We start from the raw sequence: 115,343 nt of genomic DNA, 5'->3' as shown, positions 1-115,343 counted from the left end.
GCCCGCTGCATCATCGCCCTGTTCAGGCCGCGATCCCTATGGAAATAGAACTGATAAACCTGCGGACCACTGTGGGACCGACGCAGTTCTTCCAGACTGACCGTTCCAAGTGAAGAGACGCCGAACATCGTTCCATATTTTGCAGCAGCGGCGGCAACAGCGCGCTCGCCTTGATGATGAAACAATCGCTGGAGTGCCGTTGGCGAACAATAGAACGGCAGGGCGAGTTTCTGCCCCATGACGGTAACCGATGTATCGATATCCTTGACCCCGCGCAGAACGCTTGGAATCAGATCACATTGTTCGAAACTTTCAGTGTTACGGCGGTACGTGACCTCGTCATCCGCTGCACCATCGATATAATTGAAGATAGGTCCAGGCAGCCGGCGCTTTGCCAAAGTTCTGAAATCATGGAAATTATAGCAATCGCTCAGACGCATAATTTGTATCAACCCTTGTTTGATTCACACCCATGAATACGTCTGAATCGTTGCGGACGCATAAATAGTGCGAAATCCAGAAAAATGACAATGTGATGCCACTGTCCAGCAGGCGAGCAGTCTTCCGCCTTATGATCTGTTTTCGACAGCATCGGTGAGCGTCAGGCATCCCACTTGCAGATGTTCCGTCAATCGCTCGATTGCACGGGTCTGATTTCCCTCGCGACAGGCAGCCACGATATCACGATGCTCCGCGCCCGAGCGGCTGCGAAAATCCTTGATAGTTGCCAGAAATCGGATGTAACGCTCGGCAGCATTGTTTTGTGCTTCGATGGTGCTCAGCAATCGCCTGTTTCCGCAAGGTCTGTAGAGGATCATGTGAAACTGGAGATTCAGCATGCCCCACTGGGCAAAATCAGCCCCTTCCTCAATACGGTCCAGAATGCGATCGGCGGCGTCCAGCATCTCGGCAGTGATATGCGGAAACGCCAGTCGCAACGCAGCGCATTCCAGAATCTGCCGCAGGACAAAAATCTCTTGGATTTCACCTGTATCGATCAAAGACACAAAGGTTCCACGCGTTGGATGGATCGAAACAAAACCTTCGGCTTCCAACGCACGGAGTGCGTCGCGCACAGGCATTCTGCTGATGCCAAATTTTGAAGCCAGATCGTCTTGCCGCAAAGCAGTACCCGCTTCTATGAGGCCTTTGACAATCGCTTCCCGAAGCCTGTCTGCAATATGGTCAGCGGCCGTCCGTGGTTTTACCATTCGGCGGCCTGCTAGGTCATCAAGCGAATTCATTCTCACCTACCCACGTCTTTGGTTTCAAATGCCAAAACTCCGCCGCAAATGTCAACTCGCGAAACAGATAACCCGGTATTCGGGATATTGCATGACGCAGGACGGGATCGATTCACTCGTCAAAATAGTCAGCGTGTTTCTTGGCAAGGCTCGACAGGGCATTGAGGACAGAAGCCAAATGAACACGGGTCGCTTCAATGGCAGCTGATATGTCGCGTCTGATAATCGTGTCCAGCATCTGCTTGTGCTCTTCGATCAGAACAAGCTGATGATCCGTACTCCTCAACGAGAGCACACGCAGGCGGTCAAGCGGCATTTTCTCCCGCTCCAGTAGTCCGGCAACCCGCTCAAAGCCTGTCGCGCGCGCCAGCGTCAAGTGGAACTGATCATCCAGAGCCTGGAATGCCAGGTCAGTATTCTGATCGACCATTGCCTGCTGCCGGACAATGAGCTCAGAAAGCTGCTGTTCGAACTCAGGCGCCAGCCCGACGTCACACAGTTTGGTGACGTTGGCGATCTCGATGGCTTCACGAATGAAATGCGCTTCAAGAAATCGTTTGAGATTCAGCTTGGTAACGAAGGTCCCGCGACTTGGCCGGGTTGTGATGAGATCAGCATCCCGCAACTGGGCGAAGGCCTCGCGCACAGGCGTACGGCTGGCACCAAAGCGAGCACCGACTTCCGTTTCGGAAATCAGACGCCCCGGCTCCAGGTCCATTTTGAGAATGGCATTTTTCAGAACAGGATAAATCTGGGAAGCCGTTGGCCTGTCATATTCCAACTGACCAAAGGGTATGCTGGCCAACCCACCAAGCGGCACGTCTTTGTCTGAAGGTTTGGTGTCGTCTGACACGTCTGATCTATCCCGAGAGAGTCAAATTTCATTAGCCAGTATACCGGTATTCTTCTGATTTACAACCGGTATACCGGTGTGCTATCGAAGAGCACCGGTGAACATCGCGTCACCGGCATTGGTGCAGGGAGGCCCGATGAACATTGCCCTGGTCGGACTGGGTATGGTTGCAAGCACGCACGTCAGGGCGATTGCTGCGCTAGCGCCCGAAATCCAGCTGAAAACGGTGTGTGGTCGCAATCCGCAGCGAACCGCTCAGTTTGCCGATGATGCGGCAGCCATTCTCGGTTATCGCCCTGATCCGCAGATCTCGATCGAAGCCATTGCCAACGATCCCGCCATAGATTTTGTTATCATCGCAACACCGCCCAATGCCCGCATTGAGATGGCGAGGGCGCTCGCGGCCGGTGGTAAATCCATCCTCATGGAAAAGCCGATTGAGCGCACATTGGCCAACGCCAAAGCGATCGTTGATCTTTGTGCAATTCACAATGTCAAACTTGGCATCGTCTTCCAGCACCGTGTCCGGGAGGCATCACTACAGCTTCGCGCCAAGCTCGACGCAGGCGCATTTGGACCAGTTCGCATTGTGGAAATCACTGTTCCATGGTGGCGCGAGCAGTCCTATTATGACGCGCCTGGACGGGGAACGTTCAGCCGAGATGGCGGCGGCGTGCTCATCTCGCAGGCGATCCATTCGCTTGATCTTGCTCTTTCACTGGCAGGCCCCGTGCGCAAGGTGCAGGCCATGGCCAAGACCAGCCAGTTCCACACGATGGAGGCTGAAGACTATGTCACTGCAGGTCTTGAGTTTGACAGCGGCGCCATTGGTTCGCTCGTCGCCAGCACGGCCAGCTTCCCCGGCGCCGGCGAAACCATCACGCTGCATTGTGAAAAGGCATCTGTCCGCCTGCTTGCCGGACAATTGACCGTTCATTGGCGCAGCGGCGCGGTGGAAGTCTTCGGTGAGGATGGCGGAACCGGCGGCGGTGCGGATCCGATGGCCTTCACCCATGCGTGGCATCAAGCAATCATCCGGGATTTTGCCGATGCGGTTGCCACCGACAGCGCGCCACTTGTGTCCGGTCACGCCGGCCTTGCCGTCCACGCCCTGATTGATGCACTCGTCACATCAGCCAAAACAGAACGTTCCGTAACCCTTGCTCCGTGGAATACATGAATGTCAAAACCTCTCAAGTTTGCCGCCATCGGTATTGATCACCGGCACATTTTCGGCCAGTCGGAAAAGATGATGAATGTCGGGGCCGAATTCGTCGGCTGGTGGACAGAAGGAACACCTGAAACCCTCGATAGCTTTATCAAGCGGTTTCCCGATGTCCCCCGTGCAGCAACACGCGAACAATTGCTCAATAACCCGGAAATTGATCTTGTCCTGATCGCCGATGTGCCATTCCTGCGCGCCGATCGCGCTATTGAAGCGATGGACCATGGCAAGGACGTCATGGTCGACAAGCCGGGGTGCACGACGCTGGAACAGCTGGAGGCAATCAAGGATGCCGTAATCCGGACGGGACGGATTTGGTCCGTCGATTTTTCCGAACGTTTCGAAGTCCCCTGCGTGACGAAGGCGGCAGAACTCGTCCAGGCAGGCGCCATAGGCAAAGTGGTGCAGACAGTCGGGCTTGGACCCCATCGCCTCAACCGGCATCTGCGGCCCCAGTGGTTTTTTGAACGGGAGAAATATGGCGGCATTCTCTGCGATATCGCTTCGCATCAGATCGATCAGTTCCTGTTTTTTACCGGCTCTGAAGATGCGGAAATCCTGTTTGCGGAAGTGGCCAACCACGCCAATCCTGATGATCCGGGCCTGCAGGATTTTGGCTGTCTCGCACTGCGCAGCGACAAGGGCCACTGCTATATCCGCGTCGACTGGTATACGCCGGACGCCCTGCCGACATGGGGTGATGGCCGCCTCACCATCCTGGGAACGGAAGGCTATATTGAACTGCGCAAATATGTTGACGTGGCACGCGACAATGGCACCGACCATCTCTATCTGGTCAACGGCACGCGCTGCGAAAGGATCGACGCTTCGGATGCCGGACTGCCATATTTTGCAAAGCTGGCGGATGACATTCGCAATCGTACGAGCGATGCCATGCCGCAAGCACACGCTTTCAAGGTGACAGAACTTGCCATCAAGGCGCAATTGCTGGCCGAAGCAACAGCGGGTAAACGCCATGACTGAGCCGATCCGGGTGGCCATTATCGGCGCCGGTATCGGCGCCAGTCATCTCAAGGGATATCGGGCTCTTCCCGACCGCTTCATCGTATCCGTCCTGTGTGATCTCGATCAGGAGCGCGCGGCAAAACTTGCCGATGGAGACCCTACGATCCGCATCGAAACGGATCTTGACCGCGTACTGACTGATCCGGATATCGACCTTATCGATATTTGCCTCCCGCCTCACCTGCATTTCAAGGTGTCCATGGCAGCACTGCAAGCCGGAAAGCATGTCGTGTGCGAGAAACCCTTCGTCGGTTCGCTGCATGAGGCGGATTTGCTCGCTGAGGCTGTCAAGAAATCCGGACGTATCCTTTCACCGGTTTTTCAATATCGTTTTGGCAGGGGATTTGCCCAACTGCGCGCCCTGATCGACGAGGGACTTGAAGGCAAAGCCTATACAGCGAGCATCGAAACGCACTGGTGCCGCCGTGCTGAATACTACGACATTCCATGGCGCGGCACATGGAAGGGCGAGCAGGGTGGCGCTGTTCTCAGCCACGCCATCCACAATCACGATCTGTTGTGTTATGTCATGGGTGACGTACGGCGTCTGACCGCATTCACTGCGACACGGGTCAATCCCATTGAAACAGAGGATTGTGCGTCTATCGTGTTCGAGATGGATAGCGGTGCCCTGGCGACAAGTTCGATTACACTTGGTGCGGCGGACGACACCAGCCACTTCCGGTTCTGCTTTGAGGGTTTCACTGCAGAAAGTGGAAAGGCGCCCTACACACCGGCCGAAGATCAATGGCATTTTCTGGCGCGCGATCCCGCGCGGCAGGCTGAAATCGATGCAGTGGTGAATGCCGTTCCGGCAGTGCACTCGGGTTTTGCCGGTTTCTTCGATGCTCTTGCCGACGCCATTTCAGGCCGAAGCGGCAACGAGGTAACCGTCGCTGACGGCAGACGTTCGCTTGAAATGGTGACCGCGATTTATCATACGGCACGCACCGGAGGAACCGCACAGCTGCCGCTTGATCACGAGCACCCGCTCTACAATGGATGGACACCGAAATAGCCTAAAATCAGATCAATGTTCGTCACAACGATATGGGAGGATATCAGATGAACAAGCGCATTTCCCGATGGACTGGTACGGCTCTGGCTTCGGCCGTGGCACTTTGGGCAGGCTCTGCGGCGGCAGATGATATCCGCTTTCTGTGCGCGGCAGATGGCAATGAATGCGCTACCCTGAAATCCCTGTTTGATCGCTACGAGAAGGACAATCCGGGCACCCGCGTGATCCTGGACGAGGTTGGTTACAAAGCCATTCTCGAGAATCTGCCCGTCCAGCTCGCCGGCGGGTCCGGCCCGGATATGGCGCTTGTCACCGACTTTGGCGGGCTCAACAAATACTTTCTCGACCTGACGCCCTATGTGGACGCCCACTACTGGAACACCAATTTCGGCAACACGCTGCGGTGGTCGCGGACCGGCCCTGATGACAAGGGCATCTATGGCATGAATATCCAGCTGACGATCACAGGTGCCTATATCAACAAAACACTGTTCGAACAGGCTGGCGTTGCAGTTCCAGGTGAAAAGGCAACCTGGGATGAATGGGCAGAAGCCGCACGGCAGGTCGCCAAGGCAACGGGAACGCCATTTCCCATGGCGATGGATCGTTCGGGGCACCGCATAGCCGGTCCGGCCATTTCCAATGGCGCCAAAATCTTCGACGACGCCGGAAACCCTATTCTTGTCGATGCCCCCTACGCGGACTTCATGCGCAAGTTTGTTGAGTGGAACAAGGACGGCACGATGGCGAAAGACGTCTGGGCTGGCACCGGCGGCGCGAGTTATCAGGATGCGGCGCAGGAATTCATCAATGCGCAATTGGTGTTCTATTATTCCGGCAGCTGGCAGGTTCAGCGGCTCGACAAAGCCATAGGTGATGGTTTCGACTGGGAAGTCGTGGGGTCGCCGTGTGGACCCGCCGCCTGCTCGGGCATGCCGGGCGGATCGGGTCTCGTCGGCTTCAAGCAGACAAAGAATCCCGAAGCCGTTGCCAAGCTGATCAATTACGTTGCGCAGAAAGACAACTACGCGGAATTCATCGCCAAGACCCGCAACGTGCCCGCCCATGAGGGCGTAGCGAAGGAAGGCGTGGACTACCCGGATACGTCGCAAAATGTGGCCAGGGCCCTCAAGGCCTGGAACGGCCAGATCGGCAAGCTCTCACCCATTGCCTATGCGTACCAAGGCTACAAGAACAACCGAACCATGTTCAACATCACTGTACAGCGCGTGACGCAGGCGATCGTGGGAGAGATGTCAATCGACGATGCAATGGAAAAGGCAAAGCAGGATGTAGCGGCGGCCATTCAATCCGCCGGCAAATGATCATTTGATGCACTATCAACCATGAAGGGATCAGCCTCATGACCGCCCTGCTGAATGCGATCATGAACGTTATCGAGATACCCATGCGCTTTGCCCAAAAGCGGCTGGGACTGCGGCGTATCGCATGGGTGTTCCTTCTGCCCAATCTCATCCTTTTCGGAATATTCGCTTTTCTGCCTGTCATTCTGAACGTCGTCTATTCATTGACCGGCACCGATCAGGTGATGCTGAGCGACAGGACATTTGTCGGTTTTGACAATTTCATAACGCTCGGCACCTGTGCCAACCATCTTGATCCGAATACGTGCGCACAGGACCTGTTCTGGCGCGCCATTTACAACTCGCTCTGGTTCGTCACGCTGCAAGTCGGGTTTATGGTCGGCCTGTCTCTCGTCACGGCCATCGTTCTGAATGGCAAAATCCGGGCGCGTGGCTTCTTCCGCAGCGTGTTCTTCTTTCCCGTCCTTCTATCACCGGTTGTTGTCGCGCTGATCTGGAAATGGATCCTGCAACGGGAGGGACTTCTCAATGCCGGAATGGATGCGTTTGGCTTTACGCCGTTCAACTGGCTGCTTGACCGGAACTGGGCATTCATCTGGTCGATCTTCCTGTCGATCTGGGCTCATATGGGTTTCTACACGCTGATCCTGCTCGCTGGCTTGCAGGCCATACCGCGTGATGTCTACGACGCAGCTCTCATGGATGCAGCCTCGCCGCTGAGGACATTCCGGCGGATCACCCTCCCACTGCTGATGCCCACCATGGTTGTCGTGCTGATGCTTGCCCTGATCAAGGGGGTTCAGACCTTCGATGAAGTTTATGCGTTTACCGGTGGTGGTCCGGGCTCGGCGACGACATTCATCATCCAGTACATCTACGAAACGGGTTTTGCCGGGACACCTCGCCTGTTCGGGCTGGCTGCTGCGGCTTCTATTCTGCTTGCGGTCGTCCTCATTGGTCTCACCCTCATTCAGCTCTCGGTCAGCAGGAGCAAAGCCGATGGGTAATGTTCTGACCTTCCTGACGCGCACCCGCGGGATTGGCCGGCTTCACTGGACGGACTGGGCATCCTATGCCTACCTGCTCTTCGGCGTTGTCATCATGTTCGGCCCTGTGATCTGGCTGCTGCTGTCTTCCTTCAAGAGCGAGGCCGAATTGCAGCGGTTTCCACCGACGCTTCTACCCTATGCGCAGGAAACAATAGCGATCGAAGGATATGACAAGCCTCTCCCCGCGTTTGAAATCACCAATGGCGAGTTTGCGGGCATGCGGGCTGGTCAGGTTCGCCGCATAGGCCTTGTCGCACAGATGGTAAGACCAGAAGCGCCGAAGGATATCGTCAAGGTGCCGATTGCCGACCGAAAGCCCGTTGAGCGCATCGATTTCGCCTTCGAAAATTACAGCGACGTGTTCAAGCGTTTTGATTTTCTGCGCTATCTCTGGAACAGCGTTTTCATCACGACAATGGCGACGCTGATCATGCTGCTGGTCAACTCCATGGCTGCCTTTGCCTTGTCGAAGTATCATTTCCGCGGACGGGGTACCGTCCTTGCCATGATTGTCGGCACCTTGATGGTTCCGCAAACCGTGGTGCTGGTCCCGCTGTTTCTGATCACCCGCGAACTCGGCATGTTGAACAGCCTCTGGGGCGTCATCATTCCCGGCGCTGCAACACCAACCGGCGTATTCCTGCTGCGCCAATATATGCTTACCATTCCCGACGAAATTCTAGATGCCGCGCGCATGGACAAGGCGAGCGAGTGGAAAATCTTCTGGCGCATTGTCCTGCCGCTCAGTGCACCGGCAATCGCCGTCCTGGCCATTCTTGCCATCATGTGGCGTTGGAATGATTTTCTCTGGCCCCTCATCGTCCTGTCGCAGAATGACAAGTTCACGCTGCAACTCGCGCTCAACTCGTTCCAGGGCCAGTTGACGACCCAATGGAGCAATCTGCTCGCCATGACAGTGCTGGTGCTCGTTCCCATCGCGCTCGTCTTCGCATTCCTGCAAAAATACATCGCGACCGGCATAGCCTCCACAGGAGGCAAATGATGCGTGGCACAAAAATGATCCCCTGGAGTTAGTCGCCAATGTCGAGACTTGTTCTTCGCAACGTCAGAAAGACCTATGGAGGCCTTGAGGTCATCAAGGGTGTTGATCTGGATATTGCCTTCGGAGAGTTCTGTGTTTTTGTCGGCCCTTCCGGTTGCGGCAAGTCCACCCTGCTTAAAATGATCTCCGGTCTTGAACCGATCAGCGGAGGCGAGATTGCCATTGATGATGAAGTGGTCAATGACGTGGCCCCGGCTGATCGTGGACTGGCCATGGTCTTCCAGTCCTATGCACTCTATCCGCACATGTCCGTCCGCCAGAATCTTTCCTTCGGCCTCGAGAACCTCAATACCCCAAAGGCTGCCATTGCCCAGAAGATCGCGGAAGTCGCAAAGATGCTGCAGATCGAGCCATTGCTCGGTCGACGCCCGGGGCAGTTATCGGGCGGACAGCGCCAGCGTGTCGCCATCGGTCGCGCCGTGGTCCGCGAGCCCAAAATATTCCTGTTTGACGAGCCCCTGTCCAATCTTGACGCAGAGTTGCGCGTGGAAATGCGCGGCGAGATCGCCCGATTGCACAGGCGTCTCGGCAATACCATGATTTACGTCACCCACGACCAGGTGGAGGCCATGACCATGGCGGACAAGATTGCAGTTCTGCGCAGTGGAAAGGTTGAACAGTTCGGCGCCCCGCTGGAGCTGTACAACAATCCCGCCAATATCTTTGTCGCAGGGTTCATCGGCTCGCCCAAGATGAACTTCTTTCAGGGGACGATCCACGCAGCCGAGGGCCGGGAGGCCTTCGTTCAGTTCAATTCGGGCGAACGCATATCTGTGAGCCGAGAGACCTTTCGCGTGTCACATGGCCTGCCTGTCACACTGGGCGTTCGCCCGAGCCATGTTACGCTGGGAACACCTGATGCCACAGATATAAAGGGCGTGGTTCAAAACATCGAACAGCTTGGCGGTGAATCTCATCTCTACGTCAGCACCGCTGACGGCACCTCAACGGCAATACATGTCGACGGTCAGACAGAGATTGCTTTGGGCGAGACCATTGGCATCAAGCTTGATACGAGCAAAGTACAGCTGTTCTCCAGCGAGACCGGCAGAACCCTTCGGCATTGAACCGACACGGCTCGCTGCCGTGTCGATCACGCCGCTTTCTGCTCCACTTCAACCGTTACGTGTGACAGGTCATGGATATGGGATAGCCTGGCTCGATAGGACGATGGTGCTTTCGGGTGGTCGCTGATAATCGAAACGATCGCGCCGTGATGCCCCGGTCCCAGCTGCCAAACGTGCAGGTCCGTGATTACATCCCCCTCCTGTTCAATGACCGAGCGAATTTCTTCCGGCAGATCCTCGTTTGGAGGAACATAGTCCAGCAGCACACCGCCTGCATTGCGGATGAGGCTCCATGACCAGTTCGCGATGACAAGCGCGCCGATAATTCCGATTGCTGGATCAAGCCAGAGCCACCCATAAAGACTGCCCGCGGTGAGTGCTCCGATTGCGAGAACAGATGTGAGCGCGTCTGCAAGCACATGCACGTAAGCCGCCTGCAGATTGTTGTCTTGCGCGTGAGCATGATGATGATCATGATGATGATCATGGTGGCTGTGGTGCGCATGATCATCGCGCAAAAGCCACGCGCAGATCAGATTGACGGCAAGTCCAATCACAGCGATGGAAATTGCCTGCGGGAAATTGATCGGGACCGGATTGGCCAAGCGCACGAAACTCTCCCAACCGATCAATATGGCTATGAGGGCGAGAACCACGGCACTGGCAAACGCAGCCAAATCGCCGAATTTTCCAGTCCCAAAAGTAAAACGCGGATTGCGGACATGCCTTCTTGCATAAAGATAGGCCAATGCTGCAATGAGCATGGCAGCCGCATGGGTAGACATATGCCAGCCGTCAGCGACCAATGCCATTGAACCGTATATAGTTCCTGCGGCGATTTCGGCCGCCATCATCACGGTCGTCAGGATAATGACGAGCCACGTCCGGCGTTCATTGCGGGCATGATTATCCCCCAGGAACACGTGATTGTGCAACCCGGCCTCTGAATGCTCAAATTGGTTATCTGTCATTTGAGATACGTCCTTACAACATCGATGAGCTCGGCCGCCCCTTGAGCCCGGTCTGCGTCCCCGTCCTTGTCCGGATCGACCACGTGCATGCGAATATGATCTTCGATGAGCTCCCCCATCAGACCGTTCACCGCGCCCCGCACGGACGCGACGAGATTTAGAATCTCCCCGCACGGCACCTCGGTTTCCAGTGCTCGCTCGACAGCCTCCATTTGCCCTTTGAGACGGCGAACCCGCGCGGTGAGTTTGGCTTTTTCTGCGATCGTATGGCTCATAATATACCCCCCTACCCTATATTTGGAAATTATACAAGATTGCTCGCCTATCGTGCTTGAAATTTCGATCATGGATCATGTCAATTCTCGCCATCAGGGGCGACAATCAATCCGTTAGGATAGCGCCTCAAGGAGCTCTCCACAGGAAGCGGCGGCAAGGAAATTTCAGGTTCGGTCAGACGCAATCCGGCTGGCAACTGACGCGGTGATCGCCCAGTTACATCACAACGACCTTCGCGCCAATTCTGACGCGATCGTACAGATCATTGACATGACTGTTCAGCATCCGGAAACACCCCGAAGACGAAGTCGTTCCGATGGTTTCCGGTTCGTTTGTTCCGTGGATTCGGTAGAGCGACTGACCAAGATAAATGGCACGCGAGCCCAGTGGATTGTCGGAACCTCCCGGCATCGATACGGGCAGATCCGGACGCCTTTTCAACATATCGGCGGGCGGTGTCCAACTCGGCCATTTCGCCTTGCGGCTTACCTGCTCGACACCATGCCAGGCAAACCCTTCGCGGCCGACACCAATCGGATAGAGTAGTGCCCTGTCTCCCAGGACAAGCAGAAGTGACATCTTTCGCGTATCGATTACAATCGTTCCCGCGACTTCATTGCCCGCATACGTGATGTATTTCGGATCTGCCACTCTGGCAGATTGATGTGGCCGGGCGGCATGCGCTTGTCCGGATTCGCCAAACAGAAAATCTCTGTATCCGGGCGAAATAATGTCCGCGTTTCCTGGCCGGTCGCCCGAGTTCAGATTAGCCTGCGCAAAAGAAAGCTGAACACTTCCAAAAAACACAAGCGTGGCAAGAACCACAAAATACCTGAATGATAGCAAAGGAGTTCTCCGGCTGTCTTTTCTTAAATAACCTTGGCTGCCACCAGATAGTTGGCAACCGCACTGAATCTGCGTTCGGGAACCGGGGTGCCGATGCTGGCAGTTTCCAGATCCAATGCCAATTCATCATCCTCATACATCGGAATAGCCAAAGCCTGAGCGCGGCCGAGCATGACGTGATAATTGTCTGGAGTAGAACGACAGGTCAACACGGGTACGGGCGTCTCTCCGGCAACATAGCGCACACCTACAACGACACGATCACGGCTTATTATGAGCAATGAACTGTGTTTGAGACCGACCTTGACTGCACTTGTCGCACGTCGCTCTGCGAGCCGCTCGCGCTGTACAGCAGGGTCACCTTCGATATCCTTGCGCTCGCGTTTGAGCTCGCTCTGGGTCATTTGCATTTCACGCAGGAAGAGCCAGCGCTGCAGCAGGACATCAATTGCGCCAACAATCAGAAAGGCAATGACCGTCGTTATGGCCAGCGGACGAACCATTGCCCAAAAGGTTTCCTGCGTACAGGCACCACCACAGGAAGGCGACTGGAACAAAGCTTCCAGCCCGGACCGGAACACGATGATGAATGCCACGCCAAGGCAGAGTATCTTCACAATTCCCTTGAAAAACTCCACAACGCTTTTCAGAGAGAATATCCGCTTGAATCCCGTCGCAGGACTGATCCGGCTAAAATCCGGCTTCAGGGGATCGGTCGAGAATACGAATCCGCCGGTGATTGCGGCGTTTGTGACTATGATGATGGCAATTGTGATGATGAGGATCGGTAGAACAGACTCAAGGAAGCCGCCGATAGCTATCCGGGTCATACGATACAACACATCAGCGAATGGCTGCTCGTAAAATCGCGCAGATTCCTCGAACAGAGATTCCGCCCGAAACTGCAAGGATGCCAATATACTGGAAAGAAATACGATTCCGCCAAGAAGCGTTGCTCCCGATACCATGTCCGTGCTGTGTGCTACCTGTCCTTTTTCACGCGCATCATCGATTTTCTTGTCTGATGCTGGCAGGTTTTTTTCTTCACTGGTGTCAGTCACAGCTCACATCCGCATTTCGGTATGCCATTTGTGCCACAAATGCCACCACTCACAAAACGAATTATGAAACTTGTGAAACGTCCCTCATATGCGCTATTGAATTCCTGTGAATGTTCGCGGGGGAGTCGCATGGCACTACGTTGGGCGAATGCTTTTTTATACGGCGGCGTATTGCTTGCCCTATCCGGCTGCAACACCACATCTGAAAAGCCGACAGCGCAAATGACCGATCAAGCACGGCTGATGAAGCTTGCAGCGGATGTCGAACGGCGCGGCGACAGCGGAACAGCACTTGCATTGTATGAGCGCGCAGCAACATCCTCCGCAGATCCGGTTATCCAACTGCGGCTTGCAAAAGCAAGGGAAGCTGTAGACGATCTCGAGGGCGCCGAAACAGTTTACCGCACGGTTCTCGTCGCAAACCCCAACAACGCCGAGGCGCTGGCCGGACTGGGCTCAATTCAATTGCAGAGCGGCGATGCACAAGGCGCCGTTCGTTCACTCACTGCTGCTGCAGGGCAGGCTCCATCAGGCAGGATTTATAACAAACTGGGAACAGCGTATATTTTATTGGGCCAGACCGAGAATGCAGAAACCGCGTTCAGCAAGGCACTCAACATCGAGCCAGGCAAACTTGACACCCGGACAAACCTGGCATTGGCACAGGCCATTGGCGGAAAATTCCCGATGGCCACCACCACAATGCGGGAGGTGGTTGCTTCACCCTTGGTCGAAAGAAGGCAGTTGATCAATTATGCCGTCATTCTGCGCATGTCCGGCCGGGCCGACGACGCCCGGGCGGTCCATGTCCCGGAGATGACGGCCGCAGGCAAGGAAACTATCCTGCGGCAGGCTGCCAATGCTATCTCGATCAAGGATCCGGCCTCCCGTGCCAAGGCGATCGGCATGATCGCTTCGGGCTAGAGCAAGTATCTTTACACGGAGTTGTTCTGATTCCCGGGTGGCGGACATCCACTTTGTCAGACGGTCTCGTCCGATGAACAAACATCGGCCACGCTTCAATCCTCTTGGACGAACAGAATTTTCTCCGGGTCTCAGATCCCGCCAAGATTGGTGGTGGATTCTGTTGGCTTGCTTCCCGTTCGATCATCCCCCTCAATGACGCGCTTGGCCGCCCGGGCCACAGGGGCAGCCATGGCCGGTCCCATCTCCCGACCGCGCAACAGGTCGCTCTCCTTCTCCGCCATCAATTGAAGGTTGAGATTATTGGCGCAGCCCTGCGGCAGATAGAGCGCATCGGCAGTGTTATCAGGCGTCGTACACGCATCGGGAACCAGTATACGCCCCTCGGCAATGTCGCCCGGCCTGTCATATCCCTTCCTTACCACCTTGCCATTGCCATTCGCTGCAGCGGTGCCCGTGGAGACATAGTGATAGTTAGGCGAATAGGGTTCAGGCTGGGTCATGCATCCGCTGATACCAAGAACCGCGAACAGCACCACCGAGTAAAGAGCTTTGCGTGGGTGAACCGTCATACTCTCAATCTCCCACATAGAACCCATATCCTTTTTTCGTAACCTGCCGTTTCTTTGCAATTGGTGCCGAGAGCGCACCGCCGGGACTATCCAATGGCGTCTTCAATGATCTGTCGGATCGCGGCTGAACAAGATAGGGCGTGATGAGAATGACAAGCTCAGTCTCGTTGCGTTGAAACTTCCGCGATTTGAACAGGCTTCCCAGAATGGGAACATCGCCAAGAACAGGGGTTTTTTCGAGTTCCCGTGTTTCCTCTCTTTGAAACAGGCCAGCTATGGCGAACGTCTGGCCGCTGCCGATTTCAACAGTGGTGTCCGCCTTGCGGACCTTGAAACCTGGAACGCTGACACCACCGATCGTGACGCCTGTTGCCGCTGAAATAGTGCTGACCTCCGGCTTCACCTGCAGAGAGATGCGGTTGTTGGGAAGAAGTGTTGGTGTGAATTGCAGCGACACACCGAATTGTTTGTACTCAATGCCGATCTGCTGATCGCCGGCCGGAACAGGGATCGGGACTTCGCCACCCGCAAGGAAACTGGCCGTCTGTCCGGTCACCGCCGTGATATTCGGCTCTGCGAGAACGGTTAGGATACCGTTGTTCTGAAGGGCGTCGAGCAGGACATCGACGTTCACGTTACCCGTACCGAGATGCCCGCTGATGCCGCCGGTGCCGGTCTGAAGCGGATTGCCCTTTACAATGCCGAATGAAAACGAACCGCTGTCAATCAAAGCACTCCAGTTCAGCCCGTAACGCTCCAGAGAATTGCGCGAAACTTCGGCAAACCGCACGCGGATATTCACCTGATTGGCACCCTGAATCGTGGTGTTATTGACGGGTGGAACGCCCGGCTTGGCGTAGGACTGGATGACAGACTCAGTATCGACGGCCTCACCCACTGAACGCGCTTTTCCTGTCGCAACAGTCTTCTCGCCAAACAGCTTCACATCGATAATCGTGTTGGGCTGCAGCGTCTTCAGGGATTGTTTTGCCGGATCGGTATTGCCTGAAATGATCAGCTTCATCGTACCGCGCAGACTCTGGTCCGCATTGAGCGCAATGAGATTGGTGGTGCCGACAGCAGAACCGAACACATAGATGGCTCCGGGTGAGACCACACGAACGTCGGCTATCTGGGTATCGGCGACAAAGACCGACTCGACCGGTTGGTCAAAACGGATGATGACACCCTGCCCCTGTGTCAGCTTCAAAGGTTGTCCGGTCATCGCATCGACGCTGATCGTCTGCGCCAACGCTGTTCCGTCCATGGCAATCGTCGACATCATGCCCAGAAGCAGAGCACACAGCATTATACCGCGCCTCCAGCCAAAGGACCGTTTTATGTTGAGCATCAGATAATTCACTATTCTGGGTCCCCCGACCTTGCATTCCGGTCTATCCGGCTGTTTCCGTCTGGTCATTGCGTTCAGTCTTCAGCGAAGGCTTTCCGGGTGCAGGAAGTGCAATTGTAGCCAGCGACTGCACGTTGAATTCAGAAGCGATCTCCTGATAGGAAAGCACCGGGATATCGACATTCTGCCCGGCAAGGATGCTGTAAATCTGCCGGCGGATATCAATTGACGTCAGCACTGACCGCTTCAACATCGGATCGCCTGAGTTCAGCAATGCGCTCACCTGATCAATGAGCGGTTTCAGGACATCGTCCTGTATGTAATTCCCTTGTTTCAAGGCCGCGCGTATTGCTTCTTCGATCTGTCTGGTCAGGATGAACACCGGAATGATCCGGTTTTTCTCTGCCCTGCGATGGCTGATCTGACGTGCCAGACCACCGCGAACGAGCTCGGCCATCTGGTGGGCGTTTTCGACCTGAGGCGCATTTTCCACAATCGTTTCGAGGATCGCGCGCATATTGGTAACGGGTACATCTTCCTCGACAAGACGGCGCAGAACTTCCGAAATCTTTTGCACGGAAGAGACTTCAACGGCCTCCTTCACCAGTTCCCCGTATTGGCTCTCACAAGCGGCGAGCAATGATTTCGTTTCCTGAATGCCAGCAAAATGCGAAGCGTAGCGGCGCAAGGCATGAAACATAATCTCAAGGAGAACCGCGTCAGGAGAATGGAATGTTATTCCCGCATCGATAAGCTGTTGCTCGTGGTCTTTGTGAACCCAATAGGTCATTCTCCGGCCAATCAGGGAACCGGCATCCTCATAATCTATGCTCATCAAATCCAGGTCTGTGGCCGAATCCAGTACGAGCAACTGATCGGGTTCGATTGCGCCCTCTACAATGGGCACACCTTCAAGATCGATGCGGAATTCGTTCCTGTCTCCGTCTTCGGCGGGCCAAAGCTGTGCCTGGGGAATATTGATACCAAGATCGGTGAAGATGCGGCGTTTGATAGTATCTGCACCCGAGGAAAACCTTTCGGCTGATATAGCCTTGCCAAGACCCTCACCGAGCCAGACCGCAAGTCGCGACATCGCTTCGCGAGATGGTTCCGGTACCTCGGGCTGAACCTCCCTGCTTTCGTTCTCAAGTGCGAAGACTGCACTCTCTGTCTTGATCTGGCGTTTCCGGAAAAATGCCAGGGCTCCGGCCACAGCAGCGAGAGACAGAAAAACGGTTACGGGCATCCCCGGGACAAAGGCAAGAAGGAAAAGGATCACGGCAGCGAGCGATATCGCGCGGGGATCAGCACCAAGCTGACCGATTATTTCAGATCCAAGATCCTGATTGCCATGCGAGGCAACACGCGTAACGACCGCACCGGATGCAACGGACACAAGCAGCGCGGGTATTTGAGCTATGAGACCATCGCCAACCGTCAGCAGAGAATAGGTATGAGCAGCCTCGCCGAATGACAGACCACGTTGCCAGATGCCAATGCTGAGCCCTCCGATCAAATTGATACCGATGATGAGGATTCCAGCGATTGCATCGCCCTTGATGAACTTCATTGCGCCGTCCATGGCGCCGTAGAATTGATTTTCTCGCTCTAGATTCTGCCGTTTAACCCTGGCCTCGGCGGCGTCGATGTCACCATTGCGCACTTCATTGTCGATACTGATCTGTTTGCCGGGTAAAGCATCAAGTGTAAAACGCGCAGCTACTTCCGCTACTCTTTCGGCGCCTTTCGTAATGACCACGAATTGAGCAACGGTGATCACAAGAAACACCACGAGGCCCACGACGATCTCGCCGCCGACCACAAAATTTCCGAATGTATTGACCACGTCGCCGGCATCCGCCTGAAGGAGAATAAGACGCGTCGTGGTGATTGTTAGAGACAGGCGGAACAAGGTTCCCAGCAAAACGACTGATGGCAGCGCTGAAAACTCCACTGGCTTTGAAATATAGAACGAGACAATCAAAACCAGCAGACTGAAGGCAAGGTTGATACCGATCAGCACATCGACCATCACAGTCGGCAAAGGCAGGATCATCATGCCAATGGCCAACAGCACCATAATCGCGACAACCAGATCCGTGCGCTGTGCCGCCATTCGAGCCAATTTGTTGAGCTGCAACAATATCTTCATTGTCACGATCCGACCGGCGTGGTCGTTGAGGATGCAGACCTTTTAGTCATAAAATCAGAGAACGTATCGCGCGCTTCCTGATACTGTCCTGCGGTCCACAAGGCGCGGCTTTCAAGCGCCGCCAGCTCCAGTTGAAACTCCTCACCCAATCCGGCTATGCGATCAATCGTTGTCAAGGCGCGGGCAGCGGCGCCTTGTTCGATAAACACCACGGCAAGCGTCTTGAGAATGGCGACGTCGTCCGGCGCCACACGCGCCGCAAGCAGCAAGAACACCAGACCGCGGTCCAGATTTCCCGCCCGCCAGTACAGCCGACCTAATGTATGAAGATACTCGGCGCTCTCACGCTCGCTGAAGTTCAACGGACTTTACCTCTGCAATTCGACCGTTCACATCCCGGCATTTGTCGATTTCTTCCTGCATCAACTCCACCGCAATGGCGGCGATATCCGGCCCGAGTTCCAGAAGGGGCAAGACATGTTCCAGAATGTGCAAAAGCATTTCTTCGCTGTGGAATCCCTTCAGCTTGCCAATGGCAGATGCATCAACCCGCGAGAATTTGTCGGTGCGCTTGCGGTTGGCATTCTTTCCGCGTTCGTTGAAAAGCTTGGTGCTGCGCAGGGCAGCCTCAAAGGACTGAACGTCCGTTGCTGCATTCGTGCCGGCTCGATCACCGACAGCAGGCAGCAGGCGCTCTGCACGCTCCCGACCTTCCGTACGACGCAGATCAAGCGCCATTCGCCTCTCCCCCGCCGTTAGAATGTTAACGTGAATTCTTCCACATTGCGCTTGACCACGAGTCTGTCGGACCCGATTTCCTTGATGATCCAGCCATCCTCCAGCGCTGCGCCGGTATAGAGCCGCGAACCGTCAGCAGCAATCGCGTAGGGCTTTTCTCCAAACCAGATCGCCTGCAATTTGAACTTTGGCTGAACCTTCTTTGCCACTTCATGGACGCTGCTCGACACAACGTTGTGGCTGCCATACTGGCTATCAAATCTGTACTGGACATCAGCCCACTTTTTCATCTGCACCGGATCAACCGCGCCATCGACATGAACACGCGAGCCATCCCACTGGACATCCAGGGACTGGAGCCCATTGTCAGTCAGCATTTGGTTGAGCACCTGTCTTGGGTCTCCGTTTGCCGCCGATACATCCGGCGCACCCGGCGAAGCGGCAGCAAGAGTGGAATCAGTGCGGCCACTATCGAGACTGCTGGCGACACCCGCCTGAACCAGTGCGATCGACACACCCAACAGCGCAACACAACCGCCGAACAACCCGACCTTGCGCAATGGCTGCAGATACGACTGCAGGCTGTGCTGCGTCTTGGCCGGACCATCAAGAACCATGGAGACACCGCCCGCCAGGATTCGCACAGGCAGCTTCGTGCGCATGCCCTTGCCAACATCAAGTTTTGTTCGGTCATTGATGATCACTTCGCCGCCATGGGCGCCGATCACCACCATGGTTCCCGCGCGGCGGATGGAAAAGTGCCGCCCCTCAATCGCACTGTCACTTAAGAACAAGTCACAGTCCATCGACGAGCCGATCTCACAATCGTCACCCGAAATAGGAACCGCTACACCGCGATGGACGCCATCAAGGACATTCAACGTCAATTCACTTGTGGCGCCAGAAATTTGCTTCATCAACATCATGTGAAACCTGCATTCGTTGTGGTCGCCAGCATCAGCGCCCCAGGGCGCCAGCAAATAAAAAAGAGAGGACGGCTCTAACCGCCCTCTCCCTTAGAAATCAGCCAATCTTTGCCTTGGCGATATCAAGCACGCTCTGACCATCCATCGTTGCAAGCTTTGTCTGCGTTGCTTCTTTCTGGATGCGATCAAATGCTTCTTTCAAGGAAGCAAGATTGCTGTCGAAGTTGGTGGATGAAGAGGAAGCGTTTACGGAACCTGACTGAGCCATGATGAATCCTTTTGCGTTTCAATTAGCCTCCAGCTCGAGACTGCGAGCTGTGTTAAAGCACAAATCAGTGCTGACTCACAACTAACAGCATACTCATATGTTGGCAATATTACAGAAAAGAGATCGCGCACACCAATCACTCTTTTGTCTTACAATTATTACATCAATCTGTCGGCAAACCCACCCAATCCACCTTTAATATGCTGTTTTTATTGGAATTTCTGAAAATTGGCAAGAATCGGCACTATGCAAAAACGAAGCTTTCAACACTCACACATCTATCACAACAACATTGACAGTGATTACTCACAATTGTAATCCTTTCACGGTGAGTTCGCTGAACCGGGATGTGAAAGCGTGGGAGAAAACATTGCCTATTTGGGTCATTCCGCTTTCCTGACGGCACTCGCCGCAGCGGTAGTGACATTCGGCGTGTCAGCGGCGGCTGCGCTGCCGGAATGGACGAATAAGCCTTACCATTACGTGTTGATCAATCAGGACTTGCCTGGAGCCATGAAGGAATTCGGTCGAAATCTCGGGTTTCCGGTTGTGCTTGACGGTCAGGTACGCGGTCAAATCCGCGGACAGATCAAGGCACAGACGGCTGGGCAGTTTCTGGACGAACTTGCGGAAGGCAATGGCCTGAACTGGTACTTTGACGGTGCAATCCTTCATGTCAGCCCCAGTGACGAATTCAAGACACAGGTCATCGAGCTCGGCCGACTCACCGGCGATGTCGTACTGCGCGAAATGAAGCGCATGGGGCTGTATGACGAGCGCTTCTCGATCAACTACAGCAAGAATGCGGCGGCGCTGCGTGTTTCCGGGCCGCCGTCTTACATTGAAGTAACAAGGGAAGTTATATCGACTATACAACCTCCCCCTGTTGCCGCTGACGACCCCAGAGTGCGCGTGTTTCGCGGTCGCGGTGCAACTGTTGACGAAACAGTTGAGCTGCAGGCTGCCCGTAAACGCGAGGACGTACAGGGATCGCAACCCACCAACAATTCGCCCAAAACGACAAACTGAGGAGTTTCAATCATGACGGTAGAACGGACAACGCCAATTGCTCAACAGCAGGTCACTTCTCCGGCTGATGACGCGGCACAGAAGCAATTCGAAGCGGAACTGGAATCCTCAATGCTCTCCGGAGCTACGTCCATGTTTACGCAGTTCATCATGGATATTGCCGGCGATCAAATGAGCGAAGCCAATTCGTCTGAGTAAGTATCGGCTGTAGTCAACCAACGAGGTACTCTCCAATGGTCACTCAAATCGCCCCGGTCGGTGGGGTTTCACAGCACCAGCTCGTCGAGCCGATCTCTGCCAACCAGCAGAACATCTATGAGCACGTTGCTACGACAATTCAGTCAATGCCTCACGGCGCAAGTCCTGTTGACGTCGGTCGCAGTCTCGGTACGGCGTTCAAAACGGTTGCGGACCGCCTCGAAAGCGGCCGTGTCGAAGTTCAACGTTTCTTTGCTTCTGGTGACGGCACAGAGGCAACAGCTGGTCAGTCCAAAGATCACCAGTCTTCGCTCAACAAGGACAAGATGGGTAACCTCATCCAGGGGCTTACCATGTCATTTGACCTGATGCAGCGCCAGCACATGATCGCAAACGTGCCTGTTCAACTGACCACCAGTGTTCGCGAAACGACCCGCGGCGGTGGTTGAGGTCAATAGCAATCCCATGACGCATAAGCTCCAACGCATGATACTGGCGATCGTTGCCATATGTTTCCTGCAGGGATGTAAATCGGATCTTTATACCAATCTCGATCAGCGTGAAGCCAATCAGATTGTGGCAACGTTGTTGACGCATGGCATTTCTGCGACCCGCAAACCTCAGAAAGACGGTAAATTGACTGTCGTAGTAGATGAGGACCAGTTTGCCGAAGCGGTCACGTTGCTGGCGGAAAACGGCTTGCCGAAAGCCGAGTTCGCCACCATCGGCAGCGTGTTCAAAAAAGAGGGCCTGGTCGCCTCGCCGGTTCAGGAACGGGCGCAGATGATCTACGCCTTGAGCGAGGAGCTGTCCCGTACGGTTTCAGAAATCGATGGAGTGCTTTCAGCCCGTGTTCACGTGGTTTTGGCTGACAATGATCCGCTCAACCGTTTTGCAGCCCCGGCATCGGCTTCTGTTTTCATCCGGCACGAACCTTCGCTCAACATCAATGCATTGATCCCCCAGATCAAGACACTGGTTGCAAATGGTATTGCTGGACTGAGTTACGAAAAAGTCTCGGTCATTCCAGTCGCCGCACCACAGAAAACGCGCGAAACGCCGGCGGCGCTGGAGGTTCGGGAATATATGGGCCTCTGGTTGACGAGAGACAGCGAAACCCGGGTGTTCTGGATCGCAACAGCGGTTGGCGTACTTATTTTGGCTTTGCTGGGAGCAATCGGGTTTCTGCTCTGGCAGCGCCGGATGCCGGTAACATATGCACTGGAACCAACGCAAACCGTTCCAAACGGAAGGGCACCATGACAGTAGCCCAGCCCGGAAATCAGGAACTGATGCCCGTTTGGGGCACCTACTTTAACAACACAGCCAAATTTATCCATCCAAGCCGGTTATCAGAGTGTTTGGGTGGCGTTCTCCTTCCCGAGGGCATCGAGTATCTGCGCAACGCGCAACGTATCGGACACAACACAAGGCGCCTCATCCGCGACCATTTCGCGCTTCCGGCCTTGCCCGATGAAGCCGCGCTGGATGCACGTGATCTGCAGCTCGTGTTGATGCCTGCGGAAGACATTCCCGGGTTTGAATTGCGCTGCGGTGCAATGTTCCTGGCGAATTCGCTTGCCCAGATCATTCAATCGGCCGCGGTCCACAAATTACGAGACACGCTGGGACAGGACGTTTACATGCTTGCCCTGGCAAGCCGGCATCTGGCCGTTTCAGGAGAGCCGATTGCCGACCCGGAAGCTTTGCTCGCTGCCATGCATAAGGACGGCCAAGCCTGCCTTTCCAACTGGCGTGAAAGCATGCCCGCCAGTATCAATGAGTGGTTCCGCCTCAAATATCCGTCCAATCAGGAGATACGGCCTGCACACCGCGGGGACAACGGTTTGCACGCCATCTCCATTGTCCGGCATCCATCGAATCCTGTAACCGATATGGCCGCAGCATGATGGATTTGCCCAGAACACCTGTGGCTCGGATTATATCGGCACGGGATACCGCGTTATGGACCGATGCACAGGAAATGCTGGCTGCCGCACGACAAGAGGCGGCTGCAATCCGCAACGCGGCACAGACCGCCTTCGATGAGAGCAAGGCCGAAGGTTACCGTCAGGGCCTGCAACTGGGCGAGCAGGATGCCGCAATTCTCGTTGCCGAAACGACCACCAAAGTTGATCGCGACCTCGAGGCGTTGCAGGAACAGGTGGTCGATCTCAGTCTTTCTATCGTCGAACAGTTAATCGGCGAGATCGACAACGCAACCGTTATTGCCAGACTTGCGAGCAATGCCATCGCACTCCTGCGCCACGAACGGTCCTTGACCATCTATGTCGCGCCCGAACTTGAGAAAGATGTTGGGAAACTCCTGCATGAAATATCAACTGGGCTCGAAAAAGATTTGCCGGTCAGGATTACCGCGGATCCCAGACTGGACAATAAAAGCTGCCTGATTGTCTCGCCCAGTGCCGTGGTCAATGCAGGCCTCGATGCACAATTGTCCATCATCCGCCAAGCTTTGATCGCGGCGCGCGACGAAGCCGAATTCGGAGCGGTCTGACGGTCATGCAAAGCGATCTCAGCCTGCTCATGAGCCGTTTTCACAAGGCAGCGATCAGCGCCCATCCGCTGCAGGTCCACGGACGCGTACGCCGGATAACGGGGGTGATTATCCATGCCTCGTTGCCGATGGTCCGGATTGGTGAATTATGCGAAATCCGTGATCCTGTGTCAGGACGCACCATTCCGGCCGAAGTGATCGGCTTTGACAATGATGAGGCTGTTCTCAGCCCCATCGGCGATATGGCTGGCATGTCCACACGGGCCGAGGTTATCCCTACGGGCAGCATCATGCAGGTTCCCGTTGGCCCCGGCCTGTTGGGATGCGTGGTCAATGCACTTGGCGATATCATCAGTGACAACAGCGAGAATTCTGAAGCAAGCGGGGGGATTGTGGCGCTGTACCCAACCCTGGCAGAACCTGTGAATGCCTTGCAAAGGGACCTTGTTCGCGATCCGCTCCAGCTCGGTATACGTGCGATCGATGGGCTTTTGACGGTCGCCCGTGGCCAGCGTATCGGTATTTTCGGTGCTCCGGGAGCCGGAAAATCCTCGCTGATCTCCAGCATCGTCCGCGGGACAAAGGCTGACGTCGTTGTCATAGCGCTGATTGGCGAGCGCGGCAGGGAGGTGCGCGAGTTCATTGATGTTCAGTTGGGTATCGAAGGCAGGAAACGAGCTGTGACCGTCGTTGCGACCTCCGATCGCCCGGCAATCGAACGGGTCAAGGCCGCGCACTGTGCCACGGCGATTGCAGAATACTTCCGCGATGAAGGCAAAGACGTCCTGCTATTGATGGATAGCGTTACACGCTTTGCACGCGCGCAACGAGAAATTGGGCTCGCCGCGGGCGAACCAGGCACGAGGCGTGCCTATCCTCCATCATTGTTCGCCGCCCTTCCGCGCTTGCTGGAACGTTCTGGCCCTGGCGTGGGCGGATCAATCACCGGCCTCTACACCGTGCTGACCGAGGGCGATGAGACTCTGGATCCGGTGGCGGAAGAAGTAAAAGCCATTCTGGATGGCCATGTGTCGCTGAGCAGCCAGTTGGCCGAGAAGAATCATTTTCCCGCGATCGATATTTTGCGCAGCCGAAGCCGATTGATGGATGCCGTTGCCGATGAAGAACACAAGGCAAATGCCACCGCGATCCGCGAGATGATGGCACGCTACGAAGAGGTGGAATTGCTGCTTCGCGTCAATGAATACAAGGCAGGCTCGGACCCAGTCACGGACAAGGCTGTCGAGAAACATCAGGCCATCACCGATTTCTTACGGCAGGAAAGCCATGAGCACTCGTCGTTCAGTGACACCTTGAACAGGATGTGGGAGCTTGCCAATTGAAAAACCAGCAAAGATACGAAAAGCTAGTACGTCTGCGAAAGATGCGTCTGCAGATCGCAGTCAATGCCCTGTCCGTTCAGCAGACGCTTGTCAACGACGCTGAATGGCGCAAATACCGAGCTCACGCTGAGATGCTTGAACTTGCAGCAGCACTGAATGCCCGCGACGACGAAAATCGACAGAATCTGACGGGAAACACCGTCAGTCAGGCCACTCTCGAACGATACCGGCAGGAAATTCTGGCGATCGATCAGCAACTTGCCGAGAGCGCCGATACCCACACACAGGCAAGCACGCACCTCGATCAAATGCGGATTGATCTGTCAAAGAGATCTGCAGATTACCTTGCCCGGAAGAAATCCCTCGAACAGCTCGAGGCGGCATTCCAACAGGAAATGGATGCCGCGGCGCTTTTGCGGACGGAAATGGAAGATGAGGAACGCGACGTCTTCCATACCTCCTCCCCCAACGCATGGCGGACTTGATCATGCCTCGAAGCAGAAAAAGCGCTTTGCAATCGGCAGATTTTGCCATTGGCTCTCCGCCGTTTCCCACCATCTCGCCAGAGTCATTGTTAGCGCGCAATGCATTGTATCGCCGCCGCCAGCCTTTGCAGACAGAAGTGCGTGGCCAGCCACTATCGATAGGTCTATCGGCACGCCCTTGGGTGGCAAACGATACGTCTCGCAGCTTCGTTGTTTCCGCCGGAATCTGGAATTTTCAACTCGACTTGCCCGGTGGCCTCGTAGAATTGCTGATGAAAGGACTGTGCAAACCCGGATTGTTCCATAGTCTGTCAAACCTTCAGCAGGCAATTCTGATCGAGGCAGTACTCGAGAACCTGTTTTCACCCTTTGAAGCGGCCGTGCTGCAGCCGGTGCAATTCGTTCCGGATGCAAACTTGCATGCGGCGGACGTAGAACTGGATCTCCATGTGGAATTTTCGTCCTTCGAGGGCGTTGTCCGGTTAGGGCTTAATTCAGAGGCGGGCAAACTCATCAGCAAGGCATGGGATAAACTTCCATCGCGTACCCCGCTTGATGTGAATGAACTACCCATCCCGGTCCAACTCCTGGCAGGTGCCCAGACCCTCAGTATTGCAGAAATTTCCGCATTGCAGCCGGGTGATACGATCATGAGTGAACACAACACGCCGGGTGAACTTTACGCGCTGTGTGCAGGCCAGTTGCAGGCACGGTGCGTCGAGTCGGAACGTGGGGCCATACTGCGCAGCGGCTGGAGTCGTGCCGCGATTTTACAACCGGACAACAATCAAATTCTCGCTGAAAGGGGAACGGCAATGGACGACGGAACGATCGACAGTCTTTCTGTTCGCGTCATATTCGAACTCGCACGCACAGATATGTCGCTGCGCGAGATAAAAGAGCTTGCCGAAGGCAGTGTTGTGCCCGTGGCAGCGATCAATGAGGGAGCTGTATCCATCCTCGCGAATGGCCGCAAGATTGGCCGCGGCGACATCGTAAGGCTCGGCGAGGGTCTCGGCGTTCGTATTTTGCAGCTTGGCACAAATGACTGACCTTCAGGGCAACATCCTTCCCATTCTATTGCTGGTCACGTCGGTGGGATTCATACCGCTGGCCGTCGTGACGATGACGGGTTTTCTTAAAATTTCCATTGTTTTGTTTCTCGTTCGCAATGCCCTGGGCATCCAGCAATCGCCACCAAACCTGGTGCTGTACGGCATCGCTCTTATCCTGACAGTCTATGTTACGGCCCCGTTGGTTGGAAACATTTACCGGGCAGCGGAAACACAGTCGATCGATCTCAGCAATGTCGAAGGGATAACACGCGCAGCCAATGTGGTGCGTGGTCCGCTGCAAGAGCATCTGGCGCGTTATTCCGCCGAAAGCGAACGGCAGTTCTTCCTTCAATCGACCGAAGGTATCTGGTCGGAAGAAGCGCGGGCGAATGTAAAACCCGACGATCTGGTGGTTCTTGTGCCCTCGTTCGTCAGTTCGGAATTATCCCGCGCATTCCAGATCGGATTCCTCCTCTACATCCCCTTTCTGGTTATCGACCTCATTGTGTCGAACGTCCTGATGGCGATGGGTATGATGATGGTATCCCCTACCCTGATCTCCATCCCTCTCAAGATATTCCTGTTCGTTTCCGTCGACGGCTGGTCGCGGCTCATGCACGGACTCATTCTCAGTTACAGGTGAAAAACATGCAGACTGCCTTTCTCGCCCAGATGCAGAGTGCGCTGCTGACCGTTCTCCTGGTCTCAGCGCCGGCATTGATCGTCGCTATCATCGTCGGCATCAGCGTCGGCCTGCTTCAGGCTCTGACACAAATTCAGGACCAGACGCTGCCACAAACGGTAAAACTTGTGGCCGTCATGCTCGTGTTGATAGTTGCGGGCCCGGCGCTCGGGGTCCAAGTCACTTCTCTCGCCAGCCGCGTCCTTGATGAGTTCCCCGCCATGACGCGTTGAGTGCGCCGATGGAACAGCAAATGATCACGCTGCCATTATTCGAAGCTGGCTATGCCATACTTCTGGCCACGTCCATCGCGATGGCGCGGGGTTTTGGCCTGATGACCATTTCGCCCATATTTGTTCGGCTCGGCATTACAGGACCTATCCGATCCGGGGTGGCACTGGCCATCAGCGTGCCTGTTATTCCCGAGATTATGCGCACCCTTGCAAGCCGCCCGCCAATGACCATCCCGTGGCTGGGTGCGATGATGATCAAGGAATTTGTCATCGGTTTCGCAATAGGCTTCCTTTTCAGCATTCCATTCTGGGCGGCGGAAATTGCCGGAGATCTCATAGACCTGCAACGCGGCTCCACGGCAGCACAGCTCGTCGATCCCCAATCCGTCACAGAAACCAGCATTACGGGAACATTTTTCGCTCTTGCCGTGATCGTCCTGTTTTTCTCATCGGGTGGTTTTCTGGTCCTGTTGGACAGCTTCTACAACAGTTACCGTATCTGGCCGGTAACCGATTTCGTGCCGGTGCTCACGGGTGCGACCCTGCCGCTGTTCATCGGAACGGTAAATGGCATGATGCAGATGGCGCTCGTTCAGATCGGACCCATCGTTCTGGCGCTATTGATTGCCGATCTGATGCTGGCCTTTCTCTCGCGCATGGCGCCGCAGCTCCACGTGTTCGATCTGTCGATGGCCGTCAAAAACCTGATATTCGCGCTGCTGATCGCGCTGTACGCGGTCTATCTTATCCCGCAAATGCAAACAGAGCTTGGACGCCTGGGCCAGAACGTCAGCGCGTTCTTTGAGGCCAAGTCGAACACCACCCCATAGGGGAAAGCCTTACCGGGCGTTACGTTGATCGCCGGAGTTCTGCACAACAAAGGGACGGAAGAACGAGACCGGAGGTGCGGGAACGACAGCACGTTTCTCGAAAATGCGGCACACCGTTGTTGCCTTCGCAATAGGACGGCCGTCATCGCTTGTTATGGTTACATCCACGACGGCCTGGGTACCGGTGCGATGCACAATGGTCGCATTTGCGTCAAGGTACCGGCTATCACCCAGGGACAGAAACGTGATGTTGAGTTGGGTCGTCGCACAACCGGCGATAGATAGATTTCCTGCTCCCAGCACTGCCGCTGCCGATCCGGAGACCTCTATAAAGGCAGCAATCGCACCGCTATGAACATTATTTGGCAACTGAGTTACATCTCCCTGAACCGGGAGTCTCATCTTTACGGCATCACCATGAGCAGAAAGGAATATAATACCAAGACTGCGCGCAAAGGGTGTCCTCAATAGAATTTCGTCTATCCATTCTCGGGCAAGTGACCGCATTTGGCTGGGATCCTGTTTCAGGGTGACTGCAACTAGGAATACCACCTGACTTGTATGGTAGCATCCTTTGGGGAGGGGCAACATGACACCGCAGTTGCTGTTTGGCGATTACCTGCGAGGTTATGCGTAAGAGACATTTTCAAGAGAACGAAAATTCCGGACAAGCTCTCCAAAACGATTTGGCCATTAGACGATAATGTTGTGCCAAGTCCAGGTCAAAACAATTTCTCTTAACCTTTGTGAGACATGTTTGAACATATTCAATCATATTACTGACATGAATTGACACATGTTCAATTTTTTTGAATATGAAAAATTGTTACTGCAGCACAGCTAACATGCCGCCGTGACCGATTCACAATAATAACGGATTAAACCAAGCAGTTAAATCAGTGCTGCCGTTGCGCGTCAGATACGTTACGCGCTTGCACAATGCGCAATTAACTAAGCGGCCGGGGTCGTGCGTCTGAACCCGGCTTGCTGGATATTCTATACGACTGAAAAACCGTTCGGTTAATATCAGGCAGCTTTAATCTGGCTCGAACTCCAGAAGTACGAATACTTCTTGTCGACCTTGCTGCGTTCGATTTCGTTGCGGCCGAACATAGTAGACAGCGCCGCTCCAACCTGATTGATACTATGAGGGAAACCTTGATCGTTCAACTCTTTAACGATCTCGCCAATACCGTGGGGGTTATCAAAGAAACCATTTTCACGAAGTTGTTTGACACGCTCGCGGCATGAACCGCCCGACGCTGAGGTTGACCTGACGCGCTTTCGGGATGCCACAGCACCGGCGGACTTGGCAGAGGCAATGGCCTGGAGATTTTCCGGCAATCCGGTCTCTCCGTCGACATTCCCATCTTCGCCAAATTTTGATCGCTCCAAAATAGGCATAAGCTTGTCGAGATATGTTCTAACGAACTCATCTTCGCCTTCAAGCTCTATTGTGAGTGATTGTGTGTTAATTAGTACTTTCGCAGTCGACATTTCTATGTACCAGCTACCCCAAGTGTTTGACGTTAACATAAAACATATTAATTGATAAGCCAATGCTTCCAACGCATGGGACGGTTCACAAAAAGTCATATCTCTCAAACAGAGGATAAAATAAGGCGATTGACGGCTATCCTTCTTCAATCCGGAGCATGGCTGTGAGTAATGGCATCTGAATGACTATTCGCAGGGGACATCATCATGGACTTGGGCGATAAACTGAGGCGGCTTCGCGTCGCAGGCAACGTTACACAGCTGGAACTGTCATTGCGTCTGGGTATTTCACAACGGCATGTGAGCTTCATAGAAAGGGATCGCGCCCGGCCGAGTCAGGCTCTCCTAACAAAATGGCTGGCAGAACTCGATGCACCAGCTTCCGTGACGAACGCCATGCTGCTGTTGGCTGGCTACACCGCACTGCATTACAATCCGCAAGTGATGAAATCGCCATCTTTGAGAGGCATGCGGGGAGCAATCGAGGCGCACAGTCCGATGCCTGCGCACATCTTCTGCCCGGAATGGCATGTCATGGAAATCAATCACGGCGGACGCTGGTTATGCGGCGAGTTGATGCCCAACTACATAAACCGCATGGGCGAAGCAGCAGCACATCTCGATATGATTGATTGCCTGACTGCCGATGACGGACTGTTATCCCAGGTGCTGGACCCCATCTGCCCGGCACTCGCCTTTCTGAATCAGCTGCGCATGGAGGAATGGGTAACACCGGCCCTACGCCCGCGGATCGATCGTTTTGAAGAAAGCCTATGGAAGCGATTCAACATCTCGACGCAGCCGCGCACCAGTGAAGCGGTGGACACGCACCTGGTACTGCGTTTCAACAGCCGGTTCGGCCCCTTGTCATTCTTCACAATACAGACAGTTCCCGGCCTGCCGCAGGATGTCACGACATCGTCTCCAAGGGCAGAGCTATGGTTTGCGGATGATCGGAAAACCCGCGAGATCATTTATGCGAACTGCCCGCCTACTCCCGGTGAACAAGTTCAAGCAGGGTAAATCTGCTTGAACTTATAAGTCGCTGGCATGCCTGATCAGGCAGAGAGAGCCATATCGTTCTTTCTGGTATCTGCAGCCAAAAGGCTTACCATATTCATGGCCGAGCTGCGCATATTCTCCCAGGCAAATACCGAGTTGCTGGATCCTGCCGCTTCGTATTGCGCCCTCTCCTTCGTGCCTGCATAGGCAGGATCGAGCATCACCTGCGCACGCCGCAAGTGAAAGCTCAGTTCATCCTCAACGGTGCCCGATCCGGTCTGCATGCTGAAGTTGATCGGCTTCAATCCTTCGCGTGCAGTCGGGGTAATCTCCGCTGGCGTTGAACCACCCGTGGATGGCTGCAGCACTATCGGACGTGACGACGAAGTATTCCTGAGCGCGGGATCCGGGTCCAATGGCTGTTTGTCGGTGAAGGCCCAGGTCGACAATTCGACCAGTTTATCCAGATTGGACTTGTCCTTGCTCTTGTCCTTGCTGTCTGCCAGGAGAGAATCAATCAGGATATACAGCGGGACACCCAGGCTGGTTGCGATGCCGAGAGCGCGCATTCCTTCGTTCACGCCACTGGACATTTTCGGCCACCATGATGGCGGACGCTGGGCCACATACCACGTCAGCCCGCCGAGGGCCTGCAGGCCATAAAGTCCTGCCTTCAACCCGCCTTCAGGCATAGTCGCGGCAACACCGCCGAGCAACATGAAACCTGGCAGGCTGTACTTCCAGGCTGTCTTGTCGCTCTCGAAGTTCATGTCGTCTTTTTTAGTATCCAGTTCCTTTATCTTGGATTGCTTTTCCGGAGTCATCGGGCCTTTCGCCATCTTGATATCCGCAAGATTCTGCACGGCTTTGAGATATGCCGTCTGGATGAGAACAGCGGGCAGCGCACGCAGCAGATTGCCGCCGTCCTGGCCAACCCATTGGACCCAGTTCATGTCGCCCGAATGTTTGCTCAGCATGATTGCAGCCAAAGCATTCACTGGCGCAGCCAAGGCACCGGCTTTAAAGGCAAAACCAAGATGGGTTTCCGGGGACATTGAGCTGCTGACCAGCTTTTCAGCTTGCTTCCAGTCGATCGTACCTTCGTACTTGCTTTCTTTCCGCAAGAACTTTTCCTTGTCCTTGCCCGTCAAGTTTTCCGCTTTTTCCGTGTTGGTCTCATACTTGAATTTTTCAAGAAGTTTCCCGTAAAGAGCATCATAGGCTTTGCGGGCCTCTTCGGTACGGGCATAACTTTCGTAGGCTTGGCTGAAGGCAGCGGGATCCTCCGACATCAGATTCTGGATCTTCCGCTGCGCCACTGCTACGTCGTTAGGGTCAACAAACGTATCCACGTCGTAGTCGACCAGCTCATCCATTTTCTGGAGTGTCTTTTGTTCGGCAATACCGGGGCGCGGCAACTTGTCGGTGTTGGGATTGGGCAGAAGCGACAGGTCGCCTTCCGCAACGTTATCGCGTGCGGTTTTGTATGCCTTGCCCAGTACTGCGACTTCCTTGAGTGTACTGATAAGCGCTTCCCTCTGAGCCTCCGACGGCTTGGCGGTTCCTGTGATGCCGTTCTTTCGCAGCAAGCTTTCCGCCTTCTTGATGGCACGTGGTTCATTTCCGAGCATGGCGTGGCCAAAGGCCCGCTGCACCCCGTGATTGTTGGACCACCAGGCCAGTTTTGAACCGTTGGAGCGAACAGCGAGAATGACCGCGGATGAAGATCCACCGAGGACGGTGGAGACGCCCGAGAAGCCCAGCGTTTGCTTGAGCACGTGTCCTCCAGCATTCACACCGACAACGCCAGCTTTGATCGCCCCTGTATTGAGTTGCGGTGGTTTGCGCTCACCCATGATATCGAGGAACTCGCGTCTCTTTTCGTTCGCACCGCGACGCCGCCGCGCGTAGAGCAGTGCCGAGAGTTGCTCGTCGGTTTCCAGCTTGTCAGGGCTCACTGCTTTTGCCTGCCTGCGGCGCAGGCCCGCAATATCCGTGAGGCTCAACTGCGCAACGTCTTCGTCGGACAGTTTCCTGATTTCTTTGGGCTTGGTCAGGAGCGTAATGACGGGCTTGGAAGCACCATCCGGCGGCGCGGCTTTAGTCGTGCTGGCTGGCGGGCTTTCAGGGTTCGCGACAGTCTGTTTGGGTCCCGCAGTACCTTGGCTCCCTCCCTGTTTGGCAATTTCGAGCGCCGCCAGCTGCTCGTCGTTCAGGCCGTCTCGGACACGCTTTCGGATAGCACCAGCCTGATCAGGCGTCAGCCTTTCAAAGTCGCTCGGCTCCAGCCGGGCAACCTGCCCGGGAAGCAGAGATTCCATTTGTTCGGGCGTCGTGTGGGCAGTGATCTTCGGTTTGCTATACGAGATCGAACCGATGATATCGCTTGGATCGCTCCCGGCATGCAGGGGATTTGCATTGAGAGGATTGGCGAAGCCGGGAACATCGTACAGCGGTTGCGGCGATCCATCCCACAGGCCCGATACATGGCTATTGCCAACGTTTCCGATATCGCCGAAGGGATGTGCCACCGGATTGGCGTTCCCCTCCTCCGAACTGCCTTTGTTTGGTCGTGTCATCAAGAGACCGCGTACGCCGAATCCCGTTCCGACAACGCCCGTGGCAACGCCTGTAACCGCATTGAAAAGATCAAGCCCCTTCAGGTTGCCGGAGGCAATATCATGTACCGACACGACGGTCATGGGAACGCCGATACTGAGAGACGACCAATCCATTCCCCGTGCCGCACGGTTCAATTTCCCGCCATTGCTCATATACTCGGCGGCCTTCAAAGCCATGGGTGAATTCGACTTCAGAGCGCCCATACTGCCTCTGAATGCCTGTACTGCCGACATGTCCGAGATCGTACGGAACATGCCAAGGGTTCGCAATCCGCCTGCCGCCATCGGTATGAACGAACTGGCGGCAGATCCCACATTCATCCAGGATTCCTTGTCCCCCCATTCGCCGCCATGCTCGAGGTGATTGATCTGCCGGGCCACTGCCCTTCCGCCGAGATAAGCGCCGCCGCCCATGGCGATGGGCGCTGCAACAGGGGCAAAGGGCGGAATGAAGGATGCAACTGTTGCAACGGTGGTGATCGTTCCGACAACTGGATCTATTATCTTCTCTGCAACTGTAAAGTTGCGCGCACTGACAACTTCGAGCGGAATGGTTGAATCAGGCCCTTGCCGCATATCGAGACTGCGCGGAACGACAAGCTTTCCCCCTTCACCGAACTGGGTATTGTTATCCTGAAAGTCTTTCAGACTATCAAATTTCTTGCCGGTTACGTCGACATAATAGACCTTGCCGCCGCCTTCCTTGACAGCGATCAAAGCCGTCTGTTGTGCGCCCTGATCCTGATCGACATGGAACATCGGGACAATCTTGTACTGGACATCATCTCCGGCGATATCATGAATTTCTCCGGTGACTTTTCCCAGGGTTTCAGCATCCTGACCAGCGTTCAGGCCCAATGCCTTCGCAACCGTAGTGTCAAGTTCATCATCGGTCTTTATACCTTTGAAATCATTTGTATAACCGGCCTTGTAAAGATCGTTGAACTTGAGTTTATACTCGCCGAGGGCCTCGTCGCGGCGCTTGTCCAGATAGGCATATTCCGTATTCTTGCCATAGGAGTCGGAACCCTCGTCAACCATGAGTTTGATCGGTTGGGTCAAGGCAAAATTCAGACGATTGCGTGCGGCCTTGGCCTCGTCGCGGGCGCGCTCGGCTGATTGCTTCTGATTTGTGGCGGTATCCAGCGCAAGCTGAGCATTGGCAACCTCCGGATGCACCCACATCCATTGCCCGTTCATTTGAACACGAACCGGTTCTGTAGTTGTTCCCGATGGGCTGGTTCCTTTTTGACCGGGAGGCACAGAACCGGGTTTTGAACCGTCGGGCTGTCCGTTGCCAGGCTTTTCGGGAGTGCCCGCTCCGTACGTCGTAACAGCGTCGTCGCGTGCTTTTTTCAGGTCGGGAATGGCTTTGTCCAGATCCTTGATCTGAAGATCAAGATCGTTGATCTGGAGCTGTTTGATTTGTTCTCCGGCCGAAATAACCGTATTTTGGGCACTTCTGAGACCACCCAGGCCGCACTGCCCCTCAGGGCCGTCGAGCAGCGATTGCCATTGCTGGTTGAGTTCGCGATCTTTGAATTCGCCACGTACATTCTTGTCCGTACGGGCAAATGTGAGCTGGATGCGTTTCGTGCCACCATGCTCATAGGTCGTCTCGACATAAAGCTGATTGTCTTTTGGATCCTCGACAACCTTCTGTTCCGTTATCTTGCCGAGATAATCGCCACCATAGGTGCTGTTCTTTATGCTCCAGTCATAGCGATCAGGGTTCTTTTTGCGGTCTTCCGCTATTATTTTCTGCTTTATTCCCTGACCCTTTACTTGCAGGTCCGCCGCAGTCTTGTAGGCGTCGTGGTAGTTTTGATAAACTCCCGCGGCATCCACGTTCTTTCCCGCCTTTTCCTGTTGGGACAGTGCCTGATCAAGCAGTTGCTTGGCTTCCGTATTTTCCTTCGTACCAGGTTTTGTAGCGTCGAAATTCTCCTGCCTCATACCAACCAGATAATCAGCGAAGGCTTTGTCACCGTTGGCCGTATGCGTATTGGCTTTGGCAAACAGATCATTCACTTCGGCATTTTTGGCATTCCACTCAATCGAGGCCGTTTCCGGATCATAAGTTGATGATGGAGACGTAATAACCTGAGCATTTTTATCGACGGGCGGCGGCAGTTGCTCCTGCTTGGCAATCGCTTCGCCGGTAAGCCTTTCAGCCTCAGCATACTCCTTCGCCGTCGTACTGGCCGTTGTCACCTGCTTGTCAGTGGCAGCAAGCCGTTGCCGCGCTTCATCAAGTGTCCCTGTGCCTTCCGGGCGATCCCAGCGCAAATCATGCGGTGCCAAGGATTTATCAAGAATCTTCGCCGCGCCGTTCATCGCTGATTTATAAGCTGGATCAAGCGCGTAGACATTCAATTGGTCATTCGCCTGTTTGATCTTTGAAGAGGTTTCAATCAGCTTGGCGCCCGCAGTGTTTTCTGCGGCCATGGCCTTGGCGACCTCAGGATCAACCCAGAGTTCGCCAACCTGAACCCAGGCTTTACCCGATGGAGCTTTGGGTTGCGTGGGCGTGGTTGTTTGCCCTGCCCCGTATTTGTCGATTGCCGCCTTCGTCTCTTTGGCTTTGGCCTGAGCCGCTACATCGAGTTCCTGATAATTTTGCCCCAACAGCATGGCGTCGATGGTGGTCTTTACAACCTCACCTTCTTTCGCTTCTGCCGGATCGCTGCTCTTTGAATTGACATCGAACAAGGTCCTGGCAAGCGACGCTTCCGGCGTTTTGGGTTTTATGGCGATCTTTATACCGTCGGCATCCCGCAAGAGGGTCGCGGTGCCATCCGGCGCTGTGGTCAGCGTATAGCCATTGAATGAAAGCTTCTCCGTTTTACGGGTTTCATTACCGCTTTTCTCGGTGATGGTTTGCTTTAATCGCTTGTCCTTGTCGACAACGGTTTCTGTCACCTTGCCCGACTTGGGGTCCTCGACGCGGGTCGTGGTTTCGCCGGTCTTCGTATCGCTGACAGTGCGGCTGCTCGTACCGTCGCCATACTGAACTTGAGTCACTTCTTTCCCGTCGGCATCAGCAATCTTCGATGTTGTTCCACCATGCTGGTAATCTTCATAATACGTGGCAACAACCTTGCTGGTTCCCTTATCAATGATCTCGGTCGTCTTGACATCGCTGTTGGCATCTGTCGTCTTGATCTGCAGACCCGACGCCTCAATCCCAGCAGTCACATCCGAAGTTTTCATCTTGCGTTCCGCAGCAATCTGCTCGATCGATTTGCCGCCCTTTACGTCCTCCGCAATCAATTTGGGGTCAACGGCAGGTGCTGCATCCTTTTGTGTTGCAACAGCTTTCTTGAAATTAGTCTCTGCAGGATCGGCTATGGGGTCAATTTTGGGAATAACAAGAACGATGCCCGGTTCGATTGCCTGGTCCACGCGCAATCCATTGGCTTTGGCTATCGCCTGCCCGCCGTCGCGATGACCCAGTGACTTGGCAATTATCTGCGGTGTTTGACCCTTACTGGCCGTATAGGTGGGTTTTGCGGCTGCAGCTGCAGCTGCAATCGCGTTTTGCCTCATGATCTCAATATCGCGAAAGAATTTTGCAAACGAAATACCATCGGGACCAAACATGAAATCACCTTTGTCTCGGGCAAAGCCCAGTTGCTCTGCTTGGCGGCCGTGAAAGCTGGCCGCAGGATGCTCATTGTCGTTCATACATCATGTGATAAAATATTGTGAGTTGTTTGTGATAAAAGTCCGAGACTTTTTGATTACAAAACTTACAGCCGTTGCGGCATCGGTGCCCCTTCTCACAGAACTTCACATATTGGTTCAAACCCAGAAATTCCTGCCAAATAGCCGTTCTGCGTGCCATTGCAGGTGGTCGGGAACAGGTTCGTTGTCGAAGCTCGTGCCTTGTTCGGAATAGGTCTGCACACAACCAGTGGCTGTTTGCCTGAATGAAATTGTCACTGTGCCGAGATACACGAGCCTGTGACGGGATTTTATTGTGAGAACATAGGTTATGCGCTTCCCATCGACGATTTCCTCATAGCGCAGTTTTGCGCGATACCATCTGCCTTCCGGTGTTCCGAAGCCAAAGATAGTCTCGCCATCAACGCGGAAATCAAAGGCGACATAGGAAAACAGATTACCCGCCCGATCCCGCCGCAAATGCAGATCGATGGGACGGGTCCATGTATCGAAAGCCGCCTGCGCGGAGATATTCAGACGCCTTTCAAAGACAGCTGTCCCACGCTTTATCGCCCGCACCGGCACGTCCTCCGGATTCTTGTGATCAAAGTTTGCTTTGAGGCTGGCCATCCTAAACAAGATGCAACTTCGCAGGATCGAGAGTGATATTGACCTCGGTTCTGTCCGGGTGCCGGATCGACGCTGTATACTCGACATAGAACAGTCGGCCGATGGGCGTTTCGATACTGTACAGGACACGATCACCCAAAAAGGCGGCCGACGTGATCATGCTGGGTATGCCTTCGTCTGCATTCGCTGAGAAGGAAATCGCAGCCGGGCGAATAACCAGTGTGGCTTCCCCCGGCGATACCTCGCTCTTGGGTACGGCAAATGTGTAGTTGCTGATCTCGGCAATTCTGCTGCCGTCAGCAGCGATCGCGGCCACACAGGGGATGAGATTGGCCTCGCCGATGAAACTGGCAATGAATGCCGATTTCGGGCTGTGATACAGGTCTGCCGGAGAACCCGCCTGCGCAATCCTGCCCTGCTCCATGACAATGATGCGATCCGACACCGCCATCGCTTCCTCCTGGTCATGGGTGACATAAACGGTAGTAACGCCTATCCTTTGCTGCAGGGCGCGGATCTCCTCGCGCACATACCGCCTCAGTTTCGCATCCAGGTTGGACAATGGCTCGTCCAGCAACAATACCTCTGGTTCAAGTACAATCGCCCGGGCAAGAGCAACACGCTGTTGCTGCCCCCCGGACAATTCACTGGGCAGACGCGCTCCAAAACCGGCAAGCCCCACCATCGACAGTGCATCTTCAGCCTTTTCCCTTGCTTGAGAGATTTTCGTTCCACTCATACGCAGGCCGTAGGCAACATTGTCCAGCACCGTCAGATGAGGAAACAAGGCATAAGACTGGAACACCATGGAGACGTTCCGGTACGTCGCCGGCAGCCTGGAAACGTCCGTTCCACCGATCGATATTGTTCCCGTGCTTGGTAATTCCAGACCAGCGATCATGCGCAATGTTGTCGTCTTGCCGCAACCACTCGGACCAAGCAGCGTCACCAGTTCACCATGTTCGATCTCAAGGTCGACGCCATCGACGGCGTGCACCGCGCCGTACTTTTTGACGACGTCCTTGAAAACAATACTGCCACGAACATCATTCAGACTGATGTTGGTCTGTTCGGTGGCTTGCCAGTTTGTATCCAACTTCATTTTTCTGTCCTCGTTCAGTTCAGTTAGGCGACAACGGGACGAGACAATTGCTGCCCAATCCTGTCTTCCCGGCGCAGGCGCGTCTTTCCGAATGCAACCTGAAGAATTGTGACCACCACCAGCATGACAACGATGAGCACCGTGGAATAGGCGATCGCCAGACCGTAGCTGCCGTTTTCGACCAGTCCGATAATGTAGGCTGTTGCCATGTTGTGATCGGTTCCGACCAGAAAGATGACCGCACTGACGGATGTGATGGCTCGGATGAAGCTGTAAGCGATGGCGGAAATGATGGCTGGACGCATGAGGGGTAGCACCACGTGCCTCAAGGTCTTGAAGCTGTTGGCACCGAGGGTCAGCGATGCTTCGTCCAGACTGTTGTCGAGCTGCTTCATGGCGGCTACACCGCCGCGAACACCAACCGGCATATTGCGGAATATGAAACACAGAACGAGTATCGTACCGGTGCCTGTGAGCTCGATCGGTGCATTGTTGAAGGCGAGAATGTAGCTGACGCCGACGACCGTTCCCGGAACGGCAAAGCTGAGCATAGTGAGAAATTCAAATGTGCTTCGGCCGGCAAATTTTTGCCGTACGAGAAGCCACGCGGTCAGAAGACCAAGCCCGGCCGTAAGCGGAGCGGCAATGGCGGAGATACTGATGGTGGTCCAGAATGAGTCCCACGCTGCGCCCTTCCACCAGATACCGCCATCGGACCAGCCGATTTCGAACGCTTCCCTGTAATGCGCCAGCGTCAGGGTGTGATCCTGGCCCCACAGCTTGACGACACTACCATAGAATACCATCACATAGATGAGGGTTGTGAAGCACATCCATGGCAGGGTGAGACCATAAACAACAATCTTATGGTTACGCGACAGCATGCTGTTTGCACCATTATCGGCCTTGCCTGTGATGGTTGTGAAATCTGTGCGTCCGAGCCATCTTTTCTGGATCATGAAGACGGTCAGAGTGAGCGCCAGCAGGATAAGCGAGAGAACGGCTGCGCGCATCATGTTGGCCTGCGCACCAACAATGGCGAAATAGATCTCGGTCGACAGCACATTGTCTGCGCCGCCAAGCACCACGGGATTGCCGAAATCCGCGAGGCTTTCGATAAAGGCCAGCAGGAAGGCATTGGCTATACCCGGCTTCATCAGCGGCAGGGATACCGTGCGCAAGGTTGACGACAGATCCGCACGCAATGTCTGCGACGCCTCCTCCAGCGATGGACTGATGCCTTGCACGACACCCGTCAGCACCAGAAAGGCAATGGGGGTGAATGCCAGTGTCTGACCAAGCCATATTCCCCAAAGCCCATACAGCCAGCGGCTGGCCTCGAGCCCCAGAAGACCGGATATGGTATCGGTGACGAAGCCAGCGCGGCCAAACAACAGGATCAACGCCAAGCCGATGACGAATGGCGGGGTAATAATGGGCAAGACAGCCAGCGCACGCAGAAGCGGTTTTCCCGGAAAGCGTGTGCGGCTCATCAGGAGCGCGAATGCCAGTCCAAGTATGGTTGTGCTCGTAGCAGTGAGCAGACCCAGAATGATGGAGTTGACCGCCACACCGCAACGCGATTTGCCCAGGAGGCAACCAATGCTCCAGATGTCTCCGCCGGTCGCGATGCGGAAAGCGCCAAGCACGCTGAACGAGCCTTGCTTGTCCACGAATGCCTGAACCAGGATCTGCGCGATCGGATAGAACACAAAGAGCAAAATCAGGGCGCATACGAAGGCAATGGACGAGACGACGAAGGCATCTCGATTGCCGCTGCCGAGGCGAGACCAGAGATTTGTGACGGACAGGAAGAGTGTGGTGATAACCAGCGTCGAGCCGTATCCGAATGAACGTATCGGGCTTCCGCCTGTCTTGATGTGAAGCACAATCGCGCACAGGGCAAAGATCGCCGCAGCCATGGAAAGCACGGATAGCCGGCGGGATAGACGGACTGACGATCCCGCGAAAATCAGCACCAGAAATGCGATTGCCGGAATTGCCATCGTTGCATCCCGGAAGACCAGCATGCGAAGCAATCCTGACGCCCCTGCTTCCGACAGAAGACCGCCGGCTTCGATCCAGTCAGGTTCGAATATGCCGTAGTCGACGCCATACCAGGGAAGCAGGCAATAGGCTGCCAGACCCAACATTGCGATGAGTTGAAATGAGCGATTCATGATGTCTGTCTTGAGATCGGATCCTCGCCGCAACGAGGATCACAGGTGTCACAGTACCAAGGCAAAACCCCGGGCGACTTGGCTTATTGAGAGTCCGCTGCTTTGATCTCGGTGGCAAAGCGGGCGAGCAGTCTGTTTCGTGTGTCTGAAGCGCCGTAAATCGCGAAGTCGTAGTCAATCAACTTCAGGGATGAGATATCAGGAGCGCCGTCAGGTACCTCGGATTTGGCGTTCGAAGGCACCTGGTTCTGGCCAGCTTTCTTGCCCGTAGCCTGACCTTCCGGACTTAGGGCATAATCGACAAAAGCCTTCGCGCTCTCGAGATTTCTTGCGCCTTTCACAATGCTCACGGCGCCGATCTCGTAACCAGTGCCCTCGCATGGCGCGACGATCTCCAGGGGGAAACCTGCCTGTTTCAAAGTGACTGCATCATGCATGAATGCGATGCCAATCAGGGTTTCGCCGCGGGCCGCTGCCTTAACAGGTGCGGATCCGGATTTCGTATAGCTGTTGATGTTGGCGTCGAGTGTCTTGAAGTACTTGAAGCTCTCGTCTTCGCCAAAGAGTTGGACCAATGTTGCCAGAGCTGTGTACGCGGTGCCTGAAGAAGCCGGGTTGGCAATCTGGATTTCCCCCCGATAGGCTGCGTTGGTCAAATCCTTCCAGCAGCTCGGCGCTGGCAGGCCCTTCTTGCGCAGAATATCCGCATTGTAGGCGAAACCAAGCGCACCGGCATAGATGCCTGACGCCCGCCCCTTGGATATTTCCTCGAAATTGTTGGCCCACCCCAGAAGATCCGGCTTGTTGGGAGAAACATATTTTTCCAGCAGATCTTCCTCGGCGGCCTGCAGTTGCAGATCTCCGGTGCCGCCCCACCACACGTCAACTTTCGGATTGTCTTTTTCGGCGCGAAGCTGGGCGAGAATTTCGCCGGTACTTTTCCGGACCATCGAAACGCGTGTGCCGGACTTCTGTTCAAAGCTCGTCTTCATTTCGGCACACCAGCGTTCATCCGCGCCGCACAACACGCTCAACCGTTCAGCTGAAAGCGCACTGCCTGTTGCCACGAAAAAGATTGCGGCTGTGAAAAGAAGCTTTTTCATCCCATTCCTCCCAGAAATTCCGTGAACATCGAAGCACTCACATGCTTTCACATAAGAGAGTAATGGAGACATCCGCAATCTTCATTTGATTGCGTACATGACATCACACCGCGTATTTCCTTTCAATTGTTACAATCCGTCGACACAAAGCATCATCATTGTCTAGCTGACAAAGTTCACTATTCATATTAGAACACAGCCTGTGAGTATGACCTAACAGGGAGGGCCTGTTTTTGAACGCTTCATCGGTTCGAATTCTGATTGTCGAAGACGATCCAGATATGTCCGAGGTCATTGCTGACCTGGTGGAATCGGAAGGGTGGGAAGCCATACCTGTCTTCTCCGCCGAGGCGGCCTTAGAGAGAATCGACGACACGTCAATATCCCTGCTTCTGGTGGATCATAACCTGCCCGGCATTTCGGGCCGTTCGCTGGCACAGCGTTTTCGCCGGGATACCGACAAGGGAATCATCATGGTGACTGCAGCAGGCAGCTCCGTTGACCGCGTACTCGGACTGGAGACAGCCGCTGATGATTATGTCGTCAAGCCATTCGAACCCATTGAACTCGCAGCGCGCATCAAAGCCGTCCTGCGCAGGTCCGTGATGGCAAATCGTCTGCCGGAGCAGCCCGAAAGAAACGAGAATGCCAAAGCCCTGAAAATAGGTGATTGGCTGATCGATCTCGAGGCACGGCTTGCCTACTCCACAACCAACCCTTTGGCGACCCTGACAAACTCCGAATTCTCGCTGCTGGAAATTCTTGCGGCAAAACCCGGAACCCCCATTGATCGCGTCGAAATCCTGCGCCGGCTCGGTTCGGACGGACGACTCTATATCGATCGCAACATTGATGTTCTGGTGCTGCGGTTGCGGCGCAAGATCGAGCGCAATCCATCCATGCCGAAGCACATCAAAACCAATCGCGGAAAGGGCTATATGCTTGTTCTTGATGCGGAACAGGCTGCACAGTGATTGCCGACCGCTTCCTCAATTCCATAGCCTTTCGTATCCCTCTCGCCATAGGCTTCATATGTACGCTCGTTCTGCTGTTGTCTCTCATGGCGGTGAAAAGCCTGACAGACGCCAAGACGCAGATGACGTCCTATGGCGTGCAGACTTATGCCGATCTTGCCGTAGCCTCCAATATTTCACGGCAGGCATCAGCTCTCCTTTCGTCAGCACCCTTCATACTCAACACGACGTCGCCCTACCGGCTTTCCGATGAGAGCCTATCCATCGCCGAACAGATTGATACTCTCAGCGGGTATATTTCACGTAACGGTGCATCAGCCCGGATCACCCCCGCACCCGGTACAACCGAACTGGTCGACGCACTGGGACTGGTCCGCGAAACCACACTGAAACTTGCCGATGCCGCAGAAGAAGCGCAGGTATACAAGGACAAGATCGCGCGCAGCATCGAGACCATCCGGCACTTTGACGGCACGGGACCTGAACCGGACTCGCAGCTTCGACAATTCGCACTGAATGCGGCCTCGGCCGACAGTCTGTTCAGTCTCGGCGAGATGCGTCGATCCTATGTGCGTCGCTCCGCGGCGATCCGCGCAGCAGCCATCGGCGAACAGCGGCTCTCCTCTGTGCAATACAGTATCTACGAGCAGATTTTCCAAATGCGCGAGATCTATCTGCGCCGCTTCATCGAGGTGCGCAGCATTCTGAGCGATATGCGGAAGGCTTCGCAAAAGCTCGCGTCCGGACTGGAACAACAGAGCCAGTTGCTCCGCAGCGACTTCAATGCGGGTGTTGCCGCGGTATCCAACAATCTGGACAGTATACGAACCTTTGTGCTCGCAACGGTCCTCCTCGTGATCATACTATGCGTTGTGACCGTCTATTACTCGATCAGCCGGGTATCAGCCGGCATCGCCCGTATTTCAGATGCACTGAACCAATTGGCCAGAGGCGAAAAAGATGTTCGCCTGCCGTTGGTGGGGACAAACGAGACGGAGCTGCAGGATCTTATCCGGGCATTCAATGCTTTCAAAGGCAGTGTGGAGCGGTTCAATCATCTCCATATCAGGGCAACACGGGCAGCTCGTACAATCCGCTGGACATTCCGCAGCATGAATGAGGGTATTGCCCTGTTTGACGCGAACGGAAAGGCCATGGCCATGAACCGGCGCCTCGTCGAGTTTGCCGGTGCCGGGGCAACTGTCCGTACCTGGAGTCTGCAACAGCTGGCTTCGGCGTTCACCGTGCCCGCCAATGGCAATCCGCCTGATAACAATGGTCCGGCGAGTCTCGCACGAATCCGCAAGAACAACAGACTTCTTGAAGTCTCCCGGACCGATCAGCCCGGCGATCGTTCGATCCTCGTCGTACGCGATATCACCGAACAGGAAACCCAGGAACAGGAAATCCAGCGGGCGAAAAAACTGGATGGTATGGTTCGCCTGAGCCACCAACTCAGCCATGAACTCGGCAACATGATCGGCATTGTCGTGGGCAGTGTTGGAATGCTGGAAAAGATGGGCACGCTTTCCCAGGCCCAAATGCGCAATGTCGCCCGCATCCGCAAAGCTTCCGAGCGCGGCAAGGAACTGGTCGAAGGCATGCTTTCCTTTGCCAGTAAACAGCACAACAGCCCTGTTCGCTGCGATCTGCGCAGAACTTTGACCGGCATCGAGGATGTCCTGCATGTCATAGTTGGGCCGAATATCAAACTCACCATATTCGCGCCCGAAAGCCTGCCTGACGTGTCGCTTGATCCAGCGCTGTTTGAGCAGGCGATCGTCAATATTTGCCGGAACTCGGCAGCAGCCATGCCCGATGGCGGTATGATCAGGATCACGCTTGAACGTTTTGTGGATCGCGTGCGCGTTATCGTTTCCGATACGGGTAGCGGTATTCCCCCGGAACTCGTCGACCGTGTATTCGAACCTTACTTCACCACCCGAAGATCATCCGGCGGGACGGGGCTTGGATTGGCAATCGTCTATGGTTTCGTGCGTCAGGCGGGCGGTGAGATCACGCTGACGTCTTCTATTGACGTCGGCACCACGATTACCATGTCGTTCCTTGAGATTGTCTGACGTGCAGACGCTCAAGAGAGCAGCGCTACGAAAACCTGACGCGTAATGCAGTGATGCTCACGGCGTGGACTGATGATAACGGCCAGGCAGGTCATATCCATTCTCAAAGGCCCAAAGCCCTATAGCAGTAATGCTGTATGGATATGGCGGATTTTCAAAGGACTGCTGTCCGATTGAGTCTGGAACCGGAATTACAGGCGGTAAATTCGCCTGCGGGTTTCTTTTGACGGCACCCGGCGCGCGCTGCAGGTTGAACCGGAAATCATTCGGTGCCGTGAGGGCGTAGCCTTTCCCGTCCGGTTTCATAGGAACTCCAATCACGAATTGAAGCAGCTTCATCGCACGATCTGTTGGAAGCGCGTTTATGTAATTAACGAGTTCAACCGGCGAGCACTGACACCATTGTTGCGCAAAGGCCTCAATCCGCGCCGGGGCATCCTTTGCCTTGGTGAGCCGTTCGGCAATTTTGGGCTGGATATCCGCCCCTTTCAGATAGGCTTCAACATTTGTCTGACGCGCGTCCTCGGCTTTCCATTCGCCATATATGGTGTTTGCAGCGCCGGCCAATGCTCCGATGACCATGGCCACGGGCCCGACCCATGGGCCCCGAGCAAATACGAACAGCCCGTCGGCAATTGTCTGTGCTCCAAAAATGGCAGCATGCGGCAAGTCACCGTTGACAACGTTGGATATCGAATAGGCGGCGTCCATAAAGAACCAGCCTTTTGCGCTGACACCCCCCCATTTTACCCAACCTTCGTTCTCGGCTCGAACAAACTGGCTCATCGAGTCCAGTGTGCCCCCGCCAAACTTGTTGCGATTCAGGTTTATGAGCATCTGGGTGACACCGCCCAAAGCTTCGGCACCATGGGTAGCCACCGTGGTCGAGAAGGCCATGCCATAGGCATTGCTCCAGAAGTCATCGAACTGAAACATCGCATTGACGTGGAAACCGGCCAGTACGGTTTTTGAGAGACGGTTTGTCAGACCAAACCCGGTATCCGATGGAACCGATTGTACCGGCTTCATGCCCCGTGATTCAGCCGTCCCTCCTGCTGGAGGATATTTCTGGTTGGGCGGAAGATCATACCGCGCGAGGCTGTTTACATCGGTGTTCTTCCGCATGGCATTTTCAATGAAGGATGTTGTCATATCCAGGTTCGCGCGTACAGCATACCAAGGTGGCGTGCCCAGTGCTGGGGTCCTAGGAAGGCCATTGTCATTGGCAACAAGGTTCACAAGTGCATCCGCGCCAAGCTCAAGTGCTTTGCTCAGATAACGCGCTTCGTTGTCATTTGCACCGGGCTTTGCCAGAGCGTCCTGGACTTTGCTGAAACCCTTCTGCCCTGCCATAACAGGCTGGAGGTTGGAAGCGGACGCCTGTGCCGACCAGAGCATGTGCCCGCTGCGGCGATATTCCGTCAGACTTTCGTCGAACTTCTTCGCCAGATCCGGCGATGCCTTTCGCGCTGCCATCATCGCATCGGTTTGTTTTGCCGGGTCTATGAGCTTGGCCGGGCCGTCGGCAAGAGAGGCAAATGGTTCTCGTGCCCTTGAAAAGGCCGCCCCGGCATCAAGGGCGTGCTTGCGCAGGCTTTCGACGCTGTTGGTCAAGGATGACTCAACGTTTTCCGCGTAGGCTCCACGGCCCTGTTTCGCGAGCTCGGAACTGACAATGTGGAACAGCCCATGTTGGCCGGATTGCGAGGCGGACCATTGAATGGTCTTTGTCACGTCATGCAGGGGAAACTCGGATTGAGCGAACTTCATCTCATCGGCATCGGGTAGTGCACGCGCCAGCGAACCGGCAAAATGCTGAAGGACAGGCAAGTTCGCATCCGGATTGAGCGTGAGTGGTTCATAAGCGGCGGCCAGATCACCCATGACCACCGCAACAGTATTGTCACCTTTCATGTCGCGATCCGCACGAGCCGTTTTAAGGAACGGCTCGTCAATCAGAGTCTCAGGCGGGAGCCTGGTTGGGAGACTGGTGACGGTTGGATTTGTATCCTTCTCGCGAAACTCCCGGCCCAGATCAACCGCAATCCGGTCCATGGTTGGGGCAGCTCTTTCAAGCACTTTGGCTGCCATATCGCCGGGATAGCTTTCCACCGTATTGCGCGCTTGGAACGCCGCCGCAGGCGCACCGCCTGTTGCGTAAGCATCAGCTATGCCTTTCGCGGCATCGCCGATCAGAACCTTGTCGGTGACTGCTTCGATCGCCGAGCGAAAATGCGCGTCATCCGGGCCATAGGTAACGAGTGTCGCAAGATGATTGACAACGATATCCTTGAAGGCACCAGCATCCTTGCCCTTTTTCAATCCATCAACTTGTCCGCTGATCGTATCACTCACCGCAGTCCAGGCGCTCGCGGCATCCTGTTGCGCGGAATTGGCTTCCGCTTTAAGATTCTCACCGGCGCTAACCCGTTTGTTCAGAGCGTCCGCCTTGCCTTGCAGTGTCTGCGCGTTCTGGGCCTTCGACAGGACCGCATCAAAATTCTCGTGTGTGCGACCGCTGGACTTGAGATTGGCTTCTACGAGCGCTTTGGCACCATCCACCGCAGACGACAGACGGGCAGAATCCGGAGCACGCTGCTTGATCTGCTCTACAGCTTCATCAAGCGCTTCCTGCGGTGTTGCCCCGTTCCGTGTCACGTAGGCGAGTTCGTTCACGACCTGCTGCTGAACCCCTTGCCAAGCTTCTTCGCGCATAGCCTGGGCAGGTGCGGTCTTTGGCAGCTTCTCAATACCCTCAAGACTGAGCCGCTGCTGTTCCATCGCATCTTGCCTGACTGAATCCACCAAGACGAGATTCAGCCCCACCGGGACGTGGTTGGCATCCCTGATATCATTGTTCTTCGTGATGCTCTCGACAGAAATATGCGCCTCTTGCGCAATCGTGATCAGGCTTTCACCTGGATTCACGATGTGTGTCGTTTGGCCCGTTGGCGTTGTTGCAGGATCGACGGGCGGCCGTCCGGCTTTGGCTTTCTTCAATTGGTCATCAAATTTCGCAACAACCACAGGAGGAGATGGTTTGACCTGTGAGGATGGGGCGAAAAACACTCTGCCGTTTCCATCGTCAATCTTTGGCATTGTTACCTCCCGTTGAGACTGCAAAGGTATCCTGTGAAATCCGGACGCGAATGCCCGTACGATACGGGCCACGGACCATCCTGTTTCTTCACTAAGTGGATTTCACAAATACTCACAAAGCCTATTATGAACATTTTGTGAAATATAAAATCTTATAATATGAAATCGAAGGAGAGACAGTCTTAAAACAGGCCCAATAAGAGAGAGAATCTCTGAAGCCACAGCGCGCGCGCCCACAAGGGAGCGTTGGTGGACACAGCAACGGATAAACGAGAGAAGTCGAACACGCAGGGAAGCCTGGACCGCCGATACCGTCTTAATGGGAGAAGATCATGGGATTGCTTGATTGGATTAGCGGCGCCAAGGCGCCCAAAGCAGGTGTTGCACCCGTTGCAACATCAGACCTGCTGGCGGCACTTCTCACCATCAACCGCACATCCGCACCATTCATTATCCGTAAGGATAATTCAGGCTCGACCGACTTGATTGCCGAATGGAAAATCGTCGACGCGGGCTGGTATGAAATATTCGGCCGCGCGCACCTGACCAAGGTCGCACGGGTTCTGATGCGCTTTGACGAGGCACAAAAGGAAGTACGGTCGTGTGATGAAATGTGGACGGTGGAATGGCATGCCGGTATACCCAACCTTAGCGCATCCGCCGAATACTTTCGCGGCCAGCAAACGTCGATTGAGTTTGGCACTGGCTATGCATTCACGGAAGAGCTGCAATATGGGCAGGTTTACAACTATCGCTTCTCGACAAAGGAACTGAAGTCGCCCTTGCAGGAGGTTGTTTCCGAGCATGGCTGGCGCTGGCGCCCCGTTGCCTTTGGCAAGCTGTAACGGCTTATTTGAAAACTTGTCTACCGTCCGTTCATCGCTCCTGCATTGCCTGTGAGGACACTTCCGCGAGGGGTGAGAAGAGATATTCGATAATGCGACGCTTTCCCGTTCTGACCTCGACGGTGACAGACATTCCCGGCGACAGCGGCATGAGTTTGCCGTCGACCTTGATGGTCGTCACGTCAGGCTGAATGGTCACGGGGAAGACAAGGTTCTGCATGCGCTGGACATTGCCGATAGGGATGGTGCTCTGCAGTTCCTTGGCAGCTGCGCCTTCCAGCGCCTGTGCATCGGGTTCCGGGATGGCGTCCGTGGCAACACGGGTGACCTTGCCTTCAATGATACCAAAGCGGGTGAACGGAAACGCCTCGACCTTAATGACCGCCGGCTGGCCGGCGGCGACAAAGCCGATATCACGATTGGGCAGGTAAGCTTCTATCTCCAGCGTTGAATTGCTTGGCACAATGCGCATCAACTCGGTTCCGGCGGAGACAACCTGCCCCACAGTGGTGATAGCCGATGTCTGGACGATACCATCAATCGGGCTGGTAATGGTCATGGCCTGTGACCGTTTGCTGGCCTTGATCAATTGCTGTTCGAGTTCATCAACCCGGCGCGAGGCCTCGGACAGTTTCTGCACATTGTCCGCAATGAAACCGTTCACCAGCTTTGCCGCCTCACTCAACGCGACGTTGAGCGCGGCACGTGCCGCCGCAAGCTGACCGGTTTGGGTGACGAGGCTGGCTTCAGCCTCCTGCTGTGATTGCAGGGCGTCGATAACCTGCGCGCGCGAGCCGGCGGCCGTTGGAATGAGATCCGTACGCATGGAGACCCGTTCGGTCAGGGTCTTGACCAATGCCTTCTGTGCCGTGATCGTTTCTGTCAGGCTGTCGATCTCGGTTTGCCGCTGCTTGGCGGTGGCCGCGAGATTATCGAGCGATGATCGCAGCTGCAATGTATCGGCCCGGTAAATCAATTGCTCCCGATGACGGATGGCGGCGGAAATACCATCGGCAAAGGCCACGGATTGATCCGTCACTGGTTCAGCATTGCGCAATCCGTTCTTCTGCCAGTCGGCAACGGTACCAAGCACGGCTTCGCGGCGTGCAACTTCGGCGCGATACGCCTGAAGACTGATCGCAAGCGCGGTTTCCTCCGATTTGATCTGCGTGTCATCGAGCTCAACAAGTACATCGCCCGCCTTGACCGCCATGCCGTTCGTGACGGGCACGGCCTTCGTTCGTCCTACTTCGATCGACTGGATCACTTTGACCCGGCCCGTTGGCTGAACCTTGCCCTGCGCGGTTGCCATAATGTCGAAGGTGCCAAAGTAACTCCACAGGAGGGCACTTGTGGCGAGGATGCAGATAAACCAGATGAAGGCCGTTCTGATCGGTGACGCTGGCGTCTCCAGTATTTCCAGCGCTGCCGGCAGAAATTCATTATCGGCACGCTGCCGCCGGATTTTCTTCAGCATATCCTTCGTGATCTTTTCCGGCCTGACCTGGTCCGGATTCATGGGCGCATTCATGTGTTGTTGCTCCCCGATTGGAGATGCCACAGATGCGCATAAAGGCCGTTTTCCTTGGCGATGAGCGTCTCGTGCGTGCCCTCCTCCACAATGCGTCCATCCTTCATACCGATAATGCGGTTGCAGTAACGAACGGTGGCGAGGCGATGTGCAATGATGATGACAGTTCTGCCACGCACGATCTCGCGCATATTGGCAAGAATGATGCGCTCGCTCTCATAATCGAGCGCACTCGTTGCTTCATCGAGGATAAGGATCGGCGGATTGGTGGCGAGTGCCCGCGCGATGGCCAGACGCTGGCGCTGACCGCCGGACAGGTTGGCACCGCGTTCCTCGATCAGCGTATCATAGCCGCGCGGCAGCTTGGAGATGAACTCCTCCGCACCCGACAGCTTTGCCATGCGCATGGCGCCTTCGCGCGACATGGCAGGGGCAGCAAGCACGATATTGTCATGGATCGTGCGGTTGAACAGCATGTTCTCCTGAAGAACCACGCCAATACTGGCCCGTAGCCAGGCCGGATCAACCTGGGCAATATCCTGTCCGTCAATGAACACCTGACCATTGCCAGGGATATAAAACCGCTGCACGAGTTTGGTCAGCGTCGACTTGCCGGAGCCCGATGGCCCGACAATACCGATGACTTCGCCGGGGCGGATGCTGAGGCTGATGTCCTTGAGAACATCCTGCGCGTCGGGGGAATAGCGGAAATTAACCGACTTGAACTCGATGGCGCCCTTGGGAACAGGCAGGCTGACGGCGATCGCGGGACGCGGCTCCTGCGGTGCATTCAGAATATCAGCGAGCCTCGATATGGATACCTGCACTTGCTGGAAATCCTGCCAGAGTTGCGACAGGCGCAAGATCGGTTGCGCCACCTGCCCCGCGATCATGTTAAATGCGACGAGCGCTCCGACCGAGAGTTCGCCGTTGATCACCGCTTGTGCTCCGAAGAGGAGGAGTGCCGCGCTTGTGACCTTGCTGACATACTGAATGGCATTCTGGCCTTTGGCCGCCAGCATGGTTGCGGCAAATGACGAGCGCACATAGGAAGCAAGGCGCTCTTCCCATTGCGCAGCGACAACCGGTTCCACAGCTGCGGCTTTCAGCGTTTGCACGCCAACCACCGTTTCCACCAGCAATTGCTGACTGTAGGCACCACGATCGAACTTCTCGTCAATCCGCTCTTTAAGGAACGGGCGAATAAGAAAGCCGATGGCAAGGTAGAACGGAATGGATGCAACGACGATCCAGGCGAGTTTGGCCGAATAGGCAAAGAGAACCACGATAAAGACAATCGTGAAGATCAGATCAAGCCCGGAAAACAGCCCCTGCCCGGTCAGAAAGTTGCGGATGGTCTCAAGCTCGCGCACACGCGCCACGGTCTGACCTGCAGCCCGCGTCTCGAAATAACTAAGCGGCAGGTTGAGAAGATGGCGGAACAACCGCCTTCCCAGTTCCACATCAATACGATTGGTCGTGTGGGACAAAGCATAGGTCCGCAGATATTGCAGGATCACATCGAAGAGACCGATAGCTGCAAGGCCAATCACCAGAACGATGAGTGTTGAATAGCTGCGATGCGCCAGCACCTTGTCGACTACAACCTGGAAGAACAGCGGCGTGACGAGGGCAAACAGCTGGACGAAGAGCGATGCCAGAAGCACATGGCCAAAGACGCGGCGATAGCGCCAGAGTGAAGGCAGGAACCAGCGAAAGCCAAAATTCTCACGCGAGACGCCGGCCCCGGCGAAACGCCGCTGCACCAGGATAAACTTGCCTGCTGTCAAAAGCAGTAATTCGGCAACCGGTATCTCACGGGATGTAAACCCGAGTGGATTGACGATGCGGCACATCCCTTCCGCATTCACCCCGCCGAAAATGGCGAAGGTCCCATCATCAAGACATGCCATCGCCGGAACGGGCAGCGTTGCAAGCCGCTTCATATCGGCCACTTTTACAATGCGTGCTTTCAGACCGATGGAGCCGGCCGCCCGCAGAACATCCTCAGCCCCAGCCAGTCCCTTGAGCGCATATTCCCGCGCAAGCGTCTCGGGCCGCGTGGCAATCCGATAATAGCCGGCAATGGCGGCCAATGCCGACAAACCGCTGTCAGGAGCTTGCCCGCCAAAGACATTCCCCCCCTTGGATTCTGTGCCGGAGCTGGCATTATCCATGACGGAACCATCGCGTGCTCGTGAAATACATGATTATGATTGCCCCCCACAACCAGCTGCCTCAACGGCAATAATATTCATCTCCGCGCAAAGACGCGTCACGTTCTGAAAGAACTTTTGCTGCCACGGTCATCTTTTTGAAGCTACGGTTGGCATCGAAAATTATCTTTAAAGCTCTAACGAGGCCCGAGGAGTTTATCAATAGTCCCGGGCCTCGCAGATATCAGCCGCTCAAATCATGCAGCAGCCAAGACCCTGGAGGTACCTGGTGCATCATTGACGAAGTGGAAACTGTCCGTGTGTGAGCTCGCGAATTGCTTGAACGCGTTCAGATCGTTCCATCCTGCCAACTGGACGCTGCTGCTGCCGTCCTTGAGCAGAACATTACCATCCTGAAGCACCGCACTGTTCAACAGTTCATCCAGGTTGCCGAAGATGCTTGTGCTGAATTCAAGCACATCCTGCTCACCGGTATAGATGTTGAAATCGCTGATGAGGTCATTTCCGAACCCGATGGCATTGAAGTCGAAGATATCGTTGCCGTATCCTCCCACCAATGTGTCATTGCCGGCACCACCGTCGAGTTTGTCGTTTCCGTCCCGCCCAAACAGCGTATCGTTGCCTTTACCACCATTGAGCGTGTCGTTACCGGCAACACCAATATGCGGCATAGTTGGCACGGGCGGAGCAACCGATACATTGATTTCATACGGAATTTGCGACGGAACAGAGTTTGGATCGTCATAATTTCCAACGACGATGTAATAAGTTCCTGTCGTTCCAACTGTATAGGTCAATGCAGAGTCGGTACGGTTGACCGAGCCGGGATCCCCGCCTCCATCGTCATTGGAAGCAACTTCGACGCCGGCACCGCCATTATCCTGCATCAGCCTGATATAACTGTCGAATGTGCCTACCGTATGGTCGATGTCGAGCGTGATAATGGATCCCGCATTCAACGTCACCTTGTAGTACCCGGCAGCACCATTGCCGACCGCATTGACGGTTGAATGCGGCGTTGTGCCCGCATTGGCAATATCGTCATCGGCTAATGTCGAGAACTTGCTGGTGAGGTCAAAGGCGTTGGCAAAGGATGTGTTCGTCGCATCGGCACCAAGCGTGGCATAGCTATCTCCCAGCCCGATGCCCGATACCGGGAAGGGTTCGAAGTCGCCATCAAGCGTGTCGTTGCCATCGCCGCCATTCAGCGTGTCATTGCCTCCTTGACCCACGAGACGGTTATCACCCGTGGTGCCTGTTAAAGTGTCATTGAAACCTGAACCGGCAATACCCTCGATCGACACCAGCGTATCTTCGCCGGTATTCGAAGCGAGATTGACATTAACGCCGGCAGTGCTGTCGTAGAAGGCCACCATATCCTGGCCTTCACCGCCATCGATGTAATCCTTGCCGGCGCCGCCGCCGATTGTGTCATTGCCGCCACCGCCGAACAGCTTATTTACACCACCATCGCCAAAGAGGTTGTCGTCATAGGCAGAGCCAACGAGGTTCTCGATGGAAATGAGTATGTCGCCCTTGACACCTGCACTGGTATTGCCTTCAGCATCGCCGCCGCTGGCTACCCCGGTAGCGAGATTGACGCTAACGCCCTGCTTGCTGCGGGAGTCGGCACCGATCGTATAAACTGCCGTGTCGTTACCTGCACCGCCGTTGAGATAGTCAAAACCGGCACCGCCAATCAGAGTATCGTCACCGTCATCGCCGTAGAGAACATCCGCATCGCGCGCACCATCCAGAATATCATTGCCTGCGCCGCCGTTGAAGACGTCGCCGCCACCAAGACCCTGGAAATGATTGTCCGCGCTGTTGCCAATAAACCGGTCGATACGGTCATCCGAACCGATCAAGTTTTCAATGCTGTAGAAAGTATCGCCGGAGGCCGTGCCGCCACTGGCAACGTTAGTCTCCAGATTGACCAGCAACTGGAAGGGGCTTTCATGGCTATAATCAACGGTGTCGGAACCGGCACCGCCAATAAACACGTCAACGCCATCCTGACCGCGCAGAATATCGTCACCGGCACCGCCGTCCAGAATGTCATCGCCCTGGCCGCCTTCGATGATGTCGTTGCCGCCCTCACCATACAGCCGGTCATTGCCGTCAAAGCTTTCAGTCTGATCTTCCAGCTGTGAAATTGGGATGGTGTTGTTGATATCGCGGCTCGCCAAAGAATCGCGGCCACCCCGGATGAAATCATCGCCATTGCCGCCACGGATTGAATCCGCGCGGTCGCCGCCGTCCAGCTTGTCGTTACCGGCACCACCGATCAGTGTATCATCACCGGCACCACCATCGAGTTCATCGTTTCCAGCTTCACCAAAGAGCCGGTCATTGCCAGCGAAGCCAGCAATCTTGTCGTCACCGGCCCCGCCAAGCAACTCGTTGTTGCCGTCATTGCCGAGGATGATGTCGTTGTACGCACTGCCGACACCTTTTTCGATGTAGTAGTCCGTCGCATCAGCATTATGGCCTTGATAGATAGCAACATTATTGCTGTGGCCATTGACGCTGGACCAGCGGCCAGCCCGCAGATCAAGGATTGATCCCGCCGTTGACCCGGAAAAATCAACCGTATCGAACCCGCCCGTATCGTGGATGACGAAGCCGATATCATGCGTTGTTCCAGACGAGGTCAGGGTGTACCCGAGCTGGGTGCTGCCGAAACCGTAAGTATTGTTGCTGGTATTCAGCTGGACATCCTGATACGTCCGCACACCATCCGTCACTGTCGAATAGTAATGACGAATGACGGCCTCGATATCCCCGACCATAGGGGTTGTTGCGGACCACGCGGTGGTCTCACCAACGTCGATGCCATCAAAATAGGACATGACGCTGTAGCGCTGCTGATCATATACCCACTTCGCACCGGCCAAATAGGTGATCTGCTCACCACCCGGTCCGCCGTAATTGTAGATGCCAGGATGATTCAGGCCCCATTCGTGACCAAATTCATGAATGAACGTGTTAAAAATATAGCCGCCCGGCGCAGTCTTGTCCGGTTCCGTGTCATGAAACCTCTGGCCTACGCTGACATAACGACCACTGGAATAAGCACTGCCATCATCCTTTTCCCCGACTTCGGGGCTGACAACTTTCAGATACTCACCTGACGTCACGAATTCGAACTTGAGTGGTGTTACTGCAGACCATTGCTGTAGTGCACCTATCGCGGCCGCTTTATAGTCCGGATGATCGTTCAGTTCTTCGAGATTTACCTTGATCGGCTGTTGTGCCATTGCGGGCGTCAACGGCCGCTGCAGGGCGCCCAGATAGTCCAGAAAAGCTTCGTAATCGGTATCCTTGCCGAATGGATTGGCCGGTGTTTGATCAATGTTCCGCCAGTCCTGTCCTGCAGGCACCACAGCGGCGCTGCCAGTCGCGTCAGTAGCAGAGAACTGCTGTGAGCCATTTGCATGTTTTTGAGGCATGCCATTTTGACACAAAATGCACATTGTAACGATTCCCCTGTTTCATTTGGAGTACGCTTTGCAATCATTTGTCGTAATCGTGAACAAACGGAAGCCGGTAGCCACCGTTCGAGGCGAGATCACCCGATGGGCAATTCATGGTTCAAAAAACGAACAGTCAATATGTCGCTCTATCAACAATCGTAACTAATTATATCAGTATAAACATACTTGATGTGCGACTCTCGAATTGCCGAATGGAATACTCAACGTCATCGCGATGAATAGTTCAGCAATTCAGACTTTTATGCGAAATAAGTTCAAATTTTGAAGTAATTTTCAATCATATATACCTAATATATTGGCCGCATAATTTTATATACGTTGCCCTCCCCCACCTTCTCTTCATCGACAGTGCCACTGAAAAGGCCCTGAGGAATCGACCAACGCTTTGTCGAGGGGCACCTGATTCAATCTTGCACTCACCGGAGAATTAAAGTCCTCTCACATTCTGCTTTGAAACAGGAATCGCCCAGAGAGGAATAGAATGTCCTTCCAGAAACTCGACGAACTTGGACACAGGCTTGAAGCCCTGGAACACGCGCTAGCCATTCTTGGTGCCGATGAAGCGACCCATATGGCCGTTGGCGGCGGCGACAAACGCGCCGAAGCCATGGGTACGTTGGCCGGCATGTATCATCGGCAGGCGACGGCGCCCGAGATCGCTGATTGGCTCGCTGCGGCAGAAAGCGAAGCATTGAGTGAAGAGCAAAGCGCCGCTATCGTGGAATTCCGGCGGCACTATACCAATCTGACGTGTCTACCCGCTGAATTTGTCGAACGCCAGACAAACACCCGGATGCGCTGCGAGCAGCTCTGGCGCGATCTGCGTGCCAAGAATGATTGGGCGGGGTTTCTGCCGGCACTTGAGGGTGTCATCGCGCTGGCACGCGAAGAAGCGGCAATGCGCGCGGATGTGCTCGGTGTTGGTCTCTACGACGCGATGATCGAGCAGCACGATCCGGGCAATCGCATGGCCGATATCTCACCGGTCTTTGCGGAGTTGAAGAGCTTTCTCAAGGATTTTGTTGGCGAGGCGCTTGCCGTGCAGGAGGAAAGGCTGGCGAAACGTCGGCTGAAGCCGCTATCAGGTGTCTATTCCATAGACAAACAGCGCGAGCTTGGCCTTGCTATGATGGCGGCTGTCGGTTTCGACCTGTCCCATGGCAGCCTGTCCATATCGCACCATCCATTCTGTGGCGGCGTACCGAGTGATGTGCGTATAACCACCCGCTACAAGACGACGGAGTTCCTTTCCTCGCTGATGGGCGTTCTGCATGAAACCGGCCACGCGCTGTATGAGCAGAACCTTCCCAAGCAATGGGCGCATTGGCCGGTGGGCAAAGCGCGCGGTATGGCGGTGCATGAAAGCCAGAGCCTGTTTGTTGAAAAGCAGCTCGGCCGCAATCCCGCTTTCTGGCAATGGGCACTGCCAATCGTCGAAAAACATCTCGGCGAGGCGTGGACGATGGATGACATCATTCCTCACGTCCACCGAGTCGAACGCGGGCTTATTCGTGTTGATGCCGACGAAGTGACCTATCCCCTGCACGTGATCTTGCGCTACGAACTGGAACAGGACCTGATTGAAGGCCGATTGGAAGCAACCCAACTGCCTGAAGCATGGGATGCCAAGATGCGCGAATATCTTGGTCTATCCACGATTGACAATCCAGCCGACGGACCAATGCAGGATGTTCACTGGGCTGGCGGTGCCTTTGGCTATTTCCCGTCTTATACATTGGGCGCGATGATGGCCGCCCAGCAATGGTCGGCACTGACAAAAAGTCATCCTCAAGCCGATGAGGATATCGCCCGGGGTGATTTCACGGCGATCAACAACTGGCGCCGCCAGAATATCTGGTCGCAGGGTTCGCGCTGGTCCACACCGGAATTGCTTCTGCGCGCGACCGGCGAAAAGCTCAATGCAGACCACTTCATAAACCATCTGCGCACACGATACGGAGCTGCATAATCCCAAGAGAGTATTGCGATATGAATTATAATTCATTGCATGAATTATATTGACAGTCGCTTTGCAATACGTTTAGTTACCCCTGCCAGCACTCGAGGAGGATTGCTGGTCTTCATAAGGAACAGCGGTCGCCATTCAAGGCACCACACACCAATGGGAGGGGCTTCGGCCTCGAGGAGGAAACTTGCGCACTTTTTTGGGCACGACTGCCATGGCGGTCCTTGCGACCACACTCTTTGCATCATCTGCCAGCGCAGAAACGGAAAATCCGTTTCGCTGCAAACCGGGCGAAAAATACGTCATGAACGTCATGGTTTCGGGCGTCGAATACTGGTTCCCGGTCTATGAAATGTTCAAGCAGGCGGGCAAGCAGCTCGGCTGTGAAACAGCCTATACCGGCACACCGGAATATGACGTCAACAAACAGATCGCCAGCTTCGATCAGGCATTGGCTCAAAACCCTGCCGGCATTCTTGTTCACCCGATGAACTCGGATCCTTTCATTGAACCAATCAACCGGGCGGTCGACCAGGGTACGGCTGTCGTCACCTTTGCCGCTGACTCGCCGCTGTCCAAGCGGATTTCGTTCATTACCTCTGATAATAAGCGTGAGGGCACCTACGCTGCCGACGCCATTGCCACGAAACTGGGTGGAAAGGGCGAATATGCCGTTCTGGAGAATCCGGGACAGGACAATCATGATCGCCGCGTTACAGCCTTCGTCGACCGCATGAAGGAAAAGTGGCCGGATATGAAACTGGTCGGCAGGGCAGCGTCAAACCAGGACCCGACAAAGGCCTATCAGGGGCTGATGAGTATTGCCCAGGCCAATCCCAATCTGGCAGCCGTCTTCATGCCCGAAGCAAACTCGGCAATTGGCGCGGCACAGGCCAATAAGGAAAGCGGCGGCAAGATTCTTGTCATGTGCGCCGACGTGAACGCAAATATCCTTGATATGATCAAAGCCGGACAGGTCTTTGGCTCGATCAATCCAAATCAGGGCATGCAGGGTTATATGGGTTTCATGCTGCTCTGGTTCGCCAAGCATCCGGAACTGATTGATCCGATGAATGATGCCAAGCGTGCCGGTTCCAATCCAATGAGCATCCCATTTGTCGACAATGGCCTGTCCATCGTAACAGCCGACAATGCGGATGACTTCTTCTGGGACAAATATCTCAAGCGTCGCGGCACTAAGGGCATCGACGAGTAAGGTTCGCAGATAGCTATCCAGGCCAGTCAGGTCTGGATAGCCTTGGCGAGCAGGAGGGAGGAAGGCGCGATGACATCGGAACCTGTCTTGAGTATCCGCGATATCACCAAGCACTTTGGTGCTGTGAAAGCCCTGACAGGCGTCAACTTCACCTTGGCGCGCGGCGAGATTCACGCGCTTTGCGGTGAGAATGGTGCCGGCAAATCCACTCTTATGAATATTCTCGCAGGCGTTCTACAGCCTGACGAAGGTGAAATTCTGCTCGACGGCAAGCCGCGGAAGATTGCTTCGCCTTCCGTCGCACAATCACTGGGCATTGGACTGGTGCATCAGGAAATCGCGCTCTGCCCCGACGCAAGCGTCGCAGAAAACATCTTCATGGCAAAGACCAGCCGACGCCGGTCATTGCTGATGAATTACCGCAAGCTGGAGCGCGATGCGCAGAAGGTTATGGACCGGCTGGCACCCATCGACGTGCGCGGGAAAGTCGGTGATCTCACGATTTCCAGTCAGCAATTGGTGGAGATTGCCAAAGCGCTCACACTCGACTGCCGTGTGCTGATTTTCGACGAGCCGACGGCTGCCCTGACGGAAGCGGAAACGCGGATATTGTTCGACATCATCCGCGAACTGAAGGCCCAGGGCATTTCCATTATCTATATCAGCCATCGGATGGCGGAAATTTTCAACCTTTGCGATCGGGTCACCGTGTTGCGCGATGGCCGTTACGTCTCTACCGAGGACGTCGCCAATGTGACGCCCGATGACGTGGTGCGGCGCATGGTGGGGCGCGAGATTACGCAGCTTTATCCTTCGAAGCAGACGCATGCCGAACACTCGGGTGAGACGATACTGTCGGTCCGCAACTTGGGAGACAAGGATCGGTTTGCCAACGTGTCGTTTGATCTGGCGCGAGGGGAAATCCTTGGAATCGGCGGACTCATCGGATCCGGCCGGACCGAGATTGCCGAGGGCATTTGCGGACTGCGTGCTACCATTGAGGGCAAGGTTTTCCTACATGACAATCCTCAAACCATTCGAACCTATGCCGATGCGGTCAAGTCAGGAATTGTCTATCTCTCGGAGGACCGCAAGGGATCGGGTGTTTTCCTGGATCTGTCAATCGCCCAGAACATATCCGTTCTCAACCTGAAAGCAGTGACGGGTCATCTGGGTTTGATCGATGCCAAGGCCGAAGGCCAACTCGCCCGCGATTTCGCCCGCAAGCTCGGTGTGCGTATGAGCCACGTCGACATGCCCGTATCATCGCTCAGCGGCGGCAATCAGCAGAAGGTCGCCATTGCTAAACAGCTGGCGGTGCAGCCCAAGGTCATCCTCATGGACGAGCCGACGCGCGGCATCGATGTCGGCGCGAAATCCGAGATCCACCAGCTTCTGCGCGAACTCGCACGTTCCGGCATCGGCATCGTTGTGATCTCCTCCGAACTGCCGGAACTGCTTGGCCTGTGCGACCGGGTGCTTGTCATCCGCGAAGGAGCGGTGGCCGGTGAACTTGATAGTGCCGAGATGAGCGAAGAAGCCATTATCCGGCTCGCATCCGGGCTGAAACATACAAATACGCATGCGTCAGAACATGCAGCCTGAAGAAAGATTGGGAGATACACAATGGCGGTCGATACGATGATGGCAAAGGATGTGCGGGGTTCTTCCTGGAAGAAATTGGGCTCGATGCGAGAAGCAGGCCTGATCGCCATCATTCTCGCGCTCTGCATCGCAATGAGTTTTGTCTCGCCGCATTTTCTGACACTTGGCAATTTCCGCGCCATGCTGATGAGTTTTTCCGTGGAAGGCATTGTGGTTGTGGGGATGACGATCCTTCTGATCGTTGGGGGCATCGATCTCGCCGTCGGCTCTGTTGTGTGTTTTGCGATGGTGCTTTCAGGCACACTGTTCCTCGCCGGTCTCGACCCGTGGACTGCGTCGCTCATCGGCATTCTCGCCAGCGGTTTGATCGGTTGCGTCATGGGGTTCTTCGTCACGGTAGTGGGGCTCAACCACTTCATCACGTCGCTGGCAGGCATGGTTATCGTACGCGGCCTCTGCCTGATCATCACCAAGGGCACTCCGCTTTCACTCTTCACACTGCCGCCTGCATTCAAGGCGGTCGGCCAGGGTTCGTTCCACGGTGTGCCCTACGTCATTCTCATCTTCTTTGCCGTGGTTATCCTGTTCGATTTCCTGCTCCGGCGCGCCACTGCCTTGCGCAAGGTTTTCTATACCGGAAGCAATGAGAAGGCCGCGCTCTATTCCGGCATCCGGACAAAGCAGGTGAAGTTCTGGGTGACAGTTCTATGCTCCACGCTCGCAGGTTTTGCAGGGGTGATCTACATGTCGCGCTTTGGTGCGGCGACCCCGACATTCGGTGTCGGCATGGAACTCAATATCATCGCAGCTGCGGTTATTGGGGGGGCTTCGCTCAATGGCGGATCCGGCACGATCCTCGGCGCCATCCTTGGCATAGCATTGCTGTCCCTCGTGACAAGCTCGCTGGTTTTGCTCGATGTCTCTGTCTACTGGCAGGACATGATAAAGGGCTGCATTCTTTTGACGGCCGTCTCCATCGACCATTTGCTGCACAAGCGGAAGGCCTCATGACCATGGCGATTATCAAACTCAATCCAAAACATTCAGCGCCACGCGAAGAAATCGTTATCGCGCGCCAGATGCACCAGGCCTTGGTCCTGCATTTTCTCGAAGGGCTGACGCAGGCACAGATCGCCGACCAGCTGGGGCTTTCACAGCCGACCGTCAATCGCCTCATCAAGCGCGGCCGCCAGCTTGGCCTCGTCGAGATCAAGATCAAATCGCCGGTTGAGCCGCTTGTTGATATGGAAGAACAACTGCTGGCGCTTGGCGGCATCAGCCGTGCGATTGTTGTGCCAACGGTATCCGACAATCCGCAAACGGCTCTTCAGGCGGTTGGTGAAGCCGCAGCACGTTTGCTGATCGAAGAAATTACCGACGGCGACACGATCTGCATCACCGGCGGCAAGGGTGTCAGCGCCGTGGTTGCCGGTCTGCAGGCGCCGCGCCGCTTTGATGTCGAGGTGATCCCGGCGACAGGCTGTGTTCAAGGCAAGCACTACACGGACGTAAACCATGTCTCGACCTTGATGGCCGACAAACTCGGCGGACGCGCCTATCAGATCCATGCACCGCTCTTTGCCGACAGTTCTGCCGAGCGCGCCATGTTGATCAACATGCGCTCGGTCGCCGATGTCTTCCAGCGCGCCCGCGAAGCGAAGATTGCCATTGTCGGCATCGGCTCGATCCTGACGGACGACTCGAGCTATTATGACCTGCACCCGTCTTCAAGCACGGATTTGGACGCGATCGAGCGTTCCGGCGCACGCTGCGAACTGCTTGCCCATCTTCTCGATGATCGTGGGCAGGTTTGCGATTACAGCCTCAACAGTTCGCTGGTTTCACTGACGCTGCGGGAATTCGCATCCATCCCCACCAAGATCGGCGTTGCGAGCGGACCGAACAAGGCACGGCCGATCCTCAGCATCATGCGGGGTAATCATCTGGACACACTGGTGACAGACGAAGCGACGGGCCAGCGCATTCTGGATATTGCCGCTGAAGGAGAACGGGCATGAGCAACGAGCAGTTGACACGAGCAATTGGCAAATCCGGCGTACAGGCATCGGCCGTGGGGCTTGGAACCTGGGCCATTGGCGGCTGGATGTGGGGCGGTACGGATGAGCAGGAATCGATTGCTGCCATCCAGGCTTCATTGGACGCAGGTGTAAGCCTCATCGATACAGCGCCCGCCTACGGCCTTGGCCGTTCGGAGGAAATCGTTGGCAAGGCTCTCAAAGGTCGTCGCGACAAGGCTGTGATTGCCACCAAATGCGGGCTCGTCTGGCACACAACGAAAGGCACGCACTTTTTCGACCAGGACGGCAAGCCGGTGCACCGCTATCTCGGACGCGATGCCATAGTTCACGAGGTCGAGGAAAGTTTAAGGCGTCTCGATACCGATTACATCGACCTCTACATCACCCATTGGCAGGATTCGACCACACCCATTGAAGAGACCGTGCGGGCGATGGAGGATCTGCGCAAGACCGGCAAGATCCGCGCCATTGGTGCAAGCAATGTCAATCCGTCCGAGCTGAATGCCTATATCGCTACCGGTTCGCTGGATGCGATCCAGGAGCGGTTCAGCATGATCGACAGGGAGCTTGAGACGGAATTACTGCCGGTAACGCGCAAAAATAACGTTTCAACGTTGAGCTATTCGTCGCTGGCACTTGGATTGCTTTCCGGGACAGTTGATCCAGAACGGGTCTTCTCCGGCGATGACCAGCGCAAAGACAATCCGCGCTTTTCGGTGGGCAACCGGCTGAAAGCAAAGCAGTTTGCCGATGCCATTCAGCCCATTGCCGACAGGCACGCAGCCAGCATCGCCCAGATCGTGATCGCATGGACCCTGGCACAACCGGGCATCACGTTTGCGTTGTGCGGGGCGCGTAATCCCGATCAGGCGCTCGACAATGCAAGAGCGGGAACAATCCGGCTCGACACTGAAGACCTCTCGGCCATTGACGCGGCCATCGCTGTGAAACTGGCAGATATGAAGTAACAGGCTGCATCATGAACCGTGAAGAGATATTTGACGGACTTCGTCGAAGTCCGAAGGTGGACGTGTGTGTCGTCGGCGGCGGTATCAACGGCATCAGCGTATTCCGCGAGCTGGCGTTGCAGGGCGTGAACGTGCTGCTTGTTGAAAAACACGACTATTGTTCCGGTGCCAGTGCTGCCCTTTCGCGCATGGTGCATGGCGGCCTGCGTTATCTCGAAAACGGCGAGTTCAGTCTGGTACGGGAATCGCTGGTCGAACGTGATCGCCTGTTGCGAAATGCCCCGCATCTTGTTGCGCCGCTGCCAACGACAGTGCCGGTCTTTGATATCTTCTCGGGCCTCGCCAATGGTGTCGTGCGGTTCCTGGGCCTGAGCCGCAGACCAAGCCGGCGTGGTGCCATTGCAGTCAAGGCCGGGCTCAGTATCTACGACTTTTTGACGCGTAAGCGCGCGCTGATGCCGCGCCACCGGTTTCGCGGGCGGCAGGCAACGCTTGCCAAGTGGCCAGCGCTTAATCCTGCCATCAAAAGTTCGGCAACCTATCATGATGCCTGGGTCAAACATCCCGAGCGGATCGGAATGGAGGTTCTACAGGATGGGCTCAGTGCCGGTGATCATGCGTATGCGCTAAACTATGCCGAACTTCAGCGGTCTGGTCATGGCTTTATCGTCCACGACCATCTCGCTGGCACAACAACTCCGATCGAACCTGCCTTCATCATCAATGCGACAGGAGGCTGGATCGACATCGCCAATGCCGATCTGTTCCCGCAGGAGAAGCGTCCCGCACCATTGATGGGCGGCACGAAGGGCTCGCATCTCATCATCGACAATGCCGACCTTGCCAACGCGCTCGACAATCATATGATCTATTATGAGAACGAGGACGGGCGCATCTGCATTCTGTTCCCCTATCTCGGCAAGGTTTTGGTCGGATCCACCGATATCCGCGTTGATGATCCCGAGAGTGTTTATTGTGAGCCGGATGAGCGGGACTATATCCTGCAGTCGCTTGCCTTTGTCCTGCCCGGCATCAAGGTTCGACCGGAGGAGGTCGTTTTCCAGTTCTCCGGCGTACGTCCCCTCCCCGCAAGCAAGGATGATTTCACCGGCCGCATTCCACGCGATCATTACTGCACAATCATAGATTCGTCCGATGACGGGCCGGCTGTGCTGTGCATGATCGGTGGCAAATGGACGACGTTCCGCTCCTTCGGTGAACTCGCCGCTGACATGACGTTGGAACGGCTGCATCAGACACGGCAGGTTGCGACCACATCGCGACCCATCGGAGGTGGACGCGCATTTCCGGAGGATATCGGCAAATGGATCTCACGTATTTACGCCGATACAACGGTTCCTCCAAAACGCATTGCAGAGCTCTTTGAGCGATACGGCACCGACGCCGAGGCAGTTGCGCGCTTTATTGCAGCCGGCCCGGACAATGTCATGGCAAATGCCGCATATTCGAGCCGGGAAATCGTGTTCCTTATCCGTAATGAAGCACCCGAGCATCTTGATGATCTGTTGCTGAGACGCACGACTCTTGCCATCAGCGGTCAGCTATCCCTCGACATGACGGAAGCAGTGCTCGACCTGCTCGCACAGGTGAAAGGCTGGTCGCCCGCACGCCGAAAGGCAGAGCTCACGCGCTTCCTCACCCTTCTCGCCGAGCGCCACGGCGTTGGCCTCGACACACTCAACGCACGCAATGAACAAGGAGTACGATATGCGGAACAATCTTAAGGTTCGGATGAACCGCCTTTTTGGTGCAGGGCGCTGCCTTGATGTGGCGATCGATCATGGCGTGTGCAACGAGCCATCGTTCCTGAATGGCCTTGAGGACATGGAGGGCGTTGTCCGTTCACTGGTGGCGGCAGGGCCCGATGCCATCCAGATGAATTACGGCCAATCCGACCTCTTGCAGAACGTAGCCGGCAAAGACAAACCGGCACTCGTCATGCGTATCGATATGGGCAATCCCTACAATCCCATTCGCCATCGCGACATGTGGGCAGTGCTGCAGAACGAAGCTGAGCCGCTCATCGGTGCGATCCAGATGGATGCTGCCTGCGTTGTCGTCAATCTTTTCATGTTGCCCGACGAGCCGGACCTCTTCCGCCAGTGCGTGCAGAACATCGCACGGGTGCGTGCTGACTGCGAGAAGTACGGTATGCCTTTGATGATCGAGCCACTTGTCATGCAGCCTGTTACGGAACGCGGCGGTTACATGGTCGACGGTGATGCCGACAAGATTGTCACGCTGACCCGCCTTGCCCGCGAGATGGGCGCTGATATCATCAAGGCCGACCCAACAACGGCGGCCGAAGATTTTCATCGTGTGGTGGAGGCTGCGCGGTGTCCGGTTCTTGTACGGGGTGGCGGAAAGGAGGATTTGCGTATCGTCTTCGAGAAATCAGCGGCCCTCATGCAGCAGGGAGCCGTCGGCATGGTCTATGGCAGAAACATCTATCAGCATGCCAATCCCAGCGCCGTTGTGCGCGGGTTGATGGCCATTATTCATGACAATGCCAGCGGCGAGGATGCCTACGCGCTCTACCAGCGGGGTTGAGAATGAAAACAAGAACCTAAGGAGGGGTTCCGTATGGGAGAGTATCTATTAGGCCTTGATGCCGGCAACACGATCATCAAGGCGATCATTTTCGACCGGCAAGGCAATGAAATTGCTTCGGCTGCCGAAGAGGGGCACAGCAGTATGCCCCATCCCGGCCATGTGGAGCGCGGGCTGGATGAACTTTGGACGAATGCCCGCGCCGTTATTCAACGCTGCATCAACGAAGCCGGAATACGCCCGGATCAGATTGCGGCAATCGGATGTGCCGGACACGGCAATGGCCTTTACGCCCTTGATCGTCAGGGAAAGCCGTTGCTTGCCATCCAGTCTCTGGACACGCGCGCGGCTGATCTGGTGGAGGAATGGCAGGCGGAAGCCGTTGGCGACCGGACTTATCCGATTGGCTTGCAGCGACCATGGCCGTCGCAGACACCGACCCTGCTGGCGTGGATCAAGCGTCATCGGCCGGAGACGTTCGGAAAGCTCGGAACCGTCTTTCTGTGCAAGGATTTTATCGTCAATCGCCTGACCGGAAAGCGGGTAAGCGAGATGTCCGATATGGCGGGTTGCGGTCTGCTGAATGTTGCGAACCGGCGCTATGATCCCGAATTAATGGCCGCCTTCGGACTTGGCGAGTGCATGGATCTCCTGCCGCCGCTCATAGAAAGCGCCGATATCGCCGGAACGGTAACGCAGACAGCAGCCGACGAGACGGGACTTGCAGTTGGTACGCCTGTCATTGGCGGATTGTTCGACGTCATCGCATCGGCGATTGGCTCGGGCGTGACGCGTACCGGAGCTGCTTCCATCATTGCCGGCACATGGAGCATCAACCAGGTCGTTGTCGATACACCGCACCTCAAGAAGCCATTCTTCATGTCGTCAACCTTCGATCGCGAGCGTTACATGGCGATTGAGTCGAGCGCGACGTCCGCAGCGAACCTCGAATGGCTCGTGCGCGAGTTCTTCCACGGTGAACAACCGGATGGGCGCTCTCCGTTCGATGTCTGCTGCGAACTTGCCGCGACTGTACAACCGGCGGCTGACGATCCGATCTATCATCCGTTCCTTTATGGCGCCCAGCAGGACGGCAACGCCCGGGCAGGTTTCTACGGTGTTGCGGGGTGGCACACAAAAGGTCACCTGATCCGCGCCTTGCTGGAAGGTGTAGCCTTTGGCCATCGCCAGCACATCGAAACATTGCGGGCGGCGGGTGCGAATTTTGACGAGGCAGTGCTGTCAGGCGGCGGATCGCGAAGCCTGTTCTGGCCGCAGATTTTTGCCGATGTTCTGGGTGTCCCGGTGTCAGTGGCACGGTCGAGCCAGACAGGAGCACTCGGCGCGGCAATAGCCGCAGGCACCGCCGTCGGCATTTTTGCTGACTTCGAAGCCGGAGCCAATGCCATGGTTGCTTCAGAGCGGCACTATCGGCCGGACCCTGCAAAGGCTGCTCATTATGCCCGCCGTTACCAGCTCTACCGGGATATTGCCGACGCCATGGCACCCATCTGGAAACGCATGACGGCTCAAACAGTCACAGCGACCGGGGTCGCCGCGTGAACGGGAGCGTCAATCACGAGGCGGGCGATGGAGGTGTCTACGACTTCATCGTAATCGGTGCCGGATCAGCCGGCTGCGTGCTCGCCAACCGGCTGTCGGCAGACCCGAAGAACCGCGTTCTCCTGCTTGAAGCAGGTGGCAGCGACCGGTACCATTGGGTTCATGTCCCCATCGGTTATCTCTATTGCATGGGCAATCCGCGAACCGACTGGATGATGAAAACTGCAGCGGAAGCAGGTCTGAACGGGCGCTCGCTCCACTATCCACGTGGCAAGGTGCTCGGTGGCTGTTCATCCATCAACGGCATGATCTACATGCGCGGCCAAGCCGCCGATTATGATGGCTGGCGTCAAGCTGGTAATACCGGCTGGGGCTGGGATGATGTGTTGCCCTACTTCGTTAAGTCCGAAGACAATTACCGTGGACGCTCGCCACTGCATGGCGCAGGCGGCGAATGGCGAGTCGAACGGCAGCGGCTTTCCTGGCCCATCCTCGATGCTTTCCGTGATGCGGCCGAAGAACTTGGAATAAAGAAGACCGATGATTTCAATGCCGGTGACAATGAAGGCTCCGGTTATTTCGAAGTCAATCAGCGCGGCGGCATTCGCTGGAATACCACCAAGGCTTTCCTTCGTCCGGCTCTGAAAAGGTCGAACCTGCGCCTGCTGACAGCAGCCGAAGTCGAGCGCATGGAATTCGACGGAAAGCGGGCGACGCGTGTCCGCTATCGGCAAAACGGGCGTACATTCACTGCAACGGCCGCGGCGGAAATCATTCTGGCGGCTGGCGCTATCAACTCGCCCAAAATCCTTGAACTCTCTGGGATTGGCAGCCCTGAAACGTTGAAGGAAGTCGGTATTGAACCCTTTCATCGGCTTTGTGGTGTCGGGAAAAATCTGCAGGACCACCTGCAAATCCGCACGGTTTTCCGCATCGAAGGTGCAAAGACGCTGAACCAGCTTTACCACAACCTCTTCTCGCGGGCGGGGATGGGACTGGAATACATTCTACGCCGCTCGGGACCACTGTCGATGGCGCCAAGCCAGCTTGGCATTTTCGCCAAGAGCGATCCCGCGCTGCTGACGCCGGATCTTGAATATCACGTCCAGCCACTCAGCACGGATCGCCTCGGCGAACCGCTGCACCGCTATCCCGCCGTCACGGTCTCGGTTTGCAACCTGCGCCCGGAAAGCCGCGGGACAGTGCATGTTGCCGGCCCCGACATCGGTCTCGCACCGGAAATCCGGCCAAACTACCTGTCAACGTCAGGCGACAGATTGCTGGCAGCCAAATCGATCCGCCACGCACGCAATCTCATGGCGACGCAGACTTTGGAAAAGTACCGGCCGGTGGAAATGCTTCCGGGGACGCAATACCAGGATGATAATGCGTTGATCCAACGTGCCGGAGACATCGCCACCACTATTTTTCATCCCGTCGGCACATGCAGAATGGGAGATGACGACAGGTCGGTGGTCGACCACAATCTGCGGGTGCATGGCATCACAGGCTTGCGCGTCGTTGACGCCTCGATCATGCCGACTATTGTATCCGGCAACACAAATTCACCCGTCATCATGATCGCGGAAAAGGCGGCCGATCTCATTCTGGGGAGGAGTTGAGATCACACGACATCCCCGAGGGTAATCCAAAACGGGATAGCGCCAGCTTTTCCGTTCCCATCGCCGGATTTTGCCTTTAAGGATTTCAGATATCGCGACATGAAGGACATGATTTGGAAACGGCGCTTTACCTTCCCGTCAAAGGTTTTCTTGAAGAGGCCGGCTACAATGTCAAAGGTGAGGTGGTCGGTTGCGACATCGTGGCCCTGGCTGATGGCGAACCACCACTGGTTGTGATTTGCGAACTGAAGCTCAGCTTCAACCTTGAGCTCATCCTGCAGGCGGTTGATCGGGCCACGGCAAGCGACGAAGTATGGATCGCAGCGCGTGTTTCCGCCAAGGGCAAGGGACGCGAAAGCGACAAGCGTTTTCGCAATCTGTGCCGTCGTCTTGGGTTCGGCATGCTTGGCGTTGCCGACAACGGCATCGTCAGCGTCATTGTAAGTCCCGATGCGCCAATGCCACGCAAGAATGCGCGCAAGCGATCCCGCCTTGTGAAAGAACACAGACGACGCAAGGGAGATCCGACATTGGGAGGCGGATCGCGCGAGCCAATCATGACCGCCTACCGTCAACAGGCCCTCGCCTGTGTGCATGCTCTTCAGCACGGTCAGTTGCGCCCACGCGATCTGCGCGACACGGCACCCGATGCCGCCAGGATTCTGCTGACAAACGTTTATGGCTGGTTCGAGCGTGTCGACCGCGGCGTCTATACCTTGACTGAGCTGGGAGCCAACGCTCTCAAGCGCTGGCCGCCGCAACCTGCGTCGGACGTCATTATACCGCAGTCCGAGCTCGAATAGCGCGGCTGTCGAGAACCTCTTCCGGTTCACCCGGCTGAACGAGATGGATGTGTGTACCGTTCTCACCCGCACCCAATCCCGGTTTCAGAACCTGCTGGCCATCATAATGCCCGCCATTCTGGGTGCGGAACGCAATGGGATTGTCGTTGAAGAGGCCAGTGATACGGCGTTTATAAGCTTCCGCAACGGAAGGCCATTCAATCTCGGACAGCCTGTCGCTCTGGTAGATTACAAAAGGCGGCAGCACTTCCATACCCGGGTAATAAAGCATGCCATGTTGAATCGGCCACAGCAGGTCGTCGAGTCGGCCATTTACACCGCGCTCGCCGTAATGCGGTTCGCGGCCGCCAATCGTTATGGCAAGCATGGCGCGGCGCCCGCTGAGCGTGCCTTCACCGTAACGATCTCCCCATCGCTCTCCGCCGTGTGCACCAACACCGTAGGCAAAACCATAGGCAAAAACCCGGTCAACCCAGCCCTTTAGAATCGCTGGCATGCCAAACCACCACATCGGAAAACTGAACAGAACCGCATCAGCCCACAAGAGCTTGTGCTGCTCGGCAGCGACGTCCGCGGATTGGGTGCCTGAGGCGAATGCGTGACGCGACTCCGCGATATAACTGAAGCGATCCGGCAGAGCAGTCTCCATAAAGTCCTCCCTATCGGCAACTGCCTTCCAGCCAGAGGCGTAGAGGTCGGAAACCTGCACCTCATGTCCCTGTGCCATGAGGGTATCAACCGCCAAATTCTTCAAGGCGCTGGTAAGTGATTGTGGTTCTGGATGCGCATGGACGATGAGGATGTTGCTCATGGGGTTACTCCTGATTTCAATAGATGGTCATGTGGGCCCATGCGTTGCCATTCTTGAAATCGAAGTTTTGTTGTGCTGGTATAAGTGACATGGATATCAACAAACTCGATCTGAACTTGCTGGTCACGCTGGATACATTGCTCGCAGAGCGAAACGTCACTCGTGCAGCCAAGCGCCTGAACCTGAGCCAACCGGCTCTGTCGGCGCGGCTCACCCGTCTCAGGGAGATTCTTGGGGATCAGCTGTTGTTGCCGGTTCAACGGGGCATGCTGCCGACGCAACGCGCGTTGGAGTTACAGGCGCCTCTGCATGAAGCCCTGGAAAGCGTTCGCCGGGTTGTCGCGGAAGGCGCTTCATTCGAAGCCTCCACCGCACAAGCCACGATAACCATCGCTGCAAGTGATTACGTCCAGTATTCCGTCCTGTTGCAACTTACCGCCGTGCTTCGGACGGAGGCGCCCGGAATTCGTATTGTCTGGCGGACGATTGATGCGTCGGTCCTGATGGCCCAGATGGAGCGAGGCGAAGTGGATCTCGCACTGATGACGCCCGAGAGTGCGCCGGAACAACTGCGCATGAGAAAACTGTACCGGGAACGATACGTTGCGATTGTACGCACTCATCATCCCCTCGTGCAGGGAAGCATCGGCCTCGACGTATTTTGTGCTCTTGATCACGTGGTTGTTTCACCGCAAGGGGGTGGCTTCAGCGGCCCTACGGATATTGCGCTCGAAGCGATAGGACGGCGGCGGCGGGTCGTTCTGTCCGCTCCCGCTTTTCTGATTGTTCCAGAGATCATCGCACGGTCAGACATGATCGCGCTGGTTCCGCAGTGCATTCTGCACGATCGTTCGGATCGGTTGCAGACATTGGAGCCGCCGCTACAGGTTCCAGGCTATGATATGGCAATGGTCTGGCACGACAGGACAACCACGCACCCGGTACAACGTTGGCTGCGTGAGAAAATCGCCAAGCTTGCAAATAGCGTTGCCGGTGTCATTGCGGAAACAAGATAGTTTCTTGACCGTTTCCATTTGTGATCAGCATGACAGCGAACGCCATCACCGTTGTTTTGGCATGCCCTGCGGTCGAATATATCGCTTCTGAGCAGCTATGCGGAAGATAGCGTTCGGACCGCCATATCCCCTGTATCCCCGTCGTTCGACAATCTCGAAGAAGAAGCCCTCGCCATAATTCGGGCTGTAGAGCTGGAAGTACTCGCCACTCTCATCGCAATCGTAAAGGATATTGGCCTCTTTCAGCCTGTCAGACAGATCGGGCTCAAGCCCGAAGCGCGCTTCAATGTCATCGTAATAGTTGCGTGAGATTTCCAGTGGAATGAAGCCATTGGCCTTCAACGCATCCGCGGTTTTGAAGATGTCATCCGTTTCAAAAGCGAGGTGCTGCATGCTGGATCCAAATTTCTCCGCGAGAAAATGGCCAGCGAGTGTCCGGCGATTTTCCGCGCCGTTCATCGTGATGCGCAGTGATCCCGCACCGTTTTCGACAACTTGGCTGCGAACAATTCCCGACGGGTCGATGATATCAACCATCGGCGTCTTATTTGCTCTCAGAATAGACGTATAAAACAGAAGCCAGGTGAGCATTTCATCGAAGTTCATGGTTTGCGCAACATGGTCAAACCGCAGCAATCCAGCATCCAGAGTCGACGGAACATCTTCGACAGGCTCGAACTCCTGTTCCCAGATATTCACAAACTCTGGTTTGTCATCAATGAAATAGAGAATATCTCCGCCGACACCGCGCACGGCCGGTATCCTTATGTCAGACGGTCCCGCGGGTTGTTCAAAGGGTTCAGCCCCCAGTGCCAACGCACGTTCAAAAGCCGCGCAGGCATCTGCCACATTCAGGCCAAGCGCATAAGCCGACATGCCGTGAACCGCGTGGGAAGAGTGAGCGAAGCCCTGCCGGTCCGTATTGATCACGAGGTTGATCCTGCCCTGACTATAACGAACAACGCTCTTGGTTTTATGTTTGCCAGTTTTGCGAAAGCCCAACACCCGTATCACGGAGGCGAGCTCTCTCGCCTCATCGTCATTCGCCGCAAATTCCACGAACTCAACGCCATTCACCTCAACAGCATCGGGCATGGGAGGGACCGTCATGGCCACGTCCGGTTCACTGCGGATGACCTGATCACCCAGATAGATAAGCGAGCGGTGTCCGTCGACAGCGATCGATTTGGATGAACCGCCACGAAACTGATCATTGAAGATTTCAAGGGAAAGGTAGCCATCATATCCGGTTGCGGCCACTGAACGCATGAAATCCAAAACGGGAAGGTCACCCTCGCCCGGCATGTTCCTGTAATGCCGGCTCCAATAGAGAAGGTCCATGTGGATAAGCGGTGCGTCTGCCAACTGGACGATGAATATCTTTTCCTTCGGGATCGAGCGGATCGAGCCAACGTCGATCTTGCGCGCCAATGTGTGGAAACTGTCAAGGATGAGACCAATATTGGCGTGATCGGCACGCCGTACGATTTCCCAGGCATCGCGATGGTCGTTGATGTGCCGTCCCCAAGCCAGCGCCTCATAGCCGACACGCAGACCACGTTTGGCCGCACGCTCGCCCAATTCATGGAAATCCACCGCCGCACGATCGAGACCACCAAGAGCAACAGGAGAGACATTGGAACAGACCAGAACCAGATCCGTACCCAGTTCCTGCATCACGTCAAATTTGCGTTCCGCACGATCGAAAGTTCGGGACCGCTGCGGTTCCGGCATGCCTTCAAAATCGCGAAACGGCTGAAAAAGAGTAATTTCCAACCCGTGATCCCGGACCATCCTGCCCACATCACGCGCGCTGCCATCGAAGGCGAGAAAATCATTCTCGAATATTTCGACGCCTTCAAAGCCGGCCTTGGCTATCGCGTCGAGCTTTTCCGGCAATTCGCCACTAAGCGAAACAGTTGCGATGGACGTTTTCATGCGGCATCTCCGTGTTGTGACAGCGACAGAATTGCACGCGCCTCCGCACAGCTCGCTACACGACACCCGTGGCGTAGGATTGTGTCCGCAGCGATCTCCACCAGTTCGGCGTTGCTGCGGGCTAATCGTTCCCTGGTTATGCGAATGTTGTCTTCGAGGCCTGTCCGTACGGCGTCTGCCTCGCGGCGCAATGCCCATTCCATGACGGTTGCCTGATGACGCCCAATTCCGGCTGCCGTCCATGTAGCCTTCGGCAACAGGTGGCGCAATTCGCCCAGCAGGAGATCGAGCAGCCGTTCATCGGCGGGCAGCGCATTCTCCACCCCCATGACAAACTGCACATGCGGACGGTCATCCATCAATCCGGATTCAACCAGCCGCCGCGCGCCGTGCAGATGCGACAGATCGAATATCTCGATTTCCGGCCGGATAGCATTGTGTTTCATCCGGCTGGCGAGATCGTTCACAAGCGTGGTGTGATTCTCATAAACAATAGTGGGGAAGTTGACCGAGCCCGTCGACAGCGAGGCCATATCCGGCTTGAGATAAAGCGCTGAACCGCGCAAACCCGGATCACGCCCGCGTCCCCCGGTGGAAAATTGCACAATCATGCCCGGACAATACTTGACGACACCATCCTGCACGTCGGCAAATTTTTCCGGTGATGAAGATGGGCTCTCGTCATGGTTGCGCACATGGATGTGCACCAGGGATGCACCCGCCTCATAGGCCTCGTGAGCCGATTCGATCTGCTCGGATGGACTGACCGGCAGAGCCGGGTTGTCCTTCTTGCGGGGCACTGATCCGGTGATCGCAACTGCAATGACAACTGGGTTCATTCGGGCCCCTCCCTTGGCCGTATTGAAATCCATCACGCAGGACCAGTCTTACCTTCGACAGGAACGGTTTTGCGCTCTATTGACATGAACGTACCAGTTCGTACATTATGCGTCAATCGCAGACTGAGCCAATAGCGACGTTGCGATGGGGAGAAGATGGGAGGAAACATGCAGCCGAACAGTGTGCGTGCGAAGCTTTGTCAGCCGTTGAATCTGGATTCAACACAATGACGATTGCTCACAAAATTCTGGTCCTTAACGGGCCAAACCTGAACCTGCTTGGAAAGCGTCAGCCGGAGATTTACGGCAGGGAGACGCTCGACGATGTCGCGATGGAATGCATGCGCCTTGCAGCTGAACTTGGGCTCTCCATCGATTTCCGACAAAGCAATGCCGAACATGAATTGATAGCGTGGATCCATGAGGCACGCGAGATTGTCTCGGGCATCGTCATCAATCCTGCCGGGTATTCCCATACATCAGTCGCGATCATGGATGCGCTGGCCGCGTGCCCCTGCCCCATCATAGAAGTCCACATTTCCAACATTCATCGGCGTGAGGCGTTTCGGCATCACAGCTACGTATCAAATGTTGCAACCGGCGTGATCTGCGGTTGCGGTACGCAAGGCTACACCCTTGCTCTACGTCATCTTGCCGCCGATCTTGAAAAGGCTATCCGATGACCAAGTCCACTCATTTTCTTCTTGGCCTCGTCGGCGCAGGCATTCAGAAGTCGCGCACACCTCCCATGCATGAGCGGGAAGGAGATGAGCAGGGTTTTCGGCTGTTCTACCAGACTATCGATCTTGAGCGGCTCGGCGTCGGGCCTGAAGCACTTCCGGACCTGTTGATCGATGCCGAACGAATGGGCTTTGCCGGACTGAATGTAACTCATCCGTGCAAGCAGGCCATCATTCCCCATCTGGATGAGCTCTCCCCCGACGCGGCAGCCCTTGGAGCAGTCAACACCGTCGTGCTGCATGGAGGGCGCCGCATCGGTCACAATACCGACTGGTGGGGTTTTTCCGAAAGCTTCAAGCGCGGCCTGCCCGGTGCTCCCCTGTCCTCGCTAGTACAGCTTGGCGCTGGTGGTGCCGGTGCAGCTGTTGCTCATGCGCTTCTGACATTGGGCGTTCGGGAACTCGTTCTGATGGACAAAGATCCGTCACGGGCTGAAGAAACCGCTGCTGCGCTCAACGACCGCTTTGAGCGGTTTGGCGCCAGCCGCGTCCGTGTCTCGCGGGACCTCGCAACCGATGTGGCAGCAGCCGACGGACTGGTTCACTGCACACCGACGGGAATGGACAAGTACCCTGGAACACCCCTGCCGGTAGAGTTGCTTCACCAGAAACTCTGGGTGGCAGAGATTGTCTATTTTCCGCTCGAAACAGCTCTTCTTCGCGCCGCGCGCCATCTTGGTTGCCGCACGCTCGATGGTGGCGGTATGGCGGTCTTTCAGGCGGTCGAAGCCTTCCGTCTTTTTACCGGGGTGAGGCCCGATCACGAACGCATGTTGCGTCATTTTATCCAACTCGGTTCCGGAGCGAAGGAGGCCGCAGCCTGAACCGGGCACCAATGAAAGCCTTTAGGAGGAGGAGACTTCCATGCATCAACCAACAGGTGTCAAAGCACCCAGAAAGGCAGCACTGGCCAGCTGGATAGGCAGTGCAGTCGAATATTATGATTTCTTCATTTATGGAACGGCAGCCGCGCTCATCTTTCCAAAGATCTTCTTTTCGGCAGCGGATCCGCAGGCGGCAGCCATTGCGTCCTTTGCAACCTTTGGCGTGGCTTACATCGCACGGCCATTCGGCGCCGTTATTCTAGGTCATATCGGCGATCAATTCGGCCGCAAGAAGGTTCTTACATTTACCTTGTTGCTGATGGGCTTCTCAACCTTCATTATTGGATGCCTGCCGACATATGACCACGTCGGTATCCTTGCGCCAATCCTGCTGGTCGTCGCGCGCCTGTTGCAGGGTATCTCGGCAGCGGGCGAACAAGCCGGCGCGAATTCAATGACCCTTGAGCACGCACCACCCAATAGACGGGCGTTTTTCACAAGCTTCACGCTCAGCGGGACGCAAGCCGGGCTCATTCTGGCAACGCTCGTCTTCATACCCATCGCAAGGTTACCTGAAGCAGACCTGTTGTCATGGGCCTGGCGCATTCCCTTCTTCCTTAGCCTCGTTGTGGTCGTCGTCGGCTTCTGGGTGCGGCGCACACTGCCGGAAACACCAGTCTTCATCGAAGAGGCAAAGAAGCATGAAACGTCAAAACTGCCGTTCATAACGCTGTTCAAAAACAACTGGACCGACGTGTTGCGCATTGTTTTCGCCGCGCTGATTTCCGTCGTCAGTACGATATTCAGTGTCTTCACCCTGTCCTATGCGGTCAACACGATGCAGATCGACCGTTCGACCATGCTGACGGTTCTGGTGTTGGCCAACATCGTTGCCCTTGGTGCCATCCCAGCTTGGGCCATGCTCGCAGACCGTATCGGACGCAAGCCGGTTTTCATCTTCGGTGCCCTTGGCTGCGCCGTTCTGATCTGGCCCTATATCTGGGCGATCAGTCAGGGAAATCTGACACTTATCTTTGTTCTCGGCATCCTTTTGTCCGGCATCGTATACAGCGCCTCGAATGGTGTATGGCCAGCCCTGTATGGTGAAATGTTCGATACGCGCGTCCGGCTCTCGGGCATGGCAATCGGCACACAGATCGGCTTTGCCTTGGGAGGCTTTGCGCCAACCATCAGCGCGGCGCTGCTCGGCACCGGACCCAATGGATGGGTGCCTGTGGCAGCGTTCACGACGATAACAGCAATCATTGCTGCGATTTCTGCTGCAACCGCCTCGGAGACTTACCAAACCCCGATGGAAGATCTGGGGAAAAAGTCAGCAAGCGCCGTGGCTTGATTAACTGGCGGGTGGGAGTGCGTGCTCCCGCCCGTCATTTTTGCTGGAGCAGACCGATCACAGCATCGGCAATCATCTGCTTGTGTTTCTGCCTGCGGCCCGGTTCCGACAAATCGATACGGTGGATCGCGCCAAAGGTGTGGCGGTTTGCAACGCGGAAGAAACAGAAAGCGCTGATCATCATGTGGACGTCCACCGGCTCGAGATCGGCGCGAAACAGCCCCTTGGCACGTCCACGCTCCAGTATAGCGTCTATGATCTGAATGATCCGAAGATTGATTTCCCGAATTGATGTTGCTTCGGCGAGGTGCTTGCCCTGATTGATGTTCTCGATCGTGACCAGGCGAACGAAATCCGTATGGCTATCGTCATTCTCGAATGTCTGGTCAATAACGCGGCGCAAAGCCTCGACAGGATCGAGCAGATCAAGTTCCAAAGCGGATTCGATCGCTCTGATATCCGCATAGGCCTTTTCGAGCACAGCCAGATAAAGCCCGTCCTTCCCGCCGAAATAATAATAGATCATGCGTTTGGAAGTTTGCGTCCGCTCGGCAATCGCATCAACCCGCGCGCCACTTAGACCATAGGTAGCAAACTCTTCAGTCGCCACTGCAAGAATATCTGCCTTGGTCCGCTCCGGATCGTTCGTTCGACTCCGCTCAGGTACTGAACGTTTCCTCGAAGGCGTTTGATTTGGCATGCCTGAATCTATCTGTCTGCTGCAATAATCGATATCGCATAATGGACGAACCTGTACGTCCAACGCAATACGGGCAACGAATATCCACCACCCGTATTGTTGCGCTTCGATTCAGCAAGCCTCTGATTTTGCCGCGAGCCCGGGCTGATGCGCAGCGTTGTCACCGCATCCGGCAAAGCAGCGAACCCATATAATTTGTACTCTTGCGGCACTTCCCCTCGTCAGGCAACACCACGCCTGTCGGCCGTCCGCGTAATACCGAGGTGATCACGCAGCGTTGTTCCCTCATATTCCGTGCGGAACAGGCCCCGCTCCTGCAGGATAGGCACCACCTTGCTGCAGAAGTCATCAAGCCCACCGGGGAAATAAGGCGGCATGACATTGAACCCGTCGGCCGCTCTTTCTTCAAACCAGAGCTGCATCCGGTCGGCAATTTCAACAGGCGTACCAAGAATGATGTGATGGCCACGTCCTGCGGCAACCCGCAGGGCGAGCTGGCGAATGGTCAGGTTCTCCCGCTTGGCAAGATCGGTCAGGAGCTTTGCCCGGCTCTGCAATTGATCCGAGACCGGCAGCTCGGGCAACGGCCCGTCAAGGTCATAGCCCGACAGATCGTGTCCCAGCCTTTCGACGAGCAAGGGCATGGCATTCGTCGGATCGGTCCAGCCATCAAGCAAGGCGAGTTTGTCGCGCGCTTCAGCAAAGGTATCTCCGATGACAGGCAAAAAACCCGGCATGATCGCAAGGGAATCCACGTCGCGGCCATGCGCAGCCACGCGTTCCTTTTGGCTCTTGTAAAAACTTTGAGCCTCCTCAATGCTTTGCTGGGCGGTGAACACGATATCTGCATTCCGTGCCGCCAGATCCTGTCCAGGGCCGGACGAGCCTGCCTGAATGATAACCGGATGTCCCTGCGGAGGACGCGATGCGTTAAGCGGTCCCTTTACCGAGAAGTATTTGCCCTTGTGGTCGAGGATGTTGAGTTTGTCGGCATCGGCATAGACGCCTGCTGCCTTGTCTTTCGGGAAGGCGTCATCGTCCCAGCTGTCCCACAACCCTTTGACGACATCGACGAACTCTTCGGCAATGGCATAGCGTTCGTCGTGCTCCGGATGGCGTGCGCCAAAATTGGCGGCTGTCCGTGCATAGGATGTCGTGACGACATTCCAGCCTGCCCGCCCCCGGCTCAGATGATCAAGCGATGCAAAAACGCGGGCTATATGGAACGGCTCACCATAGGTTGTCGACGCCGTTGCCGCCAGTCCAAGCCGTGTGGTTGACATCGCCAGCGCGGACAACAGTGTCAACGGCTCGAACCGCGCCACCATCGACGGGTGCGCATCACTGCCGCTGGTCAGCCCGTCCGCGAGAAACAGAAGATCGAATTTGGCGCGTTCAGCCGTTGCTGCAAGCCGTTGCAAAAGATCAAGATTTTCGCTGCCTGATTCAGCGTCCGGATGCCGCCATCCTGCAACATGGTGGCCCGCACCCTGAAGAAAAAGCCCGAGATGAATTTGCCGTTTTGTCTTGGCCATGGAAAACCCCTAGGACACTGATTGCGTTATGATTGATTCGGATTCTGTTGCATTGGCAGCCAGCGCATCGAGAAGATCAAGCAGATCCGCCCGCGTTTCCATCGTCAACACTGTATGCGGAATCTTTGCCCAAACGGGGTCTGATCCAGCAGCGTCGAAGAACTTGGCGGCCAGATCCTGTGCGCCTCTCAGCACCGAAACCCGGCGCGAGAGTTTGCTGCCGTCGGCAAAGATCACGTCGACAATCGTAAATCGCGTTGCAGGATCATTCGACATGCGCGGCGCTGTTTCGTCGTGGCGTCTTTCGACCAATCGCGCCAGGGCGGCAATCTCGGGGCGCACCGGATGATCGGAAAACACGTCTATGCCAAGCTTGCCATCGATAATCCCCGTCGCAATGACGTATTCGACACTGAATCGGCCATCAACGCCCGTTTGCGGTTCACGTACGACCAAAGCTGCGTCTCCGCCGGGCGGGAACGTAGCGGTGATGGCTTTGATCTTTGCCGGATCGATTGCATGTTCGGAACGCAGTGAAAGGATTGCCTCCGCCGCGCAATGGGTGGCGGTGCAGCAGGGAAATTCCTTGAGGATGAGACCGGGTGAAACAATCTGCCATGGCTCGCCCCATGCCTCGACAGCACGTTCCGGCCGCGCGGCGCCCGCTCCGTAGGCGGCAAAGAAACCGATCGGCCCCTCCAGAAAATCCGGCGAGCCGTTAAAGCCCGCAGCAGCCAGCTTCACGGCTGTCAAACCGGCACGGGCAGCAAGTCCGGCATGCAACGGCTTGGCATCAAACCCGAACTGCAAACGCAGGCCGGCGGACTGGGTGGCGGCAAGCCCAAGCGCGACCGCTATTGTCTCCGGCTTCAGTTTCAACAGGTGCGCGCACGCAGCCGCCGCGCCGATTGTGCCGAGTGTTGCTGTGGCATGAAAGCCGTTTTCATAATGCTTGCTGCCGAGCGCCAGCCCGAGGCGGGACATCGTTTCCACGCCGACGATGTAGGCGGAAACAAGCTCAAGCGCGGATGCTGGCGTCTCGCGGGCTATGGCAAGCAGAGCAGGGAGAATAACCGTCGTGGGATGGCCCCGAACACTGGGGTGCACGTCGTCATAATCGAGGGCATGGCCAGCGTGGCCGTTGACGAGTGCCGCCGTGAAGGGATCTGTTGTTCTGCCCTGCCCGATCAGAATGGCATCGCCATGCCCGGCTAACGGCAGAAACACGTCAAGAACGGCTAGCGTTCCAGTATCGTGTGATCCGGCGATGGTACAGGCAAGAAAATCGATGATGGCCCGTCGCGCCAGCTCCACCGCTTCCGGCGTGCGGAGCGGATCGGACGCTGCAATGAGCCTGGCAAGGTTTGCCGTCAAAGATGCATTGGTCACAATGCTGACTCCCGAGTTTTAGCTCCTGAACCCAAACCATTGATAAAACTATGAATACGCGGATTGCTCGAATTGTGGAACAACGATGCAGGCGAGCCCCGTTCGACGATACGCCCGCCCTCTGTAAACAAGACCTCGTCGCTGATTTCCTCGGCAAACCGCATCTCGTGCGTTACCAATATGCTGGTCAGGCCATCGGCCACCAGTTCACGAATGACCGCCAGCACCTCGCCAACGGTCTCCGGATCGAGAGCCGATGTGACTTCATCAAAGAGCACGAGTTCGGGCCGCATGGCCAAAGCCCGAGCGATAGCGACACGCTGCTGCTGTCCCCCGGAGAGTTCTCCCGGATAGGCATGCTCCTTGTCAGACAGACGCACCCGGGCCAAAAGTTCGCGCGCATGGCGCTCTGCTTCCGGGCGCCCCACGCCCTGAATGCGGACCGGGGCAATCACGATGTTCTCCAGCACACTCAGATGCGGAAAGAGGTTGTACTGCTGAAACACGATACCAATGCGCTTGCGCAAAGGAATGCGCTCAGCTTCGCTCTTCAATTCGTGGACGGCTGTCTGGCCCACGGTAATCGACCCGCGCTGGGGCGTGACCAACCCATTGATGCAACGCAGGATGGTCGATTTGCCCGATCCGGATGGTCCGATAATGGACACCGCATCGCCTTTGCGCACTTCCAGGTCAATGCCTTTCAGAACCTGCGTCTGGCCGAAAGCCAGATGCACATCTTCCATCTTCACCAGAATGGCGCGTTCTTCGCGTTTGGATTCAGTCATCTCTGCTGTTCGCCTCTGATTGCACATTTACCGGACGGCAAACCGTCGTTCGAGGTTTTGCGTGAACCGCGCCACCGGATAACAATAGACAAAGAACCAGACGAGTACCGTCAGATAGACGGCAACCGTAAAATCGGTCCGCTGCACGGCGGTACTGGCATCGGTTGCCGCATGCAGCAACTCGTTGACACCGACGAGTGATGCCAGCGCGGTTCCCATGGAAATGGAGGCATAAAGGTTCATCCACGGCGGCAGGACGCGCTTGATGCATTGGGGCAGGATGATCCACCGCAGTGTCTGTGATCGCGAAAAACCCATTCCCGCAGCCGCTTCCCATTGCGCTGTCGGGATCGATTGCACCGCCCCCCGCACGATTTCCGCAATATGGGCGCTGGCCGGAATGGCCAGTCCAATCGTTGCCTTGATCCAATCGGGAAATGGTATTCTCAAACCGGCCACCAGTATCTCGAAAGGGAAAATATAGGTGGTAGCAAAGATCAGCACGAGATGCGGCGCGTTGCGGAAAATCTGAACATAGACGAGTGCCGGGAACCGGATGAGCGCACGGGGAGAAAGCTCCAGCGCGCCGAGTATCAAGCCGACCAGACTGCCAAGCGCGATGGCACAGATACTGATGAGGATATTCATGGCGAAGCCGCGTGCAAGATACGGGGTCCAGACGAGCAGCGTGGCGGCCGACTCGGGCTCAAAGAACGACCACAGGAGTCCAGCCACGGCGATTCCGCCAAGCACCGGAAGAACGGTGGACGACGCCAATGAAGGAACACGGGAAAATGTCAATATATTCAACATTATATTCCAAGACCCGGAACTTTTAGCTTATTCTCAAGCCAGCGGCCCGTTCGAGCGATCAAAAGATTGATGAGACTGAACAGTAGCAGGATGACGATCATCAGTTCGATGACATTGTCCCTCTGGCTCCAGATCATGATTGAGGCATAGGTAACTTCGCCAACTGCGATGGCCGAGCCGACGGTGGTCAGCTTGGCAAGATTGACCAGATTATTCACGATGGCCGGAAGTGCCGCACGCAGCGCCAGCGGGAACTCCACGAACCACAATATCTGCAGGCGGTTGAAGCCGATGGCACGCGCGGCCTCCAGCGTTGCCGAAGGCACGGATTCAATACCTGCCCGCAAGGCCTCCGCATGGAAGGCAGCGATATGCAGGCCGACGACGGCAACAACCCAAAAGAACGGCGAGAACGGGTTATATTGGGCGCCACCCAGTGCCTTGCTGATCAGCATGTTGACCACAAGAAACGCACACATCAACTGAACCAGCGTCGGTGTATTGCGGGTGAGTTCCACGAACACCCGCGCAGGAACCGAAAGATATTTCCGCCCGGATGTCAGAGCGGCCGCAAGCAGACCACCACCGACAAGGCTGACGGGAATCGTCACCGCAATCAGGATCAGCGTCATGCTAATACCATCGATCCAGATGGTTCGCTCATAGACACTGGTTAAAAAGCCGAAGTTGAAACCCAGACTTTTTGTGTAGGTCACGAAACCTGCGAGAATTGAATCCAGCATGGCCTACATACAGCTTCCGGCCGTGTTGCCAGGCCTCGCCGTCGCAATCAGGATCATTACTGCGAGACCTTGTACTTTTCCCGAGCCTCGATCAAAAACGGGCTGACAGGCAACTGATCTTTCTCGGCGGTCGCAATCATCCAGCCCGAACCGTGCAGATTCTTCATAATCTGGTCGAGAGCTGCCTGCGTATCGGCTTCTCCCTTGCGCAGCCAGACGACGGAGTCGGACGGGATCAGTTCAGTTGGAATGGAAACTTCGTAGTCCTTCCACTCATCCGCTCGCTGCTTGAGCATGAGCTTGACCGTCGCGCCGACATGCACCGCAGCATCACAATTGCCGCCCTTCAACGCGAGCAATGAATCAGGCTGACCTGGGAATCCCTTTACGATGGCGCCATATTCCTCAATCAACGGCTTGGTGAAATTGCTTCCCTGAGAGACGCATACGGTCTTGCCGCGCAGGTCCGCCCAGTCTTTGATGCCACTGTCCTTGCGGACGACCGCCGCACCGCCGCTCACTTCAAAGGCAGTCGGTACGAAGCTCAATATCTCAGCCCGTTCCTGCGTCCACTGCATATTGGCAAGAAGCAGATCAACCTTGCCCTGCTGGAGGAATTGCACACGGTTCGGCGGAGTGACGGCGACCGTTTCCAGCTTTACACCCAGACGCTTTGCAAATTCCCGCGCGAGATCGAGGTTCAACCCCTCCTGCTGCTGCGTCTTCGGATCGATATAGCCATAAGGCGGTCCGGACAGGATCACGCCTGCAACCAGCGTTCCACGTTCCTTGATTCTGTCCAGCGTTGCATCCGCCTGAACAGGCGTCACGTTTACGGCCGCGGCTAATGATGCTGCAAATATTGCAGATAGAATTTTAATCCAACTTTTCACTGGAAGTCCGGTCCTTATGAGAATGGAATTTCGCGTATTGAACACATTTCTTCACCAAACCCATAGGAACAAAATACCAATTCTGCAGAACATAGAGGTAGAACCATCTCCCAAAACAGGTTTCGGTAGACGCTTGTCGTGATACGCGGCAAAGCGGCAAAATGAACGAGCCGGCGGAGAGTCGTTTTCGCACCTTGCGATGCCCTTTGTTCAGCTCTTGGGGCTTTAGTCAAAGTTTATGCCTTTGTGTTAAATCTGCGCGACGCGGGATCAACAGATCCACTCCTGTCAGTCGGGAATATCCATGAGGCATGATGTGATGACAGATATTGAACCGGAAAAACCATCTCTCGGAGACACTGATCGAACACTCCTGAGCCATTTGCGCATGCACCGGCGTAAAACCCGCAATCTCAAGCTTGCTCAACTGGCACCCAGCCTGACTCCAGGCCAAAGAATAGCCGATCAGGTCGCCGCAACCATGGGCTCCTGGTCGTTCATTATCATCCAGACAACAATATTGTTTTTCTGGATCATATTGAACGTGACCGCATACGTGCAGCGCTGGGATCCCTACCCGTTCATTCTGCTCAACCTCGCGCTTTCTTTCCAGGCCGCCTATGCTGCTCCGTTCATCATGATGAGCCAGAACCGCCAGCAGGACATAGACCGCAGAGACGCCGAGAATGACTACAAGATCAATATCAAGGCGGAGCTTGAGATCGAATTACTGCATGAGAAAATGGAACTCCTGCATCAGAAAATCGATTTTCTGAGAGAGAAAGAGGTCCTGTCTCTCACAGAGGAAGTCCGGCGCCTCTGCGATCAAAAATCGTCCCAGTAGGAGTAGCGATGGGCTGCGGGTTACCGGGCTACTGCCCCTACGGGGTTATGCGCCCCGCGAGAATACAACGGCTGTGAAAAGCAGGACACCGGCAAGCACGATGAACGATCCGATGCCAACCAATGCCTCCATGGCCGGACTGCCCTGTAACGTCAGATAAAGTCCGACTGCCATGACAATCACTCCAACCGTATAAACCGCATACTGCAGCAACGGCAGCCTGCCCCCGGCCTTGGCCGGATTGAGTGCATAGTAAATGCCGAAGATGGCGCTACTGACCCACCCCAGCAGATTGAGATGCGCATGAGCCGGATAGGCGCTGTGGTCCCCTGATATCCCCATGTGCAGTCCCATGGCGATGCCGATCAGAAACAAGATCGTTGCCGTTTTGAAATACAGATTTGAAATCCGTGGCATGACGCGCTCCCTGCCACCTGCGAAACTGCAGCCGCTCGTGGCTTATCCGTTTTGTTTGTATGCGAGGCGGTATCCCCGCCGATCATGTTCTGTCTTTGCCCGAGAGCGACAGGCTTTGAACAGTTGTCATTTGCCAGCTATCCCATATCCGTTCACAGGCACGTTCCAGCGATCCGGCAACCAAAGAGACAAGCTTGGAGAGGCCTTTTATCTGGATGCAGCAGCGGATAAGTTCCTGATGGAACCAATAAGTTTCTGACGCCCGTCCTGAAGATGCTCTGCCAGTATCTGTACTGCCTGCGCCTCGTCTCCTTGACGGCAGGCCGCTATGATGCCTCGGTGTCCCTTGTGCGGGAGATTGCGAAAATCGCCATTTGACAGAAAGATCCGAACATAGCGGTCAGCGGCCCCATGCTGTGCTTCAATAAGCGACAGCAGCCGTGAGTTGCGGCACGGGTTGTAGAGCGTCATGTGAAAAGCCAGATTCAACGTACCCCAGCGGCTGACGTCGGGCTCCGCGGCAATCCGGTCCTGCACGCTTTCGGCCTCATCCAGAATCTCATCGGTGAAAAAGGGAAAAGCCAAATGCAGCGCCGCACATTCAAGCAGTTCGCGAATGGTAAAAATCTCGCTGATTTCAACAGCGTCCATCTCGGCGACGAAGGCGCCGCGGGTCGGATGAATGGAGACCAGGCCCTCAGCCTCCAACAGCCGCAGTGCATCGCGTACCGGCATCCGGCTGGTGCCAAATCGCATTGCTAGATCGTCCTGGCGCAAGGCGGTACCAGATGAAATTATACCTTTGACAATGGCTTCACGCAAAGTGCTGGCAACTTGATCTGCCGCCGTCTGCGGTTTTTTCATTTCGCTGCCGAACAACTTGTCCAACGAACTCATTCCACCCCCTTGTGCTTTTCATCTGGACATGCGCGAGGCCGCTATTGAATGTCAACACACGAACTTGTATACGAGTATCCCAAATTTATACGGGCGCTGAAATTTCATGACACGCTGAAATGACCGGTCTCTCCATAGCCACTTCCAATCTCATCTCCCGCTATGGTGCCGTCCCGACGTTGAAAGGTTCAAGCATGCTGCCGCGCTCGTTCGATCCAATCGTTTAAAAATGACAGGAAATGGTCTGGATTTGACGGCTGCAATGAGCAGAGCCGATGCCTGCACAACACAGTTCGGAAACTTCGGCACTCATAGTCGTGGTCAGTTTGATCGCTCGCAGCCGAGCACGCGAATACGATCAGAAGGGGGTTAAGCATGATTGAAGCAACGTTAGCGCAGATAACAGGGCTGATCGGCCAGATTTATCTGGCCGCCTTCGATCCGACGCAATGGACACCTGCCATTCAATCGACGCGTCAGCTTTTCAACAGTTCCGCTGTTTGTCTCACCAATCACACGACAAACGCTTCTGGCACCTGGGCATTCAATACCAACCAGGACGAAGGCTATTTCCGTAAATATATTGAGGAACACACTCATACCAATCCCTACGTGTCCTCCCTCTCAGCCGGGCCGCTGCACCGTATCGTTGCCGATAGAAATCTCTTCGATGTGGACACGTTCCGGCGCAGCGCGTTCTGGAACGAATGGATGAAACCGCAGGACATGTACGACGGCCTGTGCTGCAAGCTCAACCACACGGCAAGCAGCCTTACATTCGTTGATATCAGACGCGGTCCCAACCAGCCGTCTTTCGAGAACAAGGAAGCCGATCTTTTCGCGCTTCTCACCCCCCATTTCGAGCGTGCAAGCCAGATAAACGAACAGATGCGGCTCGCCAGCGCCTTGACGGCAACCTTTTCGCGCCTGCCTTTTGGGGCGGTACTGGTGGACGCCGATCTACGGATTCTGGAGTTGAATGATGCTGCCGGTATCCTTCTCGAGGCCGGTCATGCCGAGCTGATGCGGCGCAATGGATTTCTGACAACGCAGTCCCAGTCACTACGCCAGCTGAAGAAGCTTGTGGCGGAAGCGTGCGGCCTTCATATGGACGGCCTGATTGGCACGGGTGGCCGCATGATTGTGGAAACCTCCACGGATGCCGGGCAAATGGTAAACTATGTCCTGGAAGTCGCACCGGCGTTTGATTCGCCCTTTTCCGGATTGACGATTGGTCGCTGCGCCATTGTCATCGTCAAGAAGATCGACATGAGTAATCCTGAGGGTCTGGATGAGCAAATCCGGGCAATCTTCAAATTGACGCCATCCGAAGCCCGGCTCGCCGTATTGCTCGCGGGCGGTCTTGCGCTCAAGGACGCCGCCCAGGAGGCAGGTCTGAGGAACACAACGGCGCGCGCTTATCTCGAACGTCTCTTTCACAAGACGGGAACCCACCAGCAAAGCCAACTGGTAGCCTTGCTCAAGAATGCGGCGCCTGTCTTGCTAAGGAATGGCCGGTAAGGAGGGCGCATGACAAGTTCGTCAAAAATGCGATACCCTGCGGCTTTGGATCGAACCAGGAGTTCCCGCATCCCGCAGGGTAATTAATGCCACCCTTGTCATATGACAGCTGCTCAGGATTTGCGGCTTACCTAAAACGTGCACATGGTATTGTTTGAGAGGATAGCCAGACTCTCGCAAAAAAGTTTGGCATGCGGCATTTCCCATGGGAAGGCGAACACTTCATCACCGCCGAAGAGCTCTTCGGGTTGAACTGGACAGTTTTAAAGGCCGTGATGCGAAAAGGATAAATCCATGTTTTTGAGACCGAGTGGTTGGAATTACGAAACAGGAGCTACCGGTGGCCTTGGTATCGGATACGTGATTGGTTCCGGCGGGAAAATTATCCTGAACGATCCTTCGGGAACCCAGAAAAACTTCTGGTACGGCGGCATAGGGGGTGGAATCGGTGAGGAAGCCAGACTTGGTAAGTTCAAAGCGCCTGTGTTCAAGATCAAAGGAAAAGCAATTGGCGCTGCGGGGTCCTCAACGTCCTACCCGAGTGGTGGCGTGGTTTACATGACAGATGCGTTCAAAGGCAAAGAACTGGCCGAATCGGACATTCAGGGCGCGACTGTCTACATTGACGCGGCCGCCGGTCTCATAATAGGCCTTAGCGGATCGGCAATGCTCCTGGGTATAGAACCATTGCCGCTCATGATGGGGTTGTCCAATCCTGCAATGATGCTCATTGCAAATGTAGCCATCTTGCGCGCGCCAGCCGTGCTGGTGATGGGTGGAGTTAATGTCGGTCTGCAGGCCGGTGCCGGGATCGGCGCTCTGGTCGGCTATCTGCGCTAGCCAACAAGACGAAAATTTTATCCCAAGTCTATAGTCGAGGGGTCCGAGGGCATGATAGGCATGCTCTCGCACCCCTCGTTCACTCTGTGGCCAAAATATTTCGTCACACCTGTCTTAAACGTACAGGTTGAATCGTCCTAAAGGGAAACTCATCAATTGTTTGGCTGTTCAGACGATTGCCGCTATTCCTGCCCGCAATTTAGTTAAGGCAAAATCATGACCCATGACTCCTCCAGTTACAGCGATGCAGTATCGCCTGTAGACGCTGTCGAAGACCACAGGGCCCGCAACAAGCTCGTCATTGCTCTGCTTCTGGTGTCGGCATTCGTCGTCATCCTCAATGAGACCATCATGGGCGTGGCACTCCCGCATCTGATGACTGATCTTCAGATTACGGCTAGCGCCGCTCAATGGCTCACCACGGCGTTCATGCTGACAATGGCGGTTGTCATCCCGGTTACCGGCTATCTCCTGCAGCGCCTCAATACGCGTCCTGTATTCATTCTGGCCATGTCGCTGTTCAGCGCCGGCACGCTTGTTTCAGCGCTTGCACCGGGCTTTGCCGAGCTTGTCATCGGACGTATCGTGCAGGCCTCGGGCACAGCGATCATGATGCCGTTGCTCATGACCACGGTGATGAACCTTGTGCCGCCGGAGACGCGCGGCAAGACCATGGGCAACATCTCGATCGTCATCTCGGTTGCCCCGGCAATCGGCCCAACGATTTCCGGGTTGATCCTGTCGGCACTTGACTGGCGCTGGCTGTTTCTCCTTGTGCTGCCAATCGCACTCGGCGCACTGGCATTGGGCGCCTCCAAGATAAAGAACGTGACTGTCCCCACCACCGCGCCCATTGATATCCTTTCGATATTTCTCTCTGCCATTGGTTTTGGCAGCTTCGTCTATGGCCTCAGCGGGCTGGGTGAAGCCGCACTTCATCCCCCTGTTGTGTCACCATGGATTCCGCTCCTGATCGGAGCAGCCGTAATCGCTGTTTTTGTATTGCGTCAATTGCAGTTGCAGAAGCAGGAGCGGGCACTCCTTGACCTGCGCACCCTGGCGACAACGACATTCACCGTCGCCGTGATCATGATGGCGATCCTCATGATGTCGATGTTTGGCGTGTTCATCCTTCTGCCAATCTATCTGCAGAACGTGCTGGGACTTTCCACACTGCAAACGGGCCTCTTGCTGCTGCCGGGCGGACTGATCATGGGGCTTTGCGCGCCAAAGGTCGGAAGCCTGTTCGATAAATATGGTCCGAAACCGCTGGTCATTCCAGGCGCAATCCTGTTCAGTCTGGTCATGTGGGGCTTGACGCTTGTCCAACCGGACACGCCCTATTGGATGCTCTTGATTGCACATATCGTGCTGAGTATCGGCCTTGCTCTGATGTTCACGCCATTGTTCACCGTCAGTCTGGGATCATTGCCGCCCAAACTCTATTCCCATGGCAGTGCCATGATCGGCACGACACAGCAGGTTGCCGGTGCTGCAGGCACCGCCTTGTTTGTCGCGATCATGACGTTGCGGGGAGCAAGTATCTCCGCGGAAGGGTCCACTATCCTGATCTCGACGACCGGTGGCATCAAGACAGCATTTCTCTGTGGAGCGATCATTTCGCTGGGCGCAGTCGTAGCGTCCTTCTTCGTCAGGAAACCCGCGGCATAGGCTGGAACCGATTGTCAAACATTGAGTGAGCCCGCAATATCCGCATGGGCTCATCTCTTCCAGAACCAGTATAGCGTCCAGTCCAGCGATGTGCCGGGCGCGTCACATCGTTATGCGAGAACAATGAACTGAAATGACGGTCCAGGCATTAGACTTGCGGCTCCAGACGCGCGTGTATGCCAATTTCTCCGAAAACTTCTCGCCATAATATGTGCCGGTAACCCTCGCTCTCAACGAGACCAGCGCAACATTATCGAGCGGCTTGATGACACGATCCAGAACCTCGATGTTCATGAACTCCAGAACACCGTTGCGATAGATTTCAAGGTCTGCCGCCTTGTCAACGCGACGCCCCTGATGATCAATAAAGGTGAGGTCTTCCGCCAACAACTTCTTCAGTGCCTCAACGTCACCGGCCAGCATTGCAAGTCTCAGACGTTCTTCACATTGTTCAATGGCGGCAACGTCAATTGTATCGGATGCGGTGGTCATCGTTTTTTCCCCTCCTGTATATAGCATCGGTCCGTACCATTGGAGGTTGTGGACAGAACCGTGAAAGCAAAATCTATAGCCCGGGCCACCCGATACTCAATACTAAAGTGGACCGGACCCTTGGCAGGTTTTGGTAAAAGCCAACGCACAGAAGCTAACCCAGCATATCTGAACATGGCATTAACCATAAAAACTCTCTTGAATAAACTCCATTGATATATTCGCGGCAAATGCGGTCTGGAAGAACAGAAATCTATTCACGACGCTATCGATAGACGCTACATCAGCGCATCATTGTCGAGTAAAGATTGGATCTCCCTATGACTGACACCGTTCTCGATCGCTTTCTTCGCTACGTCGTTATTGACACTCAATCAGATCCCAAATCATCGGCGCAACCCACCACAGAGAAGCAAAAGAATTTGGGGCGCCTGCTTGTCCAGGAGTTGCTGGCCATCGGACTGTCCGATGCGCATCTCGATGAGCATGGCTATGTCTATGCAACCATTCCATCGAACGTCGACAAGCCGGTACCGGTGATTTGCTTCTGTTCCCACATGGACACTGCACCAGACTTCACCGGCACAAACGTCAAGCCGCAGATCCTGCACAATTACCGTGGCGGCGACATCCAGCTATCCGGAGATCCGCAACAGATCATTCGCGTCGCGAACAATCCGGTGCTTCTTGATCAGATCGGAAACGACATCATTACAACAGATGGAACGACGCTGCTTGGCGCAGACGATAAGGCCGGCCTTGCCGAAATTATGAGCATGGCGCAGATTCTCGTCGATAACCCTGACATCCGGCATGGCACCATCAAGCTCCTCTTCACCCCCGATGAAGAAGTCGGACGCGGCGCGGACAAGGTTGATCTGGTGAAGCTAGGTGCACAGTTCGCCTACACCGTTGACGGTGAGACGGCCGGCCATATTGAAGACGAGACGTTCTCTGCCGACGGTGTTGATATAACCATTCAGGGTGTTGCCATTCATCCGGGCTTCGCCAAGGACAAGATGGAAAATGCAATCAAGATTGCCGGAGCAATCATCGATCGGTTGCCCAAGGATGTCGCACCCGAAGCGACAGCAGGTCGTGACGGCTTCATCCACCCAACCGGCGTGACCGGCTCAATGGAAAAGGCTAGCCTCAGCTTTATCGTGCGCGACTTCAATGATGACGGTCTTGCAACCAAGGAAGCGACGATAGAAACCATCGTCAAGGATGTTATGGCGGATTATCCCGGCTCCTCCTACACTTTGAAGATCACACAGCAATATCGCAACATGAAGGTTGTTCTCGACCGCCATCCAGAGATTGTCGAGAATGCTCTGGAAGCGGTGCGCCGCGCCGGCATGGAACCTGTGCGTGGCAGTATCCGGGGCGGTACCGACGGCTCCCGCCTCTCCTTCATGGGATTACCCTGTCCCAACATATTCGCCGGTGGCCATGCCTTTCACTCACCGCTTGAATGGGTCAGTCGGCAAGATATGGAAAAAGCCGTAAACACACTCGTTGAACTGGCAAAGATCTGGGAAGAGCGCGCTTAACGATTCTAAGCCTGGCAATATCCGCAGTCAGCCAATGGCTGCGGATATATTCTCATTGACGACCGGCAATCACACCATAATGACTTTTGGTGCCGTTCGCCTCATCTTCTGGTCCCACTATTTGCCAATATACAACCCCTGAAAAACCATCGGATTCTTCCTCTGATATCTTCCTCACCAGTTTTGGCAATTGACATCCAAAACGTTTTGGAAAATTATAAATCAAGCACTTCTGGGAGGGGGCATGTCCAATCTGAAACAACTGGCACAATCGCTGGGCTTGTCCATTACCACAGTTTCACGGGCTCTGGATGGCTATTCAGATGTCTCCGCCAAAACGAAGGCGCGCGTTCTCGAGGCTGCTGCCAGAACAGGATATCAGCCCAACGCATCGGCGCGGCGCCTGCGCCGGCAGCGGGCCGAACTGGTCGCTGTTACATTGCCAACTGCTCCGGGTCATATCGGACCTCCGCATTTCCTCGATATCCTTTCGGCATGCGCCGAGCATCTTGCTCTTTCCGGCCTCAATCTTGTTATTGCTCCAGTGCCGCGCGGCCAAAGCGAACTGGAAATGTGCCGGCGCTTTGTCGACGGACAGCGCGTCGACGCCATGCTGCTGGTTCGTACCAAGCGGCATGACGAGCGGGTGGAACTTCTGCAGTCACGCGACATCCCGTTCGTTACTCTTGGCCGGACGGAATCGGCCAGACCCCACGCTTTTCTCGATGGTGATGGCTTTGCGGGATTTCGCGATGCAACCCTGCGTTTCATCGCTGATGGCCATACGCATATAGGGCATGTCGCTGGACCGCAGGAATTTTCCTTTGCGCATCACCGGCGCCTGGGTTGGGACGATGCCCTGAGACGAGCCGGACTGCCAACGGAACTTGTTATTGAAGGCGACCCTACCGAACATGGCGGTTATGCAGCCGCAAAAGTCCTGATGAGCGGCCCGGTCAAACCCACGGCTATTCTCTGTGCAACGGATGAAATGGCCGTCGGCACCTTGCGGGCGCTGCGCGAAGTCGCCGGCGGAAACGCGGTGAGCATTATCGGTCATGATGACCTGCCGATGAGCGCGTTTACCGATCCGCCACTGTCGACCATGCGCGTGACAGGCGATGATATTGGTGTTCGCATAGCACTGCTCTTGCTGCGAGCCCTCGGTGGAGAGGCACCGGAAACCTTACAGGAGATCCATCCCGTGGAATTCCTGCCGCGTGCCAGCCACCGCCGGTCGCAACGATTGGCCGCCAATGATGCGGGCGCTCAAGAAGAATAATGGAGGAGATGCAATGAAACGATCCCTGCTTATCGGGCTGCTTGCAGCCTCTGGTTTCTTTGCCGGCGCGGCGGCACAGGCGGAAACCATCTTTCTGTCGACACAACTTCGTCCGATCGAAGAGGCGACCGCAGTGCGTAACGTTATCCTCAAAGGGCTCGCTGCACCCGTTGAATATGTCGTCGAAGAGCCACCGCAGTTTGCGGTGCGCATGGAAGCCGAACGTCAAGCTGGAACACATACAATCAGTCTCGTCGGTGCACTCCACGGAGAATTGTCGCCGATAGCGGCGAAGAACGGTTTTGTGCCGCTTGACGATCTCGCCAAGCAACTTGCCGACAACGGCATGCCGAAGGGGCTGCTTGATCTGGGCAAACTCGGCAAGGATACACAACAGTATATTCCATGGATGCAGGCGACCTATGTCATGGCTGCCAACAAGCAGGCACTTCAGTACTTGCCTGCAGGCGCTGACATCAACAAACTGACCTATGATCAGTTGATTGAATGGGGTCAGAAGATGCAAAGCGAAACCGGGCAGCCGCGTATCGGCTTTCCGGCGGGCCCCAAGGGTCTGATGGCGCGCTATTTCCAGGGGTATTTCTACCCATCTTTCACGGGCGGCGTCGTTCGTCCGTTCAAATCGGCTGATGCGGCAAAGGGATGGGAGAGTTTCAAAAAACTCTGGGCGGTCGTCAATCCAAACTCCACGAATTACAATTTTATGCAGGAGCCATTGCTCGCCGATGAAGTATGGGTCGCCTGGGATCATATTGCCCGGTTGAAAGAAGCAGTGGCATCGCAGCCGGACCAATATGTGATCTTTCCAGCGCCTGCCGGCCCCAAGGGCCGCGGCTACATGCCCGTTGTGGCGGGACTGGCAATCCCGCAAGGGGCTCCCGATGAGGCGGGCGCCAAAGGTGTGATTGAGCATCTGGTCAAGCCGGAAACGCAGATCCTGACGGCCCAGAATGTTGGTTTCTTCCCGACGGTCGACGCGAAACTTCCATCCGATATTGAACCGGGCATTGCCATGCTGGCAGCTGGCGTGCAGGCGACACAGCAGGCGCCTGATGCTGTCATTTCCCTGTTGCCGGTGGGCCTTGGTGATCGCGGCGGTGAGTTCAACAAGGTCTATATGGACACGTTTCAGCGCATCGTCCTTCGTGGCGAACCGGTAACCGACGTTCTGAATGACCAAGCAGCGAGCCTTGGCAAGCTGATGGGAGATACCGGTGCGGCCTGCTGGGCACCGGATGCGCCAAGCCAGGCCCCCTGCCCAGTCGAATAATATCATTGGCCGTGCATGTCCGGGCACAATGCCGGGACATGCGCAACTGCCGGGAAACGAGCCATGCAGAACGACAAGTCGTGGATCCCTTACCTGCTCATCGCACCCTCGGTGATCTTTCTTGCGTTGCTCTTCCTTTTGCCGCTGGTCCAGACAATCTGGCTCGCAATCTCCGAAGGTGGCGTGCCGTCACTGGCCAATCTGCAAACCATGGCCGGCGACCTCAATTTTCGCCTTGCCATTCGCAATACGTTTTTGCTCACACTCGCCGTTGTTCCCATCCAGATCATGATTGCACTCGCGATGGGATCCATGGTCGCCAAGGTCGGAGCCGGACGCGAAACCATTCTCTGGATATGGACAATCCCGCTTGGCATTTCTGATCTTGCTGCGGGTCTTGTCTGGCTGTCCATCCTGCAGAACAGCGGTTATCTGAACAGCCTCCTGTTCAGCGCTGGTCTCATTGAACGGCAGGCCAACTGGCTGTCCTACCAGACACCGGTCGCGCTGTTTTTTGCCATTGCGATTGCCGAGATCTGGCGCGGCACGGCCATTGTCATGGTTATCATTGTTGCCGGCCTCAATCAGGTGCCAAAGGAATACCGTGAAGCCGCCGAAGTTTTCGGCGCCGGGCGCTGGACGCGGTTTTTCCGCATTACGTTGCCCTTGATCAAGCCGGCCCTGCAGTCAGCACTGATCCTGCGGACAGTTCTTGCCTTCGAGGTTTTCGCGGTGGTTTACGCCCTTGGTGGAAGTAATATGCCCGTGCTCGTCGGTGAAGCCTATACCTGGCAAAACCAGAACCAGAATTATGGCGTGGCGGCCGCCTACGCAGTGCTGATCATGGTAATTTCATTGGCAGCAACCCTGGTATATCTCAAGGCAGTCAAGGTCGATCCGGAGCGCCTGCCATGAGTACCGCCGCTCGACCATCCAGCTTTGGTTCGGCACGTGCTGTCCTTCTTTGGAGCGGCATTGCGGTGCTGTGTGCCTGGGTGCTCGTCCCGATATATCTGGTGGCACTCGGCGCATTCGGTGGACGCACCGGTGTCTATCAATGGCCGAAAACCATCTTCCCGGCCGGGATCTCATTCGAACCCTTCCTGCTCTTTCTGAAAACCGAGGGTGTGGCAGGCGCGTTCATGAATTCGCTTGGCGCCGCTGCTGTCACCGTTATCCTGTCTGTCCTGATTGGAGCGCCTGCCGGCTACGCTCTTGCCCGCTATAATTTCAGAGGCAAGGACGGCTACCGCCTGCTTGTCCTTCTGACCCGGGCATTCCCGCTCGCCATTCTGGCACTACCCCTTACAGTCTCGTTCATCCGCATCGGCCTCTACGATACGGTTATCGGCGTCGGGCTCGTTCACACGGTTTTGGCACTGCCCTTTGCTGCCCTCGTGACACAAGGCATTTTCTTGGGCGTGCCGCGGGAACTGGAAGAAGCCGCATGGGTGTTTGGCTGTTCCCGGCCGCAGGCATTCTTTCGCATCGTTGCGCCGCTGGCATTGCCGGGACTGGCTGCGACCGCGGTCTTTGCGTTTGTCATTTCCTGGAACGAGGTCTTCGCCGCATCCGTGTTGACGGTCCGGCACCGCACACTGACAGCCTATCTTCTGACCGTTCTCGCTGAAAGCCCGCTGCACTACCGCTTTGCCGGTGGACTGCTGCTTATTCTTCCCTCCGTCATCTTCATATTCGCGGTACGGCGCTACCTGTTCGCGATATGGGGTATTTCCAGCAAGTAAGGGCGACCATCATGGCCAACATCGTCATCGATCGCATCAAGAAAACCTTCGGCACATTTGAAGCACTGAAAGAAATATCGCTTGAGATACATGATGGTGAGTTTGTTTCGCTGCTCGGACCTTCCGGTTGTGGCAAGACGACATTGCTGCGGATCATCGCAGGGCTGGAAACGGAGACATCGGGTAAGCTTCTGATCGGCGGCACGCCCATCAATGGGCTGGCCCCCAAGGATCGGGGCCTCGCCATGGTATTCCAGAATTATGCGGTCTTCCCGCACATGACCGTGTTCGAGAATGTCGCATTCGGGCTGCGCATGCAGAAAGCCGATCAGAAGCGGGTGAAAAGCCAAGTCGACAAGGCGGCGGCCCTTCTCCACATCGAACCATATCTCGATCGCTATCCGAACAAGCTTTCCGGGGGCCAGCGTCAGCGTGTGGCGGTTGCCCGTGCCCTGGCGGTCGAACCCAAAGTACTTCTGATGGACGAACCGCTTTCGAACCTCGATGCCTTGCTTCGCCTCGAAATGCGCACGGAACTGAAAGCTGTTTTACAGGCGTCCGGAACGACAACAATCTACGTGACCCACGACCAGACCGAGGCCATGGGTCTCTCCGATCGCATTGCCGTCATGTATAATGGCCGGATCGAGCAGGTCGGCGCGCCCGTGGATATTTACAGCCATCCGGCCAGCCGTTTCGTCGGTGGGTTCATGGGCAGCCCGCCCATGAACTTTATCCGCCTGCCCGTCACAAATGGCACCGTAAAACTCGGCAATACCCATCATTCTGTACCGGTTCACACGGGCAGCGACATTGTGCTCGGTCTTCGCGGTGAGAATGTTGCGCGCACGCCGCTTGCCGAAGGTCTGCGCCTGGACGTTCGTGTGGCCGAGCCAATGGGCTCGCACCTGCTCCTGACCGGCATTATCGCCGAACAACCTGTTCGCGTGATCCTGCCGCCTGGTGAAACAGTGAGGGCCGGTGACGCGATCGGCCTCAAGCCCGATGCGGACCGATTAATATGGCTTTCACCGGAAACCGGTCTCTCCCTCAATCATCCCAAGACATAACGCCCTTTCCCGACAGGATGCCATGACTGATTATACCGACACCGCGCGCCAGATTCTGGCCACCAACGACCGTGGCGGCTACACCGTCCCGACTGACCGGCTATATCCCTTCCAATGGAACTGGGATTCCGCATTTGTAGCGATGGGGTTTGCCACTTACGACGTTCCCCGTGCCTATCGCGAGCTCGAACGCCTGATCGAGGGCCAATGGGCGGATGGCATGATCCCGCACATTGTTTTCCATACGCCAAGCGACACCTATTTTCCGGGTTCCAGTGTCTGGCGCACGCACCACAGCATTCCGACATCGGGCATTACCCAGCCCCCCGTCTTCGGGTTGGCACTCAAACGGGTGCACGACACTGCAATATCACAGGGGCTGACGGATACCCGGCGACGCAGCCGGATTCTCTATAACGCTGCGTTGCGGTGGCACCGCTGGTGGTATGCGGCCCGCGATCCGGAGAATACAGGACTGGTTGCGCTGCTACACCCGTGGGAGAGCGGCAGCGATAATTCCCCCGCATGGGATATTGCGCTCGCGCGTGTTTCCACGACGACGGAAACAACCGTTGCGCGTAAGGACACCGGCCATGTCGATGCCGCCATGCGTCCGCACGACGAGGATTATCGCCGCTTCATCCATCTGGTTGACACCTACGCCGCCTGCGAATGGCACCCCGAGAGGCAATGGGCAGCCGCTCCCTTTAAAGTCGCCGAAATCCAGACGACGGCTATTCTGCTGAGATCCGGTGAAGCATTGCTCGAATTCGCGCGCGAATTCGGTCTGGATTCCGACGCCCAACAGCTCGAGACATTCAATGCCCGATCCCGCAGCGCGCTACTCGCGCAGTGGCGGCCGCAGCTGCGCCGCTTCGTATCCCGCGACCTGATTTCGGGCGATGATATAAACGCACCGACACAAGCTTGCTTCTGCCCGCTGCTCGCACTCGATCTGGAACAAACCATGCTGGAGGCCGCAACCGCTGAGATGAACGATTGGTCTGACGGACTGAGCGTCCTGTTCCCATCGACACAACCAACCTATTCCGGTTTCGAGGCAAGGCGCTATTGGCGTGGCCCGGTCTGGGCTGTTATCAACTGGCTGCTGATGGACGGTCTCCAGCGTAATGGCAAAGATGCAATGGCCGAAAAACTGCGCCGTTCCACGGTTTTGGCCATCGAAACAAAGGGGTTTGCCGAATACTTCGATCCGCTGACCGGGGAAGGCTGTGGCGGGTTGGGGTTTTCCTGGACGGCGGCTGCCTATCTGTGGTTTCTCGAAACGGTCAAAACGGATATCACGGATCCTGCTTGAGGATGTGAACTTCGTTGCTGGATAGCAAAGCAATGCGCTCCAGAAGCGTGCGTATTGCCCGTCTTTTCGGCCCCCGCTCCGTAATCGCGTAGAACTTCAATTGGCTGGCAACCGGATCAGTGCCTACCGGGATCAGGCTGCCATTGCGAACAAACACTTGCCCATAGGGCATCCGCAGCAATACCACACCACAACCTGCTGCTGCCGCATGCAGACCCAGATCGTAGTCTGGATAGCGGCGATCCTGCGGTCGTGGCTTATACCGGTGTCCCTGCTCCCCCAGCCAGATACGCCATGCGTCGGGATAGGCATCGTGGATCAGTGGATGTTTGATAATATCAGATACTGACGGTTTCTCTCCCAGACGCCGGGCGAGGTCAGGCGAAGCAGCGGGGGTAAGAACCTCATCGAAGAGGGGCATTGCGACCCCATCACTCCAGTCACCACGACCATAGCGGATTGCAACATCCACTTCGTTGAGTTGTGCGTATCTGCGATCAAGCTCCAGTTCGATACGCAGGTCAGGCGGTGAACCCTCCAGAATGGCGAGATTGGGCAAAATCCAAAACCGCGCAAACGATGGCAGAACACTGATCCTCACAGTCTCGGGTTGACGGTTCTCCCGCCATTCGGCCGCACCGCTGTCGATCAGTTCAAGCGCCTCTTCAAACAAACGTACCAGCCGCTGGCCTTCAATGGTCAGCCGGACGCCGCGTCCGTGGCGCTCGAACAATGCTGTCCCTGCCCAAGCCTCGACGGCCGCAACCCGGCGGCTGATTGCTCCATGGGTTATATCGAGCTCATCTGCCGCACTTGAGAATGAACCGGTCCGATTGGCGGAAAGAACGGCCTGAAGTGCGTCGAAGGTTGGCATATCTGGGCTGTGTTTCATTCTCACAGCTCATGCTATATTGACATTCTATGTCAAGCCAAAAACTTGCCTTACATTGGCAGTTATGACCCAATCGCGCCCCACCCTTTTACCCGCCCTCGCCATTGCCACGACAATTCTTGTCTGGGCGACGGCTTTCCCCGCAATCAAGCTTGCCCTAACCGAGTTGCAGCCTCTGCCGCTCGCGTCGATCCGGTACGCCATAGCCGCATTGCTGGCGGTATTCTGGTTGATCTGGACACGCCCTGTGCGCATGCCATTTCGTCATCTCCTGTTGTGTGCGGCTTGCGGAATTGTCGGCGGTGCCGGTTACAGCGTTCTCCTGAACATCGGACAGCAGACCGTTGCCGCAGGAGCAGCAAGCTTTCTCATCAAGACCGAATCCCTCTGGATGGCAACGTTAGCCGTTCTTCTGCTCAAGGAACGGTTTTCGCCCATTGCATGGGGCGGCACTTTGTTGTGCATCGTCGGCATCGGCCTGATTGCAAGTGCTCAAGCCGGAGGCCTGACCTTGAATTCAGGCGCTGCATTCGTCCTGGCAGCAGCCTTGTGCTCTGCATCGGGTTTCACGGTTCAGCGCCATCTCGTCGCACGCTATGGTGCCCTGCATGTTGCCGCCATCATGTTCATCGCCGCCGCGCTTGCCCTCTCGCCATGGCTGCCGCTGGCTTTGACGCAGACCGGCAATGCAACAACGACGGTTCGTATCTGGATTGCCTTCCTCGGTGTATTTCCGACAGCCATCGGCCTTGTCTGCTGGGCCTATGCACTAGGCCGGTTCGGCGTCGCACGTGCCGGAAACTTTCTATATCTGATTGCACCGCTTGCCATGTTGATCGCTTGGATGATTGCCGGAGAACCACCCAAAACAACGACTGTTATGGGCGGAATGCTGATCCTGGCGGGTGTCATCATCGTCAATACCCGCGGCAAGGCGGCAACGCCCCAGATTCAGACCATGGCTGAAGTACCGGTTACCGATCCGGCAAAGGGTTAATCACCGGCTGGACGCTGCTCCCGGGCAAACAGGACGGGATCAGCTTCTTGTCTTGTTGGTCACGGCAGACCAGTTACGAAACGGTGCCCGAAAGGTCGGAACCCGCTCGCTGACATCAGGCAGTTTATCAAAGCTCTGATGCGGTTCCGACTGATACCAGAAGGCCACCGAAGAAATATCGTCGGACCGGCCATTCGCATGACCATGCTCGATTGTGACACGGATGTTCTTGTGAAAGATAACCGGGTCCTCAATATGCCAGTGATAGAGTGTCACCGGCTCCATCCAGTTGGGACCACCAGCTGCAATAATGCCATGATAGGGCCCGCTATAGGTTTGGGTCGGGCACCACGCTGTATTGAAATAGTCCTCCGTCCCGGTCCCATGCAGTGTTGGTGGCCAAGCATCATTTGCACTCCAGTCCGCAACAGTTTTCTCAAACCAGGCGACCTGGGACGCGACCTGTCCGCCCAGCGCATAGAACTGCCAGAACTTGAGCGGCGCATCCTGTGCCCGGACAGCCATCCTGTTGACAAAGGGAAACCCGGTGATGCCGCCTATCAATCCCGCGGCGGCAAAGGTCGAGGCATTGGACAGATTTTCCGGCGCGAAAGGCGAACCTGCCGCGCTTTATCGGATTGTGATCCCTTGGGATCATTGGTCATGATGTCCTCCCTCTTTTCTGTGAGGCTGAACACCGGTGCTCCTCCACCAACGTAGTCTCACTGACTGATGAAACGTTTCACCGTAGGAAAACTGCGACTGCAGGGTGAAAACAGGAGCAAAAACTTGTATTGTTCTGCAAGCATGAAGCTACCCTCTGAGCTCTTTACTCGTCAGGGTAAACATACTTTTCCGGCCATAGGAGTAGGCTCGTCGCGCCGCCTCGTGAATTGAATTGCGCGCAGCATCAAAGGCTGCCAGATAGCCGGCTTCGCCTGTTGGCTTCCGTCCGTCCTTATCCAGCAAGGCGTCTGTCTCGACGAAGAATGGTATCTGGAACAAACCATCATGTCCCAGGAAGCGTATTCGTGCACCCTCGAGATCGTAGCTGCGGCTTGAATTGGGAAAACTGAGTGCCATGTGTACCTCCGGCTATTCAACAACTGCGCAAAGCTGAACATCTGGTGGTGAACAATGACATCATTTTTTCGTTCACACATAACCACATGACCCGCGTTGAACCACAGATTCACGGGCAAAAATCCAATTTTTGGCAAGTGTTGCCATGCTATCATTGAATCGGATAGCTGGATAGTATTAGATCAAAAATCCTGCCATTTGGCGCTTTATAAACTGATACGTATTATCAATTATGATACTATTTCGCAAAATAAAACCTAAAAATTGATCGTTGCATCGATATTTCTTAAATACAATTATCATATTTTATTATTCATTATCGTGATAGAGAGCGAATTAAATCGCAGTATAACTACAAACTCATGATATAGTCGTTTCAAGACGGTCGACAGCTTCTTCTGTTTCGCGATCCAAACTCTCCAGAATGTTTGCCAGCAGATAGTTTCAAGCCCAACAGTCCTGCAGGGACGGACGAGCGTAAAATGCGCTTCGTTGCGATGCCCGCAACATTCAAACCCACCTTTATCGAGGCCAGGAACCATTCACATGAAACCAAATCAACCTGATAAGGTCAGGGAAACACCCAAGCACAGATTCTCTATTGGTCAGGACGTGCAGATGAAGCGCGCGGCCTTTGAAATGCCGAATACCCAGGCCACGTTTCGCGTCATCGCAACCCTTCCGCAAGCAGGCGGCATTTTCCAGTACCGCGTTCGCAATGTGGACGAGAAATACGAACGCATCACCACGGAAGATAATCTTCAGCCCCTCGGAATCTGGAGCAAGGCCGACCAGAGCAGCTTTCGCCATGCAACCGCATTGAACAAATAAGACAACCGCCCCATCAAGACCGTGAGGATGCGACGCCAGAATCGATACCAAGGCGGCCGCCACGAGCTGACGCGGAAGAAATGACTGCCATATTACCCTTTATCGGAGCAGCTATTGCCGAGATTGCCGGTTGTTTCGCGTTCTGGGCGTGGCTCGGAATGGGAAAGTCTCCACTTTGGATTCTGCCCGGCATTCTATCCCTCGTGCTTTTTGCCTATCTGCTTACCCTGCCGAAAGCACAGCAGCCGGACGAACTTACGCCGCCTATGGTGGCATCTAATCCTGGCATCGCTTGCGTGGCTTTGGGGTGCTGAGGGCGTGCGGCCCGACAGATGGGATGTCACGGGCGCATTCATTTGCATCATCGGGGCTGCAATCGTTCTCTGGGCGCCTCGCGGTGTCCAGTTCTTGAAATGAAAGCCGTATCAACGCGCCAAAATGGACGGCGCGTTGATACGGAATCTGTACCGTCTAGTAACCGGTGCTTCTCGCATCGTTCATGCTGAGGGGTTCTGCCGGTGAGACATCTGCAATCATCACTTCCGCAGTGATAAGCAGACCGGCTATCGAACCGGCATCCTGCAGAGCCGTGCGAACAACCTTGACGGGATCGACGATGCCCGTTTCGATCATGTCCACATAACGCTCGGTCTGAGCATCGAAACCCTCGTTGGGCTTCTTGCTCTCCAGCAATTTGCCCACAACAATGGAGCCCTCGACACCGGAATTCTCGGCAATCTGGCGAATAGGCGCTTCAAGCGCCTGCAGGACAATCGAAATACCGGCAATGACGTCTGCATTCGGTCCTTTTAGGCCTGCCAGGGTTGCCTTGGCACGCAAGAGCGCAACGCCGCCACCAGGAACAACACCCTCTTCAACCGCTGCCCTCGTCGCATTCAATGCATCGTCAATGCGATCCTTCTTTTCCTTGACCTCGGTCTCGGTCACACCACCGACGCGAATGACAGCGACGCCGCCAGAAAGTTTCGCCAAGCGTTCCTGCAGCTTTTCCTTGTCATAATCCGACGTTGTTTCCTCGACCTGCACCTTGATCTGCTGCACGCGGTCCGCGATTGCCGTCTTGTCCCCGGCGCCATCGACGATAGTGGTCGTTTCCTTGTCGATAATCACGCGCTTGGCACGCCCGAGCATGTCTATCGTGACATTCTCCAGCTTGATGCCGAGATCCTCGGAGATCAGCTGTCCGCCGGAAAGAATTGCAATATCTTCAAGCATGGCCTTGCGCCGGTCTCCGAAACCGGGAGCCTTGACGGCCGCAACCTTGAGGCCGCCACGCAATTTGTTGACCACAAGGGTTGCAAGCGCTTCGCCTTCCACGTCCTCGGAGATAATCAGCAGTGGCTTGCCACCCTGAACGACCGCTTCAAGAATTGGCAAGAGCGCCTGCAGATTGCCCAGCTTCTTCTCGTGAAGAAGAATATAGGCATCGTCCAGCTCGACGCGCATCTTGTCGGCATTTGTGACGAAATAGGGCGAGAGATAGCCGCGATCAAACTGCATGCCCTCGACAACTTCGAGCTCTGTTTCAGCACTCTTGGCTTCTTCGACCGTGATGACCCCCTCATTGCCGACCTTTTTCATGGCCTTGGCAATCATCTTGCCGATCGTTGCATCGCCGTTTGCAGCGATTGTGCCGACCTGAGCAATCTCTTCCGAGGTCTCGACCTTTTTCGAGCGAGACTGGATATCCTTGATAACGGCTGTAACGGCCAGATCGATGCCGCGCTTCAGATCCATCGGGTTTAATCCGGCAGCAACGAGCTTGACGCCTTCGCGAAGAATGGAAGAAGCCAGCACCGTTGCGGTTGTGGTCCCGTCACCCGCAAGGTCATTGGTTTTTGAAGCCACCTCGCGGATCATCTGAGCGCCCATATTCTCGAACTTGTCGGAAAGTTCAATTTCCTTGGCAACCGTAACGCCATCTTTGGTAATGCGCGGAGCTCCGAATGAGCGGTCGATGATGACGTTGCGGCCCTTTGGTCCCAGCGTCACCTTGACGGCATCATTCAATATCTCGACACCGCGAAGTACCCGATCGCGCGCCTCAGTGGAAAATTTGATGTGTTTGGCAGACATGATTGTTGGTCCAATTCATAAAAGGGAAAATGCATTCCAGACGGAATGTTCACAGCCTGCTATTTCGTATCGATAATGCCCATGACGTCGCTCTCCTTCATGATCAGGAGATCTTCCCCATCGATCTTGACTTCGGAACCCGACCATTTGCCGAACAGAACCGCATCGCCTGCCTTCACGTCGAGTGTAATTAGAGTACCACTCTCATCGCGGGAGCCTGGGCCTACGGCAACAACCATGCCCTCTTGCGGCTTTTCCTTGGCATTGTCGGGAATGATGATCCCGCCCTTGGATTTTAAATCGCCTTCCGCGCGTCTGATGACGACACGGTCGTGAAGTGGCCGAAATTTCATAGGGAACTCTTTCTGTGGCCAGCACAGTGTGGTCCACCACCCTTCATACGCCTTTTGGCACTCGAATGATAGGAGTGCTAATTTGTTTCTTGCTCTTTCGGGAATGAAGGGCCGCGGTCTATCTCGAGGGTGCCACTACGTTCTCAACAGGAGGAATAGCGCACACTCTGGATCGAGTCAGAAACCGTACTTCGCGGCCATTGTCCAGCGAGAACATGCCGCCACGACCAGGCACGACGTCGATGATCAGTTCGGTATGTTTCCAGACATCATACTGCGACGCACTGATATAGACCGGGGCACCGCCTATTTCGCCAAGACAGACATCATTGTCACCGACGATGAAATCACCCTGCGCGTAGCACATGGGTGACGACCCATCGCAGCAGCCGCCGGACTGATGAAACATGATCGGCCCGTACTCCGCTTGCAGCGTGCTGATAAGATCGAGAGCAACCAGTGTCGCGGTGACCTGATTTTTCATGATGCCCCTCCTGACGGCGAGACTGGCGGCGCCGCACGGGCACCGCCAGTTTTGAGATTGCAGGACGCTCAGAAGAAACCGAGCTTCTTCGGGCTGTAGCTTACCAGCATGTTTTTCGTCTGCTGATAGTGATCAAGCATCTTCAGATGGTTTTCCCGGCCGATACCCGATTGCTTGTACCCGCCAAAAGCTGCATGGGCTGGATAGGCGTGGTAGCAGTTCGTCCAGACACGACCGGCCTGAATGGCGCGGCCAAAGCGATAGCAGGTATTTGCATCCCGGCTCCATATGCCTGCGCCAAGGCCGTAGAGCGTATCATTGGCAATCGACAACGCTTCGTCATTGTCCTTGAAGGTGGTGACTGAAACGACCGGGCCGAAAATCTCTTCCTGAAAGACCCGCATGCGATTGTGACCCTTGAACACGGTCGGCTTGACATAGAATCCGCCGGCCAGATCGCCCGCCAGCATATTACGTTCGCCGCCGGTCAGTACCTCAGCGCCTTCCTGTTTGCCGATATCGATGTAGGAAAGAATCTTCTCCAATTGCTCGCTGGACGCCTGAGCACCAACCATCGTGGCAGGATCGAGCGGATCGCCCTGAACAATTGCCTCAACACGTTTGAGAGCCCGTTCCATGAATTCGTCATAGATGGATTCATGAATCAAGGCACGGCTGGGGCACGTGCAAACCTCGCCCTGGTTGAGTGCGAACATGACAAAGCCTTCGATTGCCTTGTCGAAGAAATCATCGTCCTCGGATGTTACATCCTTGAAGAAGATGTTCGGCGACTTGCCGCCCAGCTCCAGCGTGACTGGAATGAGATTCTGGCTCGCATACTGCATAATGAGGCGGCCAGTTGTCGTCTCGCCGGTAAAGGCAATCTTGGCGATACGCGGGCTGGATGCGAGAGGCTTGCCTGCCTCGAGGCCAAAGCCGTTGACGATATTGAGAACACCCGGCGGCAGAAGATCGCCGATGAGTTCGGCCAGCACCAGGATCGAGGCCGGTGTCTGTTCGGCGGGTTTCAGCACGACACAGTTTCCGGCTGCCAACGCTGGAGCAAGCTTCCACACGGCCATCAGCAGCGGGAAATTCCATGGGATGATCTGCCCGACGACGCCCAGAGGTTCATGGAAATGATAGGCTACCGTGTCGTGATCGACTTCGGAAATTCCGCCTTCCTGCGCCCTGATGACACCCGCGAAATAACGGAAGTGATCAATGGCCAATGGCAGATCGGCGGCCGTTGTCTCGCGGATTGGCTTGCCATTGTCCCATGTCTCGGCCTGCGCCAGCAATGTCAGATTGTCCTCCATGACCTGTGCGATCTTATTGAGGATCACACTCCGCTCCGCGACGCTCGTGCGCCCCCAGGCTTCCTTGGCGGCATGGGCAGCATCAAGTGCGGCCTCGACATCACTCGCATCGGATCGGGCGATTTCGCAAAGGACCTGGCCGTTGACCGGCGAGGTGTTATCGAAATAGCGGCCAGACTTCGGCTCGACAAACTTGCCACCAATGAAATTGCCGTAGCGCTTCTTGAAGTTGGGCCGAATTGTACGATTGAATTCTACCTTGTTCATTGTGTTCCTCCCTGCGTAGCGACCCGCGAAGCCAAAGCCCCGCATGCCCGCCTGCGCGCTGATTGAAGCCGCCTCCTGCGGCTGAGCAAGGATTGCGCGGGGACACACCCGTGTCACCCCACGTAGCAGATCGCAGCCTGCCCATTGTCTCACTTTTGAGACAATGGGCAGGCTGGACTTGGCAAACAGTTGGAAACCTCAGTGTATCCCGAGCTTTTTCAGCTTGCGATGCAGAGTGGCACGCCCCATCCCCATCATGACCGCAGCTGCCGAGATATTACCGCCGGCCTTGGCAAGAACGCGCTGGATGACACTGCGTTCGGCCGCCGCAAAATTCTGTTCTATATCCAGATTTTGCCCGAGAAGGTTGGCAGCAGGCAGCGGCTTGCTCAGGGTTTCGTCCGTGAGGCCAAGAAAATGCCGTACCGTGCGGGATGCTCCGACAACAAGGTCATCCTCGTCCACCGCAATAAGCGCACTGGCGCTTCGTTCGTAACTCACATCAGGCCCTAGTTTTGCCAGCATGATCCGCGCCTTGGGGAAGGCCAGACGAAAATTCTCTGCCTCCACACGGCGCGCCGCATCGACCACAGCAACTGCGATCAGCTTGACAAAGTCCTCCGTAAGATCAGAGCGTGCCGACGACACGTCGATGGCGGCCATCAAACGCCCGCGGTGATCGAAGATGGGTGCAACGGTACAGGACAAGGCCGTATTGCGGCTGCGAAAATGCTGATCGCGGTGGATCGTCAATGCGCGCTGCTCCGCAAGGGCGGTGCCGATACCGTTCGTGCCTTCCCGCTCTTCGCTCCAGACGGCCCCGGTCCAAAGGCCGATCTTACAGAACGTCTCGTCGTCCGAGACGCTGCCGCGGCGGTCAACCGGCACACCATCCCTGTCCGCAAGGAGCACACAACATCCAGCACCACCAACGGCTGAATAAAGCCGGTCCAGCGTTGCTTCCGCCGTTGCAATCAATGAACCCAATCGCTCACGTGCATCGACCAGCTCGCGTTCGCTGAGAAATTCAGGTGGTGCCCCCTCCTCCGGATTGAGACCGTAAAGGCGCATCGAACGCCCCCACGATGCCACGAGCGCTGATTGTGCAGCAGCGCTTCCGGTGAGTGCAGACTGAATTTGTTCAGCGTGCTGTCCGTCATGTCGCGTAGCCATTGGTCTCCTCCCAAAGTCCAGGCGCCCGTCAAGTTCTTCCTAGGTTAAGCTACTTGACGATCTGGTCAAGCGTGCAGGATCTCCGGCCTCCACCGGCCAGCCATCAATGAAGATGCGGTCGTTGAATGATAAAAATTTCCCGTTCTGAAGCAACGAGGAGAATCTCATGTCCAGACAGGCACGTTTAAAAGTAATTCAATGGGATCGAGGTGTTTGGCGACTGTTACGGCAGGAAGATGCAGATAAAAGACATTCAAACGATGGCGACATTGTCTGACTTCGAAATGCGTGAGCTTTTCAGGAAAATGCTGAAGCTCACAGAAAACGTGCGCGGCGCCACGCCTGCCGGGTGCCACGAGCTGGATGTCATACAGAACGTGTTGAAGTTCTCGATGGCGCGTCTGAAAGAACCGGATCGCCGAGGAATAGCCAACGACAATCCAACAGGGCATCCTGATATCAAATAGATTGTCGCGTCTGTCCGCGTTTAAAGTCCGACATCATAGAGAATCTGGTTCATCGAGCGCGCCGGCTCTCGTTCCTGAACACCGCCGATCACCTTGGCAGGAACACCGGCAACCGTTTTCCTGTTCTCGACTGATTTCAGAACAACGGAACCCGCACCAATCTTGGAGTTGACACCGATCTCGATATTTCCGAGCACGGTAGCACTCGCTCCGATGAGAACACCATGCCTCACCTTGGGATGGCGATCACCCGTATCCTTTCCGGTGCCGCCGAGCGTGACGCCCTGCAGGATCGAGACATTGTCTTCGATGACTGCCGTCTCACCAATCACGATACCGGTGGCGTGGTCGAAAAACACACCCTTTCCCAACAGCACCGCTGGATGAATATCAACTTGCAGCACGCGCGACGATCTTGACTGCAAATAGGCGGCCAGGTCTTCACGCCCTGTCTTCCACAAAAGGTGAGCAAAGCGATGGATCTGAATCGCGTGGAACCCTTTGAGATACAGCAACACGTGCAGCCCGCTTTTTGTTGCGGGATCCCGCTCCAGAACGGCATTAATGTCGCGTTCGGCGCCGGAAAGCACTGATGAGTCCTGTTTCAGCAGTTCATTGAAAAGGGCCGAGAGCGCTTCGCTCGTAATCAACTGGCTGGCCAGAACCTCCGCCAGCTGAAAACACAGAGCGTCCTCAAGCCTGTCAAAGCGTAATATGGAATGCTGCACGACCGGCGCGAGCGTCGGCTCGCGTTCACTGACCGCGGTTGCTTCGGCGAGGATGCGCGGCCATACGGATCGGCTTTTTGACGTTACTACTGTGTTGGTCATGTGTGTCACCCGTTAAAAGCCCGTGAGCGGGGTTACTTTCGAGCCATCACTGAAACGCGAGAATCGAAAATCTTTCGGATCGACCACTGGTGTACGCCCCGTCACGATATCGGCCATCAAACGGCCCGCGGCGGGTCCAATGCCAAACCCATGTCCGGAAAAACCGGTGGCGATGTGAAAGCCCGGCACATCATCAACTGCAGATATAACAGGAATGGCGTCGGGCGTGACATCGATATATCCGGCCCAGCGCTGTGCAATCTCTGCCTGATTGAACACCGGAAATGCCGTTCTCAAGCTGTCAAAAAAGCGATCCGACAAATTAAGTAATGGCTTGGGATCGAGAACGCGATTGTATTCGAACGGGCTTGCCTCATCCATTTTCCATTTCGTCGGGATGCGGGCCTCATCGAGGAAGCGCCCGCCAAGGCGAAACGACAGGGATGCCCATTCGAGTTTCAGTGCCGGCAGGAAGTTCAGAGCATAGCGGAATGATTTCGGCACGATGTCGACGATGTTCTCGTCGCCTGATGCAATGGTGTAACCGCCATCCTGACGCTTGCGAAAGGCAAAGTCCTTGGACCAGAGCGCCGTTTCCGGCCCTCCTTCCAGCGGTTTGGTGCGGATGACGGTATTCAGCACCTTGAGCTGCGGCAGATCGATGCCGTAAAGACCACAGAAGAGATTGGACCACGCACCGCCAGCCAAAACAACAGCATTACAGGCGATCCTCCCCCGTTCGGTGACCACGCCGGATATCTTGCCACCCGATGTCTCTATCCCGCGCACCGCGCATTCGGTCAGGAGCGCCGCGCCTTTGTCGCGCGCGGCTTCGGCAATGGCAGGTGCAGCTTTCTGCGGCTCCGCCCGGCCATCAACGGGCGTGTACAGTGCACCCTTCAAGTTCATTTTTCCACCGGGCAGCAGACCGTCAAGCTCCTTGCCGCTCACCATGCGGCTTTCCAGCTGATATCCTTCGAGATTATGCAGCCAGCGTTCATTCTCTTCATAGGACTTGTCGTCCGGCGCCGTAAACAGAATGCCGGCGCGGGTGTAACCCGTGTCGCGGCCAAGCCGTTTGTCGAAAGCTGACCACAGCCGCAAAGCTTCAGCCATAAGCGGCACCTCGCGCGGATCACGCCGGGAAATGCGCACCCAGCCCCAGTTACGGCTCGATTGTTCCTGACCGATTCCGCCCTTTTCGCAGAGCGCTACCTTCAGACCGCGCTCAGCCAGCTCCAGCGCTGTGGATGCCCCGATAATACCACCGCCGATGACAACTACATCCACTTTCTCCGGAAGGTTTTCATCACCGTGAACACGAACAACATAAGGGCCGGGCATCGAACAGACTTCCTTTTGAAAACGAATGATTGTCCTGTTGTATCAGTGTTGTGGCGCCGTGCGCAGATGCTTTTCAAGCCAGAACGGATCATTCGCGGCATTATTGGCTGCGTTCAACAGATCAAAAATAGCAATAGCCGCGATCATGGTAGAGTTGAGAAGAATTTCGACGGCAAGATTGAAGAATGCAGGGATCACCGCTCGCAGGGCCTGCGGCAGAACGACCAGCCGTATGAAAGGCCAAGCCAAGACCAGAAGGTGCCGGAGCTGGCCGCGCATCATCCTGACGTCGTTTGAGGTGCCGATACTCCGTGCTGGAGCCCCGGCACCCCTATCTCCTACAAAAGCTTGTCGAGCGTAATCGGCAGGTCGCGGATGCGTTTGCCCGTGGCATGAAAAACCGCGTTGGCAATGGCCGGTGCCACCCCGACAATAGGCAATTCACCGACAGCTTTTCCTCCAAGCACAGAGGCGTGATGATCGGGAATGCCGACGGAGATCACCTGAAGATCGGGAATATCCGAATTTGTCGCCACAAGATAATCGCCAAGATTGTTGTTGATCACCCGGGCATGGCGCGGATCGATGATCCCTTCCTCAAGCAGAGCCTGTCCGATGCCCATGATGATACCGCCGCGCCACTGGCTTTCAGCCAGTTTTGGATTGTACAGGCGACCTGAATCAAGGGCGGAAACCATGCGCGAGACGCGCACCGTTCCGAAATCCTCGTCGACCCGCACTTCAACGAAATGGGCGCACCAGCTGTGCAGCGAATAGCCACCCTCTGTCGGCGGCTTCATCGCCATCATCGTGGTAAAGTTGTTGTACCGGTCCTGATCGTTCTGCTTTTCTTCCGGCAGTGTGTCGCGCAAGGTCTCGATCTTTTCCTGCGCGATATGCTGCATGAAATCGGCAATCGAAATGGCCGAGCGTTCGCCGCGTGATGCCGAGATTGTGCCGTCCGAAATGGCAAGCGTGTTCAACTGGAGATCGAGGAAAGGCGAGTTCGGATGATTAAGTGCAAGACCGATCAACTCCTCACGCGCAGCATGCGCTGCCTTGTGGACAGCCCCTGTCATCAGATTGGCGAGTTGGGAACCGCCCGCAACCGGTGAACGGGGTAATGCGGAATCTCCGAGCTTCACCCGGATTTGTTCAACCGGGATACCCAGAACTTCGGCTGCAGTCTGGGCAAGGATGGTGTAGGTGCCCTGTCCCATGTCAATGCTGCTGCTTGCCACTTCGGCTGTACCGTCGGCGAGAATGCGGACCAGAGCCTCGCCCGGCGTACGGCGCACCGGATAGGTGCCTGCCGCAACACCCCAGCCGATGAGCTGGTTTCCGTCCCGCATCGAACGCGGCGCTGGCGAGCGCTTTGACCAGCCGAAGGCTTCCGCACCCTCGGCAAAGGCTTCCCGTAATCGCCGTGTCGACCATGGTATTTTGGCATGCGGGTCCTCTTCGGCATAATTCAGCAAGCGGATTTCCAGGGGATCCATGCCGATCTCGTAGGCGAGTTCATCAATGGCCGATTCAATGCCAAAGGCACTGGGGTTCTCTCCCGGCGCCCGCAGCGCGCCCGGAGTAACCGTGTTGAGCGGGATGATGTTCTGCCGGGAACTGAAATTCGGCACCGCATACATGATGGCGGTAACGGATCCGAGCGGCTCCACGGCCATGCCAAGCATGGATGTCTCATTGACCCCGTGCTGAACAATGGAAAGAAGTTTGCCCTCCTTCGTTGCGCCAAGAGCCAAGGTCTGACGGGTGGCGGGACGCCCGCCATAGGCGGTGAAGGTCTGTGGTCGCGTGACGGCAAGTTTCACCGGTTTGCCAAGCATCCGCGCCGCGATTGCAGCCACTGCACCGTGAGGCAGTGACAAGGCTTTCGAGCCGAAGCCACCGCCAATATAGGGCGATATCATCCGGACATTTTCAAACGGAATATCGAACCATTCGGCATAGGAGCGAGCCATGCCATCCACCCATTGGCTTGGCTCCCACAGGGTGAGCTTGTCGCCATCCCACTGCGCGATGATGCCATGCGGTTCAATGGCTACATTGTATTCGCGTGGTGTCTTGTATTCCTGTTCAATGCGCACGGGTGCAGCGGCCAATGCGGCCTCCGCATCTCCCCATGACATGGTCGCCCGTTCGATGGGCACTCCCTCTCCGGCCTTGGGATCCTCAAGGCCAAAGACATGCCCCTTCTCCTCGTAGGTCACCTTGACGAGGGCAGCGGCGGCCGTCGCCTGCTCCAGTGTTTCGGCGACAACTGCAGCGATGTGCTGGCCATTGAAACTGACAGTCTTCGGCAGCGCCAGAAACGGACCTTCCGGCCCGGGCGTGCCTGCCCACGTCGTCGCTGATTTCAGGTGCATGATGTTATCGGGCGTCAAGACCAGCAGGACGCCAGGTGACGCCTCGGCTGCCTTGGTATCAACAGAAAGCACCGTGCCGGCAGCAATCGTACTTTGCAGCGTAACAGCATAGACCAGTCCATCAATCTGATGTTCTATTGCATAGGTAGCGCTTCCGGTGATTTTCACCGGGCCATCGAGACGTGACAGGCGCCCGCCCAAATTGCCATCGGATGCATCGCCGTGTTTGGTTTTCGAAGCGATAAAAGTCATGACAGGCCTCCCAGCTGCAGAACAGCGCGTGTGACAACCCGTGGGGCGAGATCGATCTTGTAATGGTTCGCACCGTGATCAACAGCGCCTTCCATGCAAAGCAGCGCTGCCTTACGGACCAACGCCGGTTCGAGTACTTTACCGATCAATGCGGTCTCGATCGTGCGGACGCGCCAAGGTTTGGATGCGACACCACCGAGGGCAATCCGTATATCGCGGACGGTCTTGCCGTCGGGTTCAAACTCCAGACCGACCGCCGCACTCGCAGCGGCGAACTCGTAGGATTGCCGGTCACGGACTTTCAGATAGGTCGAATGGCGCGCCGCAGGCGATGCCGGTATCGTCACGGATGTAATGATTTCACCGCGTTCAAATGCGTGCTCATGCTCTGGCGTATTTTCGGGAAGCAGGAAGAAATCATCCGCAGGAACCTGCCGATCGCCCAGATGCACGATCGCATCAAACGCCACGAGCGCAACAGCAAGATCACCGGGGTAGCTTGCGATGCATGCTTTGCTCGTGCCGAGGACCGCGTGGTTGCGTGTAACACCTCCGATGGCAGC

104 protein-coding genes and 1 pseudogene (2 of these 105 cut by a window edge) are annotated in these 115,343 nt (G+C 55.6%); 55 read left to right on the top strand and 50 right to left on the bottom strand.

All coding sequences use genetic code 11. The features are described 5' to 3' along the window. The 3 genes from FHW16_RS16020 to FHW16_RS16010 form a co-directional block, all read right to left on the bottom strand. A protein-coding gene (locus FHW16_RS16020; protein WP_182550213.1) for an alpha-hydroxy acid oxidase crosses the window boundary here: on the bottom strand, nt 1–440 show its beginning. It extends 706 nt beyond the left edge of the window; the window shows 440 of its 1,146 coding nt (coding positions 1–440); its start codon is at nt 438–440; its stop codon lies off the left edge, out of view. 129 nt (nt 441–569) lie between these two features. Continuing rightward, complete coding sequence (locus FHW16_RS16015; protein WP_182550212.1) at nt 570–1,211, bottom strand: GntR family transcriptional regulator; 642 nt, start codon at nt 1,209–1,211, stop codon at nt 570–572. 145 nt (nt 1,212–1,356) lie between these two features. Next, entirely contained in the window at nt 1,357–2,097 is a 741-nt protein-coding gene (locus tag FHW16_RS16010; RefSeq protein WP_182550211.1) for a GntR family transcriptional regulator, read from the bottom strand. Nucleotides 2,098–2,233: 136 nt separating this feature from the next. On the opposite strand from FHW16_RS16010, the gene FHW16_RS16005 reads away from it, so the two are divergent. The 7 genes from FHW16_RS16005 to FHW16_RS15975 are packed head-to-tail and all read left to right on the top strand — an operon-like array spanning nt 2,234 to nt 9,870. Then, entirely contained in the window at nt 2,234–3,277 is a 1,044-nt protein-coding gene (locus tag FHW16_RS16005; RefSeq protein ID WP_182550210.1) for a Gfo/Idh/MocA family protein, read from the top strand. Further along, the gene (locus tag FHW16_RS16000; RefSeq protein WP_182550209.1) at nt 3,278–4,306 is read left to right on the top strand and encodes a Gfo/Idh/MocA family protein; all 1,029 of its coding nucleotides are present in this window, start codon (nt 3,278–3,280) and stop codon (nt 4,304–4,306) included. Beyond that, a complete protein-coding gene (locus tag FHW16_RS15995) occupies nt 4,299–5,366 on the top strand; it encodes a Gfo/Idh/MocA family protein (RefSeq protein WP_182550208.1) in 1,068 nt (355 codons plus the stop codon). Before FHW16_RS16000 ends, FHW16_RS15995 begins: the two co-directional genes overlap by 8 nt. A gap of 47 nt (nt 5,367–5,413) precedes the next feature. Then, a complete protein-coding gene (locus FHW16_RS15990; RefSeq protein ID WP_182550207.1) occupies nt 5,414–6,691 on the top strand; it encodes an ABC transporter substrate-binding protein in 1,278 nt (425 codons plus the stop codon). Nucleotides 6,692–6,729: 38 nt separating this feature from the next. After that, entirely contained in the window at nt 6,730–7,698 is a 969-nt protein-coding gene (locus FHW16_RS15985) for a carbohydrate ABC transporter permease (RefSeq protein ID WP_182550206.1), read from the top strand. Beyond that, a complete protein-coding gene (locus tag FHW16_RS15980; RefSeq protein ID WP_182550205.1) occupies nt 7,691–8,743 on the top strand; it encodes a carbohydrate ABC transporter permease in 1,053 nt (350 codons plus the stop codon). Before FHW16_RS15985 ends, FHW16_RS15980 begins: the two co-directional genes overlap by 8 nt. A 38-nt stretch (nt 8,744–8,781) precedes the next feature. Then, nucleotides 8,782–9,870: an ABC transporter ATP-binding protein gene (locus tag FHW16_RS15975; protein WP_182550204.1), complete on the top strand. Its 1,089-nt coding sequence runs from the start codon at nt 8,782–8,784 to the stop codon at nt 9,868–9,870. Between the two features lie 26 nt (nt 9,871–9,896). Here FHW16_RS15975 and dmeF read toward each other — a convergent pair whose 3' ends face one another. From dmeF to FHW16_RS15955, 4 genes are all read right to left on the bottom strand, one after another. Beyond that, nucleotides 9,897–10,841, bottom strand: coding sequence for a CDF family Co(II)/Ni(II) efflux transporter DmeF (dmeF, locus tag FHW16_RS15970; RefSeq protein WP_182550203.1), 945 nt, complete (start codon nt 10,839–10,841; stop codon nt 9,897–9,899). Next, on the bottom strand, nt 10,838–11,116 hold the full coding sequence (locus tag FHW16_RS15965; RefSeq protein WP_182550202.1) for a metal/formaldehyde-sensitive transcriptional repressor: 279 nt from the start codon (nt 11,114–11,116) through the stop codon (nt 10,838–10,840). Before FHW16_RS15965 ends, dmeF begins: the two co-directional genes overlap by 4 nt. Nucleotides 11,117–11,333: 217 nt before the next feature. Further along, on the bottom strand, nt 11,334–11,768 hold the full coding sequence (locus tag FHW16_RS15960; protein ID WP_348643898.1) for a L,D-transpeptidase: 435 nt from the start codon (nt 11,766–11,768) through the stop codon (nt 11,334–11,336). Nucleotides 11,769–11,986: 218 nt separating this feature from the next. Further along, nucleotides 11,987–13,024 carry an EscU/YscU/HrcU family type III secretion system export apparatus switch protein gene (locus FHW16_RS15955; RefSeq protein ID WP_182550201.1) on the bottom strand — a complete coding sequence of 346 codons (1,038 nt, stop codon included), beginning with the start codon at nt 13,022–13,024 and terminating at the stop codon, nt 11,987–11,989. Nucleotides 13,025–13,153: 129 nt separating this feature from the next. Between FHW16_RS15955 and FHW16_RS15950 the strand changes: the two genes are divergently transcribed. Next, nucleotides 13,154–13,948, top strand: a complete 795-nt coding sequence (locus tag FHW16_RS15950) for a tetratricopeptide repeat protein (protein ID WP_182550200.1) — start codon at nt 13,154–13,156, stop codon at nt 13,946–13,948. Nucleotides 13,949–14,079: 131 nt separating this feature from the next. Here FHW16_RS15950 and FHW16_RS15945 read toward each other — a convergent pair whose 3' ends face one another. The 7 genes from FHW16_RS15945 to FHW16_RS15915 all read right to left on the bottom strand — a co-directional run bounded on the left by FHW16_RS15945 (nt 14,080) and on the right by FHW16_RS15915 (nt 19,955). Continuing rightward, complete coding sequence (locus FHW16_RS15945) at nt 14,080–14,520, bottom strand: hypothetical protein (protein WP_182550199.1); 441 nt, start codon at nt 14,518–14,520, stop codon at nt 14,080–14,082. 4 nt (nt 14,521–14,524) lie between these two features. Next, nucleotides 14,525–15,829 (bottom strand): type II and III secretion system protein family protein, encoded by a 1,305-nt coding sequence (locus tag FHW16_RS15940; protein WP_246711799.1) that lies wholly within the window; start codon nt 15,827–15,829, stop codon nt 14,525–14,527. Between the two features lie 85 nt (nt 15,830–15,914). Next, nucleotides 15,915–18,023 carry a type III secretion system export apparatus subunit SctV gene (gene sctV / locus FHW16_RS15935; RefSeq protein WP_182550197.1) on the bottom strand — a complete coding sequence of 703 codons (2,109 nt, stop codon included), beginning with the start codon at nt 18,021–18,023 and terminating at the stop codon, nt 15,915–15,917. 2 nt (nt 18,024–18,025) lie between these two features. Continuing rightward, nucleotides 18,026–18,385: a tetratricopeptide repeat protein gene (locus FHW16_RS15930; protein ID WP_182550196.1), complete on the bottom strand. Its 360-nt coding sequence runs from the start codon at nt 18,383–18,385 to the stop codon at nt 18,026–18,028. Further along, nucleotides 18,366–18,761: a hypothetical protein gene (locus FHW16_RS15925; protein ID WP_182550195.1), complete on the bottom strand. Its 396-nt coding sequence runs from the start codon at nt 18,759–18,761 to the stop codon at nt 18,366–18,368. The genes FHW16_RS15930 and FHW16_RS15925 overlap by 20 nt, the downstream gene beginning before the upstream one ends. A 17-nt stretch (nt 18,762–18,778) precedes the next feature. Next, nucleotides 18,779–19,678 carry a SctD/MshK family protein gene (locus tag FHW16_RS15920; protein ID WP_210278153.1) on the bottom strand — a complete coding sequence of 300 codons (900 nt, stop codon included), beginning with the start codon at nt 19,676–19,678 and terminating at the stop codon, nt 18,779–18,781. A gap of 106 nt (nt 19,679–19,784) precedes the next feature. Continuing rightward, nucleotides 19,785–19,955 (bottom strand): hypothetical protein, encoded by a 171-nt coding sequence (locus tag FHW16_RS15915; RefSeq protein ID WP_162700357.1) that lies wholly within the window; start codon nt 19,953–19,955, stop codon nt 19,785–19,787. Between the two features lie 357 nt (nt 19,956–20,312). On the opposite strand from FHW16_RS15915, the gene FHW16_RS15910 reads away from it, so the two are divergent. From FHW16_RS15910 to sctT, 12 genes are read left to right on the top strand one after another with little or no spacing between them, the layout of a single operon-like run. Then, a complete protein-coding gene (locus FHW16_RS15910; protein WP_182550193.1) occupies nt 20,313–20,984 on the top strand; it encodes a type III secretion protein in 672 nt (223 codons plus the stop codon). Nucleotides 20,985–20,996: 12 nt separating this feature from the next. Next, nucleotides 20,997–21,182 (top strand): hypothetical protein, encoded by a 186-nt coding sequence (locus tag FHW16_RS15905; protein ID WP_182550192.1) that lies wholly within the window; start codon nt 20,997–20,999, stop codon nt 21,180–21,182. A gap of 35 nt (nt 21,183–21,217) precedes the next feature. After that, the gene (locus FHW16_RS15900) at nt 21,218–21,631 is read left to right on the top strand and encodes a hypothetical protein (protein ID WP_182550191.1); all 414 of its coding nucleotides are present in this window, start codon (nt 21,218–21,220) and stop codon (nt 21,629–21,631) included. Between the two features lie 16 nt (nt 21,632–21,647). Continuing rightward, a complete protein-coding gene (sctJ, locus tag FHW16_RS15895) occupies nt 21,648–22,445 on the top strand; it encodes a type III secretion system inner membrane ring lipoprotein SctJ (protein WP_182550190.1) in 798 nt (265 codons plus the stop codon). After that, a complete protein-coding gene (locus tag FHW16_RS15890) occupies nt 22,442–23,092 on the top strand; it encodes a hypothetical protein (RefSeq protein ID WP_182550189.1) in 651 nt (216 codons plus the stop codon). Before sctJ ends, FHW16_RS15890 begins: the two co-directional genes overlap by 4 nt. Before the next feature lie 20 nt (nt 23,093–23,112). Beyond that, on the top strand, nt 23,113–23,700 hold the full coding sequence (gene sctL, locus FHW16_RS15885; RefSeq protein ID WP_210278152.1) for a type III secretion system stator protein SctL: 588 nt from the start codon (nt 23,113–23,115) through the stop codon (nt 23,698–23,700). Between the two features lie 5 nt (nt 23,701–23,705). Beyond that, complete coding sequence (locus tag FHW16_RS15880; protein WP_182550187.1) at nt 23,706–25,043, top strand: FliI/YscN family ATPase; 1,338 nt, start codon at nt 23,706–23,708, stop codon at nt 25,041–25,043. Beyond that, a complete protein-coding gene (locus FHW16_RS15875; protein WP_182550186.1) occupies nt 25,040–25,528 on the top strand; it encodes a hypothetical protein in 489 nt (162 codons plus the stop codon). Before FHW16_RS15880 ends, FHW16_RS15875 begins: the two co-directional genes overlap by 4 nt. A 2-nt stretch (nt 25,529–25,530) precedes the next feature. After that, nucleotides 25,531–26,580 (top strand): FliM/FliN family flagellar motor switch protein, encoded by a 1,050-nt coding sequence (locus FHW16_RS15870; protein WP_182550185.1) that lies wholly within the window; start codon nt 25,531–25,533, stop codon nt 26,578–26,580. After that, nucleotides 26,573–27,226, top strand: a complete 654-nt coding sequence (gene sctR, locus FHW16_RS15865; RefSeq protein ID WP_182550184.1) for a type III secretion system export apparatus subunit SctR — start codon at nt 26,573–26,575, stop codon at nt 27,224–27,226. Before FHW16_RS15870 ends, sctR begins: the two co-directional genes overlap by 8 nt. A 5-nt stretch (nt 27,227–27,231) precedes the next feature. Beyond that, the gene (gene sctS / locus FHW16_RS15860; protein WP_182550183.1) at nt 27,232–27,498 is read left to right on the top strand and encodes a type III secretion system export apparatus subunit SctS; all 267 of its coding nucleotides are present in this window, start codon (nt 27,232–27,234) and stop codon (nt 27,496–27,498) included. An 8-nt stretch (nt 27,499–27,506) separates the two neighbouring features. Continuing rightward, entirely contained in the window at nt 27,507–28,328 is an 822-nt protein-coding gene (gene sctT / locus FHW16_RS15855; protein WP_182550182.1) for a type III secretion system export apparatus subunit SctT, read from the top strand. Nucleotides 28,329–28,337: 9 nt separating this feature from the next. Here sctT and FHW16_RS15850 read toward each other — a convergent pair whose 3' ends face one another. After that, complete coding sequence (locus tag FHW16_RS15850) at nt 28,338–28,835, bottom strand: PaaI family thioesterase (RefSeq protein WP_182550181.1); 498 nt, start codon at nt 28,833–28,835, stop codon at nt 28,338–28,340. A 519-nt stretch (nt 28,836–29,354) separates the two neighbouring features. Further along, nucleotides 29,355–29,825 carry a hypothetical protein gene (locus FHW16_RS15845; protein ID WP_182550180.1) on the bottom strand — a complete coding sequence of 157 codons (471 nt, stop codon included), beginning with the start codon at nt 29,823–29,825 and terminating at the stop codon, nt 29,355–29,357. 213 nt (nt 29,826–30,038) lie between these two features. Between FHW16_RS15845 and FHW16_RS15840 the strand changes: the two genes are divergently transcribed. After that, nucleotides 30,039–30,848: a helix-turn-helix domain-containing protein gene (locus tag FHW16_RS15840; protein ID WP_182550179.1), complete on the top strand. Its 810-nt coding sequence runs from the start codon at nt 30,039–30,041 to the stop codon at nt 30,846–30,848. 35 nt (nt 30,849–30,883) lie between these two features. On the opposite strand, the gene FHW16_RS15835 is transcribed toward FHW16_RS15840, so the two are convergent. From FHW16_RS15835 to FHW16_RS15815, 5 genes are all read right to left on the bottom strand, one after another. Further along, a complete protein-coding gene (locus FHW16_RS15835; protein ID WP_182550178.1) occupies nt 30,884–37,135 on the bottom strand; it encodes a hypothetical protein in 6,252 nt (2,083 codons plus the stop codon). Between the two features lie 117 nt (nt 37,136–37,252). Further along, nucleotides 37,253–37,744 carry an SRPBCC domain-containing protein gene (locus FHW16_RS15830; protein ID WP_182550177.1) on the bottom strand — a complete coding sequence of 164 codons (492 nt, stop codon included), beginning with the start codon at nt 37,742–37,744 and terminating at the stop codon, nt 37,253–37,255. A 1-nt stretch (nt 37,745) separates the two neighbouring features. Next, nucleotides 37,746–38,846 (bottom strand): ABC transporter ATP-binding protein, encoded by a 1,101-nt coding sequence (locus FHW16_RS15825; RefSeq protein WP_182550176.1) that lies wholly within the window; start codon nt 38,844–38,846, stop codon nt 37,746–37,748. A 23-nt stretch (nt 38,847–38,869) separates the two neighbouring features. Beyond that, nucleotides 38,870–41,026, bottom strand: a complete 2,157-nt coding sequence (locus FHW16_RS15820; RefSeq protein WP_182550175.1) for an ABC transporter permease — start codon at nt 41,024–41,026, stop codon at nt 38,870–38,872. Nucleotides 41,027–41,109: 83 nt separating this feature from the next. Continuing rightward, on the bottom strand, nt 41,110–42,129 hold the full coding sequence (locus FHW16_RS15815; protein ID WP_182550174.1) for an ABC transporter substrate-binding protein: 1,020 nt from the start codon (nt 42,127–42,129) through the stop codon (nt 41,110–41,112). 233 nt (nt 42,130–42,362) lie between these two features. Between FHW16_RS15815 and FHW16_RS15810 the strand changes: the two genes are divergently transcribed. Both FHW16_RS15810 and FHW16_RS15805 read left to right on the top strand, forming a co-directional pair. After that, on the top strand, nt 42,363–43,103 hold the full coding sequence (locus tag FHW16_RS15810; protein ID WP_182550173.1) for a response regulator transcription factor: 741 nt from the start codon (nt 42,363–42,365) through the stop codon (nt 43,101–43,103). Then, nucleotides 43,100–45,184: an ATP-binding protein gene (locus tag FHW16_RS15805; protein WP_182550172.1), complete on the top strand. Its 2,085-nt coding sequence runs from the start codon at nt 43,100–43,102 to the stop codon at nt 45,182–45,184. The genes FHW16_RS15810 and FHW16_RS15805 overlap by 4 nt, the downstream gene beginning before the upstream one ends. Nucleotides 45,185–45,241: 57 nt before the next feature. Here the strand turns inward: FHW16_RS15805 and FHW16_RS15800 are convergent, their stop codons facing one another. Next, on the bottom strand, nt 45,242–48,283 hold the full coding sequence (locus tag FHW16_RS15800) for a LysM peptidoglycan-binding domain-containing protein (RefSeq protein WP_182550171.1): 3,042 nt from the start codon (nt 48,281–48,283) through the stop codon (nt 45,242–45,244). A gap of 332 nt (nt 48,284–48,615) precedes the next feature. Between FHW16_RS15800 and FHW16_RS15795 the strand changes: the two genes are divergently transcribed. Then, nucleotides 48,616–49,128 (top strand): hypothetical protein, encoded by a 513-nt coding sequence (locus FHW16_RS15795; RefSeq protein ID WP_182550170.1) that lies wholly within the window; start codon nt 48,616–48,618, stop codon nt 49,126–49,128. A 31-nt stretch (nt 49,129–49,159) separates the two neighbouring features. Here the strand turns inward: FHW16_RS15795 and FHW16_RS15790 are convergent, their stop codons facing one another. From FHW16_RS15790 to FHW16_RS15780, 3 genes are all read right to left on the bottom strand, one after another. Then, nucleotides 49,160–50,659, bottom strand: coding sequence for an HlyD family type I secretion periplasmic adaptor subunit (locus FHW16_RS15790; protein ID WP_182550169.1), 1,500 nt, complete (start codon nt 50,657–50,659; stop codon nt 49,160–49,162). Beyond that, complete coding sequence (locus tag FHW16_RS15785) at nt 50,656–52,836, bottom strand: type I secretion system permease/ATPase (RefSeq protein WP_182550168.1); 2,181 nt, start codon at nt 52,834–52,836, stop codon at nt 50,656–50,658. The genes FHW16_RS15790 and FHW16_RS15785 overlap by 4 nt, the downstream gene beginning before the upstream one ends. Before the next feature lie 236 nt (nt 52,837–53,072). Next, entirely contained in the window at nt 53,073–56,288 is a 3,216-nt protein-coding gene (locus tag FHW16_RS15780; RefSeq protein WP_182550167.1) for a M10 family metallopeptidase C-terminal domain-containing protein, read from the bottom strand. 526 nt (nt 56,289–56,814) lie between these two features. Between FHW16_RS15780 and FHW16_RS15775 the strand changes: the two genes are divergently transcribed. The 11 genes from FHW16_RS15775 (at nt 56,815) to FHW16_RS15725 (ending at nt 70,686) form a co-directional block, all read left to right on the top strand. Further along, nucleotides 56,815–58,302 carry a carboxypeptidase M32 gene (locus tag FHW16_RS15775; RefSeq protein WP_182550166.1) on the top strand — a complete coding sequence of 496 codons (1,488 nt, stop codon included), beginning with the start codon at nt 56,815–56,817 and terminating at the stop codon, nt 58,300–58,302. 184 nt (nt 58,303–58,486) lie between these two features. After that, a complete protein-coding gene (locus tag FHW16_RS15770; RefSeq protein ID WP_182550165.1) occupies nt 58,487–59,515 on the top strand; it encodes a substrate-binding domain-containing protein in 1,029 nt (342 codons plus the stop codon). 69 nt (nt 59,516–59,584) lie between these two features. Continuing rightward, complete coding sequence (locus FHW16_RS15765) at nt 59,585–61,120, top strand: sugar ABC transporter ATP-binding protein (protein ID WP_182550164.1); 1,536 nt, start codon at nt 59,585–59,587, stop codon at nt 61,118–61,120. A gap of 21 nt (nt 61,121–61,141) precedes the next feature. Further along, nucleotides 61,142–62,131, top strand: coding sequence for an ABC transporter permease (locus tag FHW16_RS15760; RefSeq protein ID WP_182550163.1), 990 nt, complete (start codon nt 61,142–61,144; stop codon nt 62,129–62,131). A 2-nt stretch (nt 62,132–62,133) separates the two neighbouring features. Continuing rightward, nucleotides 62,134–63,138, top strand: a complete 1,005-nt coding sequence (locus FHW16_RS15755; protein WP_182550256.1) for a sugar-binding transcriptional regulator — start codon at nt 62,134–62,136, stop codon at nt 63,136–63,138. Further along, a complete protein-coding gene (locus FHW16_RS15750) occupies nt 63,135–64,127 on the top strand; it encodes an aldo/keto reductase (protein ID WP_182550162.1) in 993 nt (330 codons plus the stop codon). The genes FHW16_RS15755 and FHW16_RS15750 overlap by 4 nt, the downstream gene beginning before the upstream one ends. Nucleotides 64,128–64,138: 11 nt before the next feature. Then, entirely contained in the window at nt 64,139–65,872 is a 1,734-nt protein-coding gene (locus FHW16_RS15745; RefSeq protein WP_182550161.1) for a glycerol-3-phosphate dehydrogenase/oxidase, read from the top strand. Further along, nucleotides 65,856–66,698, top strand: a complete 843-nt coding sequence (locus FHW16_RS15740; RefSeq protein ID WP_246711798.1) for a class I fructose-bisphosphate aldolase — start codon at nt 65,856–65,858, stop codon at nt 66,696–66,698. Before FHW16_RS15745 ends, FHW16_RS15740 begins: the two co-directional genes overlap by 17 nt. Nucleotides 66,699–66,731: 33 nt before the next feature. Then, nucleotides 66,732–68,261, top strand: a complete 1,530-nt coding sequence (locus tag FHW16_RS15735) for an FGGY-family carbohydrate kinase (protein ID WP_182550160.1) — start codon at nt 66,732–66,734, stop codon at nt 68,259–68,261. Beyond that, nucleotides 68,258–69,883 (top strand): GMC family oxidoreductase N-terminal domain-containing protein, encoded by a 1,626-nt coding sequence (locus FHW16_RS15730; protein WP_182550159.1) that lies wholly within the window; start codon nt 68,258–68,260, stop codon nt 69,881–69,883. The genes FHW16_RS15735 and FHW16_RS15730 overlap by 4 nt, the downstream gene beginning before the upstream one ends. A 113-nt stretch (nt 69,884–69,996) precedes the next feature. Next, on the top strand, nt 69,997–70,686 hold the full coding sequence (locus FHW16_RS15725; protein WP_182550158.1) for a DUF2161 domain-containing phosphodiesterase: 690 nt from the start codon (nt 69,997–69,999) through the stop codon (nt 70,684–70,686). On the opposite strand, the gene FHW16_RS15720 is transcribed toward FHW16_RS15725, so the two are convergent. Continuing rightward, entirely contained in the window at nt 70,661–71,497 is an 837-nt protein-coding gene (locus FHW16_RS15720; protein ID WP_182550157.1) for an NAD(P)H-dependent oxidoreductase, read from the bottom strand. The genes FHW16_RS15725 and FHW16_RS15720 overlap by 26 nt on opposite strands. Nucleotides 71,498–71,586: 89 nt before the next feature. Between FHW16_RS15720 and FHW16_RS15715 the strand changes: the two genes are divergently transcribed. Beyond that, complete coding sequence (locus FHW16_RS15715) at nt 71,587–72,513, top strand: LysR family transcriptional regulator (RefSeq protein ID WP_182550156.1); 927 nt, start codon at nt 71,587–71,589, stop codon at nt 72,511–72,513. Nucleotides 72,514–72,558: 45 nt separating this feature from the next. Here FHW16_RS15715 and FHW16_RS15710 read toward each other — a convergent pair whose 3' ends face one another. Together FHW16_RS15710 and FHW16_RS15705 are read right to left on the bottom strand one after the other, a co-directional pair. Continuing rightward, entirely contained in the window at nt 72,559–74,451 is a 1,893-nt protein-coding gene (locus FHW16_RS15710) for a bifunctional sugar phosphate isomerase/epimerase/4-hydroxyphenylpyruvate dioxygenase family protein (RefSeq protein WP_182550155.1), read from the bottom strand. Beyond that, nucleotides 74,448–75,290: a 3-keto-5-aminohexanoate cleavage protein gene (locus tag FHW16_RS15705; RefSeq protein WP_182550154.1), complete on the bottom strand. Its 843-nt coding sequence runs from the start codon at nt 75,288–75,290 to the stop codon at nt 74,448–74,450. Before FHW16_RS15705 ends, FHW16_RS15710 begins: the two co-directional genes overlap by 4 nt. Nucleotides 75,291–75,523: 233 nt before the next feature. On the opposite strand from FHW16_RS15705, the gene aroQ reads away from it, so the two are divergent. Genes aroQ through FHW16_RS15690 form a run of 3 tightly spaced genes read left to right on the top strand, consistent with a single transcriptional unit; the run spans nt 75,524 to nt 78,208 of the window. Then, on the top strand, nt 75,524–75,973 hold the full coding sequence (gene aroQ / locus FHW16_RS15700; RefSeq protein WP_348643901.1) for a type II 3-dehydroquinate dehydratase: 450 nt from the start codon (nt 75,524–75,526) through the stop codon (nt 75,971–75,973). Beyond that, nucleotides 75,970–76,854 (top strand): shikimate dehydrogenase, encoded by an 885-nt coding sequence (locus FHW16_RS15695; protein ID WP_182550152.1) that lies wholly within the window; start codon nt 75,970–75,972, stop codon nt 76,852–76,854. The genes aroQ and FHW16_RS15695 overlap by 4 nt, the downstream gene beginning before the upstream one ends. 40 nt (nt 76,855–76,894) lie before the next feature. Then, nucleotides 76,895–78,208, top strand: coding sequence for an MFS transporter (locus FHW16_RS15690; RefSeq protein WP_182550151.1), 1,314 nt, complete (start codon nt 76,895–76,897; stop codon nt 78,206–78,208). 34 nt (nt 78,209–78,242) lie between these two features. Here FHW16_RS15690 and FHW16_RS15685 read toward each other — a convergent pair whose 3' ends face one another. From FHW16_RS15685 to FHW16_RS15655, 7 genes are all read right to left on the bottom strand, one after another. After that, on the bottom strand, nt 78,243–78,908 hold the full coding sequence (locus FHW16_RS15685; protein WP_182550150.1) for a TetR/AcrR family transcriptional regulator: 666 nt from the start codon (nt 78,906–78,908) through the stop codon (nt 78,243–78,245). 221 nt (nt 78,909–79,129) lie between these two features. Further along, complete coding sequence (locus FHW16_RS15680; protein ID WP_182550149.1) at nt 79,130–80,443, bottom strand: LLM class flavin-dependent oxidoreductase; 1,314 nt, start codon at nt 80,441–80,443, stop codon at nt 79,130–79,132. 9 nt (nt 80,444–80,452) lie between these two features. Next, nucleotides 80,453–81,835, bottom strand: a complete 1,383-nt coding sequence (locus tag FHW16_RS15675; RefSeq protein ID WP_182550254.1) for an MmgE/PrpD family protein — start codon at nt 81,833–81,835, stop codon at nt 80,453–80,455. Then, entirely contained in the window at nt 81,829–82,620 is a 792-nt protein-coding gene (locus FHW16_RS15670; protein WP_182550148.1) for an amino acid ABC transporter ATP-binding protein, read from the bottom strand. The genes FHW16_RS15675 and FHW16_RS15670 overlap by 7 nt, the downstream gene beginning before the upstream one ends. Before the next feature lie 27 nt (nt 82,621–82,647). Next, nucleotides 82,648–83,433 carry an amino acid ABC transporter permease gene (locus FHW16_RS15665; protein ID WP_182550147.1) on the bottom strand — a complete coding sequence of 262 codons (786 nt, stop codon included), beginning with the start codon at nt 83,431–83,433 and terminating at the stop codon, nt 82,648–82,650. Next, nucleotides 83,433–84,176, bottom strand: coding sequence for an amino acid ABC transporter permease (locus FHW16_RS15660; RefSeq protein WP_182550146.1), 744 nt, complete (start codon nt 84,174–84,176; stop codon nt 83,433–83,435). The genes FHW16_RS15665 and FHW16_RS15660 overlap by 1 nt, the downstream gene beginning before the upstream one ends. A 56-nt stretch (nt 84,177–84,232) precedes the next feature. Next, the gene (locus FHW16_RS15655; RefSeq protein ID WP_348643897.1) at nt 84,233–85,006 is read right to left on the bottom strand and encodes a transporter substrate-binding domain-containing protein; all 774 of its coding nucleotides are present in this window, start codon (nt 85,004–85,006) and stop codon (nt 84,233–84,235) included. A gap of 382 nt (nt 85,007–85,388) precedes the next feature. Here FHW16_RS15655 and FHW16_RS15650 point away from each other — a divergent pair, with 382 nt between their 5' ends. Next, on the top strand, nt 85,389–85,913 hold the full coding sequence (locus FHW16_RS15650) for a DUF1003 domain-containing protein (protein WP_182550144.1): 525 nt from the start codon (nt 85,389–85,391) through the stop codon (nt 85,911–85,913). A gap of 45 nt (nt 85,914–85,958) precedes the next feature. Here FHW16_RS15650 and FHW16_RS15645 read toward each other — a convergent pair whose 3' ends face one another. Together FHW16_RS15645 and FHW16_RS15640 are read right to left on the bottom strand one after the other, a co-directional pair. Continuing rightward, complete coding sequence (locus tag FHW16_RS15645; RefSeq protein ID WP_182550143.1) at nt 85,959–86,330, bottom strand: hypothetical protein; 372 nt, start codon at nt 86,328–86,330, stop codon at nt 85,959–85,961. Between the two features lie 207 nt (nt 86,331–86,537). Then, nucleotides 86,538–87,227 carry a GntR family transcriptional regulator gene (locus FHW16_RS15640; RefSeq protein WP_246711797.1) on the bottom strand — a complete coding sequence of 230 codons (690 nt, stop codon included), beginning with the start codon at nt 87,225–87,227 and terminating at the stop codon, nt 86,538–86,540. 375 nt (nt 87,228–87,602) lie between these two features. Here FHW16_RS15640 and FHW16_RS15635 point away from each other — a divergent pair, with 375 nt between their 5' ends. The 3 genes from FHW16_RS15635 (at nt 87,603) to FHW16_RS15625 (ending at nt 91,259) form a co-directional block, all read left to right on the top strand. Beyond that, nucleotides 87,603–88,748 carry a helix-turn-helix transcriptional regulator gene (locus FHW16_RS15635; protein ID WP_182550142.1) on the top strand — a complete coding sequence of 382 codons (1,146 nt, stop codon included), beginning with the start codon at nt 87,603–87,605 and terminating at the stop codon, nt 88,746–88,748. Between the two features lie 294 nt (nt 88,749–89,042). Then, a complete protein-coding gene (locus FHW16_RS15630) occupies nt 89,043–89,588 on the top strand; it encodes a hypothetical protein (RefSeq protein ID WP_182550141.1) in 546 nt (181 codons plus the stop codon). A 216-nt stretch (nt 89,589–89,804) separates the two neighbouring features. Next, on the top strand, nt 89,805–91,259 hold the full coding sequence (locus FHW16_RS15625; protein ID WP_182550140.1) for an MDR family MFS transporter: 1,455 nt from the start codon (nt 89,805–89,807) through the stop codon (nt 91,257–91,259). A 102-nt stretch (nt 91,260–91,361) separates the two neighbouring features. Here FHW16_RS15625 and FHW16_RS15620 read toward each other — a convergent pair whose 3' ends face one another. After that, nucleotides 91,362–91,751, bottom strand: coding sequence for a nuclear transport factor 2 family protein (locus FHW16_RS15620; RefSeq protein ID WP_182550139.1), 390 nt, complete (start codon nt 91,749–91,751; stop codon nt 91,362–91,364). A 320-nt stretch (nt 91,752–92,071) separates the two neighbouring features. Here FHW16_RS15620 and pepT point away from each other — a divergent pair, with 320 nt between their 5' ends. The 7 genes from pepT (at nt 92,072) to FHW16_RS15585 (ending at nt 100,010) form a co-directional block, all read left to right on the top strand. Then, a complete protein-coding gene (pepT, locus tag FHW16_RS15615) occupies nt 92,072–93,304 on the top strand; it encodes a peptidase T (protein WP_182550138.1) in 1,233 nt (410 codons plus the stop codon). Between the two features lie 244 nt (nt 93,305–93,548). Next, nucleotides 93,549–94,586 (top strand): LacI family DNA-binding transcriptional regulator, encoded by a 1,038-nt coding sequence (locus FHW16_RS15610; RefSeq protein WP_182550137.1) that lies wholly within the window; start codon nt 93,549–93,551, stop codon nt 94,584–94,586. Between the two features lie 13 nt (nt 94,587–94,599). Beyond that, nucleotides 94,600–95,877, top strand: coding sequence for an ABC transporter substrate-binding protein (locus FHW16_RS15605; RefSeq protein WP_182550136.1), 1,278 nt, complete (start codon nt 94,600–94,602; stop codon nt 95,875–95,877). Nucleotides 95,878–95,940: 63 nt separating this feature from the next. After that, entirely contained in the window at nt 95,941–96,792 is an 852-nt protein-coding gene (locus FHW16_RS15600) for a carbohydrate ABC transporter permease (protein WP_182550135.1), read from the top strand. Further along, nucleotides 96,789–97,622 carry a carbohydrate ABC transporter permease gene (locus FHW16_RS15595; protein WP_182550134.1) on the top strand — a complete coding sequence of 278 codons (834 nt, stop codon included), beginning with the start codon at nt 96,789–96,791 and terminating at the stop codon, nt 97,620–97,622. Before FHW16_RS15600 ends, FHW16_RS15595 begins: the two co-directional genes overlap by 4 nt. An 11-nt stretch (nt 97,623–97,633) precedes the next feature. Further along, nucleotides 97,634–98,692, top strand: coding sequence for an ABC transporter ATP-binding protein (locus FHW16_RS15590; protein WP_182550133.1), 1,059 nt, complete (start codon nt 97,634–97,636; stop codon nt 98,690–98,692). A 22-nt stretch (nt 98,693–98,714) separates the two neighbouring features. Further along, on the top strand, nt 98,715–100,010 hold the full coding sequence (locus FHW16_RS15585) for an MGH1-like glycoside hydrolase domain-containing protein (RefSeq protein ID WP_182550132.1): 1,296 nt from the start codon (nt 98,715–98,717) through the stop codon (nt 100,008–100,010). On the opposite strand, the gene FHW16_RS15580 is transcribed toward FHW16_RS15585, so the two are convergent. Further along, the gene (locus tag FHW16_RS15580) at nt 99,994–100,902 is read right to left on the bottom strand and encodes a LysR substrate-binding domain-containing protein (RefSeq protein ID WP_182550131.1); all 909 of its coding nucleotides are present in this window, start codon (nt 100,900–100,902) and stop codon (nt 99,994–99,996) included. The genes FHW16_RS15585 and FHW16_RS15580 overlap by 17 nt on opposite strands. A 64-nt stretch (nt 100,903–100,966) precedes the next feature. On the opposite strand from FHW16_RS15580, the gene FHW16_RS15575 reads away from it, so the two are divergent. Then, entirely contained in the window at nt 100,967–101,899 is a 933-nt protein-coding gene (locus FHW16_RS15575; protein WP_182550130.1) for a DMT family transporter, read from the top strand. A gap of 39 nt (nt 101,900–101,938) precedes the next feature. Here FHW16_RS15575 and FHW16_RS15570 read toward each other — a convergent pair whose 3' ends face one another. Both FHW16_RS15570 and FHW16_RS15560 read right to left on the bottom strand, forming a co-directional pair. Next, entirely contained in the window at nt 101,939–102,424 is a 486-nt protein-coding gene (locus FHW16_RS15570; protein ID WP_246711796.1) for a DUF2961 domain-containing protein, read from the bottom strand. A 288-nt stretch (nt 102,425–102,712) separates the two neighbouring features. Then, a complete protein-coding gene (locus FHW16_RS15560) occupies nt 102,713–102,982 on the bottom strand; it encodes a DUF1488 domain-containing protein (RefSeq protein WP_182550129.1) in 270 nt (89 codons plus the stop codon). 546 nt (nt 102,983–103,528) lie between these two features. Here FHW16_RS15560 and FHW16_RS15555 point away from each other — a divergent pair. Both FHW16_RS15555 and FHW16_RS15550 read left to right on the top strand, forming a co-directional pair. After that, nucleotides 103,529–103,813: a hypothetical protein gene (locus FHW16_RS15555; RefSeq protein WP_182550128.1), complete on the top strand. Its 285-nt coding sequence runs from the start codon at nt 103,529–103,531 to the stop codon at nt 103,811–103,813. An 80-nt stretch (nt 103,814–103,893) separates the two neighbouring features. Beyond that, nucleotides 103,894–104,230 (top strand): annotated as a pseudogene (locus FHW16_RS15550) (YnfA family protein). Nucleotides 104,231–104,284: 54 nt separating this feature from the next. Here the strand turns inward: FHW16_RS15550 and groL are convergent. The 5 genes from groL to FHW16_RS15525 form a co-directional block, all read right to left on the bottom strand. After that, the gene (gene groL, locus FHW16_RS15545; protein WP_182550127.1) at nt 104,285–105,910 is read right to left on the bottom strand and encodes a chaperonin GroEL; all 1,626 of its coding nucleotides are present in this window, start codon (nt 105,908–105,910) and stop codon (nt 104,285–104,287) included. Between the two features lie 59 nt (nt 105,911–105,969). Further along, the gene (locus FHW16_RS15540) at nt 105,970–106,263 is read right to left on the bottom strand and encodes a co-chaperone GroES (RefSeq protein ID WP_182550126.1); all 294 of its coding nucleotides are present in this window, start codon (nt 106,261–106,263) and stop codon (nt 105,970–105,972) included. Between the two features lie 118 nt (nt 106,264–106,381). Further along, entirely contained in the window at nt 106,382–106,747 is a 366-nt protein-coding gene (locus FHW16_RS15535; protein ID WP_182550125.1) for a DUF779 domain-containing protein, read from the bottom strand. A 68-nt stretch (nt 106,748–106,815) separates the two neighbouring features. Beyond that, a complete protein-coding gene (gene adh / locus FHW16_RS15530; RefSeq protein ID WP_182550124.1) occupies nt 106,816–108,333 on the bottom strand; it encodes an aldehyde dehydrogenase in 1,518 nt (505 codons plus the stop codon). Nucleotides 108,334–108,531: 198 nt separating this feature from the next. Next, nucleotides 108,532–109,506, bottom strand: a complete 975-nt coding sequence (locus FHW16_RS15525) for a GAF domain-containing protein (protein WP_182550123.1) — start codon at nt 109,504–109,506, stop codon at nt 108,532–108,534. A 236-nt stretch (nt 109,507–109,742) separates the two neighbouring features. Here FHW16_RS15525 and FHW16_RS15520 point away from each other — a divergent pair, with 236 nt between their 5' ends. Then, nucleotides 109,743–109,973, top strand: a complete 231-nt coding sequence (locus FHW16_RS15520) for a hypothetical protein (protein WP_182550122.1) — start codon at nt 109,743–109,745, stop codon at nt 109,971–109,973. Nucleotides 109,974–109,993: 20 nt separating this feature from the next. On the opposite strand, the gene cysE is transcribed toward FHW16_RS15520, so the two are convergent. After that, a complete protein-coding gene (cysE, locus tag FHW16_RS15515) occupies nt 109,994–110,803 on the bottom strand; it encodes a serine O-acetyltransferase (protein ID WP_182550121.1) in 810 nt (269 codons plus the stop codon). Nucleotides 110,804–110,815: 12 nt separating this feature from the next. After that, a complete protein-coding gene (locus FHW16_RS15510; RefSeq protein ID WP_182550120.1) occupies nt 110,816–112,147 on the bottom strand; it encodes an NAD(P)/FAD-dependent oxidoreductase in 1,332 nt (443 codons plus the stop codon). A 15-nt stretch (nt 112,148–112,162) separates the two neighbouring features. Between FHW16_RS15510 and FHW16_RS15505 the strand changes: the two genes are divergently transcribed. Then, nucleotides 112,163–112,444 carry a hypothetical protein gene (locus tag FHW16_RS15505; protein ID WP_182550119.1) on the top strand — a complete coding sequence of 94 codons (282 nt, stop codon included), beginning with the start codon at nt 112,163–112,165 and terminating at the stop codon, nt 112,442–112,444. 41 nt (nt 112,445–112,485) lie between these two features. On the opposite strand, the gene FHW16_RS15500 is transcribed toward FHW16_RS15505, so the two are convergent. Then, nucleotides 112,486–114,780 carry a xanthine dehydrogenase family protein molybdopterin-binding subunit gene (locus FHW16_RS15500; RefSeq protein ID WP_182550118.1) on the bottom strand — a complete coding sequence of 765 codons (2,295 nt, stop codon included), beginning with the start codon at nt 114,778–114,780 and terminating at the stop codon, nt 112,486–112,488. Continuing rightward, a protein-coding gene (locus FHW16_RS15495; protein ID WP_182550117.1) for an FAD binding domain-containing protein crosses the window boundary here: on the bottom strand, nt 114,777–115,343 show its 3' portion. 417 nt of this gene lie beyond the right edge of the window; only the last 567 of its 984 coding nucleotides appear in the window; its start codon lies beyond the right edge, outside the window; it ends in the stop codon at nt 114,777–114,779. Before FHW16_RS15495 ends, FHW16_RS15500 begins: the two co-directional genes overlap by 4 nt.

Origin of the sequence: Phyllobacterium myrsinacearum (assembly GCF_014138285.1) — a bacterium.
GTDB lineage: Bacteria > Pseudomonadota > Alphaproteobacteria > Rhizobiales > Rhizobiaceae > Phyllobacterium > Phyllobacterium myrsinacearum_A.
Note: the sequence above shows the minus strand (reverse complement) of the source record. Positions and strands in the feature narration are given on the sequence as shown.

Excerpts from the sequence above, each read along its gene's own strand:
- FHW16_RS15695 (WP_182550152.1), top strand. The coding sequence starts at position 75,970 with ATGACCAAGTCCACTCATTTTCTTCTTGGCCTCGTCGGCGCAGGCATT.
- FHW16_RS15905 (WP_182550192.1), top strand. The coding sequence starts at position 20,997 with ATGACGGTAGAACGGACAACGCCAATTGCTCAACAGCAGGTCACTTCT.
- FHW16_RS15795 (WP_182550170.1), top strand. The coding sequence starts at position 48,616 with ATGGGATTGCTTGATTGGATTAGCGGCGCCAAGGCGCCCAAAGCAGGT.
- FHW16_RS15690 (WP_182550151.1), top strand. The coding sequence starts at position 76,895 with ATGCATCAACCAACAGGTGTCAAAGCACCCAGAAAGGCAGCACTGGCC.
- FHW16_RS15975 (WP_182550204.1), top strand. The coding sequence starts at position 8,782 with ATGTCGAGACTTGTTCTTCGCAACGTCAGAAAGACCTATGGAGGCCTT.
- FHW16_RS15765 (WP_182550164.1), top strand. The coding sequence starts at position 59,585 with ATGACATCGGAACCTGTCTTGAGTATCCGCGATATCACCAAGCACTTT.
- FHW16_RS15640 (WP_246711797.1), bottom strand. The coding sequence starts at position 87,227 with ATGAGTTCGTTGGACAAGTTGTTCGGCAGCGAAATGAAAAAACCGCAG.
- FHW16_RS15815 (WP_182550174.1), bottom strand. The coding sequence starts at position 42,129 with ATGAAAAAGCTTCTTTTCACAGCCGCAATCTTTTTCGTGGCAACAGGC.
- FHW16_RS15820 (WP_182550175.1), bottom strand. The coding sequence starts at position 41,026 with ATGAATCGCTCATTTCAACTCATCGCAATGTTGGGTCTGGCAGCCTAT.
- FHW16_RS15650 (WP_182550144.1), top strand. The coding sequence starts at position 85,389 with ATGACAGATATTGAACCGGAAAAACCATCTCTCGGAGACACTGATCGA.
- FHW16_RS15720 (WP_182550157.1), bottom strand. The coding sequence starts at position 71,497 with ATGAGCAACATCCTCATCGTCCATGCGCATCCAGAACCACAATCACTT.
- FHW16_RS15585 (WP_182550132.1), top strand. The coding sequence starts at position 98,715 with ATGACTGATTATACCGACACCGCGCGCCAGATTCTGGCCACCAACGAC.
- FHW16_RS15870 (WP_182550185.1), top strand. The coding sequence starts at position 25,531 with ATGCCTCGAAGCAGAAAAAGCGCTTTGCAATCGGCAGATTTTGCCATT.
- sctT (WP_182550182.1), top strand. The coding sequence starts at position 27,507 with ATGGAACAGCAAATGATCACGCTGCCATTATTCGAAGCTGGCTATGCC.
- cysE (WP_182550121.1), bottom strand. The coding sequence starts at position 110,803 with ATGACCAACACAGTAGTAACGTCAAAAAGCCGATCCGTATGGCCGCGC.
- FHW16_RS15965 (WP_182550202.1), bottom strand. The coding sequence starts at position 11,116 with ATGAGCCATACGATCGCAGAAAAAGCCAAACTCACCGCGCGGGTTCGC.
- FHW16_RS15850 (WP_182550181.1), bottom strand. The coding sequence starts at position 28,835 with ATGCGGTCACTTGCCCGAGAATGGATAGACGAAATTCTATTGAGGACA.
- FHW16_RS15710 (WP_182550155.1), bottom strand. The coding sequence starts at position 74,451 with ATGAAAACGTCCATCGCAACTGTTTCGCTTAGTGGCGAATTGCCGGAA.
- FHW16_RS15510 (WP_182550120.1), bottom strand. The coding sequence starts at position 112,147 with ATGCCCGGCCCTTATGTTGTTCGTGTTCACGGTGATGAAAACCTTCCG.
- FHW16_RS15630 (WP_182550141.1), top strand. The coding sequence starts at position 89,043 with ATGTTTTTGAGACCGAGTGGTTGGAATTACGAAACAGGAGCTACCGGT.
- FHW16_RS15590 (WP_182550133.1), top strand. The coding sequence starts at position 97,634 with ATGGCCAACATCGTCATCGATCGCATCAAGAAAACCTTCGGCACATTT.
- FHW16_RS15520 (WP_182550122.1), top strand. The coding sequence starts at position 109,743 with ATGCAGATAAAAGACATTCAAACGATGGCGACATTGTCTGACTTCGAA.
- FHW16_RS15605 (WP_182550136.1), top strand. The coding sequence starts at position 94,600 with ATGAAACGATCCCTGCTTATCGGGCTGCTTGCAGCCTCTGGTTTCTTT.
- FHW16_RS15685 (WP_182550150.1), bottom strand. The coding sequence starts at position 78,908 with ATGCCAAATCAAACGCCTTCGAGGAAACGTTCAGTACCTGAGCGGAGT.
- FHW16_RS15990 (WP_182550207.1), top strand. The coding sequence starts at position 5,414 with ATGAACAAGCGCATTTCCCGATGGACTGGTACGGCTCTGGCTTCGGCC.
- FHW16_RS15595 (WP_182550134.1), top strand. The coding sequence starts at position 96,789 with ATGAGTACCGCCGCTCGACCATCCAGCTTTGGTTCGGCACGTGCTGTC.
- FHW16_RS15580 (WP_182550131.1), bottom strand. The coding sequence starts at position 100,902 with ATGAAACACAGCCCAGATATGCCAACCTTCGACGCACTTCAGGCCGTT.
- FHW16_RS15950 (WP_182550200.1), top strand. The coding sequence starts at position 13,154 with ATGGCACTACGTTGGGCGAATGCTTTTTTATACGGCGGCGTATTGCTT.
- adh (WP_182550124.1), bottom strand. The coding sequence starts at position 108,333 with ATGAACAAGGTAGAATTCAATCGTACAATTCGGCCCAACTTCAAGAAG.
- FHW16_RS15625 (WP_182550140.1), top strand. The coding sequence starts at position 89,805 with ATGACCCATGACTCCTCCAGTTACAGCGATGCAGTATCGCCTGTAGAC.
- FHW16_RS15645 (WP_182550143.1), bottom strand. The coding sequence starts at position 86,330 with ATGCCACGGATTTCAAATCTGTATTTCAAAACGGCAACGATCTTGTTT.
- FHW16_RS15745 (WP_182550161.1), top strand. The coding sequence starts at position 64,139 with ATGAACCGTGAAGAGATATTTGACGGACTTCGTCGAAGTCCGAAGGTG.
- FHW16_RS15980 (WP_182550205.1), top strand. The coding sequence starts at position 7,691 with ATGGGTAATGTTCTGACCTTCCTGACGCGCACCCGCGGGATTGGCCGG.
- FHW16_RS15940 (WP_246711799.1), bottom strand. The coding sequence starts at position 15,829 with ATGCTGTGTGCTCTGCTTCTGGGCATGATGTCGACGATTGCCATGGAC.
- FHW16_RS15775 (WP_182550166.1), top strand. The coding sequence starts at position 56,815 with ATGTCCTTCCAGAAACTCGACGAACTTGGACACAGGCTTGAAGCCCTG.
- sctJ (WP_182550190.1), top strand. The coding sequence starts at position 21,648 with ATGACGCATAAGCTCCAACGCATGATACTGGCGATCGTTGCCATATGT.
- FHW16_RS15575 (WP_182550130.1), top strand. The coding sequence starts at position 100,967 with ATGACCCAATCGCGCCCCACCCTTTTACCCGCCCTCGCCATTGCCACG.
- FHW16_RS15750 (WP_182550162.1), top strand. The coding sequence starts at position 63,135 with ATGAGCAACGAGCAGTTGACACGAGCAATTGGCAAATCCGGCGTACAG.
- FHW16_RS15900 (WP_182550191.1), top strand. The coding sequence starts at position 21,218 with ATGGTCACTCAAATCGCCCCGGTCGGTGGGGTTTCACAGCACCAGCTC.
- sctR (WP_182550184.1), top strand. The coding sequence starts at position 26,573 with ATGACTGACCTTCAGGGCAACATCCTTCCCATTCTATTGCTGGTCACG.
- groL (WP_182550127.1), bottom strand. The coding sequence starts at position 105,910 with ATGTCTGCCAAACACATCAAATTTTCCACTGAGGCGCGCGATCGGGTA.
- FHW16_RS15670 (WP_182550148.1), bottom strand. The coding sequence starts at position 82,620 with ATGACTGAATCCAAACGCGAAGAACGCGCCATTCTGGTGAAGATGGAA.
- FHW16_RS16005 (WP_182550210.1), top strand. The coding sequence starts at position 2,234 with ATGAACATTGCCCTGGTCGGACTGGGTATGGTTGCAAGCACGCACGTC.
- FHW16_RS15835 (WP_182550178.1), bottom strand. The coding sequence starts at position 37,135 with ATGAACGACAATGAGCATCCTGCGGCCAGCTTTCACGGCCGCCAAGCA.
- FHW16_RS15540 (WP_182550126.1), bottom strand. The coding sequence starts at position 106,263 with ATGAAATTTCGGCCACTTCACGACCGTGTCGTCATCAGACGCGCGGAA.
- FHW16_RS15760 (WP_182550163.1), top strand. The coding sequence starts at position 61,142 with ATGGCGGTCGATACGATGATGGCAAAGGATGTGCGGGGTTCTTCCTGG.
- FHW16_RS15705 (WP_182550154.1), bottom strand. The coding sequence starts at position 75,290 with ATGAACCCAGTTGTCATTGCAGTTGCGATCACCGGATCAGTGCCCCGC.
- FHW16_RS15800 (WP_182550171.1), bottom strand. The coding sequence starts at position 48,283 with ATGCCAAAGATTGACGATGGAAACGGCAGAGTGTTTTTCGCCCCATCC.
- FHW16_RS15660 (WP_182550146.1), bottom strand. The coding sequence starts at position 84,176 with ATGCTGGATTCAATTCTCGCAGGTTTCGTGACCTACACAAAAAGTCTG.
- FHW16_RS15535 (WP_182550125.1), bottom strand. The coding sequence starts at position 106,747 with ATGAAAAATCAGGTCACCGCGACACTGGTTGCTCTCGATCTTATCAGC.
- FHW16_RS15915 (WP_162700357.1), bottom strand. The coding sequence starts at position 19,955 with ATGGCTCAGTCAGGTTCCGTAAACGCTTCCTCTTCATCCACCAACTTC.
- FHW16_RS15945 (WP_182550199.1), bottom strand. The coding sequence starts at position 14,520 with ATGACGGTTCACCCACGCAAAGCTCTTTACTCGGTGGTGCTGTTCGCG.
- FHW16_RS15755 (WP_182550256.1), top strand. The coding sequence starts at position 62,134 with ATGGCGATTATCAAACTCAATCCAAAACATTCAGCGCCACGCGAAGAA.
- FHW16_RS15825 (WP_182550176.1), bottom strand. The coding sequence starts at position 38,846 with ATGAAGTTGGATACAAACTGGCAAGCCACCGAACAGACCAACATCAGT.
- FHW16_RS15995 (WP_182550208.1), top strand. The coding sequence starts at position 4,299 with ATGACTGAGCCGATCCGGGTGGCCATTATCGGCGCCGGTATCGGCGCC.
- FHW16_RS16015 (WP_182550212.1), bottom strand. The coding sequence starts at position 1,211 with ATGGTAAAACCACGGACGGCCGCTGACCATATTGCAGACAGGCTTCGG.
- FHW16_RS15600 (WP_182550135.1), top strand. The coding sequence starts at position 95,941 with ATGCAGAACGACAAGTCGTGGATCCCTTACCTGCTCATCGCACCCTCG.
- FHW16_RS15665 (WP_182550147.1), bottom strand. The coding sequence starts at position 83,433 with ATGTTGAATATATTGACATTTTCCCGTGTTCCTTCATTGGCGTCGTCC.
- FHW16_RS15785 (WP_182550168.1), bottom strand. The coding sequence starts at position 52,836 with ATGGATAATGCCAGCTCCGGCACAGAATCCAAGGGGGGGAATGTCTTT.
- FHW16_RS15780 (WP_182550167.1), bottom strand. The coding sequence starts at position 56,288 with ATGCCTCAAAAACATGCAAATGGCTCACAGCAGTTCTCTGCTACTGAC.
- FHW16_RS15740 (WP_246711798.1), top strand. The coding sequence starts at position 65,856 with ATGCGGAACAATCTTAAGGTTCGGATGAACCGCCTTTTTGGTGCAGGG.
- FHW16_RS15880 (WP_182550187.1), top strand. The coding sequence starts at position 23,706 with ATGCAAAGCGATCTCAGCCTGCTCATGAGCCGTTTTCACAAGGCAGCG.
- FHW16_RS15570 (WP_246711796.1), bottom strand. The coding sequence starts at position 102,424 with ATGGCTGTCCGGGCACAGGATGCGCCGCTCAAGTTCTGGCAGTTCTAT.
- FHW16_RS15890 (WP_182550189.1), top strand. The coding sequence starts at position 22,442 with ATGACAGTAGCCCAGCCCGGAAATCAGGAACTGATGCCCGTTTGGGGC.
- FHW16_RS15610 (WP_182550137.1), top strand. The coding sequence starts at position 93,549 with ATGTCCAATCTGAAACAACTGGCACAATCGCTGGGCTTGTCCATTACC.
- FHW16_RS15635 (WP_182550142.1), top strand. The coding sequence starts at position 87,603 with ATGATTGAAGCAACGTTAGCGCAGATAACAGGGCTGATCGGCCAGATT.
- FHW16_RS15790 (WP_182550169.1), bottom strand. The coding sequence starts at position 50,659 with ATGAATGCGCCCATGAATCCGGACCAGGTCAGGCCGGAAAAGATCACG.
- FHW16_RS15920 (WP_210278153.1), bottom strand. The coding sequence starts at position 19,678 with ATGAAGCAAATTTCTGGCGCCACAAGTGAATTGACGTTGAATGTCCTT.
- sctS (WP_182550183.1), top strand. The coding sequence starts at position 27,232 with ATGCAGACTGCCTTTCTCGCCCAGATGCAGAGTGCGCTGCTGACCGTT.
- FHW16_RS15985 (WP_182550206.1), top strand. The coding sequence starts at position 6,730 with ATGACCGCCCTGCTGAATGCGATCATGAACGTTATCGAGATACCCATG.
- FHW16_RS15500 (WP_182550118.1), bottom strand. The coding sequence starts at position 114,780 with ATGACTTTTATCGCTTCGAAAACCAAACACGGCGATGCATCCGATGGC.
- FHW16_RS15525 (WP_182550123.1), bottom strand. The coding sequence starts at position 109,506 with ATGGCTACGCGACATGACGGACAGCACGCTGAACAAATTCAGTCTGCA.
- FHW16_RS15845 (WP_182550180.1), bottom strand. The coding sequence starts at position 29,825 with ATGTCGACTGCGAAAGTACTAATTAACACACAATCACTCACAATAGAG.
- FHW16_RS16000 (WP_182550209.1), top strand. The coding sequence starts at position 3,278 with ATGTCAAAACCTCTCAAGTTTGCCGCCATCGGTATTGATCACCGGCAC.
- FHW16_RS15735 (WP_182550160.1), top strand. The coding sequence starts at position 66,732 with ATGGGAGAGTATCTATTAGGCCTTGATGCCGGCAACACGATCATCAAG.
- FHW16_RS15680 (WP_182550149.1), bottom strand. The coding sequence starts at position 80,443 with ATGGCCAAGACAAAACGGCAAATTCATCTCGGGCTTTTTCTTCAGGGT.
- dmeF (WP_182550203.1), bottom strand. The coding sequence starts at position 10,841 with ATGACAGATAACCAATTTGAGCATTCAGAGGCCGGGTTGCACAATCAC.
- FHW16_RS15715 (WP_182550156.1), top strand. The coding sequence starts at position 71,587 with ATGGATATCAACAAACTCGATCTGAACTTGCTGGTCACGCTGGATACA.
- FHW16_RS15555 (WP_182550128.1), top strand. The coding sequence starts at position 103,529 with ATGAAACCAAATCAACCTGATAAGGTCAGGGAAACACCCAAGCACAGA.
- FHW16_RS15830 (WP_182550177.1), bottom strand. The coding sequence starts at position 37,744 with ATGGCCAGCCTCAAAGCAAACTTTGATCACAAGAATCCGGAGGACGTG.
- FHW16_RS15620 (WP_182550139.1), bottom strand. The coding sequence starts at position 91,751 with ATGACCACCGCATCCGATACAATTGACGTTGCCGCCATTGAACAATGT.
- FHW16_RS15560 (WP_182550129.1), bottom strand. The coding sequence starts at position 102,982 with ATGGCACTCAGTTTTCCCAATTCAAGCCGCAGCTACGATCTCGAGGGT.
- sctV (WP_182550197.1), bottom strand. The coding sequence starts at position 18,023 with ATGAAGATATTGTTGCAGCTCAACAAATTGGCTCGAATGGCGGCACAG.
- FHW16_RS15925 (WP_182550195.1), bottom strand. The coding sequence starts at position 18,761 with ATGGCGCTTGATCTGCGTCGTACGGAAGGTCGGGAGCGTGCAGAGCGC.
- pepT (WP_182550138.1), top strand. The coding sequence starts at position 92,072 with ATGACTGACACCGTTCTCGATCGCTTTCTTCGCTACGTCGTTATTGAC.